Genomic DNA, 114991 nt, shown 5'->3' with positions numbered 1-114991 from the left:
CACGCGGTGGACGAACAACAAAAATACATCTTGCAACCGACGCGAATGGATTACCGATTGATTTTAAAATCACTGAGGGTGACGTCCACGACAGTCAAGTTGCAAAACAACTGATTGATACGGTAGAGGAGGCAACTTATCTCATTGCTGATAAGGGGTATGATGCTGAGCACATTAGAATATATGCCAAGAACAAGAATATGATTCCCATTATTCCATTGAGATCAAACAGTAAGAGATCGAATAAGGAATTTGATAAATATCTATATAAATTAAGACATTTAGTTGAAAATGCTTTTGCGAGATTAAAACATTTCCGTGCTATTGCAACTCGATTTGATAAACTGGCACGCAATTATAAATCTATGATTCGTATAGCCTGTATATTTATTTGGTGCAAAGCCAAATGAGGACACACCCTAATTCATCAACAATAAAAACTAAAGGTTTTTCTAGCTGTGATGCAAGTTGAGCAAGCTCTTTTTTAAAATCTTGAATTGTTTGTTTTTCAATATGATGATTTTCTATTTTCTTTTCGATTTGTTCCTTTACCTTAGATGCTATCTTATCACTAGCAACATCAAAAACATCCTTTGCCTCCTCATAAACTGCTTTTATGGTCTCGCCTGCCCCACCTAAACCTATCCAGTGCATTCCAGCTTTAGCTACAATCATTGGTATTACAGCTGCTAGAGAAATTAAAACCGAGGCAGTCTTTGAATTAAAATCATTAATCTCTTCAATACCAATTTCATCAGAATCTTTAAAAGCTTGGCTAATCTGTGCTGCAATCGTTAAGAAGGGATCATCTAAATAATCATTCGCAAAGGCATCCAAATAAATGACATTGTGATTTGTATCAGATAAATGCTTTGCCCAGTGACGAACAAACCATGTTTTCCCCTCACCCCAACGCGCATCTAACGCTAATACTGCGCCACATTGCAAACGATCTACATAACGTTCTAATTGCAAACCTAAACGTTTTCTATCCCACAGATCACCTTCCCACGCACTTTGGATATTTTCAAAATCATCTCGTTTTATACCGACTTGATTGTTAGTCATTATTTTTAAAATACAGTTGCTTATTTTGAATAACATCATATCATTTTAATTTTTATAGACATAAAAAAACCCACTCAATCGGAGTGGGTTTTTTCAGAATATGGTGGCTATGACGAGACTTGAACTTGTGACCCCCGCATTATGAGTGCGGTGCTCTAACCAACTGAGCTACATAGCCTTAAACTGTGCGCGCATTATGAGATTTTCTTTAAAGAGCGTCAACCCCATAATGCACTGTTTGATCAAAATTTGTTGAAGTGAGCCGATAAGCCGGGTTCTGTCGTGAACGATCATTCCTCTAGGCGCACAATCACTCATGCGCTCAAGCGACCTACCCGAATCCAGCATGGGCCATGCCTAATGGATTCCTATTTGGTCTTGCTTCCGGTGGGGTTTACCTCGCCATGAACTGTTACCAGCCATGCGGTGCGCTCTTACCGCACCCTTTCACCCTTACCTCCGATTCCGATTGCTCGGAAACATAATGAAGGCGGTCTTCTCTCTGCTGCACTTGCCGTCGGTTTGCACCGCCCAGGCATTACCTGGCACCTTGCCCTATGAAGCCCGGACTTTCCTCCCCTGCTTCAATCACGGAGATCTCCACAGCAGCGATCGTCTGGCTCACTTCGAGCGGCATAGTACCAAATATCGCAACTAATTGCTTGATGTTTTTTGAGCAGTCAGTTTTTCATACTTGGCTTGTAGCTGTTCCTGCGTTTCCGCATGGTTCGGATCCAGTGGAATACAATCTACCGGACAGAACAGCTGACACTGCGGTTGATCATGATGTCCGACGCACTCTGTACATAAATCCGGATGAATCTCATAAATGAGCTCACCCATGAAAATTGCCTCATTTGGGCATACAGGTTCACAGACATCACAGTTAATGCATTCATCGGTGATATATAAAGACACGCTACCAACCTTGTTGAAGTTTACGCTCGAAGGCAGCAACCACGTTTGGGGGTACAAACTTAGTCACATCACCTCTTAATCGAGCAATTTCACGCACCAAAGTGGATGAAATAAAAGAATATTGCTCTGAAGGGGTTAAAAATACCGCTTCAAAGTGGGAGTCCAGCTGACGGTTCATATTGGCCAGCTGAAATTCATACTCAAAATCGGACACTGCACGCAAACCACGCAGTACAGCCGTCGCTTTTTGTTCACGAAAGAAATTGACCAGCAAACCATCAAAACCTACAAATTCAACATTGTCCAAATGACTCAATGACTCTTTTGCCAATGCAACACGCTCTTCCAGACTAAATACCGGATTTTTATGATGACCGATGGCAATCGCCACAACGACCTCATCAAACATTCGCGCTGCGCGGGTTACCAAATCAATATGTCCATTGGTAATTGGATCAAAAGTCCCCGGATAAATCACACGAGTTTTAGACATCCATTTGTACTCTGTTTGTTATGTAGAATCTTATTTTAGCAAAAACTTGTTTTTTTGGTGAATAATCCTCATTAATTTAAAAAACTTCACCTTATTTCTAGTTGCGGTACAATAGCAGCACGTTTGGAAGTATCAGATTATGGCGAAAGCATCTATTGTAGTAAAAAAAAATAATGGCGGTACCATTGCACTGAATAAACGTGCCCGCCACGATTATTTTATTGAAGAGAAATTTGAAGCGGGGCTGTCATTAAAGGGCTGGGAAGTCAAATCAATGCGTGCCGGTCGTATGACCATTGTAGAAAGCTATATTACCTTTAAAAATGGTGAAGCTTTCCTGTTTGGTGCGCAAGTTCAGCCTTTGCTGAGTGCTTCAACACACGTGGTGCCTGAAGCAACCCGTACCCGCAAACTGTTGCTGAATCGCCGTGAAATTGAAAAGTTGATGGGTGCGATTAACCAGAAAGGTTATTCCTGCGTTCCACTGGCCTGCTACTGGAAAGGTCCACATGCCAAGCTGGAAATTGCTCTGGTCAAAGGTAAGCAGCTTCATGACAAACGTGCCACCGAAAAAGACCGTGACTGGCAACGTGATAAAGCACGAATTTTCCATAAATAATGGATTAAAAATTGAATATAAAAAAACCTCCGCATTCGGAGGTTTTTTATAACTTTAAGCTTTACCGCCCAGTCTTGCCAGAGTCAGGGCAATATATTCCCCAAACCAGAACGCGGTTTTTAAATCACCTTCAGGTGGAGTCACTTCTACCGGTGCGTTATCTGACTGGGTCATTAAACCCAAAAAGCTCGACATCCTGTTTAGATCCGTGACGGCACGTCCTGTCGGCATTAATGGCAATCCACTCCATAGCATACCGTGCTGCATGGCAAACAGATTGATTTGCTGCAAGACCGCCAGCTTGTCGCCACTGAGTCCACCACCATTGGTAAAGGCTGCTGCCAGCTTACCCTGCCAGCTACGTGCCAGCCAGCGCTTGGAAGACTGTTCCATAAACAGCTTCATGGCAGAGGTCAGACTGCCCATATAGGTCGGACAACCAAAGATAATCGCATCTGCGGCATCTAGTACATCCCAGTCTATATGTTCGACATTCATCATATGCACCTGAACACCGGTTTCCCGTGCACCATCGGCAATAAAATTTGCCACTTTAGCCGTGTGTCCATAAGGACTGTGATAAACAATCGCAACAGATTTGGAAGATAGGGACATAACGCTCAAAAGCCAAAAAATTCAGTTAAGTTTAACATTTTCATGCCATAAACACGAATGTCGCCATACGCCCTGTTTTAGCTTCGCGGCGATAAGAGAAATATTCCTCTGCTTGACGATAAGAACACTGATCCCCACCCAATACGGTATTTATGCCGTGTTGCTGCAAGATATAACGTGCAATTGCATACAGGTCGGCATAATATTTACCTGCCTGTTCACCGACCTGAAATGCACTGTCCAGTTCAGGATATTTACCGCAAAAAGCTGCTTTTACTTCAGCACCAATTTCAAAACACGGCTGGCTAATTGCTGCCCCGAGCCAGGCCCAGGTCGGCGGAGTCTGCATAGCGGCAATGGTATTTTCGACAATCCCACCCGCCAGACCACGCCAGCCGGCATGCAGATTCGCCACTTCTGTACCTTCCGCATTACCTAATACCACCGGCAAGCAATCTGCCGTCATCATCATTAAGGCATGCGCCTTACGCTGCGTCACCAGACCATCTCCGACCAGTGCCTCAAAAGGCATCTGCTCATTAATACTATGACAGATGGTGCTATGCGTCTGGGTCATCCAGGTAATTTTATCTACGCCAAAGGCAGCGAAATCCTGCAATAAAGCCATACGATGCTGTTGTACCCGTAGCGCATTATCCTGCACATGCAAGGCCAAGTTAAAACCTGCAAGCTCAGGCTGTGCGGATGGCTGTACTTTCGCATGGTGAACGCGAGTCTGGCCGACATACACACCTTGTGGAAGTCCTGGTACAAATTGCATCTCGATTCCTTGCTTTGACGCGAGCTAAATAAAAAGATTAATAGGCTTTGTTTTCGGTACGCAGCACTTCAACCAGATTGGCAAAGTCTTCCGGCCACGGTGCTTCAAAGGTCATTTCTTCTTTGGTACGCGGATGGGTCAGACCGAGTTGTACAGCATGCAAAGCCTGACGCTTGAAGCCACGCAAAGTATCATCTAATAATTGCGATGCACCTGCAGGCATACGGACACGTGGCATATACACCTGATCGCCAATCAGGCCAAAGCCGATATAGCTAAAATGCACACGGATCTGATGGGTACGTCCAGTTTCCAGACGGGCTTGAACACGGGTAAAATGCTGGAAACGCTCTTTGACATTGTAATGCGTCACCGCGTCTTTACCACCTGGAAGTACGGTCATTTTCACACGATCCACCGGATGGCGTTTGATTGGTTCATCAATGGTACCGCCAGCAATAATATTGCCGTAAACCACCAAGTCATACAGGCGATATACTGATTTTTTCTCAAGCTGTTTGCTTAAGGCAAATTGTGCTTCCAGATTTTTGGCGACGACTAACAGACCGCTGGTGTCTTTATCGATACGATGTACCAGACCTGCACGCGCCAGTTCAGCCGATTTCGGATAGTGATGCAATAAAGCATTCACCAAGGTGCCAGAACTATTGCCAGCGCCCGGATGCACCACCATACCGACAGCTTTGTTAATGACGATAATGTCATCATCTTCATAGATGATGTCCAGTGGAATATCTTCCGGCAGGCTACGCGTTTGCGCTTCAAGCTCGACATTTAAGGTCAGGATTTCAAAACCATCACTTTTAAATTTCGGCTTGACCGGCTGACCATTCACCAATAAATTGCCATCTTTGATCCATTGCTTTAATTTTTCTCGGGAAAAATCGCTCCAGACCATCGCGGCAATCTGGTCGATCCGTTGCCCGATATAAGTTTCATCCAGTTGAAATTGCAACGATAAACGTGTTGCAGTTGCTTCTGAAGTATGGTTATCTGCATCCTCAGAATCTTCAAGTAAATTGAAATCAGTATCAGGGATATTAGAATTGGAAGATTGTGCTTGACTCATTTGCTCATTCAGACAAAAGTGGTTTAATAGTGCAATTGTAGCTCATTGCCCGTATTAACAGAGGAATTTTTATGTCGCTACCACATTATAAAATGACAATGCTTGCCCTCACGATTGGCATTGCATCGGCAATGGTAGGCTGTAGCAGTAATCCCAAAAAAGAAGTCGTCGATAAAGGTCCTGAATCTAGCGAGCAAGTTTATATTCAAAAAGCACAGAAAGCGCTAGATCGTAATCAATATACCGATGCCGCAAAACAGCTAGAAGCACTGGAAACCTATTTCCCGACCAGTCAGTATGCTCCGCAAGCGCAACTTGAACTGTTATATGTAAAATTTCAGCAAAAAGATTATGAAGGTGCAGTGGCACTGGCAGAGCGTTTTATCCGTCTGAATCCACAACATCCAAATGTCGACTATGCTTACTATGTACGCGGCGTATCCAATATGGAGCAGAACTATAATGGTCTGCTGCGTTATACCTCGCTGAAACAGTCGCATCGTGATGTCAGCTATCTGAAAGTGGCTTATCAGAATTTTGTCGATTTCATTCGCCGCTATCCGTCTAGCACCTATGCGGTCGATGCAGCGCAGCGCATGAAATTTATCGGTCAGGAACTGGCTGAGCATGAAATGAATGCGGCACGCTTTAATTTAAAACGTAAAGCCTATCTGGCTGCGGTTGAACGTGCACAATGGGTGGTGGAACATTATCCACAAACCCCTCAGATTCCAGAAGCACTGGCAACGATTGCCTATGGCTATGATCAACTGGGTGATAAAGCAACCTCTCAGCAATATGTTGATGTGTTAAAGCTGAATTATCCAAATCTGGTGAAATCTGATGGTACGGTCAACTTGCGTGCAGCACGTAGCGAAAGCAGTTTCTTTAACCGTGCCACACTGGGTATTTTTGGTAAAGAAGCCAAGACGGTGACTGACAACAATGCAGAGTCGGATGCGCCAGAAACTGAAAAGCGCAGCCTGACCAATCGTGTATCTTTTGGTTTGCTTGATCGTCCTAAAAATACCGAAGCAGAGCAACCTGAACCGACTGCCGAATAAGCCGACTGTCGCAGGTGCATTTTCTTTAAGGGCAAGGTATCATACTTGCCCTTTTGCTTTGTCCCGGCCAGGCTTGAACAAATCGTGCAAAAGGTATACAAAGGAAGTTAAAAAGAATTGACCTGAATCAGTTGAATCCTATTGATTCAATCACTTAAACCTTAGATACGCAGCACGAGAAGCTCAGCAGATTATGGCAATTCCTCAACATACGATTGATCAGATTCTCGATCGCACCGATATTGTCGATGTGATTGGTCAATTCGTGAAACTGAAAAAAACTGGCCGTACCTATTCGGGCTGCTGTCCTTTCCATCAGGAAAAATCGCCCTCTTTTCACGTCTATCGTGACAAACAATATTTTCACTGTTTTGGCTGTCAGGCCAATGGCAACGCCATCCGTTTTTTAATGGACATTGGTAGCCGTAATTTCGTCGAAGTGATGAAAGACCTGTCCAGTCAGACCGGCATTGAACTGCCAAAAGACAATACTGATTCCAATAAATTAAAATACAAACGGGAAGCCGCCAAACCGAAAATAGTCGCTGCGACCAAAGTTGAGAATACGCAAGCTCCGCAACGCCCAGCACAAGAACATTCTGTGTCGGATGCTTCTTTTGATCCATTTGCAGAGTTTCAGGCCTCCGAACAGGATTTCTACGGCGACCCTTTTGCTGCTTTTGAGCACATGCCAATGGCCGAAGTTCAGCAAGACGGCAACTTATACGACCTGCTGGAAAATATTGCGCAGTTCTATGAACGCCAGTTACCCAACAGTTCCAGTGCACAGCAATATTTCAAGCAACGTGGCCTGACTGCAGAAACCATTGCCTATTGGCGCTTAGGTTATGCACCTGAAGACTGGCAACATCTGGAAAAAGCCTTTCCTCAGGATATCGAAGGCCTGAAACTACTGGGGCTAATTCGTACCAGCGACAGTGGCCGTGATTTCGACCTGCTGCGAGAGCGGGTAATTTTCCCGATTCGTGATACCAAGGGTCGTGTGGTCGGCTTTGGTGGCCGTGCGCTCAATGACGAGATCAAGCCCAAATACATCAACTCGCCAGACTCTGAAGTTTTCCATAAGAACCAGTTGCTTTATGGGCTGTATGAAGGCAGAAAGCAGAAAGCCCAGGAATGGCTGATGGTCGAAGGCTATATGGATGTGATTGCATTGCAGCAATACGGCATTCATGGCGCAGTCGCGACACTGGGAACTGCCAGTAATACCGACCATCTGAACATTCTGTTTAAGCAGAACAACCGGATTACCATTGCCTTTGATGGCGATGCTGCCGGTCAAAAAGCCGCACGCCGAACGCTGGACATTGCCCTGCCATTACTCAGTGATGGCCGTGAGCTGAAATTCTTTGTTTTGCCTGCTGACCATGACCCGGACTCCTTGATCCGCCGTGAAGGCATCGAAAACTTTAGACGCTTGCTGGATCAGGCGCCGCTGATGTCGGACTTCGTGTTTGCCCATCTGACCCAAAATCAGGACATCACTACCCCTGAAGGTAAAAGTCAGGTCATGGGTGAACTGAAAAATCTGACCGAATTATTGCCTAAACATGGCTCATTCCGCTATTTGCTGCAGCAATTTTTCCGCGAAAAACTGGGCTTTAACCGTAAATGGCAACCCAAGGTTAATACCGATGCATCCTTAAGTTTTAGCACCAAAATTGATGCTGAAGAATATGTGATTGCAATTTTGATGAATCATCCCTATTTGTATATTCATTTTGAACCACTGCGTGCGCTGGTATCTGAAGATCAGCTGCTGTTTAAAATCCTAAATATTCTGAATGTGATTTTTGATGACCTGCCGGATGATCCTGAACTCTCGATCTATTATGTTTTAGGTGCCTGTGCAGTACATCATCATGAATTACAGCATATTCTACAACATGCCAATGTGAGCGATTATACCTCTTCGCCTGAACAGGCCGACAAACTGGCGGCAGACTTCTCGACCAAGCTGCAATATCAGTGTCTGAAAAACAAGATAAAATCGAAAAAATTTAGCAGCATTGCAGAAATGAAGAATCTGAAAATGCAGATTTACGAAATTGATAAAAAACGCTCCATGACCTTATTGGACGATTAACAGTTTTAAATCGCTTCAAATAAAAATAAGGCGTTTATCTCTAAACGCCGTTCTTCAAAATAGCTATTGTTAAAGAGCTCGCTAATGTTTGGTCTTGCGGCGTGTATCAACTACCTCTTGCAAGGTATCGCGCATCATTTCAAAACAGCTTGGATCTTCCGCCTTGGCCGCCTCACGCAGCACAATAGAAGTCGGATGTAAGAGTTTCTGTGTCAGGCGGTGCGAAAACTCAGCCATAACCATTTCTGCTTTTTCACCCTGGGCAATACGTTGCAGCGCCAATGCCAGTTCTTCCTGCCGCAACTCTTCACCATGGTCACGATAAGCATGAATGGTGGCCCCGGCCTGCTTGACCTTTTGCTGGGTCATCAGTTCTGTTGCGAGCTGATTCACCATAACTTCGGCTTCAACCGCAGCCTGACGACGATGCGCCAGATTTTCCTCAATCACACTTTGCAGATCATCGACGCCATACAGATATACCCCATCAAGTTTTTCAACTTTAGGATCGATATCACGTGGCACGGCCAGATCGACTAACAACATTTGCTGATAACGGCGTTTTTTCAGTGCCGCTTTGATATCTGCAAAATGAATCACCTGATGCAGACTGCCGGTACAACTGGAAATCACATCGGCGCGATGCAGATTATTTGCCAGCTGGTCAAAGTCAATAATTTCTACTTCCACCCGATGCGCAATTTCCTGCGCCAGAATGTCGGCACGTTCGCGGGTACGGTTACAGATAATAATCTTGCCCACACCCATTTCTGCGAGATGCTTGGCGACCAGACTGTTCATCTCCCCGGCTGCTACCACCATAATGGTGAGCTTGTCTGGATGACTAAATACCTGTAGGGCCAACTGTGCAACCGCATAGCCCATCGATACCGCATGACTGCCGACAGCAGTCTCGGAACGAACCCGTTTGGCCGCATAAAAGGCATATTCAAAAATTCGGTTTAAACTGCGTGACACCGTCTGGGAGTCTTTGGCAAGAGAAAGTGCATTTTTGACTTGTCCCAGAATCTGCGGTTCACCCAGCATCAGTGAATCCAGACCACTGGCGACACGCATCAAGTGCGTCACGGCTTGGGCATTTTCATAACGATAGACATGATTTTGCAGTTGTTTGACATCCACCCCATTTTTTTGGGCGAGCCAGTTCAGCACCATGTCGACATTGTCAGACATCGCGTAAACTTCGGTTCGGTTACATGTAGACACCACCACCATGTCGTTTAATTCAGGGTGTTGGCTTTGCTCGGCAAGAATGGCACTTAACTTTTCAGGGTTAAACGCAACTTGTTCCCGCAGTTCTACAGAGGCAGTTTGATGGTTGACACCCAATGCAAAGAAAGACATATCAGGTCATCATTTCAATAAATTTATGCTATTGTGCAATATCGGTGTCATAAAAAGCATTACTTGGATCAAGAAAAATTGCGTCAAACAATCAGCCGTATCAACGGCCCTACAATTAAGCAATATTCTACCACATTCCTACTGGTGGGTAGCATGGCTTCAACTGCTCATCTTTATGCAGCGGAAGCAGTTTACCATGCAAATCAAAATTATGATGCCATAAAACAAAGTATGATGGCCGAGTTTGCCATTGCCGCACATGACATTCCGACTGCTTTGCACAACTATACAGTTCTGGCAATCAAGAGCAACTCCACCACGGTCAAGCAGCGTGCACTGAATGTTGCATTGGAACATGATGATTTACAGGCAGCCCTCGATATCTCGACCCACTGGGTGGTACAGGAGCCGCAGGATGTCCCCGCCTTATTTTATTTATCCCATATTGCCCTGAAAGCGCATGAGTATGAGCTGGCGGCAGAGACCTTAGAGAAAATCCTGCAAATTGATGACAGTGCCGATCTGGAAGAAATTCTCGCTGGGATTTCACCTGAAGGCACAGAAGACCGCAGCTATCTGATTCAGGCTTTAAGCACCACCAAAGCCAGAGACAATCCGTCTATTCTGGTGCTGGTGGCCGGTCTGGAAGCACAAAATGGTCAGCTGGAACAGGCTTTAAATACCATTAACCGTGCTCTAAAAAAACGTCCGAATGCGACTGGTTATATCCTGATGAAAGCCAATCTGCTGAATGCTCTTGGCGATCCAGAAGAAACCCTACAATGGTATGAAAAATCCAGCCGTAAACACCGTAACAATCTGGATGTGCGTCTGGCCGAAGTCAAATATCTGGTCAAGCTCAATGAATCGACTTTAGCGCTAAAAAAACTGCAGGATATTCTAAAAAAATGGCCAACGGCTGAAGAAGCCTTGTTTATTGCCGGACTGACCAGTATTGACTTGGAAGAATACGAGAAGGCCGAAAAACATCTGGTCGAACTGCGTTATTCTGCACAGTATCAAAATGAAGCCTATTATTATCTGGCAGTGAATGCTGAACGCAAACAGCATTATGAAACCGCCAAAGCCTATTATCGTCTGGTCGATGGCAGTCTGTACACCGTCTCGCGTCGTAACATGATCTCGATTTTTGCCCAGCAGGATAAGCTGCATGATGCGCTGCGTTTCTTGACTCAGGAACGGGTGAATTATCCGCAACATGCCAGCTTTTTATATCTGGCCCAGGCAGATATTTTAACGCGTATGCAGAATAAAAAAGCCGCGATCCGCCTGCTAGAAGAAGCCAGCAAAAACCTGCCGGATGATCCGGAACTGGTTTATGCACAAGTGCTATTGCTAGATCCACATCAGGATCGCAACAAGCTGGATGAATTGCTGGCAAATTTACTCAAGATTGAACCGAATAGTCCGACCTATCTGAATGCCTATGCCTATACCCTGGCAATGCAGAACCGGCGTCTGGAAGAAGCGCGCCGCTATGTCGAACAGGCACTGGAATATGCACCGGAACAGGCTTCCATTCTGGATACTTATGGTTATATCTGTTATTTACAGAATGACTTTGCCACGGCTGCAGATGTCTTATACAAAGCATATCAACTCAATCCAAGCGTGAAGATTGGGGTACGTTATGCGCGTTCGTTGTACATGAATGGTGATATACAACACTTCCATCAAGTGTTACAACAATTACAACAAAACCATCCAAATGACCCCGAATTAAAACAACTTAATTCGCTATTGTTAGCACCACAAAACCAAACGAGTTAATTCTTTTATGCGCAATTTAAGCCAATTGGGCTGCTGTGCCTTTGCAGCAACTGCTTTATTCTTAACTGGCTGTCAGCAGATGATCAATCCGCAAACGCCAGTGACACCTTCTGTACAGGCAGATAATCAATTCCAGCTGCAAGGTAAAATTGGTGTGCGCACACCGCAACAGACCGGCAGTGCATTCTTTACCTGGGTACAACAGCAAGAAGAATTTGATATTGAGCTGAGTGGCATTTTAGGTGTGGGCAAAACCCAGATTTCCGGCACGCCCGGCCAAGTCACATTAAACAGTGCTAAAACGGGTGTGATTCAGGCGGCCAGTGCCGAAGAATTACTGCAACGCGCCACAGGCTGGCAAGCACCGATCAGCTATTTAGTGGACTGGGTACAGGCCCGCCCTGCGACAACGACTGCCAAATTGCAAAAAGATGATACACAGCGGATTAGCCAGATTATTGAACAGGGCTGGACGGTCGATCTCAATTACAATGCGCAGGCCAAAATGCCAAACCGCTTGATTTTAAAGCAGTCACTTGAAAATGGTGCGGAAAACCGTATTACAATGATCATTGAAAACCGTTAATTGACCTGATGTTAGCCCATGATGATTCGTGTTCCCTCGCCTGCTAAACTGAATTTGTTTTTACATATTACCGGTCGCCGTGAAAATGGCTATCACGAGCTGCAAAGCATTTTTCAGCTGATTGATCTGTATGACTGGCTGGAGTTTGAACAAACAGATAATCAACACATCCAGATTGAAGGGCTGGCCTCAGTCGATCTGGAACAAAATTTAATCTATCGTGCGGTACAACTGTTGAAGCCCTATGCTCAAACACTGACCGGGCTAAAGATTCGTCTGGAAAAAAATATCCCGATGGGTGCTGGACTCGGTGGCGGCTCGTCGAATGCAGCCACCACCCTGATTGTGCTGAACCAGCTCTGGCAGTGCGGTTTAAATATCGAGCAACTGGCAGACCTCGGAGTCAAGCTGGGTGCAGATGTACCGATATTTGTACATGGCCGAAATGCCTGGGCTGAAGGCATTGGCGAACACTTAACATTCATAGACTTAGATCAAAAACAATTCATTGTGTTAAAACCTGACTGTTTTATCAGCACTCAACTGCTTTTTTCGCAAAAAGCATTGACAAGAGACACGAAGAGCACTAAATTTTGCGCCTATCAGCAAACGCCATCTGATTTTGGAAATAACTTTGAGCCACTGGCTCGATCCTTATATCCTGAAGTCGATGAAGCGATGCAATATCTCGACCAGTTCGGTATTGCAAAACTTACAGGTACAGGTGCTTGTGTGTTTATTGAAGTCACTGAAAATCTGAATATCGAAGATATTCTTGCAAATGCACCATGTAAAGCTTACCTGGTCAACAGTTTACAAGAATCACCTTTAGTTCAGTTTAAAGTGTAGATAGGGGTATCGCCAAGTGGTAAGGCACCGGGTTTTGATCTCGGCATCCGTTGGTTCGAATCCAGCTACCCCTGCCATTTTCACCTGTAGATGTACTGTATTAGGGGTATCGCCAAGTGGTAAGGCACCGGGTTTTGATCTCGGCATCCGTTGGTTCGAATCCAGCTACCCCTGCCATCTTACAGTTCATCAAATTTAGGGGTATCGCCAAGTGGTAAGGCACCGGGTTTTGATCTCGGCATCCGTTGGTTCGAATCCAGCTACCCCTGCCATTTTCTCGAAAAAAGACAGAACACTCATTTGCTGTAAGACTGTTAATTTACCTTGACACTTTACCGTAAAAATATTAAAGTTCTGCCGCATTAGGGGTATCGCCAAGTGGTAAGGCACCGGGTTTTGATCTCGGCATCCGTTGGTTCGAATCCAGCTACCCCTGCCATCTATTCCCATATATCCCAACCGCCAAGGGTGCTTCATGCCCAATCTTGTCGTTTTTAGTGGATCTGCGCATCCACAATTCGCTCAAAAAGTCGTAAGTCACTTACATATTCCTCTAGGCGCTGCCTCTGTAGGTCAGTTCTCTGATGGTGAAATCGCTGTCGAGATTACTGAAAACGTTCGTGGTAAAGACGTATTCGTCGTGCAACCTACTTGTGCTCCTACTAACGATAACCTGATGGAAATCTTAGTCATGGCTGACGCTTTGCGTCGTGCAAGTGCAGGTCGTATTACTGCCGTGATTCCTTACTTTGGTTATGCTCGTCAAGACCGTCGTCCACGTTCAAGCCGTGTGCCAATTACTGCTAAAGTCGTTGCAGACATGCTGACGACTGTAGGTATTGACCGCGTTGTGATGATTGATCTTCATGCTGACCAGATCCAAGGTTTCTTCGATATCCCTGTAGACAACATCTACGGTACACCAGCGCTACTTGCTGACTTACGTCAGCAGTCACATCACAACCTGATGGTGGTTTCACCTGACGTGGGTGGTGTCGTGCGTGCACGTGCTGTTGCGAAACAAATGGGTGATATCGATCTTGCAATCATCGATAAGCGTCGTCAAAAAGCGAATGAATCACAAGTGATGCATTTGATTGGCGATGTGAAAGATCGTGATTGTGTCATCGTCGATGACATGGTAGATACTGCAGGCACTTTATGCAAAGCAGCTGATGCATTGAAAACTTTCGGTGCTCGCAAGGTTGTTGCTTATGCAACGCATCCAGTACTTTCTGGTAAAGCATTAGAAAACTTAAGACATTCTGTGATTGATGAATTGGTGGTTTGTGACACCATCCCACTTTCAGATGAAGCTTTAGCACTGGGCAAGATTCGCCAGGTTTCCGTAGCCAGCATGGTTGCCGAAACGATTCGTCGCATTAACAACGAAGAATCTATTAGCGCAATGTTCGATTCTTATCTATAATAGAGCGCTGAATTTTCAAAGCCCTGCCATTTGGTAGGGCTTTTACTCACTAGACTGGTCGCAAGTCTGGTTCATTTAACTTAAATAGGATGTCTATCATGGCAAACTTCGTATTAAACGCAGCAGCACGTGAAGAAGCAGTTCAAGGGAAAGGTTCGAGCCGCCGCCTTCGTCTTCAAGCTAAAGTTCCTGCAATCATCTACGGTGGCGAAGCTGCTCCTGTAGCTGTTACTCTTGAGCTTCGTCAGCTTGTTAAATTCTTAGAAAACAACTCTTTCTTTGAAGAAGTTATCGAAATTGATGTAGACGGTAAAGTTGAAAGCGTGAAAATCCAAGCCTTACAACGTCACCCAGCTAAAAACACGCCTATGCACGCTGACTTTAAACGCGCATAAGTGTTAATGGTGTAATTAGTGTCAAATATTTCACTGATTGTTGGTTTGGGCAACCCAGGTTCTGAGTATGCCCAAACCCGCCATAATGCAGGGGCCTGGTTCGTAGAACGCCTTGCAGAGCAATATGGCATTACCCTCAAGAAAGACCCGAAATTCAATGGATTTAGTGGTCGTGGCAATATCGAAGGTCAAGACGTTCGTCTTCTTCTACCTACAACCTTTATGAACCTTTCCGGTAAAAGTGTTGTTCCTTTCGCCAAATTCTACAATATCGCACCTGAATCGATCCTGATTGCCCATGATGAACTGGATATGAATCCTGGTATCATTCGTCTGAAAACGGGTGGTGGTCACGGTGGTCATAATGGTCTACGCGATATCGTGCCGCATATTGGTTCAAACTTCCATCGCCTGCGTATTGGAATCGGCCATCCTGGTGCCAAAGACCGTGTTTCTGGTCATGTGCTCAGCAAAGCGCCGAGCAGCGAACAAAAGTTAATGGATGATGCAATTTCACATGCGCTCGCACGTACCAAAATGCTGGTGAATGCAGAAGTACAGCAAGCCATGAATCAAATTAATGCCTATAAGCCGAACTGATCATTCAAAAATCGCTGGACAATTCCGCTTGTCAGAAAGATCATTTAAGCGCAAAATGCGCAAGCCTACCCACTTATCCAGTGTCGTAGAAATTGATTCAACCATATGATGATCAAAGTCTTAGTTCAACTCAGGGGACGCTAGCCATGCTATCTCGTTTATTAAAATGCAAAATTCACCGCGCTCACGTTACACATGCAGAATTACACTATGAAGGTTCATGTGCAATTGATGGCGTTTTGATGGATTTAGCTGGCATTCGCGAATACGAAGAAATTCATGTGTGGAACGTGACCAATGGTAAACGTTTTGCAACTTATGCCATTCGTGGCGAAGATAATTCAGGCATCATTTCAGTCAATGGTGGCGCTGCACATCAAGCCGATGTAGGCGATATCATCATTATTGCAACTTTTGGTGATTTCACTGAAGCTGAAGCAAATGCACATCAGCCACGCTTGGTCTATGCAAATCCAAACAATACCGTCAGCCATACTGCCAACTGTATTCCGGTACAAGTCGCTTAAGTCGATTCGACCAGATTCCCAAAGCTCGCACCTCGCGGGCTTTTTTATGGCCAGAATGACTAAATATAATTAACTGCCCTGCCGCCAGCTTTTAGAACTTTCACAATTTAGGGGCTTTAAATGGGAGTCAACAAGATTAACCAGTAAAGCCTTTCCATTTTCCTTAAGCTTAAGTTCGGCAAATTTGGCACTGCGATAACACGGCTCCAGGCCTTCGGCGAATAAAAAACTATTGGCCGCCGGATATAAAGCTTCAAAACTATTGCGTGGATTCTTTAACAGCAGTTTTGCGGAAGATGCCGGATGAACTTGTAACAGACGCGGATCAAAACTGCTTCGTATCACCCGTCGTTGTGCATCCAAGCGTACATAGCTCATGACCTGAGACCGATCTTTAAAATCCTGAATAGTGATATCTGAACCTGTTTGATTCAGGGCAGTTTCATCAGCATCTAGACCAGCAAAATGCAACTGATAGTTCAGCGCCATATAATCGCCCTGCAAAATCGAACGCGGATCGACGGGCGCCAACTTAACAAAAATACTCTGACTATTTCTTAAATGCCATTCATGCTGGATAATTAAGCCCACAAATAAGGCAATACTAAAAATACTCAGGTGTAGCACCCAGAACTTTTTCATGAGGCTACTCCTGTTTTCGACTGAAATTTCGGTGAGCTCAACACATAAGCCAGAAGCAAAACCAGCAGACCTGAAGCAAAGATACTGACACTCTTAAATAAAAAGCTGAGTCCCAGATTGTAATACAGCAACCATAACCAGAAGATCAGTAACAGAACCAATAAGGCCTGCATCAATCGCTGTTGATTGACCATCGCCCAGGCCATAAGTACCAGAATGATGAAAATTTCAAAATAGCCCAGTGCAATCAGTAAAATGCCTACGGCAGGAATCAGCCAGAGTGGTGTCAGCGAAAATTGCTTCAGATGTATTCCGATAAAACTCAGCAGCCATACTGCGGGTAAAATATAGAAAACAATTGCTTCATCTATACCGCGCGGATGCAGTTGCTGCGCTACGCCAAATTGCAACAGACATTGAAAAATAGCCGTTGCTGCCAAAATACTGATCATCCACAGATTCACACTTTTGGCATAAGCTGAAGCAAGCCAGTGTCTTGCAGTGAGTAAAGCCACGGTCAGCACACTGTAATTCAACAGCATGATCCATGTGATCAGGCGATGGTCATGAGAAAATGGGTGCTGCTCGATTAAAACTGCAATTCCCAACGCATGAGCCAGTAATAACTGTAATAGCAGCACCAGCCAATGCATGCGATTCATGATACTTAGCAACGTAATACCGATTTGTATCAGCCAGATCAGCAATAAACTATCTGTCAACAATTCGGTATGAATCAGGACAGCAGCCTGACCGCAAACCCACAAACAATAAGCCAGTTGCCGCAGAAAAACTGAAGGCTTGCTATGAATCAGCCACCAGGCAATCCCGATAAAGATTAGCCCCATCAGGATGGATAAACTTTCCCAATAGGTCAGCAACAGCATGGCCAGTATCACACCAGCAATCCATGCGCCCAGCGCCAGTGGAATGACCGAAAACCGGCTCTGGGGTAACAGCTTTATCAGCAGCGCACTAATCGCCGCAAACCAGCCAAAGATGAGCAAAGCCAGCACCAATAAGCCTGCAGCTGAATTTTGCAAATATTGGTCTGTGAGATCAAAAATCAGAATGCTAAAACTCAGTGCCAGCCCTGCAACCAGCAAACTGGTTTCCAGCTGTTGCTGCCGAGTATAGAAATAAGCACTAAATAACAGTGCTAAGACCAGTACCGAAGCCAAATACCAGATCGAATTCGAGTCGATAAATCGAAACATGCTGAATACCGAAATGAGTACCACCACGGCAATCAACAGATAGCGTAAAACCGGATAATAGCGTAATGCATAGATCAGACTCAGTCCGGTCAACAGATTAAGACTGAGCAGATAGGCAGTTTCAGCACGCACCAACCAAAAGCTTTGTTTAAAATAAAAATAAAGCGCCAGCTGGCTGACCACGCAAAATAATGCAAACACACCAATATTCGGTCGATACAGCCAAGGCAAAAGTAACAATGCCCAAAGCAAAAATAGTTGATAACTGTCCGCGCCAGTCTGATAGATCTGCCCAATCACCGCCAGACTTAAGCCCAGCATTAAACCCGATACAGTATCCAGACTTTGTCTTAACTTTTCTCGCGCAGCAAAATGCACACTCAGCAATGCCGAACCCAACAATAAAACTTGCGGCATAAACAACTGGACAAATTTCGGCAGCATCCACCAGTTTGCTGCCAGCAGATACACGATACTGACAGCGATCAGCGCGAGTCCAATGATTTGAAGAATCTGAATAACAGCAGGTTGAATAAATAACAGCGGTGAGAATGGATGATCGGGCTTGGTTACTGTTTTAGACATGCTGATCTGTTCAATTTTTATTTGATTTTACCTTAGCATGATTTTTAGCGCATATGCCAGGCAGGAACCTTACAACTGTGCAGTACTTTTTTAAATCAGGATCTGATAAATGCCGTAAAGAGCAATGATCAGCAGAATGAGACCACACAAGGCCAGCAAATGCGGATACAACCGAGAACGGGATAAACGGTTAAAACCCAAATACACCACCGACAGGGTCAGGAAATCCAGCACGATCCAGCTCAAGGTTAAGATTATGAGACTCAAATCGAGATCAGATGTAATACCAATAAACTGCGGGAAAAAAGCCGCAAAGAAAATAATATCTTTGGGATTGGAAATACCGACCAGAAAACCCTGCTGAAAGCCGCCACGTACCGGAGATAACTTCTTTTGAGTTGACTCTGCTTGCTGGAAAATCACCTCCCGAAATATTTGCAGCCCCAGATAACCAATATACAGACAACCCAGCAACTTGATGGCATCCAGCCACTGTTCATTAATGACCAGCAAGCCTTTCAGGCTTAATATCGATAAAGCAATCAATATCAATGAAGCGAAATTGGTGCCAAAAATAGTTCTTAAAGCCGCAGCATAACCGCCTTTTAGACCGGCACTGGCCACCAGCAACATCACCGGACCAGGCGTGGCGATCATTACCACAACAGCCAGACAATACAAGAGATACTCACTGATATTCATGCTTTTCCCTCAGCTGTTGTTATTTTTCTGCATAAAAAAAGAGGACTTATTCCTCTTCCTGCAGATGAATCAGATGCTGACTAATGCCATCCGCCCGCAGAAAAGCCAGATCATAACTGGCAGTGGCCAAAGCCAGAATCCGGCGCTCAAACTCATCCCAGAGTGGACGTACCTGCTTATAATGAATCCCCAAACCACTATCATCGGTAAAATGCCGATTTTTTTCACAGAGCTTTAAAGCATGATACAGCTTACGTCCTTTGGAGGCATCGTCACGTAAACGTACCCGTTTTGACAGCACAAAGGCTTGAACCTTGACGATATCTGCATGTGGCAACAACGGCACTAAAATCTGATCCAGCTGTGCATCCAGACGCCGCCATACGGCATGATGTTGATCAGCGCCATAAGTGTTCCAGTGAATCACCTCATGATTGAAACGGCGGCAACCACGACATACCGCATCACCAAATACGGTCGAGCAACGCCCAGCACACGGGGTTAAAGACGCAATACGACGATCTGAACTCAAAACACACTCCAAAGATACTACAACTTCCAGTACCTGCATCACTGCATAAAACTTTACAAAATTCCGGGTCGGGCATGACTATACACGCTCTCCCCCATGAATTGAAGCCTGTTAAAAGGCAAGTGTTTTACTCGCTTATTCACTCGAATCACGCTAAAATATGCGCCTTTAAATTATCATGCTACGTTGGAGTATTCCATGAACGCTACTGTAGAACAGCTTGCACCTGTAGAACAGCAAGCGACCTCAGGTTGGGTTGTTGCCGCACTTTATCAATTCAAAGAAGTTCAAGATCCTGCCGATCTTCAACAACGTCTTTTAGACTTGGTAAAAACAATCAACCTTTGTGGAACACTCATTGTAGCGGGTGAAGGGATTAACGGTACGGTTGCAGGCGACCGTGCATCGATTGATCAAATTCACCAGTTCCTTCTCAATGAAGGCTTTGTTGAGATGGAATACAAAGAGTCAGACAGCTCTGACAAGCCATTTCGTAAAATGAAAATTAAATTAAAAAAAGAAATCGTGACTTTAGGGGTAGAAGTGAAACCACGTGATCTGGTCGGTCACTATCTTGATCCTCAAGAATGGAATGAACTGATTGCGCGTGATGACGTGATTCTGGTTGATACCCGTAACGATTACGAATACAAAGCAGGAACGTTCAAAGGCGCGATTGACCCGAAAACTGAAAGCTTCCGTGAATTCCCTGAATATGTGAAAAATAATCTGGAACAGCACAAAGACAAGAAAATTGCCATGTTCTGTACCGGTGGTATTCGCTGTGAAAAATCCACGTCACTTCTTTTGCAAGAAGGTTTTACAGAGGTGTATCACCTGAAAGGCGGTATTTTAAAATACCTGGAAGAAACTCCGGCTGAAGAAAGTATGTGGGAAGGCGAATGCTTCGTATTTGATGGCCGTACAGCAGTAACACACGGTGTTGAAGAAGGTCAAAACACCAAATGCCATGCCTGTGGCTGGCCTTTGCTTCCTGAAGAAGTGGCGCTGCCAAGTTATGAACATGGTGTCTCTTGCGTGTACTGCATTGACAAGACCACAGAGAAACAAAAAGACGGTTTCCGTATGCGTCAGTCCCAAATTCTGGCAGCAAAACGTAAACGTCTCTAAGCCAGCCGCTTTGTAAGAAAATATATAAAAACCCTCTTCGGAGGGTTTTTTATTTACATAAAAATTACAACAGTAATAAAACTCTCACCAATTCATTACCAAGAACCTTATTTTTTTCCAAGCAAGATTGCTAGTCTATTGAAAAGTCTATCTTAAGCCAAGTCTTTCATTATTAACTTAAATTTTAAAATGAAAAGGAATATAACATGACCAGTTCACTTGCTCGAGATCCAGATAATCTGGTTCAGTTTCAACCCAAAGAGAATATAAAACAACAACGACTTCATCAGGTTAATGACGAGCTTGAGAGCCAGTCACATGTGTTTGTGGTCATCTTGGGAACTGTGATTGGCGCGATTTTAGCGCTGTTCATTGGTTATCATCTTAATACCAGTGTCATTCATTTTATGCTGCTGAGTGTTTTACCTGTCTGTTTGGCCTATGGCTTACGCAAAGTCTATATTTATACGCTGACACATAGCTGATTCTGCCTGCTCATTTATATTCCAAGACTTTACCGCATAAAAAATACTGCTTAGGATACAGGCAGTATTTTTTATTTTGACCATCTTATGAATTTAACTGAATGGATTATTTCCGTCATGGAACAACTGGGCTACTGGGGTATTGCCCTGCTCATGTTTCTGGATAATGTCTTCCCACCCATCCCTTCCGAAATCATTATGCCTTCTGCGGGCTATTCGGCCTCTCAGGGTGAGTTAATACTGGTCGGGGTGATCATGGCCGGTTGCATTGGCTCATTACTAGCAGCAGCCTTGCTGTACTGGGTGGGTTATAAATTCAATCACGATTCCATTTTCAAGTTTGTCGACCGTTATGGCAAATATCTGTTTATCAAATCCAATGATGTGAAAAAATCACTGAGCTGGTTTGAACATTATGGACATCGGATTGTGTTTTTTGGCCGCATGGTTCCTGCCGTCCGCTCACTGATCAGCATTCCTGCCGGCATGAGCCGTATGCCCTTCTGGAAATTCATGTTCTATAGCGCACTCGGAACCATCATCTGGACCACGTTTTTGGCCTGTGTCGGATTTTACTTTGGTGAAAACCAAGAGTTGATGCAGCAAATTTTCAGTAAAGTCAGTTATGTGATTATTGCGATTGTTATAGTCATTATTGCCTGGGTTATCTACCGTAGACAGCAGCGTAAAAATCGTCCATCCTGAATAGACCTCAGCATGAAGGAGGCTAAAACGATGTCGCACTATCTTAAATATTTTGCTACCGTTTATCTTAGCTTGGTTCTATTCGTGGGCGTACTCATTTATGTATTCAATCTGGGCGCGATTCTCCTGATCCCGGCCCTGATCGCGTCAGCCTTTCTCAGTGCCCGATACTTTGTGAAGAGAGAACAACATTTACCCAGCAAGGAAGAGAAAAGCAAACTGGTATGGGGTTCTACCATCATTGCGATTACATTTGGGTTTATTTTTATATTTGTTGTGATCTGGATGCATCCACAGACTGAAGCCATCTTCAACAACATGGCTTATACCGGAAGGGGCCCGAATTCATTTCTGATGGCCGCTGTGATTGCGGTGCATGGTTTGATCTTTCATATTGCCTATAATAGCTATGCCCGCTACAGTCTGAGCAAACGGGTCGGTATTGAAAGAAAGTAAAATCCCTTCGATGCTTTGATAAAAGTCCAAAGCTAAAAAAAGCACCGTGCGGTGCTTTTTTTATGAATTATTCTGGAGTGTGATACATCAGATACAATTCATTTAAGTTGTCTGGAATTTCTTCTGCAAGTTCGTCCATTAACTGGCCATTGCGACGGAAAGTTTCCATTTGCGGATCTTCATCATCAATGCCGCTGAAGACCATGATTGGCAGAGTTAAATCTACCAGTTGCTCTTCAAATTCTTCAGTAAACCAAGCTTCTTCGTTAAGGAACATGGCATCGACAAAGCCCACACTCCAGTCACCCAAGCTTGATTCGGTGTCTGCTTCTTCAATTTCAAATGGGAATGTAATCCCTTCTTCATTGGCTAAGCTTTGACGGATAGACTCTAACCATGCTTGTACCTGAGTGATGATTTCTGCAGGCACTTTCTTTTGATTGCTATCAAAAAGCTCGTCTAACCATTTGTCGAATTTTGGGCCTACTGCAATAGCACATAAGAAACCATGGGTTGCTGCGAAATCTAGACCATGTTCATTTTGGTCACCATCTAGATATTCACTCAACAGGTCTAAATCTAAAGCACTCATCTAACATCCAAACTTAGAAAACCGAAAGGTTTAGCATAGCATTTATTCAGGCCATGCTAAATCCGAATTCGTTAATCTTCGTCATCAAAATCGTCATCATCGTCGAAGTCATAGTCAAAATCTTTGAGTTCGCGTTCCAAGCGACGTTGTGAAAGTAAATCATCAATCAGACGACGTTTTTCCAACGACTCTTTAGCGCTCAGCTTGCTGGAAGCTTCATCGAAATTAACATCATCCTCACCGAAGCTATCATCTAGTTCAAAATCTGTAGAAGACACTAAAACTTCCTCATAGTGAAAAATGTAAATGGTTTTAGCGCTATTTATCTTGCCTAAAACCACAAGTCAAGTTTTATTTAAATTTTCGTATTTTAAAGTTGTAAATAGGGCTTTTTTTTAAGGACATTGTGTGACATGATATAATCCACCCTGCGTCCTTATGTTTTTTGACTACACATTTTTTGGTCAAATACACAGATGCCGGGGTTGGACTTGAAAATAACAAATTCATCCCCATCTTAAATTACTGAATTTCATTTTAAATATTTTATCAGACAGCTTGAACGCTGAATACTCTGATGAAATACGTAGGCTATTCACTAAATTTAATGAGCTTAAATCGTGCATAAGTTGTACGGTTTTTCCTGTCACAGATTCAACGAAGAGTAAGCAAAAGATGAGCGATATGAATTCCCCTACTTCACAAGTAGCGGCTCTGATTAGCCGAGGCAAAGAACAAGGTTACTTAACCTTCGCTGAGGTTAACGATCATCTGCCGGACTCCATCACAGAAAGCGAGCAGATTGAAGATATCATTCAGATGCTGAATGACGTGGGTATTCCTGTACATGATCGCGCGCCTGAATCTGATGATACGATGTTCGAAGATACTACAGAAGCTGCCGATGAAGTTGCAGAAGAAGAAGCTGCAGCCGTACTGGCCTCTGTAGAAAATGAGCCAGGTCGTACAACTGACCCTGTGCGTATGTATATGCGTGAAATGGGTACCGTTGAGCTTTTAACCCGTGAAGGCGAAATTAGCATTGCAAAGCGCATCGAAGAAGGTATTCGTGATGTTTTGCACTCGATTGCTTACTGGCCCAATGCGGTAGAAGTGGTTCTACAAGAATATAAAGATTATGAAGCGGGCGAACGCCGTCTTGCTGACCTGTTATCGGGTTATTTAGATCCTGAATCAGACGAAGAAATTCCTGAAGTACTCGAAGAAGAAGTCGAGATCGCTGAAGACAAGACTGACTCGAAAAAATCGACCAAGGATGTAAAACTGGACGATGATGAAGAGGAAGAAGCTGAAACTGAAGATGATTCAGAAGCTGATTCTGGTCCAGATCCTGAAATTGCCAAAGCGCGCTTCACTGAACTTGAAAATGCATGGTTGAATACCAAAACAGCCATCGAAAAACATGGTCGTGACAGCGAAGAATCTGAAGCTGCGCTGGAAGCACTGGCGACCGTATTCATGATGTTCAAATTCACGCCGCGTCTATTCGATATCATTTCAGAAATGATTCGTGGTACGCATGACCAGATCCGTGGTGCAGAACGTGAAGTGATGCGTTATGCCGTGCGCCGTGGTCGTATGGATCGTACCCAGTTCCGTACTTCTTTCCCGGGACAGGAATCGAATCCAGCCTGGTTAGATGAACAGATCGCGAAAACACCTGCAGACCAGAAAGCCTATCTGGAAAAAGTACGTCCCGATGTATTGGCCTTCCAGCAAAAGATTGCCGATATTGAAAAAGAGTTGGGTCTTGATGTTAAAGGCATTAAAGACATTGCCAAACGCATGGCCGTTGGTGAAGCTAAGGCACGTCGCGCCAAGAAAGAAATGGTCGAAGCCAACTTGCGTCTGGTGATTTCAATTGCGAAAAAATACACTAACCGCGGCTTGCAGTTCCTGGATCTGATTCAGGAAGGTAACATTGGCTTGATGAAAGCGGTGGACAAGTTTGAATATCGTCGTGGTTATAAATTCTCGACTTATGCAACCTGGTGGATTCGTCAGGCGATCACCCGTTCAATCGCCGATCAGGCACGTACCATTCGTATTCCGGTGCACATGATCGAGACCATCAACAAGATCAACCGTGTATCGCGTCAGCTTCTTCAAGAAATGGGGCGTGAACCGACACCTGAAGAGTTGGGCGAACGTCTGGAAATGGACGAAGTCAAAGTACGTAAAGTGCTAAAAATCGCCAAAGAACCGATTTCGATGGAAACACCGATCGGTGATGATGAAGATTCGCATCTGGGTGACTTCATTGAAGACAGCAACATCACGTCACCAATTGATGCTGCGACTTCAGAAGGCCTGAAAGAAGCGACACGCGAAGTTCTGGAAAACCTGACTGAACGTGAAGCCAAAGTCCTGAAAATGCGTTTTGGTATCGACATGCCGACCGACCACACCTTGGAAGAAGTGGGCAAACAATTTGATGTGACACGTGAACGTATTCGCCAGATTGAAGCGAAAGCACTACGTAAACTTCGCCATCCATCGCGTTCAGAACACTTACGTTCATTCCTTGAGAATGATTAAGATTTGATGCTTATTCTGGAAACTTGAAATTTAATCATCAGTCTCCACTTAAGTAGCCAAGACAGACCCAAACGCCTGCATGATTGCAGGCGTTTCAAATCAGGGGGACTACCATGTTAGACCGTACACCATCTCGTGAACTTCAAGAACATCTTTGGGTTTTCCCTATGGATTATCCGATTAAACTGATTGGCCTTGCTGGCATTGAACTGCGTCAGGCCGTAAATGATATCTTTGTAAAACATTTTCCTGAGTTTGATGGCAGTGAAATGACCATCACACCGTCGCGTACTGGCAAATATCATTCCATTACCGCACAACTGCGCTTTTTGGAACTGGAGCAGGTGCATGCAGTATATGCAGATTTGGCCGCCTGTCCGCTGATTAAAACCGCACTGTAATCAAAAATACAAAAGACACGCTTTCGGGCGTGTTTTTTATGCCTGTACAATGACTGAGCTAGCGCTTAAATATTGTAGGTCTCGCCCCTATTTCATGCCGAAATCATTATAATTATGATCAGTTTTTTATAATTACCAAGGACACTTCCTGTGACTGATGTGCTGCAAAAGCCCGAGCTGATCATTCGTCAATATCACGACCTCACACCTTATGAAGATCGTTTTCTGGAAATGAAAACTTTTACGGAAAACCGTGATGAACATAGCCCGGATCAGCTGTGGATTCTGCAACATCAGGATGTATTGACTCAAGGTCAGGCCGGTAAGCCAGAACATATTCTGATACCGAGCAATATCCCGGTAATTCAAACCGATCGTGGTGGTCAAGTGACCTGGCACGGCCCGGGCCAGCTGGTGGCTTACTTCATGTTTGACCTGAATCGCCTGGGCTGGAATGTGCGTACACTGGTGTCCTATGCTGAAAACCTGATGATCGATCTGCTGAAAAAATACGGCATCGATGCTTATGCCAAACCCGATGCACCGGGGGTCTATGTGGCTGAACGAAAAATTGGTTCACTGGGTTTTAAAATTCGTAAAGGCCGTAGCTATCATGGTCTTTCCTTAAATCTGGATTGTGACCTGAGCGGATTTAATACCATCAACCCTTGTGGTTATGCGGGACTGGAAATGGTTCGCATGAGCGACCTACTTGAACAACCGCCACAATTCAACCAGTTATGTCGTGAAATTATTGAAACTTTGCGCCACAGCGGTTACTTTAATCAAGTCACTGTCGAGCAAAGATAAAGCCTTTGCATTTCACCCCCAAATAAATTAGAGTATTTACTCTAAACCAATAATATTGAGATAGGGATCATCACGTGATTGCAACTAAATCCGTAAAACCCGCTTTGCAGCTTGCCTATGTCAAACTCATGATGGATGTGATTGGCCGCGGTCTGGTCATGGCAAGCCAGGTGGATGAAGAAATCAAACAGGAAGTTGCCCAATTTCCAGTCCATTTCACTCTTTCCATGAAAGTCTTTCCGCATGGCCCAGCCTTTGTGGCGCGGGTCACTGAGGACAAGCAATTGGAACTGGTGAAAAATCTGGAAAAAGCACCTGATCTGACTATTACCTTTAAACATCTGCACCATGCTTTTTTAGTTTTTTCCTTTCAGGAAAGCACCTCTCAAGCCTTTGCCAATGACCGCATGATTGCCGATGGCGATATTTCCAATGCCATTCGTCTGGTGCGTTGTCTAAATAAAATGGAAGCACTGATTTTGCCTAAACTGGTGGCGCAACTGGCTGTCAAAGAATATCCAAGCAATCTCAGCCTCAAAGAAAAACTAAGCGAAGCGAGCAGTATTTATCTAAAAATCGCTCAATCTTATTTAAAACGGAGTGTATAACATGGCTAAACCTTATTATGAATTTTTCTGTCCGGTTAAAGTCATTGCCGGACATGCCGCGTTAGAACATATTCCGTTTGAACTTGCGACCTTAGGCGCAAAACGTCCGCTGATCATTACCGACAAAGGTGTACGCGCCAATAATCTGCTGGCACCGATTGAAGCGGCATTTGAAATGGCAGATGCTGCAATTGTAGCCATTTTTGATGACGTCCCCCCCGACTCTAGCTTGGGTACAGTACGTAGTGCGGCAAAACTGTATCGTGAAAATCACTGTGATGCGATCATTGCTGTAGGCGGTGGTTCAGTCATTGATACGTCCAAGGCCACCAATATTCTGGTGTCTGAAGGGGGTGATGACTTGCTTAAATATTCTGGTGCCCACAACCTGCCTAAGCCACTGAAACCATTTTTTGTGATTCCAACAACTTCAGGGACAGGTTCAGAAGTCACCATGGTGGCTGTCGTCTCAGATACCGAGAAGAACGTTAAAATGCCTTTCGCATCGTATTATCTGATGCCGCATGCTGCAATTTTAGATCCGCGCATGACCCAGACTTTGCCTCCGCATTTAACCGCCATGACCGCAATGGATGCACTGACCCATGCGGTCGAAGCTTATACTTGTATGGCAGCCAATCCAATCTCGGATGCTTATGCCACTGCAGCAGTCAAGAAGATCAGTAGCCATCTATTCAATGTGCTGGATAATCCCAATAATGCGCAAGGCCGTCTGGAACTGGCTCAAGCATCGACCATGGCCGGTATTGCATTTTCTAACTCGATGGTCGGGATTGTGCATTCACTCGGTCATTCACTGGGTGCAGTGGTGCACTTGCCGCATGGTTTATGTATGAACCTGTTCCTGCCGTATGTGCTGGAATACAACAAAGAGGTCAATGGTGACAAGATTGCTGATCTGTTGCTACCTTTGGCAGGTGCCGATATTTATGCGCAAACACCAGCACATTTACGCGCAGACAAAACCATTGCCACTATTCTGACCATGCGAGATCGGATTTATAGTCTGACCAAACTGCCACGTACATTACGTGAAACCGGCAAGATTTCTGAAGCGCAGCTGGATGAAGTGGCAGAGAAAGCCCTGAACGATGGTTCCATCATTTATAACCCGAAAGAAGCCACCTTGGAAGATTTAAAATCTATCTTAAAAAAGGCTTGGTAATTACTGAAAAATAAGCCAATATAGCGAAAATTAAAGCCTGATGTTTTTTTAGACATCAGGCTTTTATCTTGCATAAAGAAATCATTGCGCTAATTTGAATGGCATACTTTATGCACCTCAAAAGTCAAAAAAATAGCTAGCAAAAGCCCTTCTTTTCAAGTAGATTGGCGGGCTTTTATAGAAAACTGTAGGGGGGATCGTTCGTCTCAAACGATCCTTATAAATATGACTGATCCTTGATCAACGATTAAGAGGATAACGCCGTTGACTAATATCTCTGGGACTCAATCGGCAGCTAAACTGCAAAAAACGCTGGGACTCTGGCACATCATTATTATTGGTTTGGCTTATATTCAACCCATGACCTTGTTTGATACATTCGGTCTGGTATCTGAAGAAAGTAACTTCCACGTTCCCACCTCTTACATTTTTGCGCTGATTGCAATTTTGTTAACCTCTTTGAGCTATGGTCATATGATTCGTCGCTACCCTTCTTCGGGTTCGGCCTATACCTATGCGCAAAAATCCATTCACCCGAATGTGGGTTTCATGGTGGGATGGTCATCTTGGCTCGATTATTTATTGTCGCCAATGGTCAACATCATTCTTGCTGTCATTTACCTAGAAGCCCTGTTCCCTGATATCAATCATTGGGTTTGGGTCGTGGTATTGACTGCATTCATGACTGGCATCAATTTACGTGGTGCGCGCTTTGTAGCGAACTTCAACAGTATGATCGTGTTCGTGCAGTTGATTGTCATTGCCGTATTTACCTGGATGGTCTACAGCAAGTTACAGGCTGGCTTTAATGCGGATGGTCCAATCACAGCTGAGCAACGCTATCAGCTCTGGAGTCTGGAACCGTTCTGGAATGAGTTAACCTCAGTAGGCGCCCTGATTACTGGTGCGACTTTACTGTGCTTCTCTTTCACCGGTTTTGACTCTTTAAGCTCGCTGGCTGAAGAAACCAAAGATACTGAAAAAACTTTGCCTAAAGCGATTTTCTTGACCGCTTTAATTGCCGGTATTATTTTCATTATCAGCACTTACTTCATGCAGATTTACTTCCCGAACAATCCAGGTTCATATTTCCAGAATATTGCTGAAACTCAGCCGGAAATTTTGATGCTGGTGGGTGGGTCCTTGTTCCAGGCTTATGTACTTGGTTTTGCAATCATTACCGTCATGGCATCAGGGATTTCTGCACATGCAGGTGTATCTCGCTTAATGTACGTCATGGGCCGTGATGGCGTGATCAACAAGAAAATCTTTGGTCATATCAGTCCGAAAAACTACACACCGTCATACAACATTATGATTGTCGGTGCTGTAGCCTTAACAGCTGGCTTCATGGATCTTGATTTTGTGATTTCACTGATCAGTTTCGGTGCATTGACGGCGTTCAGTTTCGTAAACTTGTCTGTCATTTCACGCTATGCTTTACGTGATGGTCGTACCAAAACTGCGAAAGAAATTCTGAACTTTGTGGTGGTACCACTTGCAGGTTTCATTGCAGTATTTGCCTTATGGCTCGAAGTTGATCAAACCTCATTGAAATATGGTCTGATCTGGGCATTTGGCGGTATCTTGTACCTGGGTTATAAAACCAAAGGTTTCAAGCATCCTGCACCTCAGCACAACGAATTTGACGATAAATAATATCGTTCCGGTTCAAATAAAAAAGGCGCTTTAAGCGCCTTTTTTATGTTTTTGATTTTACTTAAGATAAACGACAATCAAAACCCATTTGGGTATTGACCCGATTATTTTCATAGCCCAGTTTTTCAATGAACAGACTTCTATTCGACAATAATTTTTGCTCTTCCGGATTTAGTCTGGCTTTATTCTTGACCGCCAGCTGATACATTTCATTGACCACATCCTGAAAAATATCACAAACTTCCTGACGTTTGGTCTGCTTCAATTTACGTCCACGCCAAGTCCATTCAAAATCATCGGAATTCAGACTCTGTCCCCAGTTATCGATCCGCGCATCCAAGCGTTTTTGCATGTCAGCCAATCCTTGCTGTATTTCCGCTTGCGTAATTGGCTGAACTTGTTGCGTTTCCCCCATTACATCACTTGCTTCTTGCGCACCGAGGTGTAAAGCAGTCATTCCAATACAACAGGCCAAGGCAAATTTTAATATCGGCTTCACGCGTATATCCTTCTTATTCCAATCAGTTGTCTCTCTCTATCCTAGCAAATAAAAAAGCCACCCAAAGGCAGCTTTTCAAATTATTGTAAATTTAAGCTTAGAGCGCTTTAAAACCCTGCTGACGCCAGGCTTCATATACAATCACTGCCGTGGCATTCGAAAGGTTTAAACTACGAGAGTTCTCTGCCATCGGTAAACGAATCCAGTGCTGCTGCGGGAACATCATCCGAACATGTTCAGGCAGACCACGCGTTTCCGGCCCCATCAACAATGCCACAGGACGGCTCAAGTCCGAGGTATGTGGCATTTCAGTCCCTTTGGTGGTCAGCGGATAGACCGCATCCAGAGCAATGCCTTTGCTTGCCAGATCGGCCAGACAATCTTCGATAGTGTCCCAAATCTGCATACGTGCATATTCGTGATAATCCAGACCGGCACGTCTCAGTTTTTTATCATCCAGTTCAAAACCCAGTGGCTTGACCAGATGCAACTGTGCTCCCGTATTGGCACACAGACGAATAATATTGCCTGTATTTGCAGGAATTTCGGGCTCATATAAAACAACGTGGATCACTTATTTCTCACTTTATACATTTCATTCAGATATAGCTTTCAACTTATAGATCAAACAGCAACATCAGTGCTATCTTTTTCAGATACAAATTTTTGCCTGTATTCGGACCATGAGATTAATCGTCATATCCTTTTATTCAGGTGTAATTTTCGTCTTGCGGTCAAACCAAGAAACAACTTTTGCTTATCCTCTTACTCAGGCATAGCCTTCGTCTTGCGCTCGGGCAAAGCAGTGCTTTGCTTATCCTCGCTCATGCCATTGCAGTTGTTCACGCAAGCGAACCACTTCACCAATAATGGTTAAAGTCGGTGCCTGAATTTGATGCTCAGACACTTTGGAGGCGATGTCGGCAAGGGTTCCCACCACAACTTTTTGCTCAGGAGTCGTGCCTTTAGAGACCAGTGCCACCGGCATATCTGCGCGCTGACCATGGGCGATTAACTGCGCACAGATTCTTTCCAGTCCCACCAGTCCCATATACAGCACCAAGGTCTGGTTTTCATAGACCAGCTCACGCCAAGGCAATTCAGGCGAACCTTCTTTTAAATGACCTGTCAGGAAACGCACACTTTGTGCATAATCCCGATGCGTTAATGGAATACCGGCGTAGGCGGAACAACCTGAAGCTGCGGTAATACCCGGCACCACCTGAAAAGTAATACCTGCCGCAAACAGCTCTTCAATTTCTTCGCCGCCACGCCCAAAGATGAAAGGATCACCGCCTTTCAGACGACAAACCCGCTTGCCTTCACTGGCATATTTGACCAATAAAGCATTAATCCCATCTTGTGGAACTGCATGATTGGAACGCGCCTTACCAACATAGATTTTTTCCGCATCACGGCGACACAGATCCATAATCGGTTCAGACACCAGGCGATCATAAATCACCACATCGGCTTGCTGCATCAAACGTAAAGCTTTCAGGGTCAACAGTTCTGGATCACCTGGACCTGCACCCACCAGATAGACTTCACCTTTCGGCTGTTGCCACTCTTGTAATGCTTGCTCGATCAGACGATCTGCTTCAGCCATATTGTCATTAAACACCTGCTCTTTCAGCGGACTGGCGTACAGATCTTCCCAGAAAATACGGCGCTGATCCGGATTGACAATTTTTGCTTTAACGCGACTGCGCCATTTGCCTGAAAACTCAGCCAGCTTGCCCATGCCATGTGGAATCGTCGCTTCCAGTTGAGTCCGAATCTGGCGTGACAACACCGGCGATGTGCCATTCGATGCCACCGAAATCACCAGCGGTGAGCGGTCAATAATCGCAGGCACCATAAAACGGCAATGTGGTGGATCATCAACACTGTTGACCAGTACATTTTCAGCTTCGCACAGCTCGAAAACCTGACGATTCACATCAGCATCATCTGTTGCTGCAATCACTAAACGATAATGGCGTAAAGGAATCTGTGTACTGAATGGTGCCTGCTCATATTGCCCTTGAGACTGCTGAACAATCTCAAGTAAATTGGCATCAATTTCAGGTGCAATGACATGAATCACTGCTCCTGCTTTTGCTAATAATACCGCTTTACGGTAGGCAATATGTCCACCACCGACAATCAGACAAGGTTGCTGTTGCAACTTTAACGAGATTGGAAAGATATCCACGAACTACCTCAAAATTTTAAATCTGATTGTCTATGCAATTTTCATGCACATTTAGCGATGCTGATATCAAGCATTAGTCGATATAAGTCACACCACCCATATATGGACGCAATACTTCAGGAATCTCAATCGAACCGTCTGCACGCTGATAGTTTTCCATCACTGCAAGCAAGGTACGACCAACAGCCAGACCTGAACCATTCAAGGTATGTACAAATTCAGTTTTTTTCTGGTCGGCACGGTAACGCGCTTTCATACGACGCGCCTGGAAGTCACCCATGTTTGAACATGAAGAGATTTCACGATAAGTATTCTGGCTTGGCACCCAAACTTCAAGATCATAAGTCTTGGTCGCGCCAAAGCCCATATCACCGCCACAAAGGATGATCTTACGGTATGGCAGACCTAATGCTTGCAAGATGCCTTCAGCATGGCCGGTTAAATCTTCCAGTGCCTGCATAGACGTTTCAGGTTTAACAATCTGAACCATTTCCACTTTGTCGAACTGGTGCTGACGAATCAGGCCACGGGTATCACGGCCATAAGACCCTGCTTCACTACGGAAACATGGGGTATGTGCTGCATATTTTAATGGCAGACGATCTGCATCAATGATTTCATCACGCACGAAGTTAGTCACTGGCACTTCAGCAGTTGGAATTAAATAGAATTCTTTTTCGCCTTGAAGTTTAAACAGATCTTCTTCAAATTTAGGCAACTGACCTGTGCCACGTAATGAATCCGCATTCACCAAATACGGTACATAAGCTTCAGTATAACCATTCTGGTCTGTATGCGTATTCAGCATGAACTGTGTCAATGCACGTTGTAAACGCGCCAATGGGCCTTTCAAAACACTGAAACGAGAACCAGTCAATTTGGTTGCGGTTTCAAATTCCAGACCGCCCATCATTTCACCGAGGTCAGTATGGTCTTTGATCTCAAAATCGAATTCACGTGGTGTACCCCATTTCAGGATTTCCACGTTATCGCTTTCGTCTTTGCCTTCAGGCACAGCTTCATCTGGCAAGTTTGGAATAGACAGTAATTTTTCTTCAAGCTCCGCTTGCAGTTCAGCCAATGCTGCTTCAGCCGCTTTGATTTCATCACCAATCGCAGACATGCGTGTCATGATTTCAGAGGCATCACCGCCTGCTTTTTTAATTTGACCGACTTGTTTTGCACCGGCATTACGTTCAGCTTGCAGTGTTTCTGTCTTGGACTGAATTTCTTTACGGCGCGCTTCTAGGGAGGCCCACTCTTCAACATTGAGTTGAACACCACGTTTTGCCAAGGCCAAATTTACAGCCTCAATATTGTTTCTGAGTAATTTCGGGTCGATCATAATCAATCTTTGCAGAAGAAAAAAACTGGCTATAGTGTAAGCTCTTAACGTCAAAAAATACAGTGACTACGACCACAGCTGTGCCTTATTAGCACAATATTTAGGAAGTCTTGGACTGTAAAATGGCTAAATATTCAGGCCAAATCACTTCACCCAAATCTGCATAGGACACTTTTAATTCAGGCGTTCCTGCTGCTTTAGAAGTTAATTCACCTGCCGGGTACACCAACACCAGACCCGACCTGTCAAAATAATAGTTATCACTCAGTTTTAACTGCTGTGCTTGTATCCCCTGTGTGCGTAGCCATCGAGTATTGGTTCGATATATCACATTGAGTAGTTTCTGCTCACCGCCCTTTAACATCAATTGATGCAAAGCCAGACGCTTTTTCTGTTTCAGATCAAAATTGATATATTCCACATGTTCACTTGATGCAGTGTGATTCTTCACCAGATTGGAACTTATTAAGGCAAAAGTCGCCAGATGATCACGCTGAGCGATAAATACTACCTTGATAAAACGCTGATCCAGATAATAGGGCTCATCGGCCTTTTTAGGATTTTTCTGAGTCACTTTGGTGAATGCAACCGGCTCGGTATCCCGAATACGCGCTATAAAATATTGATCAATCCAGTCGAGATTGGTATCCACCGTTTGTAGATCGAAGCGTACACAGCCTTCTATTTCACACACCACTTTGGCCACCCCTTTGACGAGAATACTCTTGGTTTCAATCTGCACCCACGGATCTGTTTGGGTAAGCGTTGCAACTGAATTGGATGGCGGCTGACAGCCCAACATATATACAGTGATTAATAAGACAGCATAAATTTCAGCAGTTTTAAACAGATTGATCTTCATCCTGAGCTCCCAAAATTTTGCAATTTCATTGACTCGACTTTTATTTATTTTAAGATGCTCTCTTGTCTAGATATAGCTGAACCTTGTAGCCTGCTCAAAACAATCATGATAATCGGCAATAAAAAAGCAACCTGAATCGGTTGCTCTTTGGTTTACTTGATACTTCTGATTATTGATCAATAATGTCCGTACCTTTTGGCGGGGTAAAGTTAAAGGTAGAAGCCGGAATACTGCTATTCACTTTCACATTACTAAACTTAATATTTGTAGTTTGGCCAAGTGAATCCTGCAAGATCATCAAGCTAGGTGCCTTGTTTGCACCAAAACTGATGGTCAGGCTCTCAAAGACACCATCGGTATTTTTAGGATACAGTGTGTAATAGGTTTTCCCCTTATTCGGCTGAGTGACCCGGTAAGACTGCATAATCTGACTGGTATTTCCTGACAGAAGCAAAGCCGGTGTATTGGCAACTTGCTCATCCAGATTTTGACGAACCGCTTGCTGCAAATCCGGATCATAAATCCATACTGTTTTACCAGTCGTTGTAATGGTTTGCTTCGATGGTGCGGTCGTTTCCCAATAGAATTTACCCGGACGCTCGACTTTCATCACCCCTTTAAAGGTTTGATTCATATGTTGTGCGCTCAAGCCTTTTTTCTGGGTTGCTCTCGGATTGGTCACCTTGGTGCTTTGCTCAAAATTTGCCGTCATGCTACGTACATAATTCAGCTGCTTCACCAGACTGGCAGTTGCCTGTTGCTCCGACGCTGCCACAGGTGCAGCAAACACGGTTGTACTCATCACCGGTGCTAAAGTCACTGCACCCAGAGCCATAGCACAGACGGTTTTACGAAGCATATTCATAATTTCACCTTTATATTTTGCGTCATCGCAATTTATTTGATGTCTCATCTTAAACGAAAATTAAAAGCTAAAATGATAGAAAATAAGAACTTTTGTATGGTTATTAATTCGAAATCTATTTTTTTGTTCATCATGATGAAGATTTCAGCCGTTTTTTTACATAAGCTGGATCAGGCGTTCATTACAGTCAATTTTCAGGCATAAAAAAGCCCACAGAAACTGTGGGCTTTTTTTCTATCTCAGCGAATTACGCTTCAACAGATACGTAGCGACGACCGAATTGGCCTTTCACTTCGAATTTGATTACGCCGTCAGCAGTCGCAAACAAAGTATGGTCACGGCCCATACCTACGTTTTGACCAGCGTGGAATTCAGTACCACGTTGACGAACGATAATGTTACCAGCAGTCACAGATTGACCGCCGTACATTTTAACACCTAACATTTTAGGATTCGAATCACGACCGTTTTTAGTCGAACCACCGGCTTTTTTAGTTGCCATGTCTATTTACTCCTCGTAATTAGCCTGAAATAGCTGTAATTTTCAACTCAGTGAACCATTGACGGTGACCTTGTTGTTTACGGTAGTGTTTACGACGACGCATTTTGATAATGCGGATTTTGTCGTGACGACCATGGCTAACTACTTCAGCAGTTACAGTAGCGCCAGCAACAACTGGAGCACCGATTTGAATGCTTTCACCGTTTACAAGCATCAATACGTCATCAAACGTAATAGTTGAGCCAGTTTCAGCTTTCAATAATTCTACTTTAAGGGTTTCACCCTCGATTACACGGTGTTGTTTACCACCGCTTTGGATTACTGCGTACATAATGTACTCCAAACAAGCCCGTGTCGTCGTGCCGATAAAGGAAGATATCGATCTTAAGACGTACGCCACTGGGGGATATCTAAGGGCGAGGATTTTAAGGGATATTCAAAAAAACAACAAGCCATTTTACTGAAATAATAATGGCGAGTATGTGCTAATTATTTAACACTTAAATAATTTCTATCAAATCAGACACTCAAGATATATTCAGCAACAAAATAATACAGCAGAAATTCGGCCAGTTTGATTAATATACTCAGCCTGATGAAGAGGGCGACATCGCTGACCTTTCCTAATTTTTTGTAGCGCAGAATATAGATCGAATCTGAATAAGATCTATAAAAAGCTGATTTTTAGTGGAGTTTATGCATTTCTTAGGTTTCACTCATGTTATAAATTGTTAAACTACGACCTGCGATTTACCAGACTAGAGGTTTTCTTTCACATGACCATCGACTTTAAGCAAGACATTCTCGCTCCTGTTGCTAACGACTTTGCTGCGATGGACACATTCATTAATGAAGGAATTACTTCAAAAGTTGCACTGGTGATGGCCGTCAGCAAACATGTGGTCGAAGCGGGTGGCAAACGCATGCGCCCGATTATGTGTCTTCTGGCTGCCAAGGCTTGTGGTGCTGAAGATTTAGAACCGCATCGCAAGCTGGCCGCGATTATTGAAATGCTGCATACGGCGACGCTGGTGCATGATGATGTGGTCGATGAATCTGGCCTGCGTCGTGGCCGTCCGACTGCCAATGCGACATGGAATAACCAGACTGCTGTTCTGGTCGGTGACTTCCTGATTTCACGTGCATTTGATCTGCTGGTCGATTTAAACAATATGGTCTTGCTGAAAGATTTCTCGACCGGCACCTGTGAAATTGCTGAAGGTGAAGTGCTGCAATTGCAATCCCAGCACCAGCCAGAAACCAGTGAAGCGACTTATTTAAATATTATTCATGGTAAAACGTCGCGCCTGTTTGAACTGGCGACAGAAGGCGCAGCGATTCTGTCGGGTAAAGATGAATTCCGTGAGCCTTTAAAAACTTTCGCCGGTCATTTCGGCAATGCCTTCCAGATTATTGATGACATTCTAGATTACACCTCCGATGCAGAAACCCTCGGCAAAAATATTGGTGATGACCTGATGGAAGGCAAACCTACCCTGCCATTGATTGCTGCGCTAAAAAATACCTCCGGTGAGCAGCATGAAATTATTCGTCGCAGTATTGCCACTGGCGGTACAGAACATCTCGATCAAGTCATTCAAATTGTCAATGCATCTGGGGCACTGGACTATTGCCGTCAACGTGCGACTGAAGAAACGGAAACCGCCATTCATGCCCTGCAGGCATTACCTGACTCTGAGTATCGTCAAGCTCTGATTAATCTGGCCAAACTGGCCCTACACCGAATTCAGTAATCTTTAAACTCGCCTATGCATATTAATTTTCTTGATCTTTTCCAAAACATGCAGCATCAGCTTGAGCAACCTCAGGCGGTGCTGGATGAAAATCTTCTCATTGAACTGATTGAAAGAATCAGACCGGAAGACAGCAGAAATACCGAAGAAATCGAAGCAAAGTTCAATGCATTTATCCAGGCTTTATTATTGACGCCGAATGCAGTTTCAGCATTACAGACATTTACCCTGCGGATCATTAACCGTTATAAACAGACCAGTCTGTTTTCCGATACCGGTATTTTGTCTCTGGATGGTTTCTGGAATCAGCTCAATCAGCGTATTGGCGCGCATATCCTGCCAGTTATTCCGGATCATCAGCAATTACAAGAATTATTTCGCAAGGTTTTTTATCAGCCGACCGATAAATACTGGCTCGACTATTTTGATGAAGATGACTGGCAACGCTTATTTTCAGTTCTCAATCAGGGTCACTCCAATCAGCCTGAAAAGACCCGCATTAAAGATCAACTGATCAAGGCACTGACCATTTTGTCGTATCGGATCAGTGGTATTGGTCTGCATCCTGAATTTATTAATGCACAGCCGGAACTGATGGAATATGAATCTCCTTTTCTGGTGCAGAACCGTGAGATTAACGAATTTATTCAGGAATACAAAAAACGCTATAACACGGTCACGCTGGTCGATTCGATCACCCCGCCAGATGCTTCGCAAGCACTGGTGATGCTGGAACAGTGTCATGATGTCGTGGCAAAAATTCGCCGCTCTACCAAACGGATTGGGGTCAGCGTGAGTCTGACCTATATGCTGGCACTGCTGGAGCAGTGTCTGGAGCGGGTTGAAATCCTGCTCAACATGGTCATGGACGAGGATGACCTGCGCTACCAGTCCATCGGCCTGTTTATTGCAGATATCACTGAAGCGATTTATAGCGAACGCAGTGTACGTGCCCTGCTGGCGACCAATAGTGAACTCCTGGCCTTGCAGGTGACTGAGAATGCTAGTAAAACCGGCGAGCACTATGTCAGTACTGACAAAAAAGGCTTTCTGGCCATGTACAAATCGGCCGCCGGTGCAGGTGCCATTATCGCAACAATGGCCACCCTGAAAATCCTGATGACACGCCTGAGCATGGCGCCTCTCATGCAGGCCTTTAGCTATAGCATGAATTATTCGCTGGGTTTTATGCTGATCCATGTGCTGCATTTTACCGTGGCGACCAAACAGCCAGCGATGACAGCCGCTGCACTGGCGGCCACAGTCCAGCAACGCAAAGGCTCAAAAATGGCGCAAATTGCCGAGCTGGCCGCGCTGATTGTGAATATTATCCGTACCCAGTTTGTGGCAATTCTGGGCAATATTTCGATTGCCATTCCGGTGGCGGCATTGATTACCTTAATGTGGGACGTTGCTCTGCATGAACCCTTAATGAATCATGCCAAGGCAACCAAAACCTTACATGACCTGAATCCCTTTACCTCTTTGGCAATTCCGCATGCTGCAATTGCCGGGGTATGTCTGTTCCTGTCCGGGTTATTGGCCGGTTATTTTGACAACATGGCCGTCTACCGCAAGGTAGGCCCCCGCCTGAAAGCCCATATACGTTTATCGCAATTGATGGGACAGGAACGGTTGTACCGGTTTGCAGATTATATTGAACGTAATCTGGGAGCGCTGGCAGGTAATTTCATGTTTGGCATCATGCTCGGCAGTATGGGCACCATTGGTTTTATTCTGGGGTTGCCGCTCGATATCCGGCATATTGCCTTTGCCTCGGCCAACTTTATTCAGGGCCTGATCAATATTAATGGCCCGGATATTGGCTTGATTGTGGTGTCTTTCCTCGGTGTGTTGTTGATTGGCCTGACCAACTTATTTGTCAGTTTCAGTTTGACCATTATTGTGGCCTTACGTGCACGACGGGTGCGTTTTGAACAGTGGAAACCGTTGGCAAAACTGGTCATGACTCACTTCCTGACCCGGCCAAGTGATTTCTTCTGGCCCCCCAAGCAAAGCATTGAAATTGACGAAAATCATACATCGACGAAATCTTAAAACTGCGACAATTACAGTATATTTAGCAACAAATTCCTTACTAAAAAAATGGAATTCGCATAAAATACGCACACTTGAAAAAAAGTGTACTGACAAGTACACTTCTATTCCAGACAATTAACCGATCTGCGAACGGTTAAAGGGACAAGGATTTTTGGCATGCATTACTTGTTACTTTTTGTCGGTATTTTATTTTTAATTTTCAGTGTGTTCATCCTGAATATCCCTGCTTTAAGCAAGCTTGATTTGCACGCAGTGGAAAGGATGAGTCTGTATCGCACCGAGTTTTGGAATCGAATTACTCTGTCCTTATCAGTGATAGGTGGCATGCCATTTGTATTATTTTTATCCACACTATGGTGTATTGCCTTGCTGTGGTATAAAAAGCATACAAGCGTAATTTTTATATGTATCGGAATTATCGGAGGAATACTCCTAGCTTGGCTGTTAAAGTTTGCAATTGCCCGACCCCGACCACCAGAGTCCTTGCATCTGGTTGAAAGTTTTGGAAGTTCCTTTCCAAGTGCGCATAGTCTGTATGCGGCATGTCTGGCTTGTCTGGCAATTTACATGTATCGGCAACATTCTCGCTTTACCATCATCATGATCGGTGCAGGCTTATGGATGCTGATGATGGGGATTTCAAGAGTTTATCTAGGCGTACATTTTCCTTCAGATGTCATATCCGGCTGGAGTATCAGTTTTATTTGGATTTCGTTGTGGTATATGGTCTGGATCAGATATTGCGCGGCGCACAAATAAGAAAATTTAGATAAAGATCTAATAGAGGTGAAACAATGATGTCTGCAAAGCTTTGGGCACCTGCCCTGACTGCTTGCGCATTAGCAACAAGTCTTGCACTTGTTGGTTGTAGCAAAGATCCAAAAGAGGGCCAGCAAGCTGGTGCTCAACAACAAATGCCACCGACTGAAGTCGGTGTTCTTGTTGCACAACCACAAAGTGTAGAGCAGTCTGTAGAGCTCTCGGGTCGTACAACAGCATTTGAAATTTCAGAAGTACGTCCGCAAGCCAGTGGTGTGGTGCTTAAACGCTTGTTCACTGAAGGCAGTTATGTGCGTGAAGGTCAGGCTCTGTACGAAATCGATTCAAGCACCAACCGTGCGACCGTGGATAATGCTCGTGCAGCAATTGCCCGTGCTGAAGCCAATCTGGGTGTATTACGTGTGAAGGAAGGCCGTTACCGCCAGCTGGTTGGAACCAATGCCATTTCTAAACAAGAATATGATGACATCGTGGCACAGGTCAAACTGGCTGAAGCCGATCTGAATGCCAACCGTGCCACCTTGCGTAATGCCGAAATTAACTTGGGCTATTCGACTGTACGTGCACCGATCTCGGGCCAGACCAACCGTTCGTCTGTCACTGCGGGTGCATTAGTGACGGCGAATCAACCAGAGCCATTGGTTACCATTCAGCGTTTAGATCCAATTTATGTGGATATCAACCAGTCCAGTGCTGAGCTTTTACGTTTACGTCAGCAGCTCAACAAAGGCGATTTGAATAGCTCAAACAACACTAAAGTGAAGTTAAAGCTTGAAGATGGCAGCATCTACCCGATTGAAGGCCGTCTTGCATTTTCGGATGCCAGCGTAAATCCGGAAACAGGTACGGTGACTTTACGTGCGGTATTCCCGAACAAAAACCATTTACTCCTGCCAGGTATGTTTGCGACTGCGCAAATCGTACAGGGTGAAGTGCCCAATGCCTTCCTGATCCCACAAGCGGCGTTGACCCGTACTCCAACAGGTCAGGCAATGGCGATGCTGGTCGGTGCTGATGGTAAAGTAGCACCACGTCCAGTCACGACCACCGGCTCTCAAGGCAACAACTGGATTGTGACTGAAGGTCTGAATCCAGGTGATAAAGTGATTGTGGACGGGATTGCAAAAGTGAAACCTGAACAGCAAGTTGTAGCTAAACCTTATCAACCTCAAGCTGCTGCGCCACAAGGTGCTGCACCGCAACAGCCTGCAGCAAGCGAGAAAAAGGCAGATGATGCAAAGAAAGAACAACCTGAACAAAAACCTGCTGCAAATGCATAAGGAGTAATGGTTCATGGCTCAATTCTTTATTCATCGCCCGATTTTTGCATGGGTGATTGCATTGGTTATCATGCTGGCCGGTATTTTAACCATCAGCAAAATGCCAATTGCACAATATCCAACGATTGCTCCGCCAACCGTGACCATTTCTGCGACTTATCCAGGTGCATCTGCTGAAACTGTTGAAAATACAGTGACCCAGATCATCGAGCAGCAGATGAACGGTATGGATGGCTTACGTTATATCTCGTCTAACAGTGCGGGTAACGGTTCTTCTTCTATTTCCTTGAACTTTGACCAGGGTGTTGATCCTGATATCGCACAGGTTCAGGTTCAGAACAAATTACAGTCTGCCACTGCACTTCTTCCCGAAGATGTACAGCGTCAGGGTGTGCGTGTCACCAAATCCGGTGCCAGCTTCCTTCAGGTATTGGCTTTCTATTCACCTGATGGCAGCCTGACCGCCGATGACATCAAAGACTATGTCAACTCGAATATTTCTGAACCTTTAAGCCGTGTGGCCGGGGTTGGTGAAGTTCAGGTCTTTGGTGGCTCTTATGCGATGCGCATCTGGCTAGATCCGGCCAAAATGGCTAGCCTGCAAGTAACACCGAGCGATATTGCGACTGCAATTCGCACCCAGAACGCACAGGTTGCGGTGGGTCAGCTTGGTGGTGCTCCTGCAGTTGAAGGTCAAGTGCTGAATGCGACCGTAACGGCTCAAAGCCTGTTACAAACTCCGGAACAGTTCAGCAATATCTTCCTGAAAAACACCACTTCGGGCGCGCAAGTTCGTCTGGGTGATGTGGCACGGGTGGAACTCGGTGCAGATAACTATCAGTTTGATTCGAAATTTAATGGCAAACCGGCTGGTGGTGTGGCAATTAAACTTGCCACAGGTGCTAACGCGCTTGATACAGCAAAAGCGGTTGAAGAACGCTTAGAACAGTTACGTCCGAACTATCCGCAAGGCATGGTCGATCAACTGGCCTTTGATACAACACCATTTATTGAACTGTCGATTAAGAGTGTGGTTAAGACCCTGATCGAAGCGATTATTCTGGTGTTCCTGGTCATGTTCTTGTTCTTGCAGAACTGGCGTGCCACGATTATTCCAACCATGGCTGTTCCAGTGGTGGTATTGGGCACCTTTGCGGTCATTAACGTTTTTGGCTTCTCGATCAACACCCTGACCATGTTTGCCATGGTACTGGCGATCGGTCTTCTGGTCGATGATGCGATTGTTGTAGTCGAGAACGTAGAACGGGTCATGGTGGAAGAGCATCTGGATCCGGTGTCTGCAACTGAAAAATCGATGAGACAGATTTCCGGCGCACTGATTGGTATTACCTCGGTGCTGTCTGCAGTATTCGTTCCAATGGCCTTCTTCGGTGGAACCACCGGGGTCATTTATCGTCAGTTCTCGATTACGCTGGTCACGGCAATGATCCTGTCACTGATTGTCGCCTTGACCTTTACCCCTGCCCTGTGTGCGACCCTGCTCAAACAGCATGATCCGAACAAGCCGGAAAGCAATGGTATCTTTGCGCGTTTCTTCCGCTGGTTTAACAGCAGCTTTGACAAGGTATCTGTGAAATATCAGGGCGGCGTGAATCGCATGACCCACAGTAAGATTTTCTCAGGTATCGTGTATGCGGTAGTATTGGGTATTATTGTGCTGTTGTTCCAGAAACTGCCGTCTTCATTCTTGCCGGATGAAGACCAGGGTGTGGTCATGGCACTGGTTCAGTTACCACCAAATGCCACTCTGGAACGTACCGACAAGGTGGTCAATACCATGACCAACTATTTCCTGGAAAACGAGAAAGATCATGTCGAGTCAGTCTTTAGTGTGGCGGGTTTCTCCTTTACCGGTGTGGGTCAAAACGCAGGTCTGGCCTTTATTAAACTGAGAGACTGGTCAGAACGTACTAGTCCGGAATCTCAAGTCGGTGCCATTATCCAGCGTGGTATGGCGCTAAACATGATTGTTAAAGATGCGTCTTACATCATGCCACTGCAATTACCTGCAATGCCTGAACTGGGTGTGTCGGCTGGCTTTAACTTACAGCTTAAGGCGGCAGGTGGTCAAAGTCATGACCAGCTTCTGGCAGCACGTAATGCGGTTCTGGGTCTGGCAGCACAAGACTCGCGTCTGGCGGGTGTGCGTCCAAATGGTCAGGAAGATAATCCACAGTACCGTGTCATTGTTGATCATGCACAAGCCGGTGCACTGGGTGTCAGCGTTGCCGAAATTAACAGTACTATGGGTATTGCTTGGGGCGGTTCGTATATCAATGACTTCATTGATCGCGGTCGGGTCAAGAAGGTATATGTTCAGGGTGAAGCTGGCTCACGTATGATGCCGGAAGATCTGGACCAGTGGTATGTGCGTAATAATCGCGGTGAAATGGTGCCTTTCTCGGCCTTTGCCACAGGCGAATGGACCTATGGTTCACCACGTCTTGAACGTTATAACGGCGTATCGTCGATGAACATTCAAGGTACACCGGCTCCGGGAATCAGTTCGGGTGATGCCATGGTGGCCATGGAAGAAATTGCGGCGAAGTTACCAGAAATGGGCTTAACCGGCTTTGACTTCGAATGGACCGGTCTGTCTTTGGAAGAACGTGAATCTGGTGCACAGGCGCCGTTCCTGTATGCCCTGTCACTCCTGATCGTATTCCTGTGTCTGGCAGCCCTGTATGAAAGCTGGTCGATTCCGTTCTCGGTTCTGCTGGTGGTGCCATTGGGTATCGTCGGTGCATTGCTCATGACTTATGGCGGGATGGTGCTGCTGCAAAACCCGAACCTGTCGAATAACATTTACTTCCAGGTGGCGATCATTGCCGTGATTGGTCTTTCTGCGAAAAATGCGATCTTGATCGTGGAATTTGCGAAAGAGCTACAAGAGCAAGGTGAAGATTTATTCGAAGCAACCTTGCATGCGGCGAAAATGCGTTTACGTCCAATTATCATGACCACTCTGGCCTTTGGTTTTGGTGTATTGCCGCTTGCCCTGGCTTCAGGTGCAGGTGCAGGTAGTCAGCACTCAGTCGGTTATGGTGTACTTGGTGGCGTGATCAGCTCGACCTTGTTAGGTATCTTCTTTATCCCGGTATTCTACGTGTGGATTCGAAGTATCTTTAAATACAAACCAAAACAACAAAATCAGGAGTATAAGTCGTAATGCAAAATGTATGGTCTATTACAGGTCGTAGCATTGCGGTATCTGCCCTTGCGCTTGCTTTGACAGCCTGTCAAAGCATGCGTGGTCCAGAGCCGGTTGCACAGGCAAATATCCCGAGCAGCTATACCAATGCGTCTGGTACTTCTGTAGCAGAACAAGGTTATAAAAACTTTTTTGCCGATCAGCGCCTGTTACAGGTGCTCGATCTGGCATTAAACAATAATCGTGATCTGCGCACTGCTGCCCTGAATATTCAACGCGCCCAGCAACAGTATCAGATTACTGAAAACAATCAGTTACCGACCATTGGTGCCAGTGGCAGCGTGTTACGTCAAGACACGGGCAGCAGCAATCCTCAAAGCCGCGGTGCTGTAACCACCTATAATGTAGGTCTGGGTGTAACCGCATTTGAGCTGGACTTTTGGGGGCGTGTACGTAGCTTAAGTGACAATGCACTGGATAACTTCCTGGCGACTCAAAGTGCGCGAGATGCGACGCAAATTGCGCTGATTGGTCAGGTGTCTCAAGCCTGGCTCAGCTATTCATTTGCCAATGCCAATCTGGATTTGGCTGAACAAACGCTAAAAGCACAGCTTGAATCGTTTAACCTGAACAAGAAACGTTTTGATGTCGGGATCGACAGCGAACTTCCTGTGCGTCAGGCCCAGATTTCCGTCGAAACGGCACGCAATGATGTCGCGAATTACCGCACTCAGGTGGCACAGGCACAAAACCTGTTAAACCTGCTGGTCGGTCAGCAAGTGCCTGCGACTTTATTGCCGGCACAACGCGTAACCCGCATCACGTCCAATACGGCACTGGGTGCAGGCTTGCCAAGTGATCTGCTGATTAACCGTCCAGATGTACGCGCTGCCGAGTATCGTCTGTCTGCAGCGGGTGCCAATATCGCGGCAGCACGCGCACGCCTGTTCCCGACCATCAGTTTGACCGGTTCAGCAGGTTATGCATCGACCGATTTAGGCGATCTGTTTAAATCAGGCAGTTTTGGCTGGTCCTTTGGCCCAAGTCTGGATATTCCAATTTTCGATTGGGGTACCCGTCAGGCCAATATCCAGATTTCTGAAACCGATCAGCAAATTGCATTATCAGATTACGAAAAGTCGATTCAAGCCGCTTTTCGTGAAGTAAATGATGCGCTAGCAGTTCGCCAAAACATCGGTGATCGTATTGCTGCACAGCGCCGTCTGGTAGAAGCCACCAATACCACCTATCGCTTGTCGCAGGCACGTTTTCGCGCCGGGATTGACAGCTATCTGACGGTACTGGATGCACAGCGCGCCTCTTATGCCGCAGAACAAGGCTTGCTCTTGCTTGAACAGGCCAACTTGAACAATCAGGTTGAAGTCTACAAGACCCTCGGTGGAGGCTTAAAAGTCAATACTACGGATACCCTGCCGAATCAGCCGTCCGTGACTGAACAACGCCGCGCAGCAGAACAGCAGGCGAAATAGATTTAAAATAGAAAAAGAAAAGCTCACTTCGGTGGGCTTTTTTATTGCATTTTCAAGGCAGTTTTCCTATTGTCATAGACCAGCAATTTATTTAGAAAACATACGCATGTTACTTAGCAATCTGGAATCTGTACCGGGACATACTATTCGCCAACAAATTGATGTGGTTTATGGCAGTACGGTACGCAGCAAACATGTCGGGCGTGATTTACTCGCTGGCCTGAAAAATATTGTCGGGGGTGAGCTTACTGCTTATACCGAGCTGCTGGAAGAATCCCGTCAGGAAGCGATGAACCGGATGGTTGAAAAAGCCCGTAGCATAGGTGCCAATGCGATTGTCGGTATTCGTTTCTCGACCTCCAATATTGCCCAAGGCGCCTCTGAACTGTTTGTCTATGGAACGGCGGTCATTGTTGATCCAGTCATGCCAAAATTACCCGACCCTTTTCCACAGGCAGAATAAGTCATGGACGGTTTAATTTTTCAGATCGTCATTTTTGTCATTCTGTTTAGCGTCGGTTTTGGCTTTGGTCGTTATAATGAACGCAAACATTTTCGTTATCTAGACGAACAGGAACAACGACTGGCTTATATCCAGGTCAACAACAGCCGCTTTATCTTATCTGAACATTCCGGACAGATGATCAGCAGTAATGTGGTCATTTCCCATGATTATTTTAAATACGCAATTGCCAATGTGCAGAACATGTTGGGAGGTCGTTTGACCAGCTATGAAAGCGTGGTAGAGCGGGCACGGCGTGAGGCGATTGTACGTTTAAAACTTGAAGCTGAAAGAATCGGAGCCACCCAGATTATGGGGATTCGGCTGAGCACTACGGAACTGGGCATGCAAGGCGGTATGGTCGAAGTCTTTGCTTATGGCACTGCAATTCAGCAGTCTACTTCACTAATCTAAAAATAGCTATATAAACAATAGCATGCAGATGGTTAGTTCATGTTGCGCAGTACGCGCAGATAATTACTGAATGTGGATCAACTCGCTTATCGACTGGGGATGCAATATCATAGAAGAAGTGATTAAGCTCAAAGTTAGCGGCATAAATACAAATAATATGATGCCGTTTCTTCAGTCGATCAAACGGCACTCAATCCCATCTGTATTGCCTTATTATTTTTCTACGTCTTAAGCCGCATTGCTTAGAGAACGGCAGCAAGCTAAATGGCTATACATTGCCGAATTGACCGCCACCACCCAGCTTAAAAGTGCCCTTTTTAAATATTGGTGAACGAGATGGGTGCACTAATTCAGGCTGTTAGGCTCTTGCGTAATTCATCTTCAACGATACTGAGTTCAATTTCACTAAATTTACGAATCTCGCCTTCTGCATGCTTTTCCAGCATACCGCCGAGCAACGGCACTTTGACCTTTACTGTCCAGTTGAGCTGAAACTGGATCTGGTCTTCATCTCCAGTGACTGCACGCTGACAGGTCGCCTCGATCGGTAAATTTGCCCCGAGTTGTACCGTCGATGTCATTTGATTCAGATCGCTGATATCGGTACGCTGCAAACGGAATGCATCCTTGAGTAATTTTTTTGCCATATCCGGGATGTTGACATCCAGATTATAGGCACGTTTCAAGGTATACATATGCCCCTGCTTTTCCGAGACCAGAATTTCTAAATTTTGCGCAGGAATTCGATGACAGACTGCCTCATGCAAACGAATATCATTGGCCAGACGTTTAAATTCATCAATAGACACGCCATTGATAATTGCTTTCACAGTGAACTGATGTGCCATGCTATTTTTCCTTATTTTTATTGCATTATTCGCTTAGGTCACTCCGGACTATCGCAAATAAAACCAAACACAGAGATGATTCTGCAATTTATATCAACTTTATAGCATCTGTCATTATTCTTTTATCGGGAAATAGCGGCAATTCGGTCAATCTTTGCAAGATAGTTTTGCAGACAACTGTGTCTGGCCACAACTGATCTGTAGCTGCGCTGTGGCATAGTCAATCACGACATGAAATTCATCGGCGCCATCGTCTAAACCGGACACATACCATGTGGTTCCGTTTGGAAAATCCTGCAACCAGTCTGCTTTATAAAAGTCTGAAACCGAATCAAACTGCACATACAGTTCAGGCTGCGCTTCGATCTTCATTGCCAGAGCCATAAACTTCTGTAATTGCGCCTGCTGAAAATCAATAATCATACTATTTCCCCCTGTTTAGACATGATGATAGCGCAGCGATCTTCATATATGTTTAAAGGGTTCTTCTCGCTATACGACTGCCGAGTTTTGACATCTGGCCCATTATTGGATTAAACATAAGCTAGCGCACAAAAAACAAGATCTCATCCAATATAACGAAGGATATACTCATGGTGCAGGGAAAAATGCAGGTAGAAAGTGTCCAGTTTCTGGCAGAAGATGGTTATAGCTTAAGTGGCAAACTCTACCGTACACCGTCTGTGGCGAAGGCCAATATTGTCGTTGCCTGTGCGACGGGAGTACCGCAAGCGTTTTATCGCCGTTTTGCAGAATATGCAACTCATGCCGGTTTTCAGGTGCTGACCTTCGATTATCGAGGGGTGGCCGCTTCCGCACCGAAACAGCTCAAAGGCTTTAAAATGTCTTATCTGGACTGGGGAGAATATGATCTAAGTGCGGCAATTGAATATTTGGGCCGGACAGGACTGGATATTTATATGATTGGCCATTCCTATGGAGGTCAGGCATTAGGTCTGTGTAAACATCATGACCGCATCGAAGCGATGTACTGTTATGGCACAGGCGCCGGCTGGCATGGTTATATGCCGCTCAAGGAAAAAATCAAGGTTCAGATGATCTGGAATATTGTTTTCCCTCCACTCGTAGCAATCACCGGCTATTTGCCATGGAGCAAATTTAACATGGGTGCAGACTTGCCACGTGATGTCTATCGTCAGTGGCGTAAGTGGTGCAAATATCCGACCTATTTCTTTGCCGATCCGGATTTGAAAGACTTACACATACGTTATGCTGCGGTAAGTACTCCGATTTATGCGGTTGCTGCTCTCGATGATGCCTGGGCCCTGCCTAATTCCAGACATGCTTTTATGCAATATTACCGTCAGGCAAACGTGCATTATATTGATCTTAAAGCTGAAGATTATGGTTTAAAGGACATTGGTCATATGGGCTATTTCCGTCAGGGGGCAGAAAAAATCTGGCAAGATGCCTTAAATACCTTTTCCGAATTACATCGGCTTAAATATGCAGCTTGATGTTTAACGCCTATCGTCTCCTGCAAAACTTACAAGCTTCCTGAGCAGAGAGATCAAGCACAATCTGACTGTAAAAGATCGGTACGAATTTCCTGACGATGCTCTTGGCCAAAACGGTCGACATGCGTATAAAACACGCCATAGCGGCCGACATAATATTCCAGTGACTGATGGTAAAAATTCCAGAAAATCGACCACTCCCCTAAATCCATCTGACGAATTTGTGTACTGCTTTGCATGGGCATTTTTTGCAAGATTTCCTGCTGTAACTGCTCTGCCTGTGCCCTGTCCTGAATAGCTACATGACGCTGAAAAAACAGCTGAGCAACATCATCAAACAGTTCCAGTTCATAAGCATCAACCAGATGCACCTGTTCCTCATGCGTAGTCATGACATGTTCTGAAATACTGGCAATTTGTTCAGGTTTTTCTGCACGCTGCGCAGAGAGATAAGACTGGGTTTTATAAATTTTCCGCCCCACGATCCAGGCGGCATTGAACAGCAAAAAAATACACAGCAAGAGCAACAATTTAAACATAGTAGATCATCTCGTGTGGCTGATTTTATTTTTATTACCGAGCACTTCATATTCATTTGAATAATGGCCTAACACCTAGCATACGTCTATTTTTTAGACAGTGCAAACTCCTGCACTATTTCGATGATGGCATCCTTGACTCGATTTTATGGGGATTTAAAGTAAGCACGGCGATTCTAGCAAAGCTTGCTGTAAATTTGAGCACCCGCTCCTGAGAAGCGTTGATTTTAGAAAATCAGATAAACAAAACCGACAGATCAGCAACATAAGTTATCTTCACCTACTGGTTTTTAAGAAAATCCTCTCAAAAAACTACAAGATTGTTATTTTGTTTCAACCTGCATTTCTCTTCCAATGAAGCCTTCCTGTAAATGTTCGAGAAAATGAATAACATGGTGATTCGTGAAGGGAAGATTCAGGATATACCTCAAATTATTCAGGTGATTCATGACAGTATTCAATCTTGTGTTTTAGATCATCAACGTGAGGACAGTCGCATCCAAAGCTGGCTGGAAAAATTTGATCACGCCAGCCTGATTGTCGATATGCTTTATAACGATTGTTGGGTTTGCCTTGTGCACGACAAAGTAGTCGGGTTTTTATTGGTCAGTGATACTGGAGAAATCCGGATGCATTATGTCGCCCCACATTGCCAGAGGCTTGGATTTGGCACCAAATTATTTAATCAAATGCATGCAGCATTAGTAGAGAAAAAAATCTATCAGATTGCAGTCAAGTCGACTCAAACAGCCCTCAGCTATTATCAGCGATGTGGATTTGATTCCAGCCCTGCACATTCACAAGATGATGGATCATATCTGTATAAATACGTTTTTTAATCCGCGCCCTGCTCAAAGTTTAATTGATCACGCCCGGTGTGTTTGGCCAGATACAGCTGCACATCTGCAGCTTTCATCAAGGCATGAATATCGGCATATTGATGTTGTGGGCTTATCCAAGCCGCGCCCACACTGACCGTGATCCAGGCTTTGCCATCCGGCCGGTTTAGATGTTCAAATTGTTGTTCCCGAACCTGCTGAATGACACGTTCCAGATATTGCAGGGCAACCGGAATCGGTATATCACCAAGCAGAATGGCAAATTCCTCCCCGCCATAACGCGCCAGATAACCCGATTGAGGCAAGCTGGCCTGAATCACCTTAACCAGGTTTTGTAGAATCTCATCACCCTTTAAATGGCCATAATGATCATTATAATTTTTAAAATAATCAACATCCAGCATGGCAAAAAGCAGTGTGGCATGTGAATGTTGCTGGCTTTGCAAAAACTTCTGCTGGATTTCACTATTTAAAGCACGCCGGTTAAAAGCACCGGTCAGCGCATCAATCTTCATCTGATGTTCCAGTTTGGCATTCAGTTGATGCAGTTGCTGGGTACGTTCTTTGACTTTTTGATCAAGCGAACTGTTGAGCTCGATGAGGTTAAAATTTAGCTGTTCTGTCTGATAAGTTTGATGCGCATAGTGTCTAGACTGCTGAAACATAATCAACAAGGCATATAAACTGGTGGAAATGAAAGACAAATGTGTGGTTTGAATGACATTAATCAGCAAGAGATAGTCATTTAAAAATGTCAGACACAAGAAAATAATGGCAAACAGATTCAGGCGTGAATACGGTTGCTTATCACGTAGGGTCTGATAAAACCCGTACATAAAATTCCCAATAATCACCAGACCATAAATCGCACTATAGAGCGCAAGACGTTCAAATAACTCGGGGGTAGAAAATAGCGTCACACTGATATTCAAAATCAATAAGACGATCGCAATATAATAAATCAGCGGTTTTAAATAGCGCTGATTAAACAGATGCATATAACTGAGGAAAAACAATACCGCCAGAAACGTAAACAGATACTCTAAACGTGTTCCCCATAACCAGTCGATATTGGTAAATACCGAATAAGCATAGGGCGCTGAAAACATATTATGCAGGGCCAGAAAGATAATAAAACAGCCAAACACAAAAATGCTTTTGCTATTACGCTCTTTCGATCCTCGAAATATTGAAAACAGGATATTGAAAACACCCACCCCGAGTACTGCGCCACAGGCCATGGCAATACTCATCATCAACTGCTGGAATTGACGATTGACTGTACCTGCGACCCCAATCTGCATTGGGCGTTCCAGCCCTCCATGCAAATGAGTGTAATTCGAGGCCTGAATGCTTAAGGTAATGTATTCACTGTCTGCAACGAAATAGCCAATCCGGGGGGCTTTTTCAGTGATCTGCTGTTCAGGTGTTTTACTGATTTGCCCAAGCCGGACAATAAACTCGCCATTTACATAGACCCGATAAGCGCCATATTGAGCAGGAATCCGAATGGCAATCCGGCGTCCGATAAATTCTTTAGGAATTTTATAATGGCTAATAAATGTGCCATAACCAATATTTGAGTTGGTCAGTATTTTAAAAGAAGCCGGCAATTCCACTGTTTTTGATAACAGTACGGAACTTGGCTGGACAATAAACTGGCTCGGATAAAATAACCATTTCCCCTGCAAAGGGCTGCTGCTGTGTTCGCTAAAATGAATTTCAGAGATATGATCACGGAACTGCTGCTGCACCCCGGGGGATGTGGCAGCGATCTGGGCAGATACTGAAGTGCTCATCAAGATGCCCCAACTTATGGCCCAAACCCACATTACAAAATAGACATTCCTTATCACGTTTTGCAAAGACAGTAGTTTCCTGAAAAAGAGCTTTATTCTTCTTATAATCTACTTGGAATATCAGGGAGTTCAAATATTTTTTTGTAGTTTATCGGAAGAAGCCCCCAATACTGAGACTTCTCCCGATCAGCATTCACTCATGATACTGAATGAATCTTATTTCAATGAATTAATCACGTGTTTTTACATCAAACAGTTCAATTTCAAAAATCAGGTCTGAATTGGCTGGAATCACTTTGCCCATTTTACGTTCGCCATAGGCCAAATGTGCCGGCACCAGCAGTTTACGTTTACCGCCCACTTTCATGCCCAAAATGCCCTGATCCCAACCTTTGATCACACGGCCTGTTCCGATCACGGTTTCAAAATAATTACCGCGATCAATCGATGAATCAAACTTGGTTCCATCTTCTAGCCAGCCGGTATAGTGTGTGGTAATCAGCGCGCCTTTTACCGCCTCTTTCCCTTCGCCTACTTTTAAATCAATAATTTCAAGTTCGTTAATCATGCTTATTTACCTGAGATTGGCATAAATTCAAAACCCAGTATAAACCGGATTGATTGATTTTTTTAGGCTTTAGTCCTTGATGGATTAAAAGCTGAGTTCCTGAATATTCTGATCATTGAGTAAATGCAGGGTGAGTTTTTGATGGTTTTTGGCCGATCCCATCAGCACCCATCTTCCGCTAATCTGCTGCTCAACCTTGCGCTGTGAAGAATGCATGACTTTTAGCTTATATTGTTTGAAAAGCGATTCATAATGGTTGAGCTCATGTTTCTCAAAAGGACAGACAATTTCGTAATTACGTTCCTGATTCAGCGACTCGATCCCGCGCTGTACATACATCAGTAGAACCAGCACCACCATGACCATTAAAGTGGCCCAGATACTCAGGATTTCATAACCCGCACCGGCTGCCATGCCCAGTGCTGCAGTCATCCAGATGGTGGTGGCCGTGGTAATTCCTGAAATACGGTTCTCATCTTTGAGAATGACCCCTGCCCCTAAAAAGCCTAGCCCCGTCAGGACATTGGCCGCCAGCCGGTCAGGATTTTCCACACCTATTTTCAGGGAAATGATAGTAAACAGACAGGAGCTGAGACTGACCATGATCATGGTACGCAGTCCGGCAGATTTACTATGATATTCACGTTCTGCACCAATAATGGCTCCGATCGCGACGGCCAGCAGTAAATCATAAAGTTCATGGTACATGACATAACCCTGAGTATTTTTATCCCTCAGGTATACGCAATTTAAGCGACAGGATACAAGTCCAGACGTGCATCCTTATGCGTCCTTATTGTAACTGTTCCCACTCGACCAGCACCTGCCCCTGATCGCCAATCAGAGTCCATTCACCATCCATCACATTGAGCTGTAACTGCATGGTGCGTGCACATAATTGTGGCAATGCATCGGTGGTTGTAGTCGATAATTTCCACACCTCCACATTCTTTAACGTCTTTAATTTGCTGCTGCGCTTATACCATTCATCTACCGCAGAACCATAGGTCACCACAGCCACTTGCTTACAGCGCGCACTGGCTTTTTTGACTTTATCTTCATCCGGGCTACCGACTTCAATCCATTTCACCAATTGACCAGTGAGGTCTTTTTCCCACAAGGCCGGCTCATCGGTTTCAAACAGATCCTTGGTAAATTCCAGCGCTTCATCGGCATAACGCGCATACGCCAGAATACGCACCATCAGGCGTTCAATGGTTTCTGAAGGATGCAGCGCCATCGTCAACTGATAATCTGCATAACGGTGCGTATCCATATCTGCAATATTCAAATCAACCTTATAAATCGTCGCTTTTAACGCCATAACACAATCCTCAAATTTGGCGCCTAGCATATAAGATTTAGCAGTATTTTGCTGAACAGATTTAGGTCAATAACTCATTCAGCGCCTTAGCAACAGTACTATTATTTTTCCGGATCAATACGGCATTGCATCAACGCGCTTTCAAACTCCAGCCAATCCCGTGACTGTTGATAAATCACTTCGATCCGGTTATCAATACCTGCCTCAACCGACTGATAATTAAACTGCTCCGGATTGAAATTAAAGCTTTTCCAGTCCTGATCGGTATTAAAAATTCCTTTGATTCTGAGCCAGTCTTTTTGTTCACACAGCAAGTCGAGCAAATCATAAAAATGAAATTGCCAGCGTTTTGGCAACTTCCAGCCCGCAACCTGATAGCCCTGCGCGCTTTCCACATAATGATAAGGCAGCTGCTGAATCAGCACGGGTGCCTCTGGGGAAGGATTGATCTGTTGCTGTTTTAATAAAGGCTGGAGCTGACGTACAGAACCTTGATAATCCTGTTTAATCTGCTCAATACTCAGCTGTCCCTGCTCTGTGCACAACCACTGCTGGGCATAGACTTGATATTCCGCCTGAAGCTGCGTAAGCGCAGCATGATCTTCGGCTGTCATTAAATCTGTATGTGAAATCACCACAATCTGCGCGGCCTTAAGCTGATCTGCATACAGATTTTGCTGTGACCAATCCTGATCATGCAAACGTGAACCATCGACCACCGTGACCAAAGCCTGCATGTTTAAATGACTGTGCCAATGCGGTTCCGTCAACTGTTCTAACAATTGTGCAGGATGTCCCAGCCCGGTCGGCTCGATAAACAGCCGATCCGGTTTCACTTCGGACAGTAAACGTGACAAGGCAATCTGCATCGGCAACTGACTACTACAACATAGGCAGCCACCCAGTAATTCCTTTACCGCATAGCCTGAATCTTGTGGCAATAACTGCTGGTCGACCCCGATCTGACCGAACTCATTCATCAGTACGGCCCAGATTTCCTGTTCAGGTTTCTGCTGTAATAAATGCTTAAGCAGTGTGGTTTTACCCGCCCCCAAAAATCCAGAAATGATATGGACAGGAATCGGCTGTGCTGCGGACAGAATTTTCAAAATCGGTTCTCAAGAGATTAAATAGACAAGATCATGCCCTGTATTATAGGGCACAGCATGGTTTTAGAGACATTTTCTTGCTCAATGGCGACTTGAAACTATCAGTTTATAAGTTAATAGAATTATCTCAAATAGAGAATCTTGATGTTTATTCATATTTAAAATTCAGCTTTTTTGAAACATTCATATACATTTTCATTAAATAGAACACTGCATAATTAACAGTAATTAAACAACTTTCTGCATTGTGTATATGCTGAGTTATTCACTCCGTGTCGCTTTTGTTAATTGATTTGCTCATCAAAATTTCAGTGCTTAGGATGAACTCCTGTCGAATTGATGTGATGGTCAGCTCGGCAAATTACATGACATAAATAAAGGATGCCAAAAATGAAATATGCACAAATCTTACTTGCAACAACGCTTACTGCTGCTGCAGCCACCAGCTTTGCCGCGACTGAAACAACAAACGCAAATACAAACACTGAAGAAAAAGTGATTGTCAGTACCCAGGAATTGCCTGAGTCAAATGCTCCGGTTGCTGGCGCAAATGCAGAACAACCAGCTGCATCTGAAGCTGCTGCAGAAAGCGCAACACCTGCACAACCTGCAGCACGTTAAGTGATTTAACGACGGGTTAAATGATCAAAGAAAATATCAGGGCAGTATTTCTCCAGTAGGCTTAGCCTGTACTGCCTCATATTGATCGATGCTGAATCATGCTTTGCGCGGGTTCAGCATTTTTGTTGACTAGATTTAAATGCCCATCATAGTTAAAACTGATCACAGGATTGAGAATGACTATTGAATTATTTTAAATTTATCATTTAAATTCAGTTATTTGCATAAGAAAAAGCCACTTAAGATTAATATTATTGATATAGCTCAACTACTATCGCCTAACTTGTTTACAACTCAGAACTGTCCCTTAATAGATTGAAATGCAAGTCGATTGAATGGACATTCACTATGAGCAATACCAATTACAGCACTGATGTAGCAATCCTCGGCGCTGGGCCTGTAGGCTTAACCATTGCCAACTATCTGAGCAAGCAAGGCGTGAGCGTCACGATGGTCGAGCAACTCGATAGTTTGATTGATTATCCACGTGCCATTGGGATCGATGATGAATCTTTGCGTACCATTCAATCCTTAGGTTTGGTCGATCAAGTCTTGCCCCATACCACGCCCAATCATGCCATGCGCTTTTTAACACCTAAGGGTCGCTGTTTTGCAGATATTCAACCTTTAACCCGTGAATTTGGATTTTCACGCCGTAATGCCTTTATTCAGCCACAAGTCGATCAGATTCTGCTTCAGAGCTTAAAACAATATGAAAATACGCAGGTACTGTTCTCACGTCAATTGACCCAGTTTAGTCAGGATGCCGAGGGTGTAACACTTAACCTGCAAAACGAACAAGGGAATACAGAAACAGTCCGTGCCCAGTACCTGATTGCCTGTGATGGCGGTAACTCTTATGTACGCCGTAATCTGGGCATTGCTTTTGAGGGTGAAACTGCACCAAATCAGTGGATCGTAATCGATCTTGAAAATGATCCGCTTGCGACACCGCATATTTACCTGTGTTGTGATCCGGTACGTCCTTATGTATCCGCCGCATTGCCCCATGGAATTCGCCGTTTTGAATTTATGGTCATGCCGGGTGAAACTCAGGAAGAACTCAGCAAACCGGAAAATATTGCCAAATTACTGGCCAAAGTGCTTCCAAGTACCGACGGCATCGAAGTGATCCGTCAACGTGTTTATACACATAATGCCCGTATTGCGGACAAATTCCGGGTAGACCGCATTTTACTGGCAGGTGATGCTGCGCACATTATGCCCGTCTGGCAAGGTCAGGGTTATAACAGCGGGATGCGGGATGCCTTTAACCTGGCCTGGAAAGTCGCACTGGTGGTTCAAGGCAAAACCGGCCCAGAACTTTTAGATTCGTATCAGATTGAACGTAAAGACCATGCCAAAGCCATGATTGATCTTTCCGTGATGGCCGGTCATGTATTGGCACCACCAAAAAAGTGGCAAGGTTTTGTCCGTGACGGTATCGCCTATGCCCTGAACTATATCAAGCCGATCAAACAGTACCTGCTGGAAATGCGCTTTAAACCGATGCCGAAATATCATGATGGTGTGCTTTTGAGCAACGGCGCCAAAAATTCTCCAATTGGCAAGATGTTCATTCAGCCTCAAGTTCAGCTTGTATCAGGTGAAACAGTGTTACTGGATGAAGTCATCGGCAATGATTTTGCCATTATTGCCTGGGGTGTCGATCCAAAATGGGGCCTGAGTCCAGAGACACTGCAACAGTGGAAAACCCTCGGGGTAAAATTCATTCAGGTGATTCCGGCAGTGCAGTTACAAAATACCCAGCGCCAACCGTTTGAAGATGTCATCACCATTGGTGATAACGGCACAGAAATTCGCTCCTGGTTTGGCAATACTTCCGATTCAGTGGTGATCTTGCGTCCTGACCGTTTTGTGGCCGCACTGGCCATTCCACAATCACTGGAAAACACCAGCCAGCAACTGTTTAAAAAGCTGTACCTGAAATAATTTTAAGGTCATTTTTTACCACGCTTCGGCGTGGTTTTTTATTGTTTTTAGATATCTCGGACAATATATAGACCGAGGAGTTAGACTCGGTACTCTTGAAACCACTGGATATCTTTTAGGGAGTCGTGCTGTGCCATTTGTTGTAAAAAAGGTCTGAACTCGTCAAATGGCGGTAAAATTTTCGCAGAGATCGCAAAGACCAAACAATAGGCCACATATAAGTCTGCTGCGGAAAATTCTTCACCCAGCAAATAGGGATTGGCCTGGCTTATGCCCTGTTTCAGAAAATCAAATACGGCTGTTTCATTCCCGAAACTTAAACTTCTGCGGTTTTTTTCAATATTTTCTGGCGAAACCTGCAAATTTTTTAGATCGATATATTCGGTGAAGGGCCCATGACAGAACAATATCCATTTTAAATATGCCCCACGCTTGGGTTCATCCAAAGCAGGTGCCAAGCCTTTATCAGAATACTTATCTGCCAGATAGATAAAAATGGCGGCCATTTCTGAAATGACAATCTCCTGATCGACCAGACAGGGAACTTTTCCTATCGGATTAATCTGTAAATATTCAGCTTGATGCATATATTCATAGGACACTTCCACCTGCTCAATCTGGTCTTCAATCTGCAATTCTTTCAATAAGGGCAACAGGGTCAGGCCCCGTGATTGCGGATTGTTATAGAGCTTCATCATATTGCTTTAACCATTTTTTATTTTTAGAGCTTCAGTATAAAACGGTTTTCTGTGTCAATTTACACAGATGTGCTACAGATCATTTCTGTCGCACAGCTTTTAAAATATAGGCAGACCAAAGATGTAAATCTTAAAAAAGATCGACACAAAACTTTTCTTTTAAGACTTTTAAAATCAGATCAATCACCACATGTTTTTGGTCTTTACGATAATTGGCATATAGCCCAATCATGGGCAAAGGTTCAAGGGTCTTTTTGACCACGATATTATCGCCGAGTAATGGAATCACATAGGCCGGCACCAGACTCCAGCCCACGCCCATCCCGACCAGATTGACATTGAGCAGGATATTGGTCGAATGCTGCACCACATTGACCTTCAATTTGGACTGTTTAAAAAAGTCTTGAATAATTCGATGCAATTGTGGTGAAGCCTGTTCATCACTAATGACAAAATCCTGATTTTCAAAGCTCTTAATACTGACATGTGGCAGGGTCGCAACCGGAGAATCTTTAGGCACAATCAGGGTTAAAGGTTCATCAAAAATCCGGATCGAATCAAACTCGCTCGACTGTCCCGGATAGCGGGTAAAAGCAATATCGATCTGGCCTTTTCTTAAAGCACTAAACTGCTCAGCGTCGGTCAAACTATGAAATAGTGCTTTCAGTTCAGGAAAATGTGCGCGGATATTGGGCATGATATAGGGAAAGACTTTCATTTCCGCAACCGGTACAAATCCGATATTCAGCTGATCCTGATGTGCATTGGCAATCTGTCTGGCAGCGTGGATCGCACGTTCTGCATGTTCCAGACTGAGCAAAGCTTCTTTTAAAAAAACCTGTCCGGCCTCGGTCAGGTTGACCTTACGGTTATTTCGCTCCAGTAACTGTACGCCTACCTCACGCTCCAGATCCTTGATTTGCTGACTTAAGGAAGGCTGTACAGTATTCAATTTTTCCGCAGCCCGGGTAAAATTCAGTTCCTCGGCCACAGTGACAAAATAACGTAAATGTCTTAATTCCATTTTATGCTTCCTGATTTTCCGGTACGTGTATTGGTCTTTTGGCCACATACTGACGATAAACCAAGATCGTCACAATGACGAGTGCAGCACTCGACACATACATCGCTTCAAAGCCCCAATAGGCAATCAATAGGCCCATCACCACGGAACCTACCGCCAAACCCAGATCAAACAGGGTAAAGAAGGTTGAAATCGCATGTCCCATACGCTGCTTATCGACAGATTGAATTGCGAGTGTCTGCAGACATGGAAATAATGAACCATAACCGATCCCTACAAAGACCGCTGATAACCAGAGCGTCCATTGATTGGATATCAGACTCACCATGACTAGGCCAATCGCAAAGAAAATAAAGGAAGGATAAATGACAGCACTTGGCCCCTTACGATCATAGATTTTCCCGACCCACGGCCGTACCAACAGCATCGAAGCCGCAAATACAATAAAAAATACGCTGGTATAAGCCAAAAGCTGCTTGCTTTCACTAAATGCCGTGATAAAACTCATGATGCCCGAATAAGCAAATGCCGTCAGCAATGCCACACAGCTTACCGCCAGGACTTTCACTTCCAATATATCTTGTAGACTTAATTTGGTTTTTTCTGTGCCAATCCGCCTTGATTTTGGCAGTTCGGTAATTTTCAGCATCCAGCAGAAAATCAGTCCTAGAGAAATAATAATAGCCAGAATCCCAAATAAGCTTTTAAAGCTAGTGAATTGAATGACGGTCAAGGCCAGCAATGGGCCAAATACCACCCCCAGATTGGTCGACATGACAAAATAGCCCATGCCCTCGCCTTTACGCTGTTCTGGAATAAATTCATTGGCCACCGGAACCGCCACCGTGGTCAAAATACTGAACCAAATGCCATGTAGAAATCGCACCAGCAACAGCGACCACAAGCTATCAATGAGCAAATAGCCAAAGGCAAACAGCGCAAAAATCACGCCTGCACCGCGCATCGAGATTTTCTTGCCCAGTTTTTCGATGATCATGCCGGAAAAAGGCCGAACTGCAATTGATGATGCCAGAAACAAGGTCAGTGCCAAACCTGCTTCTTTGACTGAGCCATCCAAATCTTTCATGATGTAAATCGGCAAGATGGTCAGTAAGGCAAAATAATAAACAAACAGAAAAAAGTTATTGCATAAGCACAAGATAAATGAGCGATTCCATAAACGCTCGGGGCTGAGAGACATAAAAACCAACTTTAAGAAAAATAGACCAGGCTCAGGCTTGAATCACAGCAGGATGCAGCACTAACTCAACCAGCGCCCGGATGTAATTTTCATCCGGCATACGATTGAAAAAAATAATCTGGTAATGGATCGGGCCGTACAAACTGTCCAGCATTAAATCAAAAGGATAATCCGCGCGAATCTCGCCACGTTCAATCGCTTGCTGAATCAGTTGATGAGTCTGCTGTCGACGCGGCAATAAATATTGCTGAAAGAATTCACCGGCCAGTTCACGATGATTGGCGATTACCACCAGTAAAGCCCGACCAATCGGATGGTTGAGCGCCTGAGACAACAAGCTTAGCTGTCGAATCAGATTACTTTTCAGGTCATTTGCAGGATCAGGCTCAAAGACTGAGACCGTATGCTGTTTGAAGGTATCTAGCACCAGCTCCGATTTATGCTTCCACCAGCGATAAATCGTAGATTTTCCCACCCCAGCTCGTGCTGCAACAGCCTCAATAGTCAGTTGATGATACTCTCCCTCTGCCAATGCATCGGCAACCGCCTGCAAGATACATTGCTGTCGTCGTGAGCTTTTTTCGTCATGATTCATAAAGTCTACTTATCTTCAAACACAATCGATACGATACGTATCGTTTTATATTAGAGCAAAAAACGATAAAGCTCCAGACATAAACTGAAATTAAGGCAAAAAAGACTCTCTTATAAAGTAATGCTGATCAGTTAAAGAATTTAAAAATAGACGCTTTAACTGCTTAGTCGTTCATGATGGAGTCTTAAGGTTTTAAATCAAATATTTTAATATCATTTGTTACTTTGATTTCATTCAAATGAGCAGCGGAACTTCGCAAGGAAGGCATCTTGCAGTCATATTCCTCACCGCAAAACTCGTCAGCCACCCTCGACTCGTAAATTTGTCATGGAGACCATCATTTTTTTAATCTTGCGGTGCAATACACCCCATGCCTCAAACAGTTGCGGATGACTTTTCCACCTATCACATATAATCCTCAATTTAAAAAAGAAAATGCCAGTCAATTGGTTAACTGACTGGCATTAGTCTTATGAAGATGTTTTTAAATCACCGCTTAACTCTGTGCAGTCTTTTTATAAATACTGCATGAAGGATGATGATTCTCTTGCAAACGCGCGACTTTACGCTGTTCGGCTGCTTCAAAACGGCAACGTTTCCAGTCATTGTCCAGGTTCAAAGCCGGAATCTGTTTCGGTTTGCCATTTTCATCTACGGCCACCATAGTGAAATAACAGCTATTGGTATGGCGTACCGTTCTTTTTTGAATATTCTGCGCTTCTACACGAATCCCGATTTCCATCGAGGTGCGACCAACATGGTTGACACTGGCCAAGAAAGTTACCAGCTCACCCACATGAATTGGTTCCTTAAAGTTCACCTTGTCTACCGATAAGGTCACGACATAACTGCCCGAATAGCGACTCGCACATGCATACGCCACCTGATCCAGTAATTTCAGAATGGTTCCACCATGAACATTTCCTGAAAAATTTGCCATATCTGGCGTCATGAGAACTGACATCGTTAACTCTGACTGGTCATCTGACACTGCTGCAATTTGATCTAAAGGGGCCATCGTTTTCTTTGAACTCTTTGAATGACAAGGTTATCGCTTATTATTATAGCGTTTTTAACATGAATAAAATGTTCAATTCGGCAAATGAAGCATCATAATTATTGATATAGAAACTGCACTCATACAGAAAAAAATATATTTAACAAATCTCAAGGCTCAGCAATAAGCTAAGTTCCAAACAAATAAACACTTATTGATCTAAAGCGTCTGCTTACCCAGCTCAAGTTTTTTTCGGGCCGCTCTCATTTTGCAAAAAATAATTCAAGATGCTGGATAAATCATTACTGATTTAGCGCATGAGTGGTTTTAACATTTCCTGGGCGACATTTTCATAGCTGAGAATTTGCTGACCATCCAGTGTGGTAGTGACCGTGAAAGAACCATCAGGATGTGCAGCTGTCACTGTAAAAATATAGTGTTCAAATTGCGCCAACTTGACCTGATGTCCAATTTTAATCTGATTCATTGTCGTTACATCTATTCAGTAATCTTTCAAAGCACATTCTGTCATGAACAATATTTAAATATTTGATCAACTTAAGTATAGGAATAATAATATTAAAATTTCGACTTAGAAAAGCAACACTTATTCCCAAAAAAACATAATTTATAATTCAACAACTTATAGTCAAAATAAAGTTTATCTCTCCTGAAAATTCTGGCCAATTCATATGCAGAAACAATGATTTAATCTTTTATAACGATCAGCCAGTGTTAAGATCAGAATCTGGAAAGCATAGGGATGCAATAGCTTTGCCTACCTGATTCGATCTCATAAAAAATGAACAAAAAAATTTAACCGCAATATGCTTTAGGGCTGCTGCTGTTCCTGAGCCACAAAGAGCGGAATATGATGGCCGCGAGCATAATTATATTTTTGATAAGCGAGAGAAATATCCATCAGTTTTAACTGTGCAGCATCAATGCCGGCCTGCATGGTTAATTCTCTGCCACGTACATCAAAGATATGTCCTTTTTCCCGTAAATCGGGCTGGATCACCACATCGGCATGCTTTAATTCTTCTTGTGCCAAGTGTTGCTGCATAATATTAATATTCTGGTTAAACAGTCCCCAGACATTACTGGTTTCCGTATGAATAGGCTGTGCCAGAATATCAACCGCAATCACAATATCTGCTCCCAGCTCACGTGCCACATTCACCGGTACCGGGCTGACCAGCCCGCCATCGACATATTCTTTTTCTTCAATTATTGTTGGAATAAACATACTCGGAATCGACACTGAAGCACGTACTGCCTGTCCAGTATTGCCATAATTAAAAACGACTTTCTTGCCTTCTTTTAGTGCTGTGGCCACCACAAACATCGGGATTTTCATGGCTTCTAGTGGAGTTTGATCGACTTGTAAATTGACATAGTCTTCTACTTTTTTGCCATCAAAAAAACCTTTTCGATCCAGTTTGATATCGCGTACATCGGTTGCTCGCATGCTCAAGGCAATATTGCGCAGCTCAATCGCCGGTTTACCACTGGCATAAATAGATCCGACGATGCTGCCCGCACTGGTTCCAACAATAAAATCCGGACGAATACCGGCCTGTTCCAGTACTTCGAGCGCACCGATATGTGCATAGCCACGCGCACCACCACTGCCTAAAACGAGAGCAATGACCGGACGCTGTTCAGTTTGCTTGATCTTTTCAAAATCAATTTGATTCGGACGTGCCTGAGCTTCTCCACGTTGCGCAGCAGGTTGTAGATGATTGGTAGCTGACTGGACTGTCATCGGTGTGGTTTGACAACCACTCAGGCCGAATGCACCCAGTGCCACAATACTCAACACATATTTCTGCATGTAGAGAATGTCCTCATTAACTAAAGCAGCATAGTGTATAAACACCTGCTTAAATAATCTGTAGAATTTCGTAAAATTGTCATACAGTTCGGGTAGTTTGTCTTCATTTTCCCCTTCATGCTATGTCAGTCATTTCACTGTACCGGATTTTTCTGATTTTCCTGCAACTGGGCTGTATTTCATTTGGCGGGCCAGCCGCACATCTGGTATTTTTTCACCGCAAATTTGTGATGCAACTACAATGGCTCAATGATACCCAATACAGTCAACTGGTGGCTTTGGCGCAGCTTTTACCGGGTCCGAGCAGTAGTCAGGTGGGTTTGTCTATCGGATATCTGCAACGTGGTTATCTAGGGGCATTGATGGCATGGCTGGGATTCACCCTGCCCTCGGTCATACTCATGACTGGTGTCGCGCTACTGGGTCAACACTATGTTCATATTCTAAACTCAAATAGCTTTCATACCATTCAGCTCATTGTATTTTCTGTTATTGCCTGGGCATTCTGGCAGATGCTGCGAGGCTGCTGTAAAACGGCCTGGCAATATGCAGTCCTGCTGCTGTCTGTCATATTATTGACGGTAATTTCGGTGAGTTATAACCAGATTCTCGTCATCATCCTCGGCGCAATTTGTGGAATGTTGATGGGATATTCTTCCAGATTAGATCCGAAAAAGCTCAAAGACAGTGACAGTAATGAAATCAGCTCGCCTTATCTGCAATCTGCTGCTGCACCCTACTGGCTGCTGGCATTTATCTTGCCATTTTTGTTGCTGCCCCTAGCGGATAAACTATCGAATGGGTCGGGCCTGCAATTCCTGAGTGATTTTTATCAGACCGGTTCGCTGGTTTTTGGTGGTGGTCATGTGATTCTGCCCTTACTCCATCAGGATTTTGTCGCGACTGGCATAGTGAATGCGCAATCTTTTGATCTTGGCTATGCATTTGCCCAGCTCATGCCCGGGCCACTATTCAGTTTTGCTAGTTATATTGGCGCTGTGCTGCCGTGGACGCCCTATCTCTGGCTGAATGTACTTTTAGCGACCTGTGCAATCTTTTTACCCTCATTTTTTCTGATCTTTGCCACCTTGCCCTACTGGTCATGGCTGCTGCAGCAACGGCTGATTCATCAGGCCGTGATGGGAATTAATGCAGCGGTAGTGGGTTTGTTACTGGCTTTGCTCCTGAATCTGTCACAACGTTATTTTAACAGTATCTCCGACCTGCTGTTCGTTGTGGTAATGATTGCTTTACTCCGTTCAAAATTACCAGTCTGGTGCAGCCTGATTCTGGGTTTTATCCTTTATCAAAGTTATTTGAATTTCTTTTAAAATACTCCAGCCATAAAAAAGCCCTGAACGATCAGGGCTTTTTGCTTTGCAGGGTTACCAGATATCAGATTTGACCTTGTCTTTAAACTTAGGATGATTATCCAGTTTAAACTCAGGTTCTTTCACGCCACGCTTCAACTGACCGGTATAGTCTTTGAGTAGCATCAGCAGGAATGGCATCAGCAACAGAATCGCAATCAAGTTAATACTTGCCATGATGCCCATAAACAGGTCTGCCATATTCCAGATCAATGGCACACTGGCGACAGAACCGAAATAGACCATGATCAACACAAAAATCCGGAAGATCAGCATGACCCGGCGATTGTTATTAATGAACTGAACGTTTCCTTCGGCATAGGCATAGTTACCAATAATCGAAGAATAGGCAAATAGGAACAGGATCAAGGCCAAGAAATCATCACCCCAGGCACCAATCTGGCTTTCCAGCGCCATCTGAGTCAGGGTCACGCCTTCAAAACCGGCATTTTCATACAGGCCCGAGACCAGAATAATAATCGCAGTACATGAACACACCACAAAAGTGTCTACAAATACCCCGAGCATTTGTACCAGACCCTGATTGACCGGATGCTTCACATCAGAGGCTGCGGCAGCGTTCGGTGCTGAACCCATCCCGGCTTCGTTAGAGAACAGACCGCGTTTGATCCCCATCATCATGGCCATAGAGATCATGGCACCAAAGAAACCACCCGCGGCAGCTTCAAACTCAAAGGCTTTACTGAAAATCAGCTGAAAAATGGAGGGCAAGACATCGTAGTTGATCACGGCAATATACAAGGCCACCGCCAGATAAAGCACGGCCATAAAAGGCACAAAGCTTTCAGCGACTTTCGCAATCCGTTTAATCCCGCCAAAAATAATCATAGCCGTGATTAGAACCAGGAACAGACCGACCCATGATATTTCCAGATTCAATCCACCTAAGGGCAGCAGCAGGTTCGCCTGATCCCAGCCCCAGGCATGCGAGGTTGCGCCGCTAATTGCATTGGCCTGAACCGCATTAAACACAAAGCCATAGGTCGTGATCAATGCAATTGCAAAGACAATCCCGAGCCATTTCTGTTTTAGCCCCTGAGTAATGTAATACGCGGGGCCACCACGGAATTGCTGGTTTTTATGATCGCGCACCTTAAACAATTGCGCCAATGAGGATTCCACCAAAGCAGAGCTCATACCTAGAAATGCAGTAACCCACATCCAGAACACCGCGCCCGGCCCGCCAATCGCAATGGCAATTGCCACACCCGCAACATTACCCACCCCGACCCGGCTTGCAAGACCAGTGACAAAGGCCTGAAACGGGGTAATCCCGTGTGTATCCTGAACCTTGCCACGGCTATTTTTCATGACTTTCATGCTGTGCCAGAACAAACGAATTTGTACTGCACCGGTCATGATCGTATAGAAAATACCGACTGCGACCAGAAACACCACTAGAAAGTCCCATAAAGGGCCATTCAGGGCATTAATCCAGCCAAGCAAGGTTTCATTTAACTGATCATTCATGTCACATCCTTATGAGCCTATGACTCATCGTATCAGGCATAAAAATTATGCAAAAAACTTCAAAATCATCTGAATAACAGTAGCATTGATTAAGTCAACGAAGAACGCCCCACATAATGGAACGATCAGGAAGGCCTTATGCGACGCACCATACATATTGGTAATCGCCTGCATATTGGCAACCGCTGTTGGCGTTGCGCCCATACCGAAACCACAATGACCTGCTGCAAGTACCGCAGCATCATAGTTCTTGCCCATCAGGCGGAAAGTTACAAAACCGGCATACAAAGCCATGGTGATGGTCTGTGCACCCAGAATTACCATCAGTGGTCCTGCAAGGTCAGCCAATTGCCATAATTTCAATGATAACAATGCCATCGCCAAGTACAGCGACAATGAAGCATTACCGAACACATCAATGGCACGATCGAAAATCTGAACTTTGAAAATACCTTCCAGTACATTACGCAGGATGACACCACCCGCCAATGCCCACACGAATGTTGGCAGTTCAAATGCAGTACCTTTACTGAAACCCGTCATAAACTCTGCAAAAGCCAAACAGCCTGCAAATAGACCCAAAGTCGTGATTGCATTATCTGCGGTAATTAAACGCACCTGATGCGGATATTCAAATGGAATATATTCGGTCGAGTTGATATCCATTGGCGTGCTATCACGCTTTTCGATTTGTTGATCCGTACGTGCAATTGCGAGATTATGACGGTTAATCAGCAATTTTGCTAAAGGACCACCAATAATCCCACCGATAATCAGACCAAAAGTCGCACTGGCCATACCCAGTGCCAAAGCACCCTGAATGCCATGTTCAACCTCAAAAATCTCGCCCCATGCACCTGCAGTACCATGACCACCGGTTAAGGTAATTGAACCTGCAATCAGGCCAATCAATGGGTCAATACCGAGCAAGGTGGCCAGACTCATGCCGACTGCATTTTGCAAAATAATGAAAGCCGAAACAGCAAACAGGAAAATAACCAGACCGATCCCGCCTTCACGCAACTTGGAAAAGTTGGCACTCAGACCAATCGAAGCAAAGAAAATCAGCATAAAGCTGGTTTGTAATTCTGCACTGGTGGTGATGCTATATCCCCACAATGAATGCACCAGCAATGAGATGATCGCCGCAACCAAACCGCCCGCGACCGGCTCAGGAATATTGTAGCGCTTTAAAAAATCGATTTTATTAACCAGGAATCGGCCGAGTAACAAAACAATAACTGCGGCAATCAAGGTATAAAATGCGTTAAAAGTAAAATCCATAATTTTTTGCCCAAGATAATGTTGATTTTTTATCATTCTAAAAGTGATGCAGAGATACCGAGCTTTAGATCTCTCATCGATTTCGACCTAAAATATTCTGACCTCATCTAATGCTTTTAAAATAACAAAATGATCCACCATCTCTTTCAAACTTATGAATATCATCATCACGATCATATTCAACAAATGAGAGATTTATAAAAGCCAAAATACAGCTTTGATTTAAGCTCTATTGCTGTCAATGAATGGTATAAGCATACAAATTTAACAGGAGAGTCAGATCTATAAGACTGTGTTCTACTTCTCAAAAAACACCAAGGTTTAGTGAGCGCTTTTAACCTGACTAGCTTAATTCAAGCCACTTGGAATAGCGTTATTTAAAATAAATCTTGTGCATGCCGACCTTGAATTTTCCCAAAGCGCATGGATTAAGATGAAAAGCTGCATATTATGCTGTTTCTTTGTATAAAGTTTTATTGTTTTTTATTAAGAATAGTTAATCAATCTATAAAAAATAATTATTAGTCTAGGGTTTTTAGATGAGCGTCAAACTCTCTAGTTATCGAAAAAAAATATTAATCTCTTACTTAAAACTTTATCAAACCAAGAAATTTCAATGGAATTAACGTGCTTTTCTATCCCAATCCACTTCATCTGTGCAGGCAATTAGTATGTTCAAATGGTTCAAGCATCCGAGTTTTAAGCTAATTTTTAATTTCATCAAAGCTTTTTAACCAATGTCCTGACTATTTGACTGAGGCTATTTAAAACATCAAGCTAGATATCAATCTTTTGTTTCACTGATAAATACTTTTTCCATTCTGGCCCGCGATTTAATTTTTCTGTCCACCCTACTGTTTGTTTAGTTTATAGTCATTCAAAACTTCATATGGATATTCGATTGGACATCAAAATGGATCAAAAACTTGTTCATGCTGTAGATCAAACGATCACCTCTCGCCATTCGGTGCGCGCTTTTTTAAATACGCCGGTCAGTACAGACATCTTGAAACAGATTTTAACTGTGGCCAGCCGCGCACCTTCGGGCACCAATACCCAACCTTGGAAAGTCTATGTTGTGACAGGTAAAAAACGCGATGAACTGGTAGAACGCGTCTGTCAGGCCCAAATGCAAATCTATGCCAATCCCGAGCTGGCGGAACAATACCAAGAAACCTTTGCCTATTATCCTGAACAATGGCTCTCGCCGTTTATTGAACGTCGTCGTGAAAATGGTTGGGGCTTATATGGTTTGCTGAATATTCAAAAAGGCGAAAAAGAAAAAATGGCACGGCAGCAGCTGCGTAATTTTGAATTATTTGATGCACCGGTGGGACTGTTTTTTACCGTACATCGCTCTTTGGCCATTGGTTCGAAAATGGATATTTCGATGATGATCCAGAATGTCATGATTGCAGCAAAAGCCCGCGGTCTGGACACTTGCCCGCAGGCCGCCTGGAATCATTTCCATCCCATCGTACTCGATCTGGTCGGTGCACCTGAACATGAAGAACTGGTCTGTGGCATGGCCTTGGGCTATGCCGATCCAGAGCAGATCATTAACAGCTTTATTACGCCGCGTGTCCCGGTAGAAGAATTCGCTGTATTTATTGATGAGTGATTGAATCAAGGCTGAGTCTATCGACTTGGCCTTATTTTCAGATCTTTAGATTTTATCTGGCCAGAGCCAGATCAGGCATTTATTCATGTTTGAATACTGGCAGCTCAAGTTGACAAATTGCCCAGACGGCAATACAAACAAAAACCAGCATAATCAATGCCATATTTAATAAAGCATTCCAAACCAGAAAATTTAGTAAAAGCCCGCCCAATAAGCCACAGACAAATTGCATACTGCCCATAATCGCGCTAGCAGTTCCTGCACGTGCACCCTGCTTCGCCATAGCCAATGCCATAGCATTCGGGCCAGTAAAACCGATCGACGCCACCACGACAAACATGCCCAGCAAGACCAATGCAATAGAATCTACATCCAGATAGCCAAGCAATACTAAAACGAAAACACCCACTAACTGTAGAACAATGCCGATTTTAAGGCGTTGCAATATCGAGAAACGCCCAGCCAGACGTTTATTCAAGGTCGAAAATAACATGATCCCGACAGCATTGGCACCAAAGGCATAGGCAAACTGCTGCTCAGTCAGTTGATAACGATCCATCAAAATGGCCGAAGATGCACTGATATAACAGAACATCACCGCACTGGAAAAACAGCCGGCATAAAGCGGATGTCGAAAGCTTTGATCCTGAAAAATGCTACGGTACAAACTTAGAACCTGTTGAACGTTCAGCTTGAGACGGCGTTCTGGTTCCAGAGTTTCTTTAAAGAGAAAATGTACACAGGCCAGACTCAGCAGACCGCAGCCCATCAGCACCAAAAAAATCACATTCCATTCATAAAACATCAACACCCAGGCCCCCAGACTCGGCGCGAGAATGGGTGCAATCGCGGTCACAATCATCATGCTGGCAAAAGCCTGAGCTGCTGAATACATATCCAGACGATCACGAATGGCCGCACGGGCCATGACCACCCCGACACAACCACCCAAAGCCTGCAGAATCCGTGCAGCGATCAGACTCCATTCATCCTGCGCAAACACACACAGCAGACTTGCCACAATGTATAAACACAGCCCAAAATACAGCGGTGGTTTACGCCCAATCCGGTCACTGATCGGCCCATAAATCAGTTGCCCCACAGCCAGACCGAAGAAGTAAGCCGGCAAGCTATTCGAGACCATTTGGGTACTGACGCCAAAATCTGCTGCCATCGCCGGCAAGGCAGAAAGATACATATCAATGGATAAAGGCCCGAGCGCACTCAGCGCCGCTAGCAAAACAATCCAGGACATGGCATAAGGTGGTTGTACGATTTTATTCGATGGCATAAGCATGAAGATTTAAAGCGCTAATATGCAGACAAGTTAACACAGTGCATAGTATGATTTAGCTTGAAATGAAATTTTATAAACCTACTATTTTTCATTGGCATATTCAGATTCATCTGTAAGACTGCAGTATAAAGGACGACTTTTGAAATCTTGGCTCACTCGTCTCAAGCAAACCACCTATAATACGACCTTGATGTATAACCTGCGAATGATGACGGCATTTGCAGGTACCGCCTTTGTTCCCTATTTTATGGGGCAACAATTGATGACGATTCCGCTGACTTTAGGTGTGGTCGCAGCCGGTTTAAGCGATATTGATGACCGCTTTTCGGTGCGTATTCTCAATCTGCTGTATACCTACATGGGTTTCTTTATTACTGCGGTTGGCGTTTATCTGCTCTATCCTTATCCGCCGCTGTTCGCCTTGGCCTTGATTGTTTCTTGTATTGGCCTGATTCTGCTTGGCTCCCTTGGCAGGCGCTATGCCACAATTTCTTATGGCTGTCTGGTGGTTTCCGTCTATGCCATGCTGGGTGTCGAACTGTTCGATGAATGGTATAAGCAGGCCGGCTTGCTGGTCATCGGTGCGATGTGGTACGGCATTCTGTCGACACTCAGTTTCCTGGTCTTCCCTGCCCGGTTGGCACAAGACAAGCTTGCCACCTCTTATGCTTCGCTTGGTGACTTTTTATATGCCAAGTCCAATCTGTTTGATGTGGACATGACCCCGACCAGTTATCAGCAGAGCATGATTGATCTTTCTCTTGAAAATGGCAAACTGATTGCCATTTTTAACGAAATGAAAACGGCGCTCTTGACCCGTCTAAAAGGCGACCGTGGGCAAAAAGATACCCGTCGCAGTCTGCAATATTATTTTGTGGCGCAGGATATTCATGAACGTGCCGATTCAGCCCATATTGATTATCAGAAACTGGCCAAGATTTTCCAGCACAGCGACATCCTGTTCCGCTTTCAGCGCATCATGTCGATTCAGGGCAAAGCCTGCAAGGACCTGAGCGAAAGTTTGCTGCTGCGCAAGCCTTATGTACATAACAAACGCTTCAAGCATGCTTTTGACAATCTTCGGCTGTCTCTGGAGAAATTACGTCAGGATCAGCATTATGATCAGGTCTGGATTAATGCCTTATTTTCACTATTTCAGAACCTGAAATCGATTGATGCCCAGTTACGTAACCTGGAAACCGAGCAAAGTATCAAAGCCGAGCGCTTTAAACATATCGAAAACCAGCTCAGAGATGATGACCTGAAAGGCTGGGATGACATCAAGGTTCGAATTAAACAGCATCTCACCCCAGAATCGGTGCTGTTCCGGCATGCCATCCGCCTGTCGATTGTGCTGCTGATCAGCTATATCTTTGTACAGGTCAGCAATATTGAATATGGTTACTGGATTTTATTAACTGCACTGTTTGTCAGCCAGCCAAACTTTAACGCCACCAAACGGCGTTTACGTCTGCGGATTGTCGGTACCTTGGTCGGTATTATTTTCGGTTATGCCATTTTATATTTTGTACCTTCTGTCGAAGGACAATTATTACTGCTGGTGTTCAGCGGGATCTTGTTCTTTGAATTGCGTAGTAAACAGTATGCCCAAGCCACGGCCTTTATCACGATTCTTGCGTTGATCAACTTCAATCTGGATGGTATGGGCTTTGCTGCGGCTATCCCGCGGATGATTGATACCCTGATTGGCTGTGCCATTGCCTGGTTCGGGGTCAGCTTTATTTTCCCGGACTGGAAGTTCCGACGTTTGCCGCGCAGTATCAAACGCAGCTTGCAGGCAGAAGCGGACTATTTAAGTGAAGTGATCGAGCAATATAAATCGGGGCGTAATAATGGCCTGAAATATCGGATTGTGCGCCGTGCTGCCCACAATACCGATGCCGAGGTGGCTTCACTCATTTCGACCCTGGCCACTGAACCGGATATTGATCCGGTACAAAAATCGCTGGCCTTTGAGTTCCTGTGTCTGAACCATACCTTTATCAGTTATATCGCCGCGCTGGGTGCGCACCGAGGAAGAATTGAGGATCAGGACATTCTGAATTTACTGGATAATGCATTAGAGAACATTCGCGGTGCATTATTACGAGACGAAACGCCCGATTTCAGGGCGCAAAATATGATTGTCCATATTCGTCAGCGCCTGTCACATGATCAGGAACAAGATCAGAAATCTCTGATCATTTTGCAGCAGCTGTCTTTAATGTTCAGTATTTTAAACCAGTTGAGCCAATTGAAACAAAGTTTGAGCCATGAGCGTGATGAACAGGCAACAGAACTCGGTTCATTATAATTTGGATAATTTTGGAACAATATACTCACTGAATTGGTACAATTAATGCTAAACTTTTTACAGTTTTAAATCTGCTAGTTTCACTATGACCGCGAAAAATTTATACGCTTATACCCTACAGCCTGTGAACTATGAAATTTCAGAAGCCGAGCAGCGTCATGCTCAGCTGGTGATCTGGCGTAGTACCAATAAAATTGGCATGAAAGCATGGCTGATCATGGGTGCTGTTGTTGCACTTTCTATTCTGGGCCTTCTGCTTCTCAAGAACTATTCAACCGTGTTCTGCTGGGTGGCGATTGCCTGTGTGGTGTTGTATTACCTGATCCGTACCTTTGGTCTGGAATGGTATGTTAAACGCAAGATGAATGAATTTCCGGTACAGGAAATCAAAGGTGTTCGTCTGGGCGTACAACCGCACGGTATCATCATGCGTCAGAAAATGGGCATGCAGGAAGGTGTGGGTGCGATCAGCTGGAAAGACATTTATGAATGGTACAACACACCAGAATTCATGTTGGTCAATTTCAAGGTAAAAGGCCAGCAAGGTGCTTATATCCTGCCTAAACGTCTGGACAGCAAAAACTTTTCTTTTAACACGATTCGTAAGCATCTAGAAGCAGAAGTTGGTGCAGCCAAACAAATCTAAACTTGTACACGTTTCAATAAAAAACCTCCTGCCCCGGCATGGAGGTTTTTTTAATCCTAAAACAATAAATGATAATGAGAATAAATATTATCCTCAACACCTATAATTCAGTATTAAAGTTCAGTTATAATTTGGCCACTTTTATAAAGCTCACCCTTAATCTGACGACCATGTTTAAAAAAACATTTTTCCAAATCCACTGGTTTCTGGGGATTACAGCAGGTTTAATCCTCTCTTTGATGGGCGTCACTGGCGCAATTTATTCCTATGAACAACAAATCTTAAAATGGATAAATAACGACAGTTATACGGTTCAGGTTCAGCAAGGTGACAAACTTACGCCTGCTCAGCTGTATCAGCATTTTCAAAATACCACTCCAGAGATGAAGATTAACAGTATTAGCGTGGCACAAGATCCAAGTGCTTCAAGTACTGTAAATATTGCCAAAGAGGGAGCACGGCGTGGTCATAACATCCTGATCAATCCCTATACTGCCGAAGTTTTGCCTGAAATTAAGGGTCGGGAATTTTTCCAGTTTATTCAGCAACTGCATCGTAATTTAACGGTTGGCCCGGTCGGCAAACAGATTACCGGTGCTTGTACTTTAATGCTGATTTTTTTCGTCTTGTCCGGTCTTTACCTGCGCTGGCCAAAACGTCATTCGATCAAGCAATGGTTCTTTGTAAAACCCAAGCTGAAAGGCCGTAATTTTATCTGGGATCTGCATGCTGTTGTGGGAACCTGGGTGGTGATTTTCTACCTGATTCTGGCTTGTACTGGTCTGTACTGGTCCTATGACTGGTGGCGTAGCGGGATGTTTAAAGTTCTCGGCGTTGAACGTCCACAGCCTACCATGCAAGCCAATGCGGGCAATAATCGTGGTGAAGGACGTCAAGGTGGCGAACGCGGCCCACGTGGTGAAGGACGCGAAGAAGGCATGAATCCAGAACAGATTGGCCGCGCGCTAGATTTGAGCTGGACTGGCTTTAATACTGAATTTTCAGATAAATATTCCACAGTAACCTTTAATCTTCCCAAAAAACCCGACGGCAGCATGCAGCTCAGCTTTGTCGATCCGGTTGCCCAGCATGAACGTGCGCGGAACAGTGCCACTTATAATTACCAGACAGCCGAATTTACAGAAGTTGAATTCTATGAAGATAAAAAGCTCAATGAAAAGATCATGAGCAGCATGTTACCGGTGCATCGTGGCAGCTTCTTCGGCCCGATCTACCAGTTCTTTGCCATGGTCGCAGCCTTGTTAATGCCATTATTCTTTGTGACAGGCTGGATGCTGTATCTGAAACGTCGTAAACAGAAGCGCTTAACGCTGGCAGCGCGTCAGGGTGTCACTCCAGTTGACTTAGATGAAAATGCCAAACCTTGGCTGATTGCTTATGCATCACAAACAGGTGTCTCAGAACAACTGGCTTGGCGTACAGCAACTGCCCTGCAGGAAGCGCGTCAGCCAGCAACAGTAAAAGCGGTACAACAACTGACGCTTGCCGATTTACAGCAAACCGAGCAGGTATTATTTGTTGCCAGTACTTATGGCACAGGTGAAGCACCTGATCTGGCCTCTTCTTTTGAGAAAAAAATCCTGTCCGGCAAAGCTGATCTGCGGCATTTAAATTATGCGGTGTTGGCGCTCGGTTCTCAAGAATATCCGGATAGCTATTGCAGTTTTGGTCACCGTATTGACCAGTGGTTGCAGCAAAATGGTGCCCAGCAGTTATTCACCACCATTGAAGTGGATAATGCCAATAATGAGCACATCCAGCAATGGAATACTGCACTGGCACAAGTAACTCGCCTTGAACTGCAAGCCATGGGTATCGATAAAACCTTTGATCAGTGGACACTGACTCAACGTGAAATCCTCAATCCAGGTAGTCTGGGTGCTCCTGCCTTTAATATCGAACTGATTCCTGAGCATGAAGCAATCTGGCAAGCAGGTGATATTGCCGAGATTCAGCCAGCTAACAGTCCGGAACGTATTCAGGCATTTATGCAACAACACAATATTGCTGCCGGCACACAAGTGCCTTCTATGCAGCAAAGCATTGAGCGCGCGCTTTGGGATCGTGATCTGACTCAGGCTGAACCTTTTGATTCACTGGATCAGCTCCTCAAGCAATTACCGGCTTTGGCATCACGTGAATACTCGATTGCCAGCATTCCAAGTCAGCAAGTCCTGCGTCTGGTGGTACGTCAGCAAGCTGATGCGAATGGAAATCTAGGTCTGGGTTCAGGCTGGTTAACCCAGCATGCCGCACTCAATGCACCGATTGCGCTACGCATTCGCAGCAACGAATCGTTCCACCTGATTGATGATAACCGTCCGATCATTTGTATTGGGAATGGTACCGGTATTGCTGGTTTAATGAGTCTGCTCAGCTCCCGTAACCGTCAGGAATACACCCAAAACTGGCTGATCTTCGGTGAACGTCAGCGTGAACATGATTTCTTCTTTGCAGAAACCATTCAGGCCTGGTTGCAAATGGGAACCCTGAAACGGCTGGATCTTGCGTTCTCTCGTGACCAGCAGGAAAAAGTCTATGTGCATCATAAATTACGGGAACAGGCTGAAGAGCTGAAAACCTGGGTTGCCCAAGGCGCAGTGATTTATGTCTGTGGTAGCATCAATGGCATGGCCAGTGATGTCGATCAGGCCCTGACCGAGATACTTGGTGAAACGCTGCTCGATCAATTACGTCTGGATGGCCGTTATCGCCGTGATGTATATTAAGATGAACTGATATACTAAAAACCGGGCGCAATAGCCCGGTTTTTGAAAATACAAAAGTAATAATAAAAATATGAATAAGAAAAAAGGAAACTTGGATGCTCAATCAACTTAAACGAAGTCTCAGTCTGATCTTTGGCTTGATCCTCTGTATCAATAGCGTCTGGTTACTGAATCAGGACCAAAGGCATTTTGGTATCATGCTATCTATCATCATTGCTGTGGCACTGATCCTGTATGCCCTGCTTTTTTCATCTATTCAGCGCTGGAAACAAAATTCTCGACTCAGAACATTGTTCTGGAACAGTCTCTGGGGCGGATTTTTACTCTGGATGATCAGTGTTGCGATTTTTTTTGCTTATATCCAGATGTCGATTAACTCGAATATTCCTGCACAACCGGCTACAGCGATTCTGGTATTAGGTAGTGGGATTAACCAGGGTCAACCCTCACCCATCTTAAAAAATCGTCTGGATACTGCAGCAAAATATGCAGAACAATATCCAGATACGTTGATGATTATGACCGGGGGACGAAATTTCCGGGAAAGACAAAGCGAAGCTGAAGTCATGCAACATTATATTCATATGACCTATCCGCAGCTCAAAAACCCGATTCGCTTAGAAGATCAAAGCAGAAGCACCCAACAGAACCTGCAATATTCTCAGGCGATCTTGCAACAACAGAATATTGATCGAAATGAGCCCATTGTGATTGTGACCAATGATTTTCATAGCCCGCGTGCCCGTGCTATTGCCAGACATCAGGGCTATCAGCAAGTGATCAGTCTGAGTGCCAGCACTCCTCAGAATGCTCGCTACCATTCATGGCTACGTGAATATTTTGCGTTGATTAATGGCTGGCTGCTGAATGAATATTCACTGTTCCAATAAACAAGCTGCTTAACAACAAGAAAATTAATTTAAACGAATGTGTCTTGGCAAAGGCATATCCGGATTTTTAAAAAGTTCCGGCTTTTGCACATAGATCTGATACAGATAATTTTTGATATCCAGTAATAATTTTTCCGGTGCCACCAGAATATTCTGCCCTTCTGGCGTCAGATCAAGAGACACAATGGTACTTTCCTGACGTAAAAACGGAATCACTTTCTCTACAAAATCCTTGAGACCAATTTCCTGAATATCGTAATTCACCCAATTGTCTTTAATCAGCAGACGAGCCAGACCTTTACTGTGCCAGCAAGCAAATGCACGCTGTCCAGTAGGGGTCGCACACAAAGCCCAGCCATCCTGATAAAGCGCAAAAATGCTGGCATTCGCGACAATCGATTCAATATATTGTTTATAAAGGTGTTGAGGGTCGTATGTAGTTTGAGATTTGGTCGCTGCCTTGCGCTGATATGGATTTCTCATCGTCGTGAAACCTTCAAATTATTATAGACTTCAAATTCTATGAAATGTTCAGTGTTTAGGCAAGAAAGATATGGTGGGCGCTGACGGGATCGAACCGCCGACATTCTGCTTGTAAGGCAGACGCTCTACCAACTGAGCTAAGCGCCCTGAGAAAAACAACAGCGTTGTTTTTAATGACGCAAGACAAGGAATGTCTTGGTATATTGAACACTCAGATCTCAGGAATCCAAGTCTCTCATCTTAGGATGGCGCAGCGGACGGGGCTCGAACCCGCGACCCCCGGCGTGACAGGCCGGTATTCTAACCAACTGAACTACCGCTGCATCGTAAGAATCTGGTGGGCGCTGACGGGATCGAACCGCCGACATTCTGCTTGTAAGGCAGACGCTCTACCAACTGAGCTAAGCGCCCTGATAAAGAGTGTCAATCTTTAGTTTAATCAAATTTAAGCTCAGGGACCTAAATTTAATTTCTTTTGAAATGGCGCAGCGGACGGGACTCGAACCCGCGACCCCCGGCGTGACAGGCCGGTATTCTAACCAACTGAACTACCGCTGCATCGCAAAAGATTATGGTGGGCGCTGACGGGATCGAACCGCCGACATTCTGCTTGTAAGGCAGACGCTCTACCAACTGAGCTAAGCGCCCTCAAAAGGTCTATCGTATAAATGGCGCAGCGGACGGGACTCGAACCCGCGACCCTCGGCGTGACAGGCCGATATTCTAACCAACTGAACTACCGCTGCATTTACACAATGTCGCAATTGTGGCAAACGAGAATCAAGATCTTAAAGTGGCGCAGCGGACGGGGCTCGAACCCGCGACCCCCGGCGTGACAGGCCGGTATTCTAACCAACTGAACTACCGCTGCAACTATAAGGTCTCAACATGAAAGAGCTTGGTGGGCGCTGACGGGATCGAACCGCCGACATTCTGCTTGTAAGGCAGACGCTCTACCAACTGAGCTAAGCGCCCTTTCTAAACGTCTATCATCGTTTGATGGGTGCATTATAGAGAATCTGCACAGCCTGTCAAACGCTTTTCGGAATGTTTTCCACTTTTTAGGTGTGAGTGATTAAAAAATAGGTTGTTTGTTAAAAAAAACAACACTTTTTGTTTATTTTTTAAGTCTCTACCGAAATTTTTTAATTTCCAAAATGAAAATCACAACAAAATTTCCTGTCTTCTCTTGCGAGATTTCAGACTCACTCAGGCAGTATGCTTTAGTTCCGATCAAGAATTATACAAAGCTTTAAAATTACTCGGCGTTGTGTTCATGTAATCTTTCAACTGTCATTTATTTTTATGTGAAAAATAGCGATAAAGTTTAGCTTTAGACGATGATTCAACCCGTTTCATGCTGTAAAAATAGGATCTGGATCAGATTAATAAATGTCTTAAACTGTATTAAATCATCTCATCCCGCCCGTAAAAACAAAATCATTTTCACATGACATTAAAGATCGATTCATTATTCAGTATGCACACCCTTCAGCATTTTTGAATCTAATGCATGTTCCGAGATATACACCAAGGCATTCTCACCCACCAGGTCAAAGAGTTCAGCGACCTCCAGATTACGCATACGAATACAGCCATGAGAAAGTGGCTCTCCCATCATTTCTGTTTCTGGCGTGCCATGAATATAGATATAACGTTGATAGGTATCGCAGCCCTCGCCTTGATTAAAACCGGCTTCAAGCCCACTCAACCATAAAATACGGGTCAAGATCCAGTCACGTTGCGGAAACTCTGCTGCCAGTTCAGCATCATAAATTTCACCCGTCGCCTGACGTGCAATAAATACACTGTTTAAAGGTGCATTCTGACCAAACTTTTCAGCGATCTTGTGCCAGCCACGTGGGGTCTTGCCACTATTTTCAGTTTCACCAATGCCATTTTTACCAGTGGAAATCAGATATTGCTTGTTTAGACGTGGCAAATACAGCTTTTGTTGGGCGAGATCAATCAGGATATCTGCTTGATCCAGATGCAAGGTATTCATGACTTGTTATTCTCTGAATCTACTTTATTTAACTCTGTTTTCTTTAACTTTATCTCTGTTTTTTCAGTATGAATCGTTTCTTGATGAAGCATCACCTGATCCGGTTCAGGACGTCGCCATAACCAGATGGCCACAATCAGCATGGTGATATTGGTAAAGGCTTTTACTGCCAAGGGTGCGGTAGTAAACAGCATGATAATCCCGCTGATCAGCATCATGATACTGGCCAGCCATTTGGCCTTACGCGGTACAGTACCATGTGCCCGCCAATCTCTTAAAGTCGAGCCATATTTGGGATGGTTCAATAACCAGTTATCCATTTGTGGCCAACCTTTAGATGCCGCCCAAGCAGCCAGAATCAAAAAGACCGTTGTTGGCATACCCGGCAGGATTGCACCGATAAAGCCCAGGATCACAAACAGCACCACCAGACTCCGCCAAAACAACACTTTCATACATCAACCCTAACCGCAGAATTCAGGTAGTATAAAGCGTTTTCCGATACTGTCCGTTGTATTTCTGCACTTTTCACAGGTTGTACCATGTCTTTTTCCAGTTTAAACCAAAATCTTGTAGAAGCATGGCATCGTTATCAACATCCTCTGGTACGGCAACTGGCATTTGCTGTCGGTAGTCCGAATATCCTGTCCGGTATTCCCGAGGAGCTTGAACTCATACATCGCTTTGAGCTGCATGACAGCCAGACTTGGCAGCAATATCTTAGCCAGTATCATCCACGTTTGGAATTTCTCGATCAGCATCCAGAAGAATTAATCGAATTTGTGCAGCAACTGAAAAGCACGCGTTTGGGGCTGCGCTTTGAAATGCTGGTCTGGTTCTGGTTACTCGACGATGCTTATCATCCCTATCAGCTACTCGGTCATAGTATTCAGCAAATTGAGGGTGCAAAAACCTTGGGTGAACTGGATTTCCTAGTCCTTAATACCGATACCGGACTGGTTGAACACTGGGAAATTGCCCTGAAATATTATCTGGCCGAAGCAGATTTTAGTCTGCCGCATTGGTACGGCCTGAACCGCACCGATACCTTAATCAGAAAAATGAACCATTTCACACAAAAACAGTTCCAATTTGATGAAGCTTTAGCACATTCTATTCAAAAACGTTTTTGTGTGATGAAGGGACAGTTGTATCTGCCGACCCATTATGCTGATCAGCCTATTCCCACCTGGATTAATACCAAGCGTCGCCTAGGTCTATGGGGGCAGCATATTCCTGCTGCACAAGACGCGTTCTATCGCCTGCAACGGCATGAATGGATTTATCCGCAAGCCCAGCCAAGCAGTTTGACTGCGACCTGGTGGACGGATGGTCTCTATAAAAAAATCGATCGCAATGACTTCTATATGTATCGCCAACCGGTACTAACTCAATATCCATCACATAAGCCCCTATAAAGCATTACATTTATTAACCGAAGCACTATGAAAACCACATATTTTTTAGTGCGTATATTTTCTACTCTAAGTTCCACATCATAATAATTTTATTATTGATTATACGGAGATGATGATGAAAAAAATTCTTGCTGCTTCATTAATGATGGCTTTTGTATTAACTGGCTGTAACACCGTAAAAGGTATGGGCAAAGACGTGTCTAAGGCGGGCGATGCGGTAACCAACACTGCTGAAAAAACCTCTGACGAAATCCGTCAAAACTAGTTTTTTCTTAAATGCTCATAGAACCCTATCTCAGATAGGGTTTTTTTATATCGATCGTTCACATTCAAGCCGATATTCGCCTATTATAGAGCCGAGAAAATTATCGACTGTTGAAAACCGCATGAGCTCTTCCGCTACTCTCGATTTAAGCCTGCAACTATTACGTCAGCCTTCTGTCACCCCCATTGATCATGACTGCCAGAATATTATGGCGGAACGTTTAAAAAAGATTGGTTTCAATATTGAATCCATGCGTTTTGAAGATGTTGATAATATCTGGGCACGCAAAGGCACAGAAGGTCCGGTCTTCTGTTTCGCTGGCCATACCGATGTGGTGCCAACGGGCAACCTGGATGACTGGAACTCAGATCCATTTTTACCCGAAATCCGTGAAGGTAAACTTTATGGTCGTGGCAGTGCCGACATGAAAACGGCTTTGGCAGCTATGATCGTAGCGACAGAACGTTTTGTAGAAAAACACCCAAATCATAAAGGTTCAATTGCTTACCTGATTACGTCAGATGAGGAAGGCCCATCAATTAATGGTACAGTCAAGGTCATTGAAACCCTGGAAGCGCGTAATGAAAAAATTACCTGGTGTCTGGTCGGTGAACCGTCAAGTACCCATAAACTGGGGGATATTGTCAAAAATGGCCGTCGCGGTTCTTTAAATGCCAATCTCACGGTAATAGGCAAACAAGGTCATGTGGCATATCCGCATCTGGCAGTGAACCCGATTCATAGCGCCTCTAAAGCGATTGCCGAGCTGTGTGACACCGTCTGGGACCATGGCAATGAATATTTCCCGGCAACCACTTTCCAGATTTCCAATATCAATTCAGGTACAGGCGCAACCAATGTTGTTCCGGGTAGCATGAATCTGCTATTTAACTTCCGTTATTCAACTGAAGTGACTGCCGAAGAACTTAAAGCACGTACTGTGGAAATTCTGGATCGTCACGGTGTGGATTATGATATTTCCTGGACTTTATCTGGCTTGCCATTTCTGACCCCGGTCGGCGAGCTGGTCAATGCAGCTAAAACCGCTATTCTAAATGTCACAGGCACTGAAACCGAGCTTTCTACTTCTGGTGGAACCTCGGATGGCCGCTTTATTGCACCTACAGGCGCACAGGTACTGGAACTTGGCGTATTGAATGCCACCATTCATCAGATCAATGAGCATGTTGATATTGCCGATCTGGAGCCACTGGCTGAAATTTATGAACAGATTTTGGTAAATTTACTCGCCAATTAAGTAAATTCATAACGCAATAAAAAAGGAACTCCATGGAGTTCCTTTTTTATATTTGATAGTTTGCATTACAGCCCGATTGTAGCCTGAATATTCGTCATATTCGGAATATGGAACAGCTGTTCATTCATTCGTACATATTGGAAAATTGCAGAGTCATTCACCGGCTGATCGACATCGACCACTTCAGAAATACGAATCCGGATGGTTTTCGGCATTTCATTGCACATTAGGGCAAAACGCTGATTGATCTCATCACCTTCAATCACCAATGCCACGCCATGTTGACGTGAAGGCTCATTGATGGCATAGACTGGCAATTGTGCTTCATGCCATTCCACTGTCTTGACCTGGGTATTGCTGTCCAGCGCTGACAGCACAATGTTTTGTGGCAATAACATCGGATCTTTGCCATGACAGTCAATAATATAGGCATCAATAAATCCGGTCGATACCGTAATCAGATGCTGAAGTTCCTGCTGGCTAATCTGATCAGCCATCTTGCTCGTCGAATTGCTCTGACTCATCGATTACCCCTGTTTTTCGGCAATTAATTGTTGAATATTGGCCAGCAGTTCAGCTTCCTGGAACGGTTTACCCATATAGTGGGTCACGCCCAGACTGAATGCACGTTCACGATGTTTCTCACCAGTACGCGACGTAATCATGATAATCGGCAAGTCACGGTGAATATCATGGTGACGAACCAGGTTGGTGACTTCAAAACCATCCATACGTGGCATTTCGATATCCAGCAGCATCAGATCTGGTCTGACATTTTCTAGCTGCTCGATCGCATCTACACCATCTTTGGCGGTCACAATGTCATAGCCCTGACGTTCAAGCAGACGCGAAGTTACCTTACGTACTGTCACCGAGTCATCGACAATCATCACCAGACGGCGTGCGTTAGAATGACGCGAACCATCACGCTGATCATGCATCTGTTTCACACGCTGTGTCGCCTGAATCTGACGCGCAATATTCTGGCCATCGAGAATCAGACAGACCTGACCATCACCCAGAATCGTAGCACCCGCCACTACCCCGATGTTGGCAAACTGCTGTCCAATCGGTTTCACCACAATCTGTGCACGTGAACCCACCAGTTGATCGACCAGCAAGGCAATGGTTTGGCCACTGTTGCCCTTAATCAGAAGCACCGGCAATGAATGACCGACATTATTCAGACGTGGAATCGGCTGAGTACCGACAAATTCCGACAGATAACGCAGCTTGTAGTTTTCACCATCAATCTTGAAGTAATCATCTTTACTGTTAAAGTAAGTTTCCAATGTGGTCGGCGCAATCCGCACGATTCGGTCAATCTGCGCCAGAGAAATTGCATATTGCTGATCGCCCGCTTTCACCATCAAGGCATCACTGACGGCCACTGTCGTCGGTACGCGAATCGTAAAGACCGTGCCCTTACCCAGTTCCGAGCTGACCGAAACATGACCGCCGAGCAACTTGATTTCACTTTGTACCACGTCCAGACCAACGCCACGACCAGAAATCTGGGTGACTGCTTTTGCGGTAGTGAAACCAGGATGGAAGATATATTGTAGTATTTCATCCTGATCAATCGGCTGGTCGGCTTTGATCAGATCCAGACTGAGGGCTTTCTCACGAATTTTCTCCGCATCGATCCCCTTGCCATCATCACTGAAAGAAACGATGACATCGGTTCCTTGGCGGCTGATGTTCAATACAATAGAACCCACTTCCGGCTTGTTCAATGCCAGACGATCTGCGGTATCTTCCAGACCGTGGTCAATCGCATTACGCAACATATGTTCAAATGGCGTAACCAGACGTTCCAGAATATTACGATCCAATTCACCTTCAGTATTCTGCACAATCAGTTCGGCAGGACGGTTCAAGGTGGTTGAGGTTTGACGCACAATACGTTGTAAACGCGGCAACATCCGGTCAAACGGCACCAGACGGGTACGCATCAGGCTTTCCTGAATCTCGGCCTGAATACGCGATTGTTGTAATAATAGACCTTCAGTTTCACGAATCTTGTCGGCCAAGGTGCTCTTGAAATCGACCAGATCCGATGCTGATTCTGCCAGAGATTTGGATAACTGGTTCAACGATGAATACTGGTCCATTTCCAGCGGATCGAAGTCGGCATAGCGCGAATTTTCTGAACCATGTTTGGCAATAATCTGTGATTCCAGCTCGCCTTCCATTCGACGCAACTGGTCGGCAAGTCGTTTGATCGCCAGTTCCATCTCGTTCAGGGTATTGCCAAGCTGACCCAGATCCATCTCGATCCGCGAACGGTTAATCGAGTTCTCACCCGACAGGTCAATCATCTTCTCGACCAGATCAGCAGAGATACGAATCATCTCGTTATTGCTATCGCTACTGCCTGTATTCGCCCACTCACCCATCATCTGTGGCGGTTCAGTACCATCACCCTCAACAAAACCAAAGTCGGTACTGACCACCAGATGTTCTGTTTTTGCCAGACGCTCAGGCAATTGCGCAGTGACGTCCACATAAGCAATCTTTTTCAGACTGCTTTGAAGCTGCTCAAAACCGCTATAGTCGCGCTGGAAAATTGCCTGTTTTAACCAGGCCAGTGTTTTCTGCAATAAGCCATCATAGGCATTCGAGTTAAATTGATAAACTGCAAACTGCTCGAAAGTGGTTTCCAGTTCATAGGCAATGCTGGCCACCTCTTCAGTTTCAATCATGCGTGCACCACCTTTAATACTGTGGGCAGCACGTTGTAACTGAAGTAATAAACTACGGTCACTACGCTGATCAAACCATTGATTGAGCAGCTTCTCTGCATTGGCCAGAATTTCTTCAGACTCTTCGAGGAAGGTTTCTTCAACGATTGATTTCAGCTCATCTTCTTCAGAGCGTTCAACTTGATTTTCAGTAAATCCAGGGGTTTCAACTAATTTTTCTGTTTCAGCCAGATCAGTTGCAGGCTGTTCTGTCGCCACTGATTCTTCGAATGGCACTTCAGGAGTTGATAGCGCCTCTAACGCGGTCACGTTAAATGCAGCGGTTGTGCTTTCAACAGCAGCCAGCGTTTGCCCAGAAAGTAGTGCCTGAATATTTTGTAAAATTGCCACCGCTTCTGTCGCCGGATAATCAATGCCATCATCTCGAATGGACTGAATACGGTCGGACACGTTATCCTGTACCAAACGGATAATCTGGATTAAAGCAGGTGTTACGGCAATCTGTTGACGGATCACCCGTTCATAAATACTTTCCAGTTCATGGGCAATCAAACCGATATGCGAAGCCGCAATCATGTTTGCACCACCTTTTAAGGTATGCAAATGACGCATCAGATTGTTCAGTGAAGTCGTATCATCCTGTTTTTTGCTCCAGGTATTCAGATCTTCATCAATACCTGCCAGCAATTCATCGGCTTCTTCCAGAAAGATACCTAACAATTCTTCATCGAAATCACGGTTGGTTTCAGCACTCTCGCACTGTTGACGATCGGCTGCAATACGCTGGCTCAAGGCAGTGAAATCTACGCTGCCTGTGGTTAAGGTGTCAGCCGTTGGGAGAGTATCTGTGGTCGCCTCAACGCCTGACTTTTCAGTCTCTTCAGCAAAGATCTCAAGATCCTGTTGTACAAATGCCGACAGTTCACTTAAAGTTTTTTGGATGTCATCATTCAGAATGACGCGCTGTCCTGCGGCCAGGGTATCAAATAAATGAATAAATTCCTGATGTGCCTGTGCAAACAGTTCATAAGCATAATTGCTGTTTAACAGCACCGGCTTTTTAAGCAGGGCATCATAAGCCGATTTCAGATCTGCCGTGAATTCATGAATTCCTTTGGCCGCGCGGCTATCAGTATGCGCCAGTAATTCTGCAGCCTGTTGACTCAGTGCCTGGATATATTCCGGATAATCGACTTGTGCGCGTTTATCGAATTCAAACTCAGCATCGAGCAACAGGTCAATATCCAGTTCAACCAGTTTGGACACCAGACCTTGGGTTTGAACCGCATCTGATTCAATGACCGCAAAGCCATAATCACTCCAGACTGCTTCAAAAGTGGCATAGACCGCATCTAGTTTTTCGGTATCCCCCTGACCTAATAAATGCACATAATCACTGATAAATTCGGCATATTGAATCAGTAAGGCTGTTTCTTTTGAGGTCGAGACAATTTCATCTTGTAACAAGGTCTTAAATAACTGTTCAACTTTAGAGCTGGCTTCAAAAATCTGTTCAATCTGCGCCATCGATGAACTGCCACGCAAGGTATGAATGGCACGAATCAGGGCATTATAATCTTGTGATTTTTCATCTTCAGTACGCAGGAAGGTGGCAATCGTTTCCAGATGCTCTTCGGCTTCTTCAATGAAGATGGCCACGGTTTCTTCAATATCAGTGCGAACCGCTACTTCTACCGGCGCTGTTTCGATAATAGCAGCAGATTCACTTAGGTCATGATCTGCAATTTCCAGCCCTGTGGTCTGACCTTCGGCAGTCAAATGATCGGCCAATGCTAATAATTCTTCTAGCGCAGGTTCAGGTGAAAGGTTTTGTTGTAATTGTTGTCCCAACAGCAGCATTGGACGCAGGTCGAGATCGATTTCCTGTACATGTTTGAATTTTGGATATAAAGCATATTGATAGACATTCAGTACCGCTTGGGCAAATTTTTGCACCATCGCTGTCAGCTGAATTGAACCGGACAAGACCCGGTTCAGGGTATCTTCAACTGCCCAGGCCATTTCCCCTGCCGATTTTGCACCCACCATACGACCTGAACCTTTCAGGGTATGAAAATGACGGCGAATGGTCTTCAGATTTTCCTGATGATCTGGATTGACCAGCCATTCTGGAAATAAAGCATTTAACTCAACGAAGATTTCTTCGATTTCCTCAACAAAAATTTCAAGAATTTCTGCATCTTGATCAAGATAACTATCTTCAGGAAGCGTTGTCGTTTCAACTAAATTTTTTAATATTTCTTTCATAGCTTATGCTTCTTACGTTATGCCGCCAAGAAGGGCGCTCAAACTTAATTGTGACCGTCACGCAATACCTAATGTTTGAGGTTAAGTACATCTTGTCGAGGCTTTATCTGTATTTTTTGAATGTGCCTCAATCGTAATCAAGGCACATTCTCCCCATCATCGCTAACTTTATTCTGGTAGTTTAAAGTCAGCTACAGATTCACGTAATGCATCGGCCATATTTGCCAGTTCAGATACCGAACGTGCTGTATCGAAGGTGGCACTGGTGGTTTGCGAAGTAATTTCCTGTACGACATTCATCGTGGTCGCAATATGACCTGCAGATGCAGACTGCAGTTTCGCTGCATCGGAAATGTTCGCAATCAGTTTCGCCAGGTTATTCGATACGGTTTGAATCTCATCCAGTGCCACACCGGCATCTTTAGACAAGTTCGCACCACGTACAACCTCGGCTGTAGTTTGCTCCATCGAAATAACCGCTTCGTTGGTATCGGTCTGAATGGTTTTTACCAGGCCTTCAATCTGCTTGGTTGCAGACGCAGAACGCTCTGCAAGACGCTGTACTTCATCGGCTACAACTGCGAAACCACGACCGGCTTCACCCGCCATCGACGCCTGAATGGCTGCGTTCAATGCCAAAATGTTGGTTTGGTCGGCAATATCGTTAATCAAGGCAACGATGTTACCAATTTCCTGAGAAGATTCACCCAGACGTTTAATACGTTTTGAGGTTTCCTGAATCTGTTCACGAATCGTGTCCATCCCCTCAATCGAGCGTTGTACGACATCCGCACCATTTGCAGCAATTTGTACCGAACGGTCTGCTACCACAGCAGATTCATCGGCGTTGGCAGATACCTGATCAATCGACATGGCCATTTCGTTAATTGCCGCAGAAGCACCGGCAATTTCCTGAGCCTGATGTTCAGAAGCTTCAGCCAACTGGTTGGTAATGCCCTGTGTGGTTGCGGTATATTGCGCAACTTCTTGTGAAGTTTCAGTAATACGCGATACCAGGTCACGTAACTGGTCGATTGCAAAGTTAATCGAGTCGGCAATCGCACCGGTAAAGTCTTCCGATACTGTTGCGTATGAACGTAAATCACCATCTGCAAGATCGGCGATTTCATCCAGTAAACGTAAAATCGCATTCTGGTTACGGTCATATTCTTCTTGTAAACGGCCTACACGCTGCTTATCCGATACACCACGCAAAGAAAGCAATTTGAATACACAAAGCAAGAAACCAAGTAACAAGGCAATCAACAGGATGGCTGGAATAACGGTTTTAAGACCTGAGTTACCTGATAATTTGTTCAGGTTATCTAAAAGCACATCAGACTGGGCAAAAATAGATGCAGCGGCCTGACGAACTTTTACAATTTCAGTCGAGTTCTTCAGAATAATTGCTGATGCTGATTCGAGTACTTCATCATATTCAGCCTTAATACCTTCTAGAGATTCACGCATTGCTGGATCAGCAATACGCTGTACGCCCAGTTCAACAGAACCATTCAATTGTGCATTTAAATAAGAGCCGAAAGTTTCGGTATCGGCACTAAAGTCATCTGCCGATTCACGAGAGCCATCACTACCCGTCAATACCAGACTGATGGAACGTAAAATACGTTCTGCAATAAATACCTGGTTCTTGGCAATCACCACCTGGCTCGATGGCATATCTTGACGCGCCATTTGGTCAACCATCAAGTTATATTCCGCCTGAATCCCGGGAATTGCTTCACCAATGGCAATGTTGGTGTCGTATAACTGGTTAATGATTTTTTGTTGCGAGGTAATCAGATCAATACCGCTAGAAACTTCTGTCCACTGTTTATCAACAGCTTGTAGCGCCTCATTATCTGAATGAATATTTTTAACTGTTTCAAGGTTCTCAGCAAAAGATTTTTGCGAGTCAGTTAGGTTTTTCATTGACTCCGGTGTACCCGAAGCGGTTGCTTCAGTTGCTTGGCGCGAAATCGTTTGCGAGAGGAGACGTAAATCACCCAGACTTTGAGTGAGTTCGTTACTACGTGGCACACTATAAAAAAGATATAATAAAGTGATCAGTGCGGCTAAAAGACAGCCTGCTGCCCCATAGATCAGCGGTTTTGACTTTTCACTATCACCAAATACACGTGATAATTGATCTATTTGCGATTGAATCTTAGTGAAAAAAGCATTACCGCCTTTGCGGCCAGTGCTTTCACCTGTATTTTTCTTTTTAAGTTTAAAGCCCATGCAGCCTCTCCCCGGTTGACGCCTTGATCACTTTCGTGCGCGACATTTAATTTATAAATTTTATAGATGCGTTCATAAAATTTGGATTTTGCAACAGACGACTGAATAAGAACACATGCCACTGCTGGTTGTGCTGATGAAAAAATCCTTGACAGTATTCTTGTAAGTTTTCATCTAATTCAGATTTCTTCGAAAAGAAACTTTTCTTATTGAAATGTTGTATACCCAAAACTTGATCTACGACCAAACCGACATACTGGTCATTATGGTTGATGCACAATACTTTTTGAGTCGGTGAAAACTGACTGCTATGCCCTGATACGTATTGAGTGAGATCAGAAACGGATAACAATCTTCCCCGGATATTCGCCAGACCCAACACCCATGCTTGTGTCTTGGGTACCGGCGTATATTTTGGGGGATAAATCACTTCTGATATTTCCCCCAGCGGAGCAACAAAATATTGCCCCATCATCTCAAAAGCAATGCCCGACCATCGGTTCACTTCATTGTCATTGGAAACGTAGTTTTTATTTCCCCGTTTCGCAATGCGAAGCAATTCGATAAATCCATTTGCTGCCATAGAGCTTATCCTGCATTGAGGTGTTGCTTAATTACTTCTATTAATTGTTTTTCATCTACTGGTTTTGTTAGATAGTCTGCTGCACCCTGACGCTTGCCCCACACGCGGTCAGTGGCCTGATCTTTGGTACTGACAATCACAATTGGAATGTGTTTGGTGGTCGCCCCACGCGCAATCTGACGGGTCGCCTGGAATCCGTTTACGCCCGGCATCACAACGTCCATCAGGACCAGATCAGGCAATTCAGCCTGTGCCATGGTGACGCCATCGGCCCCATTGGCTGCTTCAATCACCTCAAAGCCATGTTTAGAAAGAATTTCTCTAAAGCGAAAAGTTTCTGTCGGTGAGTCATCCACAATTAGGATACGTGCCATGCCAATTCCCCAAAAAAAAAATCAAATATTAAGCACTAATATGGTTACGGATTGCGTTCAGCAATTCATCTTTACTAAAAGGTTTGGTCAGGTATTCATCTGAACCCACAACACGACCTTTGGCCTGATCAAATAAACCATCTTTACTTGATAGCATAATCACAGGAATATTCTGGTAATTCTGAGAATTTTTAATTAACGCGCAAGTTTGATAGCCATCTAGACGCGGCATCATGATGTCTACAAACACGATATCTGGATTTGCTTCGGCAATTTTTGACAAAGCTTCAAATCCGTCGACGGCAGTAATCACTTCATAACCTTCGCGCTGAAGAAGAGTTTCCGCGGTACGACGAATGGTCTTTGAGTCATCAATAACCATAACTTTTAGATTTTGGAATTTATCGTCCATTTGTTTAACCCTTCCCATTTTAGAAACTATTATGCCATAAGGCTCATAGGATTATTTTATTACGATCGATAAACATTTTTAACATAAAGTCACTTGTATTATCAATGAACATTTTCTACACAAGTAGACAAAATCAGTTATTTTTAACAACAGCTTCACATTTTACCCACGCCGATGTTTTTTTTTTGACTAACGGTAGTTTTTAATTCGTAAATTTAAGTCTAATATAACAAGATTATTACTTTAAAATAAGTAATTTAGTCAACTTTAAATTTAGGGAGCCAATGATGGGTCAGTTTTCAGAAAAACTTGCTGTCATTGATAAAAATAAAATGACTGGTCAATTCATTGTTGCTGTGCTGTTACTATTACAGGTGACCTTAGCTTGTGCCAACAATAACCAAATCCAGCCAAAGGCCACTTGGTACCGCTATTATGATAGTAAAGGCGTGGCCAATATCAGCACTAATGTGACGCCCAATCATATTCGTTACGGTTATGAAGCGCTTGACCAGAATATGCAGGTCATTAAACGTGCTCGTCCTTATAATGCCGAAGCCGATATCAGACAGGCTCCCCAACGTGCTCAACAGGCCAAGCGGATCGCTGAAGACAATAGACTGAAGCGAGCGTACAACAATAGTCAGACCGCCTTACAGAAAAAAAATGACAGTCTGCTACAGTTAAAAAAGCAAATTGATTTTCAGCAAGAACAAATGAAGCAATTGCAAAAAGATCGAGTGATGTTTGTACGCCAAGAACGTGAATATTTACGTAAAGGTAAGGCTCCACCGGCACACCTGAAAACCACACTTGAGAATAATCATAAAAATCTCATTTCCCAAAAAGAAAATATTCAATCTTTACAAAGTCGCTATCGAAATCTGGAAGCAGAATACGACAAAATTATCGCCCGTTTAAAAGCACTTGAATAAATACAGATAGCTTGTTTTGGTTTTAAACCACAATAAGCTGTAAGGACTCTTATGCAAACTGCACCACATGCTCATGGTTTAAATATGCCTTCTCCGCGCTCTATCCTAATCATGAGTGCACTTTGCTTAAATATGTTATTAGTGGCTTGTGATAAAAATGAACCCGTACAGCAAGCCGAAACACCCACATCCATTGAAGTCATTCCTCAAGACCTGATTGCAGTACAGTCCGGCAACTCAGTTCAAAAAACAGCGTTTACCGGCACGATTCGGGCTGTCAATCAAAGCAGCATTCAGGCACAGGTGTCTGCCACCGCCACCAGTGTCAATGCCCAAGTCGGTCAGACCGTTTCCAAAGGTCAGGTGCTGGTACGGCTAAACAATCAGGACAATGCTGCCCGACTGGCACAGGCACGTGCCAATCTGGCCTCTACTCAAGCTCAGGCCAATCAGGCTCGAAACATGATGCAACGTAAAAAGCGTCTGCTCGATCAGGGCTTTATCTCAAAAGTAGAATATGAACAGAGTCAGGTCGATTATCAGGCACAGCTGGAAAATGTACGTGCCCAGCAAGCCAATGTCGATATTGCCGAGAAAGCAGATCGTGACGGAACTATGACCAGTCCGATCAATGGCGTGATTACCCAGCGTCAGGTGGAACCTGGCCAGACCGTGGCGATTGGACAAACCCTGTTTGAAATTGTTGATCCTAAACAGCTGGAAATTCAGGCACGCGTGCCTAGTGACCTACAATCAAACTTAAGGCTAGGCAGTCAAGTCGAATACAGCATTCAAGGCAATCCCAATCGGCTCACTGCAGTGATGAGCCGGATTTCCCCGATCGCCGATCAGGCCAGTCGCCAGATCGAATTCTTTGCTACACCGAATGAAATGATTCCTTCTTTAAGTATCGGTTCCTTTGTAGAAGGCAATATTTTGAGTTCACGCCAAATCAGTGGGCAGATTATTCCCCTAGATACGCTGCAAGATATCCAGAACAAACCCTATGTCTGGGTGATTCGTCAGAATAAACTTATCAAGGCCAATGTGCAGATACTGGAACAGCGCTATAACGACAATATTGCAGTGGTCAAAGGATTGGAAAGCACCGATCAGGTCAGCCGAATTAAATTTAGCGAAGCCGATCTACAAAAAACTGTCACACTTCGCTCGAACTAAAGCGCCTCACACAGGATCATTGACATGTGGTTTACCCGAATTAGTGTGAAGTATCCAGTTTTCACCATCATGATGATGTTCTGTCTGATGGTATTGGGACTGGCTTCCTGGCAGCGGATGGGCGTTGAAGAATTTCCCGATGTCGATTTTCCCTTTGTGGTGGTGTATACCAATTACCCGGGTGCTTCTCCAGAAACAGTCGAGTCAGAAATAACCAAGAAACTCGAAGATCAGATCAATACCATTTCTGGTTTAAAACAGGTGATTTCACAGTCCAGTGAAGGCCTGTCGATGATCACCACTGAGTTTAATCTGGATGTACCTTCTACCACAGCCGCTCAGGATGTGCGGGATAAAATTGCCTCTGTGACTGCTGAATTTCGTGATGAAATTCAGGATCCGATTGTCGAACGTTATGATCCAACCGCAAATGCGGTCATGTCGATCGTATTTGAATCCAATAACATGGATATCAAAGCACTCAGTTCTTATCTGGATCAGCGGATTGTACCCCAACTGCGCACAGTTGCTGGCGTGGGAACGGTGAATTTACTCGGCGATGCACAGCGCCAGATCCGGATTCAGGTAGAACCGCAAAAACTGCAAGCTTTTGGCCTTGGTGTAGACAGTGTCATCAATACCTTAAAGGCTGAAAATATTGAAGTTCCAGGCGGCACACTCAAATCTGGCAACTCAGAACTGGTGATTGAGATCAATTCCAAAGTGCTGCATCCGCTGGCCTTCGGCGATCTCATCATCGCCAATAAAAACGGCGTACCAATTTTCCTGAGACAAGTCGCAGAGATCCAAGACAGTCAGGCAGAACTAGAATCTGCCGCCTTTTTAAATGGCAAAACCGCAGTTGCGATTGATATCCTGCGTAGCTCGGACTCTAACGTGATTGAGGTCGTCGATAGAACTTACAAAATTTTAGAAAATATCGAGACCCAGCTTCCTCAGGGGACGACCTTGCAAGTGGTGGTGGATTCTTCCAAAAGTATCCGCGGCACCATTGGCGATGTAGCCCGCACCATTATTGAAGGTGCGGTACTTGCCGTGCTGATTGTTCTGCTATTCCTTGGTTCATTTCGCTCCACTGTGATTACCGGTTTAACCCTGCCGATCGCCTTATTAGGTACTTTGACCTTCATCTGGGCCTTTGGCTTCAGTATCAATATGATGACCTTGCTGGCGCTATCCTTGAGTATTGGCCTGTTGATTGATGATGCGATTGTGGTCCGTGAGAATATTGTCCGGCATGCCGACATGGGTAAAGATCATGTGACTGCCGCACTGGATGGCACCAAAGAAATTGGTTTAGCTGTTCTGGCCACTACCCTGACCATTGTCGCCGTATTTCTGCCGGTGGCCTTTATGGGCGGGATTATTGGTCGTTTCTTTTATCAGTTCGGGGTTACAGTTAGTGTGGCTGTGCTGATTTCGATGTTTGTTAGTTTTACTTTAGATCCGATGCTTTCTGCACATTGGGCCGAAAAGAAAAAAGATCCAAATAAAAGACCCGGACGGGTGAAACGTTTCTTTAGCTGGATTTCTGGCAAGCTGGACAATTTAAGCCATGTCTATGAAAAGCTGCTCAAACTGGCGCTGCGCTTCAGATTCATTACCTTAATGATTGCCGTAGCTTCATTATTTGGTGCCTTGGGATTATCGAAACTGATTGGCACCGAATTTGTACCGGTTCCTGACAAAGGCGAAATCCGCATTAAGTTTGAAACACCGGTAGATTCTTCGCTTGAATACTCACAAGCCAAACTGCAACAAGTCGATCATATTATCCGTCAACACCCTGATGTTAAAGCAACTTATGGCGTGATTAATGGTGTAACTGACCGTGGTAAAAACCACGTCAGCCTGCGAGTGACCGTGACACCACGGATCGAACGCGAAAAAAGCCTGACCGAGCTCAACAATGAGTTTCGACAACGCCTGCAATCGGTTGCCGGGATCAGTATTACCTCGGTTGCATCTGCCGATGAAACCGTTTCGGGTGGTCAAAAGCCAATTATGATCTCGATCAAAGGCCCCGATCTGGATGAACTGCAAAAAATTTCCGATCGTTTTATAACAGAGATTGCCAAGATTGACGGTATTGTCGATTTGGAAACCTCACTGAAAGAACCCAAGCCGACACTCGGCGTGCAGATCAATCGTGTCTTGGCCAGTGATTTAGGATTATCCGTGAATCAGATTGCCAATGTGGTTCGTCCACTGATTGCCGGTGATGATGTCACCACCTGGCAGGATGAAAAAGGCGAAACTTATGATGTGAATTTGCGCCTGACGGAAGACCAGCGCAGCTTGCCACGTGATTTACAGAACATGTATATCACTTCAAATAAAACCGATGCCAATCATCAGCCGATTCTGATTCCACTTTCGAGTGTGGCCAAGTTTGAAGAAAAACTCGGTGCTTCACAAATTAACCGCCGTGATCTGGCACGTGAAGTTCTGATAGAAGCCAATACCGCTGGTCGTCCTACAGGAGATATCGGCACGGATATCAGCCGGCTACAAGCCAATTTTGATATGCCGCCAGGTTATAGCTTTGATACCCAAGGTTCAAATGCCGATATGGCAGAATCCGCAGGCTATGCCCTGACCGCCATCACCCTGTCGATTGTGTTTATCTACATTGTGCTGGGTTCACAGTTTAATAGCTTTATCCATCCTGCGGCGATTATGGCCTCCTTGCCATTATCCTTGATTGGTGTGTTCCTGGCGCTGTTCCTGTTTAATTCCACCATGAACCTGTTTTCGATTATCGGGATTATCATGCTAATGGGACTGGTGACCAAGAATGCGATTCTGCTGATCGACTTTATTAAAAAAGCCATGGATCGCGGTGAAGAGCGTTATGATGCGATTATTGCCGCGGGGAAAACCCGACTGCGTCCCATTTTAATGACCACCAGCGCCATGGTCATGGGTATGGTGCCCTTATCCTTAGGGCTGGGTGAAGGCGGTGAACAAAGTGCGCCGATGGCCCATGCCGTGATTGGCGGGGTGATCACCTCAACCCTGCTCACTTTGGTGGTTGTCCCCGTGATCTTTACTTACCTGGATGACTTTAAGAATTTTATGCTGCGTCAGATGCGTAAAATCATGGCATAATTTAATGCAACACAATGAGGTGACATTCCCAAATGCTCATCTCATTTTTTATTGTATAATCTCTGCTTTAACGCTTAATTTTTTAGGACAGTTTCCATGCGCGCGAGTCGCTTTTTATTTGCAACGTTAAGAGAAACCCCGAACGATGCTGAGGTTATTTCCCATCAGTTGATGCTTCGTGCCGGTATGATTCGTAAGTTGGCTTCAGGTCTGTACACCTGGCTGCCGATGGGCGTTCGCGTATTAAATAAAGTTGAAGCGATCGTTCGCGAAGAAATGGACAAGGTCGGTTCACTTCAGGTCTATATGCCGGTGACTCAACCTGCGTCTTTATGGGAAGAATCAGGTCGTTATGTACAATACGGTCCTGAACTGTTACGTTTCAATGACCGCCACGGTAACCCGTTTGTACTGGGTCCAACCCATGAAGAAGTCATCACTGATTTAGCACGCAATGAACTAAAAAGTTATAAGCAGCTCCCTGCCAACTTCTATCAGGTGCAAACCAAATTCCGTGACGAAATTCGTCCGCGTTTTGGGGTAATGCGTTCACGTGAATTCATCATGAAAGATGCCTACTCTTTCCATGCCAATCAGGAATCATTGCAACAAACCTACGACGACATGTATGCAGCCTACTGCAAAATCTTTACTCGTCTTGGTTTAGATTTCCGTCCGGTTCAAGCAGATACCGGTTCGATTGGTGGTTCAGGTTCACACGAATTCCATGTACTGGCTTCAAGCGGTGAAGATGATATCGCATTTTCGACCGAATCAGACTACGCCGCCAATATTGAAATGGCTGAAGCCGTTCTGGTCGGCGAACGTGCGGCACCAACTCAAGAACTTAAACTGGTTGATACGCCAAATCAAAAAACCATTGCGGATGTATCTGCCTTCTTGGGCACGGATCCAGCTCACTCAGTAAAAGCATTGCTTGTTCAAGGCATTGCAAAAGAGGATGGTTCTGTTCCTGTGGTTGCTTTATTCCTTCGTGGCGATCACGAACTGAATGAAATTAAAGCCGAGAAGCATGCACAAATTGCAGCTCCACTCACTTTTGCAACCGAAGAGCAAATCGCAGCACTTGGCTTGACAGCTGGTTTTGTAGGCCCACAAGGTCTGGTTGAAAAAGGTGTCACCGTCATTGTTGACCGTGCAGCATCAGTATTGTCTGACTTTGTTGCAGGTGCTAATACAGCTGACAAGCATGCAACCGGCATAAACTGGGAACGTGATGCACAGTTCACTGAAGTTTATGACTTGCGTAATGTAGTTGAAGGTGACCCTTCTCCAGATGGCAAAGGTACACTGCAAATCAAACGTGGTATCGAAGTGGGTCATATCTTCCAGTTGGGTCAGAAATACTCTGAAGCATTGGGCTGTAAAGTCTTGGGTGAAGATGGCAAACCATTCACTGTGACCATGGGTTGCTATGGTATTGGGGTAACACGTGTGGTTGCGTCTGCCATTGAACAAAACTTTGACGAGAAAGGCATTATTTGGCCAACTGCCATTGCCCCGTTTGAAGTGGCCATTGTACCGATGAATGCACATAAATCACCACGCACAGTAGAAGCAGCTGAAGCGCTTTATGCTGAACTCACTGCTGCGGGTTATGACGTAATTCTAGATGATCGTAACGAACGTCCAGGCGTTAAATTTTCTGACCTTGAGTTGACCGGTATTCCACATCGTATTGTGATTGGTGAAAAAGGCTTGGATGCAGGTACTTTTGAATATAAAGGTCGCCGTGATGCTGAATCTGTAAATATTTCCAAAGAAGAGTTGTTGGCTAAAATCGCGAAATAATTTTGCTTTCTTAATAAAAAAATCCCGTCAAGTGCGGGATTTTTTATTCTTTTTAACTTAACAGAATTTATGTCCACCGAAGCAGTTCGGTTGAAAGTTCTGGCCTTTAAGTTCTAAATTTTTCAAAGGAAAATCAAGAAGTGCCGGGTTTTTAATTTCTTTCACATCTAAAGCTCCATCAAATACACAATTCAAAAGACTTCCACATGCTCTGGGTTTTGATGTTAAATCATGATTAATCCCTGCAATGGTTTGTGCTAATACCGCATTAGTAATATCCACACCTTTATTTGGACTAATATCACCAAGATTTACCTCATCCTCGATTGCCATCCACCAACCTTGATTAGCAGCAACGGCAGCACCCGGCCAAAGTATTTTTTGCGATTGTAATGATAAAGATGCTGGGTTATTCAAATACAATGCATGGATTAAGCCAAGATCTTGATCCACTGTAATATCTGTTCTAAGGCCTGTCATATAGCCTGTAATTTGTTTATCCAGTGTAAGCTCAAATAAATCCAGTGGCTTTAAAATGGCCTTTAATGGGCCACTAAAATCAATTCTGTCAACTGTACCAGTCCCCTTTAATTTAACTTCACTCATTCGTGTTCCTGAAACTATAGTGGCTGGAATCACAAATGGCGCATTGGTACTTGTTAAATTAAAAGTATAATCATTCGATTTATAATGAAGTTCCAGATCCTGCCCCAATATTGTTCCCGTAACAGCACCTTCAATATATTTATTGCCAGTTGATGCATAGGTCATTGTTCTTGGATTAGTTACAGCTGTTCCTTTGGCTTCTTTAGTCTTCATATATCCACTAAAACTATTAATACCATTTGGTGTGGCCGTATTTTCTGTACCCATAGTCAGTAGACCTGAAATCTTTTCTGCACTTAAACGGAAACCCAAAACTTCACGTGTAGATGCCTGATTTGGATTTTTTATAGCAAATTGAACAAAAGGATTAGTAATCAAGGCAGAGGTCGCAGCACGATCCATTCCATTTGCAGAATTACCACTTAAGGAAATATGATCAATATCAATATCACAACCAGTTGCACCATTAATTCCTCCACAACCAAGTTGCAGTTTTTTAATATTGGCATTAATTTCCATTTCAGCTTCTAGACCCAATTTATAAAATGAGATATTTCTCTGGTCATATGCCTCTCCCAAATTATCAACTTGGTTAAATCCGGCCTGAACCTCCATTGACAATAAAGCTTGTCCATTAATATTTGAAAGCTCCTGATCTTCTAATGAGGTTAATGCAGATACATGACCACTCAATCCCACCATCGCCGCAACTAGACTCTTTAATATTATTTTTTTCATTTTTCTCATCCTGAATTTAGCGTGGTGTGATTCCCAGCGTGCTACGAATAGTGCCACCAGTCAGTGCAATACTTGCCATGTTTTGCATATTGCCATTGGTCGCCATCGCAAAATTGGTTTTAAATGGTGTCGCGATATTATTTTCATAATTGAGTTTGACCTGATTATCCAACGTTACGGTATCAGCACTGACACGAACTTTCCCATTAACACCCAAATGACCTTCCATCCGGTTAAAGTTGATCGAAGAAACGTTTAATGCTCCTGTTGTTAAATCAATATCTTCATTGGAGATACTAAAGTAGCTACCCAGATTAGCTTTATCTGCACTTTCTTCTGATGTGAGTGGCCTAAATTTAAAGTTTGCATCAAATGACAAAAAGTTGGTATCTGGTGAACTTGCGGTTGGATCTACCCCAGGAATAATCAGAAGCTCACCATTTCCATCGAGCTTAAAGGCAATATTGGTCAGTACATCATCACGTTTAGAAAAATTATCGTGAGGCACATAGCCTCCGCATTTACTGACTGATGCAGTGCTACAGTTATATTTAGATCCTGGTAATTGCCCCATTGCGAGCTCTGCTTTTGCTGCAATCAGTAATTTATCGGCACGAATATAAATCCCTTCATCTTCATAGCCAATAATCCCTTCAGATTTAATTAAAGCATCGATATTTCTAAAGCCTGCATAATAGTTAACAGCTTCACCCTGTACACCGTCCTGACCATCAATCAATATAATTGAAGTTGTACTTGGCAAACCGGTTTTCTTGTCGACCCCGTATCCTTCAGTAGAGGCCATGATGTTATAAGCAATTGCCTGCTTATTATCTGTTCCATAAGTTGTTCCAGACAACGCGACATTGGCATTTAAATTATAAATAGGAATACCGATTCCCCATGAACCGCCATCCCCACCAAGTTCTGTCAAGGAATTATCTGAAATAAAACGTGCTTTCGCAGCAATTGCCTGAAAGTCCATTCCTCGTACTGCAATAAAAGCAAAATCCTCTCCATCTCCTGCTGTACTCAGTGTCTGTTTCAGTACATCACTACTATGCCCCAAGGTTTTTCGCATATTTTCATTGATGATAAAATCGAGACTTTTAGCCGTAATAGTATTTATATAAATATCACCAAAATCGATATAGGCATTTTTACCATGTAAATTTTCATCAGCATTCCGTGTTGTCAGGGGCCTAATATTGGAGAATTGGACTGCATAGCTTCCATGGCCAGTATGACCAATTTCAAGCACGGTAGGCGCGATGTTGCTTGGGTGACCACTAGCAGCACCAGTAAAGTCGGCAGATAAGCCCAGATGCAACCCCCCTTCACCCACCAGATCGCTATATCCTGCTGCAGTTTTGTCTTGACGCTGTAAAACACCATTTAACTTGTTACTTACATCAAAAGTACCAATCTGGGTTTGATCGGCATTCATGGATAATCTGGCATTGGTCACCGCACCTGAAGCCCCAAGACGCATAATATTTTTACGTTCGTTATTTGGCGTGTTATAACGCAAGTCAATATTAACGCCAGGATTGGTCGGATTAACCCGGCCAATAGCAATATCAGTGGTATCTTCAACACGTTTTAAATCCACGTAATGGTCTTGATTGCCATTTCGGGTAGTGAGTACAACACCTTCATTGGGGTCAATGTACATATAGCCCTGACCCGCAAAATTAAAGTTAAAGTCATTTAAAATCAGGCTATTTTCACCTAATTTATGACTAATGGTGGCATTTTTAAGTTGAAAGTCAATACTGGCAATTGCCTCTTTATTAAATAAACCTGCAGTAGTTTGTAATAGAACACTAAGCGGCGTAGAGGTACTAATCCCTAATGCACCTAGACTTTGACTAGATTGTACGCCAGCAGTCCGAATACTATTCGCAGACTGGCTACATGGATTGGTCGTACAGGCTGTCTTTACCAGTTTTAAATCTGCAGTGGCTTGAAATGGTGAAACACTTGCAGCAAGCCGAAGTCCTGCCCCTTGTGAAGTAGCACCTACATCTATTTCAAGTTGACTAATAATTGGCTTATTATCTTTTCCAATAATTTCAACATTATGTAGACCTAAACCCATTTTAGTACTGGCAGTTGGATTGGGATCATACCAATTGACTTGAGCAATGTTGGCTTTAGAAATTTCATGAGTAATCACCATACCATCTTGTCCAGTGACTTCGCTCAATTCCTGCTCTTCAATGGTTTCAAGTGCATAAGCTTGCTGTATAAGACACATGCATACCGTTAGTAACTTCAACTTTATTGTTGTTTTTTTCATTTTTATATCCTTATGCTGTACTTGACGCTGCGATTAACAACGACTTTGTGCCCCACCTGTACAGTTATAACCAAATATTTTCAAATTACCGGACATATGCAGATTTCCATGAACATTCAATCCCATAAAACCTTTTTCGGCCCCCTTATCAAATGAAGGCACATCTTGTGTCGAGGTAGAAAAACCGTCTTCGGTATTATAGGTGCGTGCTGTATAAGTGTCATAAGTACCTGTATTGGCATAACCTTCTAGTGCACCACCCCCTGTACCCGTTTCAATCGACACTGTACTGAAACCCAAGTTTCTGATTTTCAAAGGTTTGTCATCATAAAAGCTGACTTTCATCGCTGTTTGCGGTTCATTACGATGATTAATGATGGTTGTTCCATCGATAGAAAACTTGTCAATCTGAATCGTGCCCTGAATACCTTTAAATACTAACCATTTTTTATTCCCATTGGCATCGACATGATTATTTGGGGCTATTGCCAAACGGCAAAACTGTTTTGTTGCACCACATGTTGTCGGATCTAAAACATAAAATACTTCTAGTGGATTATCATTTCCATCAAGTCGAGAAATTGTATCTTTGGTTAAATCTGTGGCGTAAATATGATTTAAGGATAAAGTCCAGTTAAGGTCTGCTCCGCCCTGTCCTACTGTCTCAGTTAACTCTTGCTGATTAAGGACTTCCAATCCGGCTTGACTGAGCATAGAGGTACATATCAATGCGCAGAGGGTCAATAATTTGGACATTTTTATACTCCCTTACAGACCAGTTGTTCTAATTTTTAAATGCTGAATCAGTACGCCATCAATGACTGCAGACCCAAAATTCTTACTTATACCATCAGTACTCTTGAATACGACTCCCGTGGAGTTGGGGCCATCTTTGGCGCGCAGCAAATTTGTTCCTGGGATACGCTCTGTAGTCCCTATTGAAATACTACTGTGAGTGGCGTTACGGCCTTGATAAAGCACGGTCGCATCTGAAGCATTATTTTTAATCGGCGTACCACAACTATAGACATTACAGGTTGAACCTTTTAAATCAGATTCTCCTAGTCCACCCCCATAATTCTGATAAATTTGATTATAGATAGCAGGAATATTTGGAATACGTGTCACTTCTAAAATAATATTATTGCCTTCTGAACCGACCACAAAAGGCTGATACATATTACCGAGCACCAGGTTAATATTTGGACTATATAAATATAAACCCTCAGAATCATGAAATATGGGAGCAGCACTTCCGTTTAAGGCTGGGGTCGGGACATTACCATCAAGTGCATCTGTTTTTGCTGCGGTACTTAGACGAATACCTTTACTGTTAAGATTGCTATCGCTACTGCTTAGAGTTTCTGGCCGATCATTGGTATTTAAACGAACGATACTTGCCATTCCTAAAGTTTGATTATAGTCCTTATTATCCGATTCCAAGGTTTGGAATAACCGAACTTGCGAACCATTTAAACTGAGACCATTGGCAACAAATTGCGTTCTTAATCGGTAATTTGTATCAAGCCCTGAAGTGGGCCCACCTGTTATAGGATCGACAACATTAGAGGAATTAAGCTCACGTGCAAAAATATCACTCCAAAACCCCAATTTAATATTATTATCACTTTCATCTGGAGCAATCTTGGCAAGAGGCGCTTCTAGAGCAATATAGCCTACATCTTTAGCAGCGTCCTTAAACTGTTTGACGCTTTCAGTTCCTGCCCGGAATAACCAAGGATTATCTGCAGATCCCCAACTAAAACCCTGATTACTGTATCGCGTGCTCAGCGAGTCATCACTTTTTGATAATGCCAGACCATAAATGAAAACATCTGCCTTGGTACGCAGGCTTCCAATATTGGCATTTTGTGCAGCAGCTTTTGCCATATTTATTGCATTTCGTACAACTTCATCATGCACGGTATTACTGGCTGTTGTTGCCTGTTCTTTCGCATAATCTGCAGCCAACTGATTTAGCATTTCAGTGGTCTTGGCTGCAAGCTGACTATCTACTGTATTTTTAATGACATTTGCACGAACATAGCTTGGAAACTGCTGTTTAAAACTTTGGTAAAAAGGTGAATTTGGAAGATTCGCTGCATAATTATTTCCGTATAACAATTCAATCATTTCCAGAGTATTTTTAAGTGCAGCTGCTTTCGACCGATCAGTTAACCATGGGGTAATTGACTCTTTTGTTGTACCATCATTTACAAAATTCAAGCCAGCTGAACTACCATTATAATAATCAGCATAACGCTGATCATAATACTGTTTCATAATTGGTGAATCGAGATATTGTTGGACTAGACTACCACGATAGCTAGCAGCATATTCAGCTGTAATTTCACTCGCTACGCGGGTACGATTGTCTGTAATATAAGCATCTCGGCTTGATGCATACGTATCTCCATATACATGGTTATAGATTCTCGCACGTTCAGCTAGATAAGCATTATGGTAAGTATTGCTATAAACTTTATCGTATAAACGCTCCCCTAGCTTTTCATAGTTTTCACCAGTTGGAATAATGCGAATAAAACCCGTATCCGCCTGTCCCGGATTTTCAATACCTCTGGCATAACTGGAACCAGCAGAAATATCTTTAGGGCCTTGAAACACCATTTTAAAATCATCAAGTACGAGCGCAACCCCCTCACCCGTGGTGTCAGAAAGAGAAGAATCTGATAATTCCTGCATCGCATGCGCAGAAGGCAACAGGATTAAACCAATTGTCATTGCTAAATAATTTTTGCGAAATTTAAATAGATCTTTTATCTGAGTCATCTCACTCTTTCCTTTTTATCCGATGCTCCGCATCTTTATGTTTCAGCTTCCCAGCCGCTACATTTTGTTTTTTATGATGCATTGCATCTTTTTTATGGTTATTCGGAATCTATTATGCTGACTTTTAATACAGATGCCAAAGTCAATTGAAGTAAAAACCTGAGTTTCCGATGAATGAAAATCTCAAAAAAATAAACGGGACATATAGTCCCGTTATTCAATATTTTAAACTGCTTAGGTCTTCGGCAAAGTAACGCCAGTTTGGCCTTGATATTTTCCGCCACGATCTTTATATGACGTTTCACACACTTCATCAGACTCAAAAAATAGCATTTGTGCGACACCTTCCCCTGCATAAATACGCGCAGGAAGGTTGGTGGTATTTGAGAACTCTAAAGTTACATGACCTTCCCACTCTGGCTCAAGCGGAGTGACGTTGACAATGATACCGCAACGCGCATAAGTCGACTTGCCCAGGCAAACCGTCAGTACATTACGTGGAATACGGAAATACTCGATGGTACGGGCCAATGCAAATGAGTTCGGTGGAATAATACAAACATCCGATTCAATATCAATAAAGCTGCGTTCATCAAAGTTCTTCGGATCGACAATTGCAGAATGCACATTGGTAAATACTTTAAATTCCCGTGCACAACGCACGTCATAACCATAGCTCGATACGCCATACGAAATCAGCTTTTGACCATTTTCATCCAAACGTACCTGGTTTTCTGCATACGGTTCAATCATGCCGTGTTTTTCGCTCATTTCGCGAATCCAACGATCAGACTTAATTGCCATTGATATAATCCAAAAATCTTAAGAACAAGTTATTGCGACGTACTTTAACTGAAATTGCCCCCAATGAAAATAAGTGAAGCGCTTGCAGCCACAGTGGATAAAAAATTGCTGATAGATATCAGCTTATAAACTTAAAAGTGCAGAATAGCTTAAAGGAATCGAAAAGCTCATTAACACCAGTGATGCGGTTTTTTGCAGGTTTTTTTGATTGAGCCAGCGACTGTTTTTTCTGGCCAGTATTGAGCCGAGGAAAGTCCAGAAGAATGCAATCGGAATCAGCAAAACCAGGAATACTAACATATGAGTCACATAGTGCTGACTGCTTTTCCAGACAATCACCGGAAAGATCGCTGAAGCAAATAAAAGTGCTTTAGGATTTAACAAGGTTGCCAGAAATAGTTCTCGTGCACGAATCGAGACATTTTCAAAATTTTCACTGAGTTCTGCCGTGCGCCATAATTTCACAGCCAGAAAAAGGATATAGCCGGCACTAAACAGCTTGAGAATGGTCGGCAAAAGCGGAAGATGAACGGAAATTTTTCCGATCAGAATGCCCCAAAAGCTAATGGCAATCAGATAGCCAAAGGCTTCAGCAGGAATTAAACGAAATGTTTTTTTAAATCCGACCTGTATGCCTGAAGATGCCAATAAGGTATTGGTTGGGCCTGGTGTTAAAAGAATGGTTGCCACTAAACCAATAAAAAACCATGAAATCATAGTTTGACCTCGCTCTAATCCGCGTAGCATAGAATAGTTCGGTCAATGCTGCAAAAAAATAATTGTAAGAGAACATATAATCAGAATTCACACTGAATTAAATCAATTTAATTCAATCACTTGAAACCATTTTGGGACCAATACGCAACAGTCATTTCAGTCAATTTTCTTAATTTAAAGCTGTTTATTTCCGTGAATTATTAATAAAAAAGCCCTAACTTGAATTAGGGCTTAAATATGTGAACTCTCTATTTAATGGGTCAATTAGAAAATTCGGCTCTGATCTTTTTCGGCCTTAGGTAGCTGCGCTGCAATTTTTTCTGCAATCAGCATATAGCTTTCGGCTGCATCATCTCCGGCAATGACTGAAGGTGTGCCAGCATCGGCATTTTCACGAATTTCAGCATCTAAAGGTAAGCGACCCAATAATGGAATATGATATTGCTCAGACAGTTTATCTCCACCGCCTGTGCCAAAAATCTGTTCTTCAAAACCACAATTTGAACAGATATGGGTCGACATATTTTCAATCACGCCCATGATCGGAATTTGCACACGGTTAAACAGTTCAATGCCTTTGGTCGCATCGAGTAGGGCCACGTTTTGTGGTGTGGTGACAATCACTGCCCCGGTTACCGGAATGCGCTGTGCCAACGTCAACTGGATATCCCCTGTACCGGGTGGCATATCAATCATCAGAACATCAAGATCTGGCCATAAGGTCTGGTTAAATAATTGCATCAATGCACCGGTGGCTTTCGGTCCACGCCAAGCCACTGGAGTATTGTGATCACCAGTTAAATGGCCAATCGATAACACTGCCATTCCATAGGCTTCGATAGGGACAAACTGTTCCGCTTCGATCATCGGCGTTTTGCCCGCATTACCGAGCATGGTCGGAATACTCGGACCATAAATATCGGCATCCAGCACACCGACCTTTAAGCCTAATTTTTGCAGAGCCAGTGCCAGATTCACTGTAGTCGTCGATTTACCTACACCGCCCTTGCCGGATGACACCAGAATCACATTTTGAATACGTGGATGTTTTGGTACATCACGTTGCTGAGGTGCAGCTTTTTGAATCGGTGGATTATTGGGATCAGCTTCTTCTTGTTTTGCAGGCTGGGCGGAGGCATCCACCACAGGGGGAAGATTGGGTTTTGCTTCTGCTTTAGGCTGACTGGAACAGCTTTCACCTTTGGCATGCTTATGCCCGCAGCCATCCGATTTATGACTTTTAGGCCCAGTTTTTTGCTGAATCACATGCATATTCAGTTCTTGAATACCACATTTTTGCAAAGCTTGCGCCAGTTCATCATGGATTTGTTGCAGATCTTGTTTTTCTTCAGGATAAGTATTTAAGGTGATTTGTAGGATCTCAGCTTGAACATTGACCTGAGTAATACGCTGTTTGAGCGGATCATTTGAATTTGGCAACAGATAGTTTTGCAATACTTTTTGCACAGCTTCTTCGTTCACCTCCTGCGAAGGTGAAAAGACCGATTTGAGCGAAGAAAGCCACGACATAGGTTACTCCAAAACTATAGATAGATATCCGAATGGCATAGTTTAACGGGGTTTTCGCTTAAGGTTAAGCACTCTGCCGAGAAGATCGAGGAGATATCTGCAATTTCCAACCATTTTACTTGGTTTTGTTGGATTGTAGCGGATAGGCATGCTAAAAGTGAATCAATCAAAGTAAAGCCAACTGGATTCTTTTTGATGTGAAAATTGATGTAGAAGGATTTTTATTGATTTTAGGTGTAGCAAGCCACTTTAACCCTCTTTGATTAAAGTGGCTCTACAATAATCACAGTCTATTTATGATTTTTATTATTTTCAGACTTGTGCTGCTGATCCTTGGCATTTTTATCCTGATCTTCTTTAGATTCACTCTTGTCAGACTGACCTGATTTCGAGTCTGAATTTTGAGCTTTGGCATCTTTTTGCTGATCAGAATCATTGCCCTGAGATTGATTTTCTTTCATTTTATTCATGCTATCAGTTGCCATCTGTTTCAGCTCACCCAGCTTGGTAGAGGCTTCACTGACTAACTCAGTAATCTTCTGTTTTGTATCTTCAAACTTATGTACAGCCTCATCTTTTAAATTGGCCATGCTTGCCTGTTGATCGGTCTGAGCTTCTTTAGCATTTTGTTTATCTGACTGATTCGATGATTTATCTTCAGTGCTATGATCAGCTTTTGCCTTTTTTGCGTCATCTGAACCTTGATCATCATTTTTCTGGCCGTTGGACTTGCCATGTTTTAGCTCATTCAGAAGTTTTTCGCCTTTTTGTAATAGCTCCTCACCAATCGCAATTGCCTTCACTTTTAAATCATCCATCTTAAAGCTTTCAGTTTTGTTATCTGATTGCTCATTTTTCGAATCATCTTTTTGATCAGATGGCTGCTCTTTAGAGGCTTTATCCTTCGATTCCGAGTCAGCACCTGTATCTTTAGAGTTTTGTTTACTATCAGAATTTTCATCAGTCTGGTGTGGCTTTGTGTCTTGTGTATCATGCGACTGATTGTGCTTCTGGTCATTCTGGTTTTGCTTTTGCTCTTCTTTGGCTTTCTGATTTAATTGTTTCTCATGTTGTTCTTTGTCTTGATTTTGCTTTGAACTATTGCTCTGGTTCTGCTGAGTCATGAGGTACCCTCCTTAGGCATATCATATAAACAATCAGCCATTTTTTAGCACAAAGTGTGGGGCAAATCGGGCGCAGTAAGCAAACTGCAACAAAGCCTGTACATGTTGTTGCTATTGTTTGCAGTCTGTAGCATGAGCTGCGCCCAATCAGTATTGCAAAGTCAATAATCCAACTCTTTTGGATTCTGGCGATTCAAGTCCATCAATTACTTGAGGTTTCGACAAAGCCTGGCTTGGTAAGCCTGTCAGCACATTTTCTTTGGCTTCTCACTCAAATGCCGTTATAACATAGTTTCCAAAGCCAAAGAGTCAGTGTTGCCAATTCACAGCAGATGTTTATAGGATGCAAATGCATCAGGAGATATTATTTCAAGTCAGATACGCAAGGTGCTCATAAAGCTCACCGCAGAGAACAACCAGATCAACAGAATGAAGCTGCGTGCTTGATTGAAGTTGTCGACATCTGTGCCATGTAGCATGTTATGACGGGTCATGGTCACATTCGAGCTTGAATCCATTTTATAGGCAGCAAGTTCAGCAAAATACGGATTCAGTTCAATCGCAATTTTAGACTTATGCCACAGGCTTTTAATTTCATTGCCTTTTAAACCCGGTACGATTTTATAGACATCGACAAACTTGGTGCCATTTTGCTTGAGGAAACCTGCTTTGATCAGGATATCTGTCAAAATACCTTCGAGCTGCGCATAGACATTTGGAATACAACCGCTGTAAAAGCCAAGTTTGTACATTTTCAAGCTTTCAAGCAGCACCAAACGGCGCTTGGCTTTGATGTCTTCATCAATCTCTAAGGCATCAAAGGCTTTCAGCATTTCAGTTTGGAAATATTCGCTATTGATCATATCGAGTAGCTTAAATTGCTCAATATCTTCAAACTGGTGAGTGGCCGGCCAAAAATGCATCAAATTTAAAGCATCATTGGCAAACTTCGCGCCAATGGGTTGATCGAGCTGATCTGCCAGCACTTGGAAATAAGCATCTTGCGCGACTAAACCCGATAAGTTTTTGATTAAAAGTGTATGTTCATCTGCCGAGATGTCTTCAAGATAAGCTTCTGCATCTTTTAAAATCTGACTGCCCAACTGTTTTTGACTCGCTGCATTTTGTTTAATACGCGTGACAGGTTGGTCAAAATCAAAATCATCTTCGTCAATCATGGTTTTCTAGCTCAAAGCTTTTAGATCAATGGCTTATTATCACTGTTATTGGCAACGCAATATAGGGAAATCTACATTTCCAAGACATTCTGTAAATACAAAGACCTTTCGACACGAATTCGCGGTGAAATGGAATTGATTCGCTTAAAGGATTGCTTTGTATTCGGACCTGCATCAGGTAAAATCATCCACCTTGCATAATATACGAATGAGAGAGTCATATCCGTGCGTAATATCTTAGTCACTAACGCCCTTCCATACGCCAATGGCCCGATTCATATGGGTCACCTACTCGGTTATATCCAAGCTGATATTTGGGTACGTGCGATGCGTGCAATGGGTCATGATGTGACTTATGTCTGCGCGGACGATGCTCACGGCACAGCCATCATGTTACGTGCTGAAGCCAACGGGATTTCACCGGAAGCACAAATTGCCAACGTGCAAAAAGAACATATTCGTGATTTTGACGGTTTTGCAGTGCACTTCGATCATTATGATTCTACCCATAGCGATACCAACCGTGCACGTGCATCTGAAATCTATCTCAAAAACCGTGATGCCGGCAATATCGCGGTTCGTCCTGTCACCCAGCTTTTCGATCCTGAAAAAGGCATGTTCCTCTCCGACCGTTTCATTAAAGGCACCTGCCCGAAATGTAAAGTAGAAGATCAATATGGCGATTCATGTGAAGTTTGCGGTGCAACTTATAATGCAACCGAATTATTGAACCCACATTCGACTTTAAGCGGTGCAACACCTGTCGAAAAATCATCTGACCATTACTTCTTTAAGTTGCCGAATTTTGGTGAATACCTGCAAAAATGGACACGTGATGAAGGCCGCTTACCGGTCTCGATTGCCAACAAATTAGATGAATGGTTTGAAAATGGCCTGAACGATTGGGATATCTCGCGTGATGCGCCATATTTCGGTTTTGAAATTCCAGACGCACCCAACAAATACTTTTACGTGTGGGTCGATGCGCCAATTGGCTACATGTCGAGTTTTGAAAACTATATCAAAACCAAACGTCCTGATTTAAGCTTTGATGACTACTGGAAAAAAGATTCTAAAAATGAGGTGTATCACTTCATTGGTAAAGACATTGTGTATTTCCATGCGCTGTTCTGGCCGGCAATGCTAGAAGGTGCTAACTACCGTACGCCATCAGGTTTATTTGTAAACGGTTTCTTGACTGTCAATGGTCAGAAGATGTCGAAATCTCGCGGCACATTTATTAAAGCGGAAACCTATTTAGAACATTTAAACCCTGAATATTTACGCTACTACTTCGCGTCGAAACTTTCGGATAAAGTTGAAGATTCTGACTTGAATCTGGATGATTTTGTGCAGAAAGTAAATTCTGACTTGGTTGGTAAAGTGGTCAACATTGCCAGCCGTTGTGCGAAGTTCATCAATACTAAATTTGACAATAAATTATCTGCAACTTGTGCAGAGCCTGAATTGGTTCAAAGCTTCATTGATGCGGGTGATTCAATCGCAGCGCAATATGAGTCACGTGAGTTCTCTGCTGCGATTCGTGAAATCATGGCACTTGCAGATAAAGCCAATCAATATATCGATGAGAAAAAGCCTTGGGCGCTGGCGAAGCAGGAAGGCCAGGAACAACAAGTACATGACGTATGTTCTGTCGGTATTAACCTGTTCCGTCAATTGGCTGTTTATTTGGCTCCGGTGTTGCCAATACTGGCGCAACAAGTTCAAGATTTCTTGCAATTAGAATCTTTCAACTTCGCTTCTCGTGAAACGATTCTGCTGGGTCATGAAATTGCATTGTTCCAACCATTGATGCAACGTGTAGATCCAAAAGCGGTTGCCGCAATGGTCGATGCGTCTAAAGATTCTTTGGCTGCCCCTGCTGAAACAGCAAAAACGGAAAAGAAAAAAGAGAAGAAAGCATCGACGAAGCCTGAAGCTAAAGTCGGCGAAGCTGAAATTATTAATATTGATGATTTTATGAAAGTTGACCTGCGTGTGGCTGAGGTTTTGGAAGCTGCAACGGTTGAAGGTTCTGACAAACTTCTTCAATTGACTTTAAATGTAGGCGAAGCTGAACCACGTAATGTATTTAGCGGTATTCGTGAGTTCTACCAACCTGAAGACCTAAAAGGCAAATTGGTGGTGATGGTGGCAAACCTTGCACCACGTAAAATGCGTTTTGGTATTTCTAACGGTATGGTGTTGGCAGCGGGTAATGGCGACGGTGTTTGGGTGATTTTACCTGAATCTGGTGCTCAACCGGGTGATAAGGTTTCTTAAGATTTAGACACTTATAAAAAGCCCTGCTATATTCTAGTGGGGCTTTTTTATATAAGTTATTTTAATGAATCTAGAACTAAAAGAAATTAATGAATCAATAAATGCTATTTCTAATTCTATTGATCAAGGTGCTTGGCAAGAAGCTGCTCTAAGAAGTGAAATCATTTTCGACTCTCTAAAAAAATTTGCGAAATCAGAAATAGTTTTGCAACTTCGTTTTAATTTAGCAGGATTATTCATTGATTCAGGTTTTTTTCTAAAAAATAAAGATTCTATTTCTAAAGGAATACAAATTTTAGAAGAAGATTCAGAATTTTATGCAATGAAATTTAATGTTAGCTATTTTTATAATTTAGCAAATGCTAAGTTATCCATTGCAAATGATTGCGGATATAAAAATGATCTTGTTAGTTATGAAGAAAGTATTTTATATAGTGAAGCCAAAAATCTCTATTGGCAAGTTTTA

The 114991-nt window shown here is 44.0% G+C and carries 106 protein-coding genes, 13 tRNA genes and 1 other RNA gene (2 of these 120 only partly in view); 53 read left to right on the top strand and 67 right to left on the bottom strand.

Features of this window, described 5'->3' with window-relative positions; genetic code table 11:
* The coding region (locus FTU44_RS04595) for an IS5 family transposase (protein WP_180049615.1) at positions 1 to 410 on the top strand (410 nt) is incomplete at its 5' end.
* Here FTU44_RS04595 and FTU44_RS04590 read toward each other — a convergent pair.
* The 5 genes from FTU44_RS04590 to coaD all read right to left on the bottom strand — a co-directional run bounded on the left by FTU44_RS04590 (position 388) and on the right by coaD (position 2479).
* Positions 388 to 1107, bottom strand: coding sequence for a KAP family NTPase (locus FTU44_RS04590; RefSeq protein WP_257226404.1), 720 nt, complete (start codon positions 1105 to 1107; stop codon positions 388 to 390). The two genes, FTU44_RS04595 and FTU44_RS04590, sit on opposite strands and share 23 nt — an antisense overlap.
* A gap of 62 nt (positions 1108 to 1169) precedes the next feature.
* Positions 1170 to 1246: transfer RNA gene (locus FTU44_RS04585), tRNA-Met, on the bottom strand.
* A gap of 72 nt (positions 1247 to 1318) precedes the next feature.
* Positions 1319 to 1696: RNase P RNA component class A (gene rnpB / locus FTU44_RS04580), an RNA gene on the bottom strand.
* 26 nt (positions 1697 to 1722) lie between these two features.
* Positions 1723 to 1986 carry a YfhL family 4Fe-4S dicluster ferredoxin gene (locus FTU44_RS04575; protein ID WP_180049613.1) on the bottom strand — a complete coding sequence of 88 codons (264 nt, stop codon included), beginning with the start codon at positions 1984 to 1986 and terminating at the stop codon, positions 1723 to 1725.
* 1 nt (position 1987) lies between these two features.
* Positions 1988 to 2479 (bottom strand): pantetheine-phosphate adenylyltransferase, encoded by a 492-nt coding sequence (gene coaD, locus FTU44_RS04570; RefSeq protein WP_004280585.1) that lies wholly within the window; start codon positions 2477 to 2479, stop codon positions 1988 to 1990.
* Positions 2480 to 2618: 139 nt separating this feature from the next.
* On the opposite strand from coaD, the gene smpB reads away from it, so the two are divergent.
* Positions 2619 to 3098, top strand: a complete 480-nt coding sequence (smpB, locus tag FTU44_RS04565) for an SsrA-binding protein SmpB (protein ID WP_004280586.1) — start codon at positions 2619 to 2621, stop codon at positions 3096 to 3098.
* Between the two features lie 54 nt (positions 3099 to 3152).
* Here smpB and FTU44_RS04560 read toward each other — a convergent pair whose 3' ends face one another.
* From FTU44_RS04560 to rluD, 3 genes are read right to left on the bottom strand one after another with little or no spacing between them, the layout of a single operon-like run.
* Positions 3153 to 3713 (bottom strand): flavodoxin family protein, encoded by a 561-nt coding sequence (locus FTU44_RS04560; protein ID WP_180049611.1) that lies wholly within the window; start codon positions 3711 to 3713, stop codon positions 3153 to 3155.
* Positions 3714 to 3753: 40 nt separating this feature from the next.
* The gene (gene pgeF, locus FTU44_RS04555; protein ID WP_180049609.1) at positions 3754 to 4494 is read right to left on the bottom strand and encodes a peptidoglycan editing factor PgeF; all 741 of its coding nucleotides are present in this window, start codon (positions 4492 to 4494) and stop codon (positions 3754 to 3756) included.
* Between the two features lie 37 nt (positions 4495 to 4531).
* The gene (gene rluD, locus FTU44_RS04550) at positions 4532 to 5584 is read right to left on the bottom strand and encodes a 23S rRNA pseudouridine(1911/1915/1917) synthase RluD (RefSeq protein WP_180049607.1); all 1053 of its coding nucleotides are present in this window, start codon (positions 5582 to 5584) and stop codon (positions 4532 to 4534) included.
* Positions 5585 to 5655: 71 nt separating this feature from the next.
* On the opposite strand from rluD, the gene FTU44_RS04545 reads away from it, so the two are divergent.
* Positions 5656 to 6648, top strand: coding sequence for an outer membrane protein assembly factor BamD (locus tag FTU44_RS04545; protein ID WP_005097733.1), 993 nt, complete (start codon positions 5656 to 5658; stop codon positions 6646 to 6648).
* Positions 6649 to 6841: 193 nt separating this feature from the next.
* On the top strand, positions 6842 to 8755 hold the full coding sequence (locus FTU44_RS04540; RefSeq protein ID WP_005097734.1) for a DNA primase: 1914 nt from the start codon (positions 6842 to 6844) through the stop codon (positions 8753 to 8755).
* Positions 8756 to 8836: 81 nt separating this feature from the next.
* Here FTU44_RS04540 and hemA read toward each other — a convergent pair whose 3' ends face one another.
* Positions 8837 to 10120, bottom strand: coding sequence for a glutamyl-tRNA reductase (hemA, locus tag FTU44_RS04535; RefSeq protein WP_159138246.1), 1284 nt, complete (start codon positions 10118 to 10120; stop codon positions 8837 to 8839).
* A 78-nt stretch (positions 10121 to 10198) separates the two neighbouring features.
* On the opposite strand from hemA, the gene FTU44_RS04530 reads away from it, so the two are divergent.
* The 11 genes from FTU44_RS04530 (at position 10199) to panD (ending at position 16297) form a co-directional block, all read left to right on the top strand.
* Positions 10199 to 11911 carry a tetratricopeptide repeat protein gene (locus FTU44_RS04530; protein WP_034608942.1) on the top strand — a complete coding sequence of 571 codons (1713 nt, stop codon included), beginning with the start codon at positions 10199 to 10201 and terminating at the stop codon, positions 11909 to 11911.
* A 7-nt stretch (positions 11912 to 11918) separates the two neighbouring features.
* Positions 11919 to 12497: a lipoprotein insertase outer membrane protein LolB gene (gene lolB / locus FTU44_RS04525; protein WP_005097737.1), complete on the top strand. Its 579-nt coding sequence runs from the start codon at positions 11919 to 11921 to the stop codon at positions 12495 to 12497.
* A 21-nt stretch (positions 12498 to 12518) separates the two neighbouring features.
* The gene (gene ispE, locus FTU44_RS04520; RefSeq protein WP_035337985.1) at positions 12519 to 13346 is read left to right on the top strand and encodes a 4-(cytidine 5'-diphospho)-2-C-methyl-D-erythritol kinase; all 828 of its coding nucleotides are present in this window, start codon (positions 12519 to 12521) and stop codon (positions 13344 to 13346) included.
* 2 nt (positions 13347 to 13348) lie between these two features.
* Positions 13349 to 13423, top strand: a tRNA-Gln gene (locus FTU44_RS04515).
* Between the two features lie 25 nt (positions 13424 to 13448).
* A tRNA-Gln gene (locus tag FTU44_RS04510) sits at positions 13449 to 13523 on the top strand.
* A gap of 20 nt (positions 13524 to 13543) precedes the next feature.
* Positions 13544 to 13618 (top strand) — tRNA-Gln (locus FTU44_RS04505).
* A 92-nt stretch (positions 13619 to 13710) separates the two neighbouring features.
* A tRNA-Gln gene (locus tag FTU44_RS04500) sits at positions 13711 to 13785 on the top strand.
* 36 nt (positions 13786 to 13821) lie between these two features.
* Complete coding sequence (locus FTU44_RS04495) at positions 13822 to 14775, top strand: ribose-phosphate pyrophosphokinase (protein ID WP_005097740.1); 954 nt, start codon at positions 13822 to 13824, stop codon at positions 14773 to 14775.
* 98 nt (positions 14776 to 14873) lie between these two features.
* On the top strand, positions 14874 to 15170 hold the full coding sequence (rplY, locus tag FTU44_RS04490; RefSeq protein ID WP_005097741.1) for a 50S ribosomal protein L25: 297 nt from the start codon (positions 14874 to 14876) through the stop codon (positions 15168 to 15170).
* An 18-nt stretch (positions 15171 to 15188) separates the two neighbouring features.
* On the top strand, positions 15189 to 15770 hold the full coding sequence (gene pth, locus FTU44_RS04485; protein ID WP_005097742.1) for an aminoacyl-tRNA hydrolase: 582 nt from the start codon (positions 15189 to 15191) through the stop codon (positions 15768 to 15770).
* A 146-nt stretch (positions 15771 to 15916) separates the two neighbouring features.
* Positions 15917 to 16297, top strand: a complete 381-nt coding sequence (gene panD, locus FTU44_RS04480; protein WP_005097743.1) for an aspartate 1-decarboxylase — start codon at positions 15917 to 15919, stop codon at positions 16295 to 16297.
* Between the two features lie 69 nt (positions 16298 to 16366).
* Here panD and FTU44_RS04475 read toward each other — a convergent pair whose 3' ends face one another.
* The 4 genes from FTU44_RS04475 to FTU44_RS04460 form a co-directional block, all read right to left on the bottom strand.
* Positions 16367 to 16939 carry a GDYXXLXY domain-containing protein gene (locus FTU44_RS04475; protein ID WP_180049605.1) on the bottom strand — a complete coding sequence of 191 codons (573 nt, stop codon included), beginning with the start codon at positions 16937 to 16939 and terminating at the stop codon, positions 16367 to 16369.
* Positions 16936 to 18741, bottom strand: a complete 1806-nt coding sequence (locus tag FTU44_RS04470; RefSeq protein WP_100329104.1) for a DUF2157 domain-containing protein — start codon at positions 18739 to 18741, stop codon at positions 16936 to 16938. The genes FTU44_RS04475 and FTU44_RS04470 overlap by 4 nt, the downstream gene beginning before the upstream one ends.
* 90 nt (positions 18742 to 18831) lie before the next feature.
* Positions 18832 to 19443 carry a LysE family translocator gene (locus tag FTU44_RS04465; protein ID WP_005097747.1) on the bottom strand — a complete coding sequence of 204 codons (612 nt, stop codon included), beginning with the start codon at positions 19441 to 19443 and terminating at the stop codon, positions 18832 to 18834.
* A 46-nt stretch (positions 19444 to 19489) separates the two neighbouring features.
* Positions 19490 to 19975 (bottom strand): DUF1289 domain-containing protein, encoded by a 486-nt coding sequence (locus tag FTU44_RS04460; protein ID WP_035337988.1) that lies wholly within the window; start codon positions 19973 to 19975, stop codon positions 19490 to 19492.
* Between the two features lie 198 nt (positions 19976 to 20173).
* Between FTU44_RS04460 and FTU44_RS04455 the strand changes: the two genes are divergently transcribed.
* The 4 genes from FTU44_RS04455 (at position 20174) to FTU44_RS04440 (ending at position 22752) form a co-directional block, all read left to right on the top strand.
* Entirely contained in the window at positions 20174 to 21106 is a 933-nt protein-coding gene (locus FTU44_RS04455; RefSeq protein WP_005097749.1) for a rhodanese-related sulfurtransferase, read from the top strand.
* Between the two features lie 206 nt (positions 21107 to 21312).
* The gene (locus tag FTU44_RS04450) at positions 21313 to 21591 is read left to right on the top strand and encodes a hypothetical protein (protein ID WP_005097750.1); all 279 of its coding nucleotides are present in this window, start codon (positions 21313 to 21315) and stop codon (positions 21589 to 21591) included.
* Between the two features lie 87 nt (positions 21592 to 21678).
* On the top strand, positions 21679 to 22296 hold the full coding sequence (locus FTU44_RS04445; protein ID WP_180049603.1) for a DedA family protein: 618 nt from the start codon (positions 21679 to 21681) through the stop codon (positions 22294 to 22296).
* 30 nt (positions 22297 to 22326) lie between these two features.
* Positions 22327 to 22752 carry an ABZJ_00895 family protein gene (locus FTU44_RS04440; RefSeq protein WP_100329106.1) on the top strand — a complete coding sequence of 142 codons (426 nt, stop codon included), beginning with the start codon at positions 22327 to 22329 and terminating at the stop codon, positions 22750 to 22752.
* A 67-nt stretch (positions 22753 to 22819) separates the two neighbouring features.
* Here the strand turns inward: FTU44_RS04440 and FTU44_RS04435 are convergent, their stop codons facing one another.
* A complete protein-coding gene (locus FTU44_RS04435) occupies positions 22820 to 23344 on the bottom strand; it encodes a YecA family protein (protein ID WP_005169813.1) in 525 nt (174 codons plus the stop codon).
* 71 nt (positions 23345 to 23415) lie between these two features.
* Positions 23416 to 23622, bottom strand: coding sequence for a PA3496 family putative envelope integrity protein (locus FTU44_RS04430; RefSeq protein WP_005169810.1), 207 nt, complete (start codon positions 23620 to 23622; stop codon positions 23416 to 23418).
* 346 nt (positions 23623 to 23968) lie between these two features.
* Here FTU44_RS04430 and rpoD point away from each other — a divergent pair, with 346 nt between their 5' ends.
* From rpoD to FTU44_RS04400, 6 genes are all read left to right on the top strand, one after another.
* On the top strand, positions 23969 to 25903 hold the full coding sequence (gene rpoD / locus FTU44_RS04425) for an RNA polymerase sigma factor RpoD (RefSeq protein ID WP_373686002.1): 1935 nt from the start codon (positions 23969 to 23971) through the stop codon (positions 25901 to 25903).
* Between the two features lie 113 nt (positions 25904 to 26016).
* Positions 26017 to 26304 (top strand): YbeD family protein, encoded by a 288-nt coding sequence (locus FTU44_RS04420; protein WP_005169807.1) that lies wholly within the window; start codon positions 26017 to 26019, stop codon positions 26302 to 26304.
* A gap of 150 nt (positions 26305 to 26454) precedes the next feature.
* Complete coding sequence (gene lipB / locus FTU44_RS04415; protein ID WP_100355550.1) at positions 26455 to 27114, top strand: lipoyl(octanoyl) transferase LipB; 660 nt, start codon at positions 26455 to 26457, stop codon at positions 27112 to 27114.
* Between the two features lie 74 nt (positions 27115 to 27188).
* Positions 27189 to 27722 carry a hypothetical protein gene (locus FTU44_RS04410; RefSeq protein ID WP_005097759.1) on the top strand — a complete coding sequence of 178 codons (534 nt, stop codon included), beginning with the start codon at positions 27189 to 27191 and terminating at the stop codon, positions 27720 to 27722.
* Position 27723: 1 nt separating this feature from the next.
* A complete protein-coding gene (locus FTU44_RS04405; RefSeq protein WP_159138251.1) occupies positions 27724 to 28908 on the top strand; it encodes an iron-containing alcohol dehydrogenase in 1185 nt (394 codons plus the stop codon).
* A 264-nt stretch (positions 28909 to 29172) separates the two neighbouring features.
* On the top strand, positions 29173 to 30567 hold the full coding sequence (locus FTU44_RS04400) for an APC family permease (RefSeq protein WP_005097762.1): 1395 nt from the start codon (positions 29173 to 29175) through the stop codon (positions 30565 to 30567).
* A 61-nt stretch (positions 30568 to 30628) separates the two neighbouring features.
* On the opposite strand, the gene FTU44_RS04395 is transcribed toward FTU44_RS04400, so the two are convergent.
* The 8 genes from FTU44_RS04395 to rplU form a co-directional block, all read right to left on the bottom strand.
* Entirely contained in the window at positions 30629 to 31024 is a 396-nt protein-coding gene (locus FTU44_RS04395) for a hypothetical protein (protein WP_218944851.1), read from the bottom strand.
* A 139-nt stretch (positions 31025 to 31163) separates the two neighbouring features.
* Positions 31164 to 31640, bottom strand: coding sequence for a tRNA (cytidine(34)-2'-O)-methyltransferase (locus FTU44_RS04390; RefSeq protein ID WP_180049599.1), 477 nt, complete (start codon positions 31638 to 31640; stop codon positions 31164 to 31166).
* Positions 31641 to 31880: 240 nt separating this feature from the next.
* The gene (cysG, locus tag FTU44_RS04385; protein ID WP_179999893.1) at positions 31881 to 33263 is read right to left on the bottom strand and encodes a siroheme synthase CysG; all 1383 of its coding nucleotides are present in this window, start codon (positions 33261 to 33263) and stop codon (positions 31881 to 31883) included.
* A gap of 73 nt (positions 33264 to 33336) precedes the next feature.
* The gene (gene serS / locus FTU44_RS04380) at positions 33337 to 34608 is read right to left on the bottom strand and encodes a serine--tRNA ligase (RefSeq protein ID WP_180049597.1); all 1272 of its coding nucleotides are present in this window, start codon (positions 34606 to 34608) and stop codon (positions 33337 to 33339) included.
* A gap of 100 nt (positions 34609 to 34708) precedes the next feature.
* The gene (locus FTU44_RS04375; protein WP_180049595.1) at positions 34709 to 35470 is read right to left on the bottom strand and encodes a DUF3298 domain-containing protein; all 762 of its coding nucleotides are present in this window, start codon (positions 35468 to 35470) and stop codon (positions 34709 to 34711) included.
* 169 nt (positions 35471 to 35639) lie between these two features.
* A complete protein-coding gene (gene lolA / locus FTU44_RS04370; RefSeq protein WP_005169792.1) occupies positions 35640 to 36335 on the bottom strand; it encodes an outer membrane lipoprotein chaperone LolA in 696 nt (231 codons plus the stop codon).
* A gap of 247 nt (positions 36336 to 36582) precedes the next feature.
* The gene (gene rpmA / locus FTU44_RS04365; protein WP_005097774.1) at positions 36583 to 36837 is read right to left on the bottom strand and encodes a 50S ribosomal protein L27; all 255 of its coding nucleotides are present in this window, start codon (positions 36835 to 36837) and stop codon (positions 36583 to 36585) included.
* 19 nt (positions 36838 to 36856) lie between these two features.
* Positions 36857 to 37168: a 50S ribosomal protein L21 gene (gene rplU / locus FTU44_RS04360; RefSeq protein ID WP_005097776.1), complete on the bottom strand. Its 312-nt coding sequence runs from the start codon at positions 37166 to 37168 to the stop codon at positions 36857 to 36859.
* 445 nt (positions 37169 to 37613) lie between these two features.
* Here rplU and sdsA point away from each other — a divergent pair, with 445 nt between their 5' ends.
* The 8 genes from sdsA to FTU44_RS04320 all read left to right on the top strand — a co-directional run bounded on the left by sdsA (position 37614) and on the right by FTU44_RS04320 (position 48290).
* A complete protein-coding gene (gene sdsA, locus FTU44_RS04355; RefSeq protein WP_005097778.1) occupies positions 37614 to 38591 on the top strand; it encodes an All-trans-nonaprenyl-diphosphate synthase in 978 nt (325 codons plus the stop codon).
* Between the two features lie 15 nt (positions 38592 to 38606).
* Complete coding sequence (locus tag FTU44_RS04350) at positions 38607 to 40649, top strand: site-specific recombinase (protein ID WP_034608441.1); 2043 nt, start codon at positions 38607 to 38609, stop codon at positions 40647 to 40649.
* 159 nt (positions 40650 to 40808) lie between these two features.
* Entirely contained in the window at positions 40809 to 41411 is a 603-nt protein-coding gene (locus FTU44_RS04345) for a phosphatase PAP2 family protein (protein WP_074383416.1), read from the top strand.
* A gap of 35 nt (positions 41412 to 41446) precedes the next feature.
* The gene (locus FTU44_RS04340) at positions 41447 to 42712 is read left to right on the top strand and encodes an efflux RND transporter periplasmic adaptor subunit (RefSeq protein WP_034608437.1); all 1266 of its coding nucleotides are present in this window, start codon (positions 41447 to 41449) and stop codon (positions 42710 to 42712) included.
* A 13-nt stretch (positions 42713 to 42725) separates the two neighbouring features.
* Entirely contained in the window at positions 42726 to 45902 is a 3177-nt protein-coding gene (locus tag FTU44_RS04335) for an efflux RND transporter permease subunit (protein WP_005169787.1), read from the top strand.
* A complete protein-coding gene (gene adeK, locus FTU44_RS04330; RefSeq protein WP_180049593.1) occupies positions 45902 to 47374 on the top strand; it encodes a multidrug efflux RND transporter AdeIJK outer membrane channel subunit AdeK in 1473 nt (490 codons plus the stop codon). Before FTU44_RS04335 ends, adeK begins: the two co-directional genes overlap by 1 nt.
* Positions 47375 to 47480: 106 nt before the next feature.
* Positions 47481 to 47837 carry a YbjQ family protein gene (locus FTU44_RS04325; RefSeq protein WP_180049592.1) on the top strand — a complete coding sequence of 119 codons (357 nt, stop codon included), beginning with the start codon at positions 47481 to 47483 and terminating at the stop codon, positions 47835 to 47837.
* A gap of 3 nt (positions 47838 to 47840) precedes the next feature.
* On the top strand, positions 47841 to 48290 hold the full coding sequence (locus FTU44_RS04320; protein ID WP_180049590.1) for a YbjQ family protein: 450 nt from the start codon (positions 47841 to 47843) through the stop codon (positions 48288 to 48290).
* 350 nt (positions 48291 to 48640) lie between these two features.
* Here FTU44_RS04320 and FTU44_RS04315 read toward each other — a convergent pair whose 3' ends face one another.
* Both FTU44_RS04315 and FTU44_RS04310 read right to left on the bottom strand, forming a co-directional pair.
* Positions 48641 to 49138, bottom strand: coding sequence for a DUF2505 family protein (locus FTU44_RS04315; RefSeq protein WP_005097789.1), 498 nt, complete (start codon positions 49136 to 49138; stop codon positions 48641 to 48643).
* A gap of 147 nt (positions 49139 to 49285) precedes the next feature.
* Complete coding sequence (locus tag FTU44_RS04310; protein ID WP_159516113.1) at positions 49286 to 49561, bottom strand: hypothetical protein; 276 nt, start codon at positions 49559 to 49561, stop codon at positions 49286 to 49288.
* Positions 49562 to 49731: 170 nt separating this feature from the next.
* Between FTU44_RS04310 and FTU44_RS04305 the strand changes: the two genes are divergently transcribed.
* Positions 49732 to 50616, top strand: coding sequence for an alpha/beta fold hydrolase (locus tag FTU44_RS04305; RefSeq protein WP_180049588.1), 885 nt, complete (start codon positions 49732 to 49734; stop codon positions 50614 to 50616).
* A gap of 53 nt (positions 50617 to 50669) precedes the next feature.
* Here the strand turns inward: FTU44_RS04305 and FTU44_RS04300 are convergent, their stop codons facing one another.
* A complete protein-coding gene (locus tag FTU44_RS04300) occupies positions 50670 to 51155 on the bottom strand; it encodes a hypothetical protein (protein ID WP_005169777.1) in 486 nt (161 codons plus the stop codon).
* Between the two features lie 371 nt (positions 51156 to 51526).
* On the opposite strand from FTU44_RS04300, the gene FTU44_RS04295 reads away from it, so the two are divergent.
* A complete protein-coding gene (locus FTU44_RS04295) occupies positions 51527 to 51994 on the top strand; it encodes a GNAT family N-acetyltransferase (protein ID WP_005097793.1) in 468 nt (155 codons plus the stop codon).
* Here the strand turns inward: FTU44_RS04295 and FTU44_RS04290 are convergent.
* The 5 genes from FTU44_RS04290 to FTU44_RS04270 all read right to left on the bottom strand — a co-directional run bounded on the left by FTU44_RS04290 (position 51991) and on the right by FTU44_RS04270 (position 56794).
* Positions 51991 to 53793 carry a diguanylate cyclase gene (locus FTU44_RS04290; protein WP_179999879.1) on the bottom strand — a complete coding sequence of 601 codons (1803 nt, stop codon included), beginning with the start codon at positions 53791 to 53793 and terminating at the stop codon, positions 51991 to 51993. The two genes, FTU44_RS04295 and FTU44_RS04290, sit on opposite strands and share 4 nt — an antisense overlap.
* 229 nt (positions 53794 to 54022) lie before the next feature.
* Positions 54023 to 54361 (bottom strand): FKBP-type peptidyl-prolyl cis-trans isomerase, encoded by a 339-nt coding sequence (locus tag FTU44_RS04285; RefSeq protein WP_005097798.1) that lies wholly within the window; start codon positions 54359 to 54361, stop codon positions 54023 to 54025.
* Between the two features lie 84 nt (positions 54362 to 54445).
* The gene (locus FTU44_RS04280) at positions 54446 to 55069 is read right to left on the bottom strand and encodes an MgtC/SapB family protein (protein ID WP_005097799.1); all 624 of its coding nucleotides are present in this window, start codon (positions 55067 to 55069) and stop codon (positions 54446 to 54448) included.
* Positions 55070 to 55154: 85 nt separating this feature from the next.
* On the bottom strand, positions 55155 to 55685 hold the full coding sequence (locus FTU44_RS04275; protein ID WP_005169770.1) for a YaeQ family protein: 531 nt from the start codon (positions 55683 to 55685) through the stop codon (positions 55155 to 55157).
* Positions 55686 to 55786: 101 nt separating this feature from the next.
* A complete protein-coding gene (locus FTU44_RS04270) occupies positions 55787 to 56794 on the bottom strand; it encodes a GTP-binding protein (RefSeq protein WP_100357878.1) in 1008 nt (335 codons plus the stop codon).
* A gap of 390 nt (positions 56795 to 57184) precedes the next feature.
* On the opposite strand from FTU44_RS04270, the gene FTU44_RS04265 reads away from it, so the two are divergent.
* Positions 57185 to 57415, top strand: a complete 231-nt coding sequence (locus FTU44_RS04265; RefSeq protein WP_005097806.1) for a hypothetical protein — start codon at positions 57185 to 57187, stop codon at positions 57413 to 57415.
* Positions 57416 to 57763: 348 nt separating this feature from the next.
* On the top strand, positions 57764 to 59368 hold the full coding sequence (locus FTU44_RS04260) for a bifunctional 3-(3-hydroxy-phenyl)propionate/3-hydroxycinnamic acid hydroxylase (RefSeq protein WP_005169764.1): 1605 nt from the start codon (positions 57764 to 57766) through the stop codon (positions 59366 to 59368).
* An 80-nt stretch (positions 59369 to 59448) separates the two neighbouring features.
* Here FTU44_RS04260 and FTU44_RS04255 read toward each other — a convergent pair whose 3' ends face one another.
* The 7 genes from FTU44_RS04255 to FTU44_RS04225 all read right to left on the bottom strand — a co-directional run bounded on the left by FTU44_RS04255 (position 59449) and on the right by FTU44_RS04225 (position 65720).
* Positions 59449 to 60063: a glutathione S-transferase family protein gene (locus FTU44_RS04255; protein WP_180049617.1), complete on the bottom strand. Its 615-nt coding sequence runs from the start codon at positions 60061 to 60063 to the stop codon at positions 59449 to 59451.
* A gap of 133 nt (positions 60064 to 60196) precedes the next feature.
* Positions 60197 to 61090: a LysR substrate-binding domain-containing protein gene (locus tag FTU44_RS04250; RefSeq protein WP_005097811.1), complete on the bottom strand. Its 894-nt coding sequence runs from the start codon at positions 61088 to 61090 to the stop codon at positions 60197 to 60199.
* A 1-nt stretch (position 61091) separates the two neighbouring features.
* Entirely contained in the window at positions 61092 to 62291 is a 1200-nt protein-coding gene (locus tag FTU44_RS04245) for an MFS transporter (protein WP_005097814.1), read from the bottom strand.
* A gap of 31 nt (positions 62292 to 62322) precedes the next feature.
* On the bottom strand, positions 62323 to 62886 hold the full coding sequence (locus tag FTU44_RS04240; RefSeq protein ID WP_005097816.1) for a TetR/AcrR family transcriptional regulator: 564 nt from the start codon (positions 62884 to 62886) through the stop codon (positions 62323 to 62325).
* A gap of 496 nt (positions 62887 to 63382) precedes the next feature.
* Positions 63383 to 63904 carry an acyl-CoA thioesterase gene (locus tag FTU44_RS04235; protein WP_004280680.1) on the bottom strand — a complete coding sequence of 174 codons (522 nt, stop codon included), beginning with the start codon at positions 63902 to 63904 and terminating at the stop codon, positions 63383 to 63385.
* Between the two features lie 289 nt (positions 63905 to 64193).
* Positions 64194 to 64370 carry a hypothetical protein gene (locus FTU44_RS04230; RefSeq protein ID WP_005097818.1) on the bottom strand — a complete coding sequence of 59 codons (177 nt, stop codon included), beginning with the start codon at positions 64368 to 64370 and terminating at the stop codon, positions 64194 to 64196.
* A gap of 345 nt (positions 64371 to 64715) precedes the next feature.
* Positions 64716 to 65720 carry a patatin-like phospholipase family protein gene (locus FTU44_RS04225; protein WP_005169741.1) on the bottom strand — a complete coding sequence of 335 codons (1005 nt, stop codon included), beginning with the start codon at positions 65718 to 65720 and terminating at the stop codon, positions 64716 to 64718.
* A gap of 122 nt (positions 65721 to 65842) precedes the next feature.
* Here FTU44_RS04225 and chrA point away from each other — a divergent pair, with 122 nt between their 5' ends.
* Positions 65843 to 67051: a chromate efflux transporter gene (chrA, locus tag FTU44_RS04220; protein WP_180049586.1), complete on the top strand. Its 1209-nt coding sequence runs from the start codon at positions 65843 to 65845 to the stop codon at positions 67049 to 67051.
* A 54-nt stretch (positions 67052 to 67105) separates the two neighbouring features.
* On the opposite strand, the gene FTU44_RS04215 is transcribed toward chrA, so the two are convergent.
* Both FTU44_RS04215 and gltS read right to left on the bottom strand, forming a co-directional pair.
* A complete protein-coding gene (locus FTU44_RS04215; RefSeq protein ID WP_074383429.1) occupies positions 67106 to 68581 on the bottom strand; it encodes a sodium:alanine symporter family protein in 1476 nt (491 codons plus the stop codon).
* A gap of 45 nt (positions 68582 to 68626) precedes the next feature.
* Positions 68627 to 69865, bottom strand: coding sequence for a sodium/glutamate symporter (gene gltS / locus FTU44_RS04210; RefSeq protein WP_100355594.1), 1239 nt, complete (start codon positions 69863 to 69865; stop codon positions 68627 to 68629).
* A gap of 913 nt (positions 69866 to 70778) precedes the next feature.
* On the opposite strand from gltS, the gene FTU44_RS04205 reads away from it, so the two are divergent.
* The gene (locus FTU44_RS04205) at positions 70779 to 71486 is read left to right on the top strand and encodes a nitroreductase (RefSeq protein ID WP_005097826.1); all 708 of its coding nucleotides are present in this window, start codon (positions 70779 to 70781) and stop codon (positions 71484 to 71486) included.
* Positions 71487 to 71565: 79 nt separating this feature from the next.
* Here the strand turns inward: FTU44_RS04205 and FTU44_RS04200 are convergent, their stop codons facing one another.
* Positions 71566 to 72783, bottom strand: coding sequence for a multidrug effflux MFS transporter (locus tag FTU44_RS04200; RefSeq protein ID WP_180049584.1), 1218 nt, complete (start codon positions 72781 to 72783; stop codon positions 71566 to 71568).
* A gap of 139 nt (positions 72784 to 72922) precedes the next feature.
* On the opposite strand from FTU44_RS04200, the gene yccS reads away from it, so the two are divergent.
* The 4 genes from yccS (at position 72923) to FTU44_RS04180 (ending at position 79383) form a co-directional block, all read left to right on the top strand.
* Complete coding sequence (gene yccS / locus FTU44_RS04195) at positions 72923 to 75097, top strand: YccS family putative transporter (RefSeq protein ID WP_159138270.1); 2175 nt, start codon at positions 72923 to 72925, stop codon at positions 75095 to 75097.
* 85 nt (positions 75098 to 75182) lie between these two features.
* On the top strand, positions 75183 to 75743 hold the full coding sequence (locus tag FTU44_RS04190; protein ID WP_005169724.1) for a YcxB family protein: 561 nt from the start codon (positions 75183 to 75185) through the stop codon (positions 75741 to 75743).
* Between the two features lie 170 nt (positions 75744 to 75913).
* Entirely contained in the window at positions 75914 to 78493 is a 2580-nt protein-coding gene (locus tag FTU44_RS04185; RefSeq protein WP_180049582.1) for a sulfite reductase flavoprotein subunit alpha, read from the top strand.
* A 95-nt stretch (positions 78494 to 78588) separates the two neighbouring features.
* The gene (locus tag FTU44_RS04180) at positions 78589 to 79383 is read left to right on the top strand and encodes a YdcF family protein (protein ID WP_180049580.1); all 795 of its coding nucleotides are present in this window, start codon (positions 78589 to 78591) and stop codon (positions 79381 to 79383) included.
* 24 nt (positions 79384 to 79407) lie between these two features.
* Here FTU44_RS04180 and FTU44_RS04175 read toward each other — a convergent pair whose 3' ends face one another.
* From FTU44_RS04175 to FTU44_RS04125, 11 genes are all read right to left on the bottom strand, one after another.
* Positions 79408 to 79866 (bottom strand): DUF2750 domain-containing protein, encoded by a 459-nt coding sequence (locus FTU44_RS04175; protein ID WP_180049578.1) that lies wholly within the window; start codon positions 79864 to 79866, stop codon positions 79408 to 79410.
* Positions 79867 to 79937: 71 nt separating this feature from the next.
* Positions 79938 to 80013 (bottom strand) — tRNA-Val (locus tag FTU44_RS04170).
* 99 nt (positions 80014 to 80112) lie between these two features.
* Positions 80113 to 80189, bottom strand: a tRNA-Asp gene (locus FTU44_RS04165).
* Between the two features lie 12 nt (positions 80190 to 80201).
* Positions 80202 to 80277: transfer RNA gene (locus FTU44_RS04160), tRNA-Val, on the bottom strand.
* A gap of 70 nt (positions 80278 to 80347) precedes the next feature.
* Positions 80348 to 80424 (bottom strand) — tRNA-Asp (locus tag FTU44_RS04155).
* A gap of 14 nt (positions 80425 to 80438) precedes the next feature.
* Positions 80439 to 80514, bottom strand: a tRNA-Val gene (locus tag FTU44_RS04150).
* Between the two features lie 21 nt (positions 80515 to 80535).
* A tRNA-Asp gene (locus tag FTU44_RS04145) sits at positions 80536 to 80612 on the bottom strand.
* Positions 80613 to 80660: 48 nt separating this feature from the next.
* Positions 80661 to 80737: transfer RNA gene (locus FTU44_RS04140), tRNA-Asp, on the bottom strand.
* 28 nt (positions 80738 to 80765) lie between these two features.
* Positions 80766 to 80841: transfer RNA gene (locus FTU44_RS04135), tRNA-Val, on the bottom strand.
* A 496-nt stretch (positions 80842 to 81337) separates the two neighbouring features.
* Positions 81338 to 81871 carry a cell wall-recycling L,D-carboxypeptidase ElsL gene (elsL, locus tag FTU44_RS04130; RefSeq protein ID WP_005097834.1) on the bottom strand — a complete coding sequence of 178 codons (534 nt, stop codon included), beginning with the start codon at positions 81869 to 81871 and terminating at the stop codon, positions 81338 to 81340.
* Entirely contained in the window at positions 81868 to 82326 is a 459-nt protein-coding gene (locus FTU44_RS04125; RefSeq protein WP_100355569.1) for a YbaN family protein, read from the bottom strand. The genes elsL and FTU44_RS04125 overlap by 4 nt, the downstream gene beginning before the upstream one ends.
* An 87-nt stretch (positions 82327 to 82413) precedes the next feature.
* Between FTU44_RS04125 and FTU44_RS04120 the strand changes: the two genes are divergently transcribed.
* The 3 genes from FTU44_RS04120 (at position 82414) to dapE (ending at position 84812) form a co-directional block, all read left to right on the top strand.
* Positions 82414 to 83289, top strand: coding sequence for a DUF1853 family protein (locus tag FTU44_RS04120; RefSeq protein WP_005169712.1), 876 nt, complete (start codon positions 82414 to 82416; stop codon positions 83287 to 83289).
* Between the two features lie 112 nt (positions 83290 to 83401).
* The gene (locus FTU44_RS04115) at positions 83402 to 83554 is read left to right on the top strand and encodes an entericidin A/B family lipoprotein (RefSeq protein WP_004280704.1); all 153 of its coding nucleotides are present in this window, start codon (positions 83402 to 83404) and stop codon (positions 83552 to 83554) included.
* 121 nt (positions 83555 to 83675) lie between these two features.
* Positions 83676 to 84812, top strand: a complete 1137-nt coding sequence (dapE, locus tag FTU44_RS04110; protein ID WP_180049576.1) for a succinyl-diaminopimelate desuccinylase — start codon at positions 83676 to 83678, stop codon at positions 84810 to 84812.
* A 65-nt stretch (positions 84813 to 84877) separates the two neighbouring features.
* On the opposite strand, the gene FTU44_RS04105 is transcribed toward dapE, so the two are convergent.
* The 6 genes from FTU44_RS04105 to pilG all read right to left on the bottom strand — a co-directional run bounded on the left by FTU44_RS04105 (position 84878) and on the right by pilG (position 93395).
* Positions 84878 to 85336 carry a hypothetical protein gene (locus tag FTU44_RS04105; protein ID WP_074383437.1) on the bottom strand — a complete coding sequence of 153 codons (459 nt, stop codon included), beginning with the start codon at positions 85334 to 85336 and terminating at the stop codon, positions 84878 to 84880.
* 3 nt (positions 85337 to 85339) lie between these two features.
* The gene (locus FTU44_RS04100) at positions 85340 to 89785 is read right to left on the bottom strand and encodes an Hpt domain-containing protein (RefSeq protein WP_180049574.1); all 4446 of its coding nucleotides are present in this window, start codon (positions 89783 to 89785) and stop codon (positions 85340 to 85342) included.
* A 168-nt stretch (positions 89786 to 89953) separates the two neighbouring features.
* Positions 89954 to 92026, bottom strand: a complete 2073-nt coding sequence (locus FTU44_RS04095) for a methyl-accepting chemotaxis protein (RefSeq protein ID WP_005169698.1) — start codon at positions 92024 to 92026, stop codon at positions 89954 to 89956.
* 46 nt (positions 92027 to 92072) lie between these two features.
* Positions 92073 to 92609 carry a chemotaxis protein CheW gene (locus FTU44_RS04090; protein ID WP_180049572.1) on the bottom strand — a complete coding sequence of 179 codons (537 nt, stop codon included), beginning with the start codon at positions 92607 to 92609 and terminating at the stop codon, positions 92073 to 92075.
* Positions 92610 to 92614: 5 nt separating this feature from the next.
* The gene (locus FTU44_RS04085; protein WP_005097847.1) at positions 92615 to 92983 is read right to left on the bottom strand and encodes a response regulator; all 369 of its coding nucleotides are present in this window, start codon (positions 92981 to 92983) and stop codon (positions 92615 to 92617) included.
* 28 nt (positions 92984 to 93011) lie between these two features.
* Complete coding sequence (gene pilG, locus FTU44_RS04080) at positions 93012 to 93395, bottom strand: twitching motility response regulator PilG (protein WP_005097851.1); 384 nt, start codon at positions 93393 to 93395, stop codon at positions 93012 to 93014.
* A 287-nt stretch (positions 93396 to 93682) separates the two neighbouring features.
* On the opposite strand from pilG, the gene FTU44_RS04075 reads away from it, so the two are divergent.
* From FTU44_RS04075 to FTU44_RS04060, 4 genes are all read left to right on the top strand, one after another.
* Positions 93683 to 94330: a hypothetical protein gene (locus tag FTU44_RS04075; RefSeq protein ID WP_180049570.1), complete on the top strand. Its 648-nt coding sequence runs from the start codon at positions 93683 to 93685 to the stop codon at positions 94328 to 94330.
* A 51-nt stretch (positions 94331 to 94381) separates the two neighbouring features.
* On the top strand, positions 94382 to 95509 hold the full coding sequence (locus FTU44_RS04070) for an efflux RND transporter periplasmic adaptor subunit (protein WP_180049568.1): 1128 nt from the start codon (positions 94382 to 94384) through the stop codon (positions 95507 to 95509).
* Between the two features lie 24 nt (positions 95510 to 95533).
* Positions 95534 to 98641, top strand: a complete 3108-nt coding sequence (locus FTU44_RS04065) for an efflux RND transporter permease subunit (protein WP_180049566.1) — start codon at positions 95534 to 95536, stop codon at positions 98639 to 98641.
* Between the two features lie 96 nt (positions 98642 to 98737).
* A complete protein-coding gene (locus FTU44_RS04060) occupies positions 98738 to 100453 on the top strand; it encodes a proline--tRNA ligase (protein WP_159138278.1) in 1716 nt (571 codons plus the stop codon).
* Positions 100454 to 100510: 57 nt separating this feature from the next.
* Here FTU44_RS04060 and FTU44_RS04055 read toward each other — a convergent pair whose 3' ends face one another.
* From FTU44_RS04055 to FTU44_RS04015, 9 genes are all read right to left on the bottom strand, one after another.
* A complete protein-coding gene (locus tag FTU44_RS04055; RefSeq protein WP_159516130.1) occupies positions 100511 to 101797 on the bottom strand; it encodes a hypothetical protein in 1287 nt (428 codons plus the stop codon).
* Between the two features lie 16 nt (positions 101798 to 101813).
* Entirely contained in the window at positions 101814 to 104099 is a 2286-nt protein-coding gene (locus FTU44_RS04050; RefSeq protein ID WP_180049564.1) for a DUF6160 family protein, read from the bottom strand.
* Between the two features lie 33 nt (positions 104100 to 104132).
* Positions 104133 to 104855 (bottom strand): hypothetical protein, encoded by a 723-nt coding sequence (locus FTU44_RS04045; protein ID WP_180049562.1) that lies wholly within the window; start codon positions 104853 to 104855, stop codon positions 104133 to 104135.
* Positions 104856 to 104867: 12 nt separating this feature from the next.
* Positions 104868 to 106889 carry a hypothetical protein gene (locus FTU44_RS04040; RefSeq protein ID WP_159138282.1) on the bottom strand — a complete coding sequence of 674 codons (2022 nt, stop codon included), beginning with the start codon at positions 106887 to 106889 and terminating at the stop codon, positions 104868 to 104870.
* A 234-nt stretch (positions 106890 to 107123) separates the two neighbouring features.
* On the bottom strand, positions 107124 to 107693 hold the full coding sequence (dcd, locus tag FTU44_RS04035; RefSeq protein WP_004280726.1) for a dCTP deaminase: 570 nt from the start codon (positions 107691 to 107693) through the stop codon (positions 107124 to 107126).
* 123 nt (positions 107694 to 107816) lie between these two features.
* Positions 107817 to 108410 carry a LysE family translocator gene (locus FTU44_RS04030; RefSeq protein ID WP_100329137.1) on the bottom strand — a complete coding sequence of 198 codons (594 nt, stop codon included), beginning with the start codon at positions 108408 to 108410 and terminating at the stop codon, positions 107817 to 107819.
* 264 nt (positions 108411 to 108674) lie between these two features.
* Positions 108675 to 109940, bottom strand: a complete 1266-nt coding sequence (gene apbC / locus FTU44_RS04025; RefSeq protein ID WP_074383443.1) for an iron-sulfur cluster carrier protein ApbC — start codon at positions 109938 to 109940, stop codon at positions 108675 to 108677.
* 290 nt (positions 109941 to 110230) lie between these two features.
* The gene (locus FTU44_RS04020) at positions 110231 to 111064 is read right to left on the bottom strand and encodes a hypothetical protein (RefSeq protein WP_180049560.1); all 834 of its coding nucleotides are present in this window, start codon (positions 111062 to 111064) and stop codon (positions 110231 to 110233) included.
* Between the two features lie 374 nt (positions 111065 to 111438).
* A complete protein-coding gene (locus FTU44_RS04015) occupies positions 111439 to 112242 on the bottom strand; it encodes a hypothetical protein (protein WP_180049558.1) in 804 nt (267 codons plus the stop codon).
* A gap of 225 nt (positions 112243 to 112467) precedes the next feature.
* Here FTU44_RS04015 and metG point away from each other — a divergent pair, with 225 nt between their 5' ends.
* Positions 112468 to 114525, top strand: coding sequence for a methionine--tRNA ligase (metG, locus tag FTU44_RS04010; RefSeq protein ID WP_159138284.1), 2058 nt, complete (start codon positions 112468 to 112470; stop codon positions 114523 to 114525).
* 64 nt (positions 114526 to 114589) lie between these two features.
* On the top strand, positions 114590 to 114991 hold the 5' portion of the coding sequence (locus FTU44_RS15170; RefSeq protein WP_257226389.1) for a hypothetical protein. Its footprint extends 9 nt past the window's final position; the window shows 402 of its 411 coding nt (coding positions 1-402); it begins with the start codon at positions 114590 to 114592; its stop codon lies off the right edge, out of view.
* Positions 114979 to 114991: the 5' portion of an LA2681 family HEPN domain-containing protein gene (locus FTU44_RS04005; RefSeq protein WP_257226387.1), read on the top strand. The gene runs 1142 nt beyond the window's last position; 13 of the gene's 1155 nt are visible here — the first part of the coding sequence; its start codon is at positions 114979 to 114981; the stop codon falls past the right edge of the window. Before FTU44_RS15170 ends, FTU44_RS04005 begins: the two co-directional genes overlap by 22 nt.

The organism is Acinetobacter sp. YH12105 (assembly GCF_013419095.1).
GTDB lineage: Bacteria > Pseudomonadota > Gammaproteobacteria > Pseudomonadales > Moraxellaceae > Acinetobacter > Acinetobacter pseudolwoffii.
Note: the sequence above shows the minus strand (reverse complement) of the source record. Positions and strands in the feature narration are given on the sequence as shown.

Coding starts and splice junctions, on each gene's coding strand:
- FTU44_RS04590 (WP_257226404.1), bottom strand. CDS start 1,107: ATGATGTTATTCAAAATAAGCAACTGTATTTTAAAAATAATGACTAAC.
- coaD (WP_004280585.1), bottom strand. CDS start 2,479: ATGTCTAAAACTCGTGTGATTTATCCGGGGACTTTTGATCCAATTACC.
- smpB (WP_004280586.1), top strand. CDS start 2,619: ATGGCGAAAGCATCTATTGTAGTAAAAAAAAATAATGGCGGTACCATT.
- FTU44_RS04560 (WP_180049611.1), bottom strand. CDS start 3,713: ATGTCCCTATCTTCCAAATCTGTTGCGATTGTTTATCACAGTCCTTAT.
- pgeF (WP_180049609.1), bottom strand. CDS start 4,494: ATGCAATTTGTACCAGGACTTCCACAAGGTGTGTATGTCGGCCAGACT.
- rluD (WP_180049607.1), bottom strand. CDS start 5,584: ATGAGTCAAGCACAATCTTCCAATTCTAATATCCCTGATACTGATTTC.
- FTU44_RS04545 (WP_005097733.1), top strand. CDS start 5,656: ATGTCGCTACCACATTATAAAATGACAATGCTTGCCCTCACGATTGGC.
- FTU44_RS04540 (WP_005097734.1), top strand. CDS start 6,842: ATGGCAATTCCTCAACATACGATTGATCAGATTCTCGATCGCACCGAT.
- hemA (WP_159138246.1), bottom strand. CDS start 10,120: ATGTCTTTCTTTGCATTGGGTGTCAACCATCAAACTGCCTCTGTAGAA.
- lolB (WP_005097737.1), top strand. CDS start 11,919: ATGCGCAATTTAAGCCAATTGGGCTGCTGTGCCTTTGCAGCAACTGCT.
- ispE (WP_035337985.1), top strand. CDS start 12,519: ATGATTCGTGTTCCCTCGCCTGCTAAACTGAATTTGTTTTTACATATT.
- FTU44_RS04495 (WP_005097740.1), top strand. CDS start 13,822: ATGCCCAATCTTGTCGTTTTTAGTGGATCTGCGCATCCACAATTCGCT.
- rplY (WP_005097741.1), top strand. CDS start 14,874: ATGGCAAACTTCGTATTAAACGCAGCAGCACGTGAAGAAGCAGTTCAA.
- panD (WP_005097743.1), top strand. CDS start 15,917: ATGCTATCTCGTTTATTAAAATGCAAAATTCACCGCGCTCACGTTACA.
- FTU44_RS04475 (WP_180049605.1), bottom strand. CDS start 16,939: ATGAAAAAGTTCTGGGTGCTACACCTGAGTATTTTTAGTATTGCCTTA.
- FTU44_RS04470 (WP_100329104.1), bottom strand. CDS start 18,741: ATGTCTAAAACAGTAACCAAGCCCGATCATCCATTCTCACCGCTGTTA.
- FTU44_RS04465 (WP_005097747.1), bottom strand. CDS start 19,443: ATGAATATCAGTGAGTATCTCTTGTATTGTCTGGCTGTTGTGGTAATG.
- FTU44_RS04455 (WP_005097749.1), top strand. CDS start 20,174: ATGAACGCTACTGTAGAACAGCTTGCACCTGTAGAACAGCAAGCGACC.
- FTU44_RS04450 (WP_005097750.1), top strand. CDS start 21,313: ATGACCAGTTCACTTGCTCGAGATCCAGATAATCTGGTTCAGTTTCAA.
- FTU44_RS04445 (WP_180049603.1), top strand. CDS start 21,679: ATGAATTTAACTGAATGGATTATTTCCGTCATGGAACAACTGGGCTAC.
- FTU44_RS04440 (WP_100329106.1), top strand. CDS start 22,327: ATGTCGCACTATCTTAAATATTTTGCTACCGTTTATCTTAGCTTGGTT.
- FTU44_RS04435 (WP_005169813.1), bottom strand. CDS start 23,344: ATGAGTGCTTTAGATTTAGACCTGTTGAGTGAATATCTAGATGGTGAC.
- FTU44_RS04420 (WP_005169807.1), top strand. CDS start 26,017: ATGTTAGACCGTACACCATCTCGTGAACTTCAAGAACATCTTTGGGTT.
- FTU44_RS04405 (WP_159138251.1), top strand. CDS start 27,724: ATGGCTAAACCTTATTATGAATTTTTCTGTCCGGTTAAAGTCATTGCC.
- FTU44_RS04395 (WP_218944851.1), bottom strand. CDS start 31,024: ATGACTGCTTTACACCTCGGTGCGCAAGAAGCAAGTGATGTAATGGGG.
- serS (WP_180049597.1), bottom strand. CDS start 34,608: ATGATCGACCCGAAATTACTCAGAAACAATATTGAGGCTGTAAATTTG.
- FTU44_RS04375 (WP_180049595.1), bottom strand. CDS start 35,470: ATGAAGATCAATCTGTTTAAAACTGCTGAAATTTATGCTGTCTTATTA.
- lolA (WP_005169792.1), bottom strand. CDS start 36,335: ATGAATATGCTTCGTAAAACCGTCTGTGCTATGGCTCTGGGTGCAGTG.
- rpmA (WP_005097774.1), bottom strand. CDS start 36,837: ATGGCAACTAAAAAAGCCGGTGGTTCGACTAAAAACGGTCGTGATTCG.
- rplU (WP_005097776.1), bottom strand. CDS start 37,168: ATGTACGCAGTAATCCAAAGCGGTGGTAAACAACACCGTGTAATCGAG.
- sdsA (WP_005097778.1), top strand. CDS start 37,614: ATGACCATCGACTTTAAGCAAGACATTCTCGCTCCTGTTGCTAACGAC.
- FTU44_RS04350 (WP_034608441.1), top strand. CDS start 38,607: ATGCATATTAATTTTCTTGATCTTTTCCAAAACATGCAGCATCAGCTT.
- FTU44_RS04345 (WP_074383416.1), top strand. CDS start 40,809: ATGCATTACTTGTTACTTTTTGTCGGTATTTTATTTTTAATTTTCAGT.
- FTU44_RS04340 (WP_034608437.1), top strand. CDS start 41,447: ATGATGTCTGCAAAGCTTTGGGCACCTGCCCTGACTGCTTGCGCATTA.
- FTU44_RS04335 (WP_005169787.1), top strand. CDS start 42,726: ATGGCTCAATTCTTTATTCATCGCCCGATTTTTGCATGGGTGATTGCA.
- adeK (WP_180049593.1), top strand. CDS start 45,902: ATGCAAAATGTATGGTCTATTACAGGTCGTAGCATTGCGGTATCTGCC.
- FTU44_RS04325 (WP_180049592.1), top strand. CDS start 47,481: ATGTTACTTAGCAATCTGGAATCTGTACCGGGACATACTATTCGCCAA.
- FTU44_RS04320 (WP_180049590.1), top strand. CDS start 47,841: ATGGACGGTTTAATTTTTCAGATCGTCATTTTTGTCATTCTGTTTAGC.
- FTU44_RS04315 (WP_005097789.1), bottom strand. CDS start 49,138: ATGGCACATCAGTTCACTGTGAAAGCAATTATCAATGGCGTGTCTATT.
- FTU44_RS04310 (WP_159516113.1), bottom strand. CDS start 49,561: ATGATTATTGATTTTCAGCAGGCGCAATTACAGAAGTTTATGGCTCTG.
- FTU44_RS04305 (WP_180049588.1), top strand. CDS start 49,732: ATGGTGCAGGGAAAAATGCAGGTAGAAAGTGTCCAGTTTCTGGCAGAA.
- FTU44_RS04300 (WP_005169777.1), bottom strand. CDS start 51,155: ATGTTTAAATTGTTGCTCTTGCTGTGTATTTTTTTGCTGTTCAATGCC.
- FTU44_RS04295 (WP_005097793.1), top strand. CDS start 51,527: ATGTTCGAGAAAATGAATAACATGGTGATTCGTGAAGGGAAGATTCAG.
- FTU44_RS04290 (WP_179999879.1), bottom strand. CDS start 53,793: ATGAGCACTTCAGTATCTGCCCAGATCGCTGCCACATCCCCCGGGGTG.
- FTU44_RS04285 (WP_005097798.1), bottom strand. CDS start 54,361: ATGATTAACGAACTTGAAATTATTGATTTAAAAGTAGGCGAAGGGAAA.
- FTU44_RS04280 (WP_005097799.1), bottom strand. CDS start 55,069: ATGTACCATGAACTTTATGATTTACTGCTGGCCGTCGCGATCGGAGCC.
- FTU44_RS04275 (WP_005169770.1), bottom strand. CDS start 55,685: ATGGCGTTAAAAGCGACGATTTATAAGGTTGATTTGAATATTGCAGAT.
- FTU44_RS04265 (WP_005097806.1), top strand. CDS start 57,185: ATGAAATATGCACAAATCTTACTTGCAACAACGCTTACTGCTGCTGCA.
- FTU44_RS04260 (WP_005169764.1), top strand. CDS start 57,764: ATGAGCAATACCAATTACAGCACTGATGTAGCAATCCTCGGCGCTGGG.
- FTU44_RS04255 (WP_180049617.1), bottom strand. CDS start 60,063: ATGAAGCTCTATAACAATCCGCAATCACGGGGCCTGACCCTGTTGCCC.
- FTU44_RS04250 (WP_005097811.1), bottom strand. CDS start 61,090: ATGGAATTAAGACATTTACGTTATTTTGTCACTGTGGCCGAGGAACTG.
- FTU44_RS04245 (WP_005097814.1), bottom strand. CDS start 62,291: ATGTCTCTCAGCCCCGAGCGTTTATGGAATCGCTCATTTATCTTGTGC.
- FTU44_RS04240 (WP_005097816.1), bottom strand. CDS start 62,886: ATGAATCATGACGAAAAAAGCTCACGACGACAGCAATGTATCTTGCAG.
- FTU44_RS04235 (WP_004280680.1), bottom strand. CDS start 63,904: ATGGCCCCTTTAGATCAAATTGCAGCAGTGTCAGATGACCAGTCAGAG.
- FTU44_RS04230 (WP_005097818.1), bottom strand. CDS start 64,370: ATGAATCAGATTAAAATTGGACATCAGGTCAAGTTGGCGCAATTTGAA.
- FTU44_RS04225 (WP_005169741.1), bottom strand. CDS start 65,720: ATGCAGAAATATGTGTTGAGTATTGTGGCACTGGGTGCATTCGGCCTG.
- chrA (WP_180049586.1), top strand. CDS start 65,843: ATGTCAGTCATTTCACTGTACCGGATTTTTCTGATTTTCCTGCAACTG.
- FTU44_RS04215 (WP_074383429.1), bottom strand. CDS start 68,581: ATGAATGATCAGTTAAATGAAACCTTGCTTGGCTGGATTAATGCCCTG.
- gltS (WP_100355594.1), bottom strand. CDS start 69,865: ATGGATTTTACTTTTAACGCATTTTATACCTTGATTGCCGCAGTTATT.
- FTU44_RS04205 (WP_005097826.1), top strand. CDS start 70,779: ATGGATCAAAAACTTGTTCATGCTGTAGATCAAACGATCACCTCTCGC.
- FTU44_RS04200 (WP_180049584.1), bottom strand. CDS start 72,783: ATGCTTATGCCATCGAATAAAATCGTACAACCACCTTATGCCATGTCC.
- FTU44_RS04190 (WP_005169724.1), top strand. CDS start 75,183: ATGACCGCGAAAAATTTATACGCTTATACCCTACAGCCTGTGAACTAT.
- FTU44_RS04185 (WP_180049582.1), top strand. CDS start 75,914: ATGTTTAAAAAAACATTTTTCCAAATCCACTGGTTTCTGGGGATTACA.
- FTU44_RS04180 (WP_180049580.1), top strand. CDS start 78,589: ATGCTCAATCAACTTAAACGAAGTCTCAGTCTGATCTTTGGCTTGATC.
- FTU44_RS04175 (WP_180049578.1), bottom strand. CDS start 79,866: ATGAGAAATCCATATCAGCGCAAGGCAGCGACCAAATCTCAAACTACA.
- elsL (WP_005097834.1), bottom strand. CDS start 81,871: ATGAATACCTTGCATCTGGATCAAGCAGATATCCTGATTGATCTCGCC.
- FTU44_RS04125 (WP_100355569.1), bottom strand. CDS start 82,326: ATGAAAGTGTTGTTTTGGCGGAGTCTGGTGGTGCTGTTTGTGATCCTG.
- FTU44_RS04120 (WP_005169712.1), top strand. CDS start 82,414: ATGTCTTTTTCCAGTTTAAACCAAAATCTTGTAGAAGCATGGCATCGT.
- FTU44_RS04115 (WP_004280704.1), top strand. CDS start 83,402: ATGATGAAAAAAATTCTTGCTGCTTCATTAATGATGGCTTTTGTATTA.
- dapE (WP_180049576.1), top strand. CDS start 83,676: ATGAGCTCTTCCGCTACTCTCGATTTAAGCCTGCAACTATTACGTCAG.
- FTU44_RS04105 (WP_074383437.1), bottom strand. CDS start 85,336: ATGAGTCAGAGCAATTCGACGAGCAAGATGGCTGATCAGATTAGCCAG.
- FTU44_RS04100 (WP_180049574.1), bottom strand. CDS start 89,785: ATGAAAGAAATATTAAAAAATTTAGTTGAAACGACAACGCTTCCTGAA.
- FTU44_RS04095 (WP_005169698.1), bottom strand. CDS start 92,026: ATGGGCTTTAAACTTAAAAAGAAAAATACAGGTGAAAGCACTGGCCGC.
- FTU44_RS04090 (WP_180049572.1), bottom strand. CDS start 92,609: ATGGCAGCAAATGGATTTATCGAATTGCTTCGCATTGCGAAACGGGGA.
- FTU44_RS04085 (WP_005097847.1), bottom strand. CDS start 92,983: ATGGCACGTATCCTAATTGTGGATGACTCACCGACAGAAACTTTTCGC.
- pilG (WP_005097851.1), bottom strand. CDS start 93,395: ATGGACGATAAATTCCAAAATCTAAAAGTTATGGTTATTGATGACTCA.
- FTU44_RS04075 (WP_180049570.1), top strand. CDS start 93,683: ATGGGTCAGTTTTCAGAAAAACTTGCTGTCATTGATAAAAATAAAATG.
- FTU44_RS04070 (WP_180049568.1), top strand. CDS start 94,382: ATGCAAACTGCACCACATGCTCATGGTTTAAATATGCCTTCTCCGCGC.
- FTU44_RS04065 (WP_180049566.1), top strand. CDS start 95,534: ATGTGGTTTACCCGAATTAGTGTGAAGTATCCAGTTTTCACCATCATG.
- FTU44_RS04060 (WP_159138278.1), top strand. CDS start 98,738: ATGCGCGCGAGTCGCTTTTTATTTGCAACGTTAAGAGAAACCCCGAAC.
- FTU44_RS04055 (WP_159516130.1), bottom strand. CDS start 101,797: ATGAAAAAAATAATATTAAAGAGTCTAGTTGCGGCGATGGTGGGATTG.
- FTU44_RS04050 (WP_180049564.1), bottom strand. CDS start 104,099: ATGAAAAAAACAACAATAAAGTTGAAGTTACTAACGGTATGCATGTGT.
- FTU44_RS04045 (WP_180049562.1), bottom strand. CDS start 104,855: ATGTCCAAATTATTGACCCTCTGCGCATTGATATGTACCTCTATGCTC.
- FTU44_RS04040 (WP_159138282.1), bottom strand. CDS start 106,889: ATGACTCAGATAAAAGATCTATTTAAATTTCGCAAAAATTATTTAGCA.
- dcd (WP_004280726.1), bottom strand. CDS start 107,693: ATGGCAATTAAGTCTGATCGTTGGATTCGCGAAATGAGCGAAAAACAC.
- FTU44_RS04030 (WP_100329137.1), bottom strand. CDS start 108,410: ATGATTTCATGGTTTTTTATTGGTTTAGTGGCAACCATTCTTTTAACA.
- apbC (WP_074383443.1), bottom strand. CDS start 109,940: ATGTCGTGGCTTTCTTCGCTCAAATCGGTCTTTTCACCTTCGCAGGAG.
- FTU44_RS04020 (WP_180049560.1), bottom strand. CDS start 111,064: ATGACTCAGCAGAACCAGAGCAATAGTTCAAAGCAAAATCAAGACAAA.
- FTU44_RS04015 (WP_180049558.1), bottom strand. CDS start 112,242: ATGATTGACGAAGATGATTTTGATTTTGACCAACCTGTCACGCGTATT.